The following is a 113,822-nucleotide window of genomic DNA, read 5'->3' on the forward strand; positions in this document are numbered from 1 at the left end:
CCTCGGCCCGCCGTCCCACGCCCAGGCGGGCGCGGCGGTCGGACAGCGACACGACGCCGCCCAGGGCCATGATCAGCGGGCCCAGGAAGATCAGCCGCACCCAGGGGTTCACATAGGCGCGGACCAGCCAGGCCGGCTTGCCGCCCTCGCCTGCCCGGCGCTCGCCCAGCACGACATAGATGTCGTCCAGCAGGCGCGGGCAGATGGCGACTTCCGAGGTGGTCTGGGCGCCGGTCGGATAGAAGCGGCGCTCGGGTTCGGCATGGCAGATCTCAGTCCCGGCCTTGTTGGTCACCTTCACCACGCCGCGCTCGGCCAGGTAGTTCGGTCCCTCGACCGTGCCGACGTCGCTGAGCGTCAGAGTGTAGGCGCCCAGGGCGTGGGAGTCGTTGAGGCTTAGGGCCTGGGCGGCCTCGACCCGCCAGGCAGTCTCGAACGAGGCCCCCAGCACGAAGATGCCGAGGCCGGCATGGGCCAGGGTCGTGCCCCAGGCGCCGCGCGGCAGGCCGCGCGACCGGCGCAGGCTTTCGGCGGCGGGGACGCGGAACAGCTTCAGGCGATCGGCCAGCTCCAGCAACGCGCCGCCGACCAGCCAGAAGCCGACGACCAGCCCGCCGCTGGCCAGGGCCTTGCGCGGCTGGACGATCCCGTAGGCGATCAGGCCCAGGACGGCGGCGGCGGCCAGCACCACCCACAGCCGGCGCGCCACGCCGCGCGCGTCGCCGCGCTTCCAGGCCAGCAGCGGCCCGGCCGGCAGGATGGCGAAGGCCAGGATCATCAGCGGCACGAAGGTCAGGTTGAAGAACGGCGCGCCGACTGAGACCGCCTCGCCGTCCAGGGCCTCGCGGATCAGCGGATACAGGGTTCCCAGCAGCACCACCGCCGTCGCCGTCGACAGCAGGATGTTGTTGAGCACGATGGCGCTCTCGCGGCTGATGGCGCGGAACTGGCCGCCCGGGTTCAGGGTCGGAGCGCGCAGGGCGAACAGCAGGAAGCCGGTCCCCGCCGCCAGGCCCATCATGATCAGCAGCAGCACGCCGCGCGTCGGGTCGACGGCGAAGGCGTGGACGCTGGTCAGCACCCCCGAGCGCACCAGGAAGGCGCCCAGCATCGAGAAGGTGAAGGCCGCCAGGGCCAGGAAGGCCGTCCAGCCCGGCAGGGCGCCGCGCTTCTCGGTGACGATGGCCGAGTGCAACAGGGCCGCGCCGATCAGCCACGGCATGAAGCTGGCGTTCTCGACCGGGTCCCAGAACCACCAGCCGCCCCAGCCCAGCTCGTAATAGGCCCAGAAGGCGCCCAGGGTGATGCCGATGGTCAGCAGGCTCCAGGCCGCCAGGGTCCAGGGCCGCACCCAGCGGGCCCAGGCCGCGTCGATCCGGCCCTCGATCAGGGCGGCCATCGACAGCGAATAGACCACCGAGAAGCCGACATAGCCGCTGTAGAGGAACGGCGGGTGGGCGGCCAGGGCCGGGTCCTGCAGCAGCGGATTGAGCGAACGGCCTTCGACGGGGACGTCCAGCAGCCGCGCCATCGGGTTGGAGGCGAAGACGGTATAGGCCAGGAACAGCACGCCCAGCGCGCCTTGCACGGCCAGGGCGTAGGCCCGCAGGCGCGGCGGCAGGCTGTCGCCGAACACCGCCATGGCCGCGCCGTAGCCGGTCAGCACCAGGCACCACAGCAGCATCGAGCCCTCGTGGCTGCCCCAGGCGCCGGCCACCTTGTAGAGCAGCGGCTTGGCCGTGTGCGAGTTGGCCGCGACATTGGCGACCGAGAAGTCCGAGACCACGAAGGCGTGGATCAGGGCCGCGAAGGCGACCAGGACGGCGACGAAGGCGGCGATGGCCGCGCCCTGGCCGGCCCCGGCCAGCACCGGCGAGCGCCGCGCGCCGCCGACGGCCGACAGCCCGGTCTGGGCGACCGACAGCATCAGCGACAGGATCAGGGCGAAGGACCCGAGTTCGATAATCATCCCCTTCTCCCCTTGCGGGAGAAGGTGTCGCGCAGCGACGGATGAGGGGTCGCACAGACTTTTCCGGACAGGGTTTTCAACCCCTCATCCGTCTGGCTTCGCCAGCCACCTTCTCCCGCAAGGGGAGAAGGGATGTAGCGCGCCATCATTGCTTCTTGCCCTCGTAGCTTGGCGCACCCGCCCCCTCGCCGCGCCACTCGCCCTGCTTCTTCAGCGCCTTGGCGACGTCGCGGGGCATGTAGCGCTCGTCGTGCTTGGCCAGCACCTGCTTGGCGACGAAGGTTCCGTTCGCATCGAAGGTCCCGTCGGCGACGATCCCCTGCCCCTCGCGGAACAGGTCGGGCAGGTCGCCGTGGTAGACCACCTTGGCCGTGGCCCTCTGGTCGGCGACCACGAACTCGACGTCGCCGCCCGGATGCTTGACCACGCTGCCGCGCTGGACCAGGCCGCCCAGCTGGACCTTGCGACCGGGGGCGACGTGGGCCTCCTGCGCCTGGGCCGGGGTGTAGAATAGCGAGATGCTGTCGCGCAGGCCATAGAGGGCCAGGCCGACGGCCAGGGCCAGCACCGGCGCGATGGCCAGCAGGATGGTCAGGCGGCGGCGCGCCTTGCGGGATTTGGGCCAGAAACTCATGGCTTTGTGACTTCGGGGGCGGTCTTTTGGGCGGGCGTGTCGGCGGCCTGGCGCAGGGCCGACAGCACCTTGGGCTGGTCCTTGAAGCGGGCGGTCGCCCTCGCCAGCGCCGCGTCGCGCTTGGCCGTCTCGCCCAGCACGGCGTAGGCGCGGACCAGCCGCACCCAGCCATCGGGATCGTCCGGCGCCTGGGCCAGGCGTGCGGCCAGGCCCTCGACCATGCCGGCGATCATGCCCTGGACCTGCGGATTGGCGTCAGCGGCGGGCTCGGCGCTGGGCAGACGGCCCGTGGCCTCGACCTGGGCCATCTCCTGGGAGAGGGCCGCATAGCCGGGATCGGTCGTCGGCAGGCTGGCTCGCAGCGCGCGCCAGTCGGAGAGGCCGCCCTGGACGTCGCCTTCGGCGATCTTGCCGCGCGCCAGGTAGTAGCGGGCGCGCAGGTCGTTCGGATCGACCTTCAGCGCCTCGCCGAACGCCAGCTTGGCGTCGGCCCCGACATCCCCTTTCGCCTCCATGACGAAGGTCTCGCCCAGCAGGCTCCAGACATCGGCGCGCTTGGGGGCCAGGCGGACGGCCTTGCGCAGGGCCGCCTCGGCCCCGGACAGGTCGCCGGCCACGGCGCGGGCCTTCGCCAGGAACAACAGCGGCTCGACGTCCTTGGGCCGCTCGGCGGCGACGCCCTCCAGCACGGCGGCGATCTTCTCGGGCTCCAGCGTCGACGGATCGGCGGCCTTCCACTCGGCCACGCGCTGGGCATAGGGCTGGTCGGGCAGTTCGGGACGGCCCAGCACGACATAGAGGCCCGCGGTCGCGACGCAGGCCGCGCCGATGGCGGCGACCACGGCCTTGCGCGGGCCCAGGCCGTCGCGAGGCCAGCTTTCGGCCTGGTCGGCGGCGGCCAGCAGGCCCCGCCCCGCTTCGACGCGGGCGGCCTTCAGCTCGGTCTCGGCCAGCAGGCCGTCGATGGCCAGGCGTTCGACCTCGGCCAGGCGGCGGCGATGCGGCTCCAGCCGGGTCTGGGCGTCGTCGACGGGCCGGGCCCGCGCCGCGCCGCGCAGCACCAGCCCCGCCGTCGCGGCCGACAGCCCCGCCGCGGCGATCCAGAAAGCGATCATGGCCGCGTGGTAGCGTGTTCCCGCGCCGGCCGTTAGCGGAAAAAGCGCTTAAGTGGGGTGGATATCCACGTCATGCTCAGCGCGACGCCGACGGAGACCTCATGACGCCGATCCTGCTGATCCCGGGCCTGCTGTGCTCGGAGGAGATCTTCGCGCCGCAGCTGCCCGCCCTGTGGCCCCATGGCCCCGTGACGATCGCCCAGACCCTGGCTGGCGACACGATCGCCGACATGGCCGCGCGGATCCTGGCCGACGCCCCGCCGCGCTTCGCCTTGGTCGGTGTCTCGATGGGCGGCTACCTGTCCTTCGAGATCCTGCGCCAGGCGCGAGAACGGGTCGCGAAGCTGGCCCTGGTCTGCACCTCGGCCCGGCCGGACACGCCCGAACAGACCGCCGGCCGCCGCAAGATGCTCGAGCAGGCCCGCGCCGTCGGTTTCGAGCGGTTCTGCGCCCTGGGCGCCGACGCCCTGACCCATCCCAGCCGCAAGGGTGATCCCGAGCTCAACGCCATCAGCATGCGGATGGGCCGCGCCGTGGGCCTGGAGGCCTTCGCGCGCCAGACCGAGGCGGTGATCGGCCGCGTCGACAGCCGGCCGCTGCTGGGGTCGATCAAGGTCCCGACCGTGATCGTGGTGGGCGATACGGATCCTCTGACCCCGGCGGTGCTTTCCGAAGAGATGGCGGCGGCGATCCCCGGCGCGAAGCTGGTGATCGCGCCGACGTGCGGCCACGTGATCACGCTGGAGCGGCCCGAGGTGGTGAATGACGCGTTGGTGGGGTGGCTGGAGGGGTAGTCCAGCAGGGCTTGGCGCGTTTTTCATTTACCCTGCCTCCCTGGGCCTTGTGCCCAGGGCCCATCATTCAGCAGGCAGCGCGTCAGACGAGCGCTCGCCAACGCGACCGAGACCCACTGACCCTTCGCCGAGCCCAGCCGCACCATGGGTCCTCGCCACAAGGGCGAGGAAGGCGGGTAATTTTGTGGGTGTTGTAGCGAGAAACCCTACGCCGCGATCGCGGCCGCCGCGCGGCGGCGGACGATCTCGGCGGTCTTGTCGTCGCGGGTGTAGGCGATGAAGCCGGCGGCGACGTCCAGGTACTTCACGGCCAGGGACGAGTCGCCGCCCTCGCCGGTGCGGGCCACGTGCAGAACGTCCTCGATATAGGGATCGAGGCGGCCGTTCAGCTTTTCCAGGATCTTGTTGCGCGAGGTGCCGTAGCCGGCCTTGTCGGCGCAGGAGCGCAGCTCGGCCACGAAGGCCAGCGCGCCCTGGGCGCGGCGGATCAGCGCCTCGTCCGGCTCGTCGACCAGCTTGGCGACGCCGCGGGCGCCCTTCTTGGCCATCATCGAGATGGGCCGGGTCGGCAGGGCCTGTTCCAGCGCCTTGTCGGACTGGTCCATGCGGATCTCGCAGGCCTTGGCCATGGTCTGCTTGAAGCGCGCCAGGCGCTTGCCCCAGGGACCGTCCTTGTTGATGTCGACCGACTGCTGGAACTCGACGATCTGCAGGTGGACCTTGTGCGCGCCCTGGGCGGCCTGGCGGCCCACCTTCTCGCCGCCGGCGAAATCGAACTCCTCGACCCGGCGGACCGAGGCCTCGATGTCGGCCAGGATGCGTTCGCCAAACGCCTTGACCTCGGACGAGGCCAGGTAGCGGTCGGAGGGACGGTCCATCACGGCCGAGATCACCCGCATGATCCGCCAGTCGTCGGGCAGGTGGGCGGACAGGATGTCCAGCAGCAGCGGGCCGGCGTCGTCGCTGATCCGGCTGGCGTCGCGATAGGCCAGCTTGGCGGCGGTGGCGCGATCCTCCGACATGCGGCTGACCCATTCCGACAGCTTGGGCAGGCACGAACGGGCGATGGCCGACAGCTGCAGGCACAGGGCCAGGTGCTCGGGATCGCAAAGCGAACGCACGCTGTCGAAGGCGGCGTTCTCGGGATCGCGCAGGCCGGCGGCGGCGCTCTTGCACAGCTCGTCGAAGACTTCGGGGACGCCGTTCTCCAGGTCCCACGGATTGCACTTGGCCGCGGCTTCCTCGACGCGGCTGGGCGCGATGACCTTCAGCGCCTTCCACAGGCGCGACAGCACCGGCGCGGGAAACGACACGCAGTTCTCGCCGCGCGCGGCGCACAGCGGCACGATCGGGGCCAGGATGTTGTTGCGGACGAATCGGTTGGCGGTCTCGTCCTCGACCAGCCCGCGCACGGCCGCCAGCGACCCGGTCGCGCCGGCGCTCGACAGCGCCAGCTCAAGGCTGCGCAGCGCCGAGTCCGGAGCGGTTTCCACCAGCGTCCGGATGATCTGCAGTTTGTGCGCGGCGATGGCGGCCATGGTCCCCCGTGTCGGAGCAGCGGATTCCGACAGGCGTCAACCATGTTCGGAACGAGGTTAAGGATTTCCGAAACCCGAGGAAATTCATAGCCCCCGTAACGAGATGTCGCGGCGAGAAAGCCCTGGCCTACTGGAGGTTTAGCCGACCATGCCCACGGCGCGCGAAAGCCCCGCCCGCGACGAAACGTCACAACCATAGGTCATGTTTCGGCGCGTGGCAGATCCAGGGTGACGCGCAATCCGCCCAGCGGCGATTCACCAAGCTTGACCGATCCGCCGTAGGCGCGGGCCAATTCGTCGACGATCGACAGGCCAAGACCCGACCCGGGCGCATTCTCGTCGAGCCTCTGGCCGCGCTTCAGCGCCTGGGCGCGCTCGTCGGGCGGCAGGCCGGGGCCGTCGTCGTCGACGGTCAGCAGCATCCGCCCCTCGCCCGCCGGCGCGGCCTCGACGCGGATCTTGCCCCGGCACCACTTGCCGGCGTTTTCCATGACGTTGCCGGCCAGTTCCAGGAGGTCCTGCTTCTCGCCCTGGAAGGCCAGGTCCTCGGGGCAGCGCCAGTCGATCTCGACGCCCCGCCCTTCGGACTTGTCCTGGAAGATCCGCTCCAGGGTCACGGCCAGCTCGTCCAGGATCGGCTCGACCGGCGTGCGTTCGCCGCTGGTTTGGGAGCGGGCGGCGGCGCGGGCCCGGCGCAGGTGGTGGTCGACCTGCTCGCGCATGGTCTGGGCCTGGCGCTCGACCACCTCGGCCAGCTGGCCCGGCTGCTGGCTGGCCTCGGTCAGCATCACCGACAGCGGGGTCTTCAGCGCATGGGCCAGGTTGCCGACGTGGGTGCGCTGGCGCTCGACCACTTCCTGGTTGTGGGCCAGCAGGGCGTTCAGCTCGCCGGCCAGGGGCGCGAGCTCCTCGGGATAGATCCCGTCCACCCGCTCGGCCTTGCCCCGGCGCACGGCCGCCACCTCGCGACGCAGGCGGAACAGCGGCTGCAGGCCGAAGCGCACCTGCACCACCACCGCCAGGATCAGGCCGCCGCCCAGGATCAGCAGGGCGATGGCGGTGATGCCCGCGAAACGGTCGGCGTCGGCGTCGATCGGCGAGCGGTCCTCGGCGGCCAGGAACACCACGGGATTGGCGTAGCCCGGCAGGCGGGTCAGGATGGCGGCCGCCCGCAGCGGCTTGTCCTGCGGCCCGCGCATGTCGAAATACTGGGTCTTGCCCGGGGCGCCGTCCAGCTGGTCGATCTGGGCCGAGGCCAGCATCAGGTCGCTGTCGAACAGCGAGCGCGAGCGCACGATCGGCCGCATCGACCCGTCCGGCAGCCGGTCCAGGATCACCCAGTAGCGGCCGGAATAGGCCCGCGTCGCCCGGATGTCGGTCAGCACCGGCGCGCGCAGCTGGCCGTCCTCGACGGTCGAGCCGGCATAGAGGTCGTCGGTCAGCACGGCCAGCGACTGGTCGAACCGGCGGATGGCCGCGCCGCGGAACTGGGCGGTCAGGAAGACGCCGGTGATCACCATGACCAGCAGCGTCCAGATCCCAGCGATCAGGACCAGGCGGCGGACCAGCGAACGGCGGCGCAGGTCCAGCAACGGCTTAGGCCGCGCTCTCGCCTTCCAGCGGGGTCAGGCGATAGCCCAGGCCGCGGACGGTCTCGATGCGGTCGGCGCCCAGCTTCTTGCGCAGGCGGCCGATGAACACCTCGATGGTGTTGCTGTCGCGGTCGAAGTCCTGGTCGTACAGGTGCTCGACCAGCTCGGTGCGGCCGATCACCCGGCCCTGGTGCATCATCATGTAGTGCAGCAGGCGGTATTCCAGCGAGGTCAGGCGCAGCGGCTCGCCGTTGACGCTGGCGCGAGCCGCGCGGGGATCCAGGCGCAGGGCGCCGCACGACAGCGACGGCGCGGCGTGGCCGGCCGAGCGCCGCAGCAGGGCGCGCAGGCGAGCCAGCAGCTCCTCGGTGTGGAACGGCTTGGCCAGGTAGTCGTCGGCCCCGGCGTCGAACCCGGCGACCTTGTCGCTCCAGGCGCCGCGAGCGGTCAGGATCAGCACGGGCGTGGCGACATTGCCGCGCCGCCAGCGCTCCAGCACCGACACGCCGTCCACCTTGGGCAGGCCAAGATCCAGGATCACCGCGTCATAGGGCTCGGTCTCGCCCAGGAACTGGGCTTCCTCGCCGTCGGGGGCGTGGTCGACGGCGTAGCCGGCGTCGGCCAGGGCCAGCTTCAGCTGGCGCGACAGGTCGGGATCGTCCTCGACGAGCAGGATACGCATGGGTCTGTGAAACTCCTTAGCCGCCGCTGAGGATCTGGCCGGTGCGGGCGTCGACGATGAAGTCGATGCGACGGCCGTCCGCCGCGGCCCAGCGCACGCGATAGGTCGAGCCCTCGAGGCCCGCGTCCAGCACCCGGCCCGGCACGCGCCGGCCGATCATCTCGATCACGCGCGACAGCGGCACCAGCTGGCCCGACTGCACGCCGCCCCGCGCCTGGTCCGACTGGGCGCGCCAATCGGCGCCCAGCGAGTCAGGGCCACGACGCTGCGCGGACGCCATGCCCGGAAGGGCGGCGGCCAGCGCGGCGGCGACGAGAATGACGCGGATCGTTTTCATGCTCTCCGGTCTAACGGACCCCGGCTGAATGGAGACTGAACGCAGGGGTTATGAACGGGCTGCGTCCTTCTGTCACGGTCGGACACGCTTCGAACGCGCCGGACGGCCCGGATCCGTCGCGAGCGGTCACGGGGCGATCAGAGGTTCGCCCGAAAATCCCTCTCTCATAGAGAGAGGGAGGGGCCCACGCTGCAGGCGTGGGAGGGTGAGAGATTATAATCTCTCAGGACAAAGCCCGCTTCTCTCCCGCCCTCTCGGCCAAAGGCATCAGGCTTTCCGGCAGGCAGTGTAACCACTCACCCTCCCACCGCTTCGCGGCGGGCCCCTCCCTCTCTCTCAGAGAGAGGGAATTTCGTTCTACATCGCGATCAGGCTCTTCCTGAACGTCAGCCGCATCGTCCGGCCCAGCGGGTCCAGGTAATCCGCCTGATAGGCCTGGGGCGTGACGCCCTTGGCGTCCTTCACGATCGGGCGGCTGTAGAACAGGTTGTCGGCCGCCAGGGTGACGCGGGTTCCGGCCAGCCACTTGGACGCGGCCCCCGCCTTCACGTCGCGCGGGACCTCGTAGAAGGCCGACAGGTTGATCGTGGTCTGGTCGTCGAAGCGCAGGGCCCCGCCGTTGGTCGGGCCGGCGTCGATGACGCTGCCGCCGCGCCAGTTGCCGTTCAGGTTAAAGCCGACGCCCTGCTTGAAGGCGTTCAGGCGGAAGCTCAGCTCGCGCTTGGGCTGGCCCCGGCGGCTGGTGCTGGCGCCGTTCAACAGGTCCAGCGGCGTCAGGCCCCGGCGCAGGGTGGTCTCGTCGCGCAGCCGCCAGGTGTAGTTCACCGACAGCTGCACCTGGCCGGCCTGCTTGCGATCTTTCTTGACCGCCCCCTTATTGGCGTTCTGCCCCAGGAACCGCGTCAGGTTGATGCCGCCGCGCAGCTCCTCGCGGTCGATGGCCTCGAAGTTCAGCGGCCGGCTGTCGATCGCCGTCAGGGCGCCGTCGGCGTTGCGGGTGAAGCGCTCGGGGAAGGCCGCCTCCAGGGCCGGGGTGATCAGCGGGAAGGACGAGATCGGGTCCTCGATCCGGGTGCGGACATAGTTGGCGTTCAGGGTCAGCCGCGTCGGGCCGTTCTCGCGTCCCACCGGGCGAAGGTTGACCCCGGCCCGCAGCACCTTGCGACGGTCGTTCATCAGGCCGGTGTTGCCGCCCTCCAGCCGGCTGACCGTGACGCTCTGGCCGGTGGCGAAGTCGAACACCGTGACGCTGGGGGTCAGCACCACGGGGTCGGCGATCTGGTTGGCGTTGGGCGCGGTCTCTTCCTGGCTGACGCTGAGATTGAAGGTCAGCAGCTTGTCGGGCGACCAGTGCAGGCCCGCGCCGAACGCCAGGCGGTCCTTGTAGGTCTGGGCGTCGTAGCCGGCGTTCAGGCTGGCGGTCAGCTCGCCCAGCGCCGGCAGCACCTCGTGCGAACGGCTGGCCAGCGGCACGTCGATATCGCCCTGCACCGAGACCGCGCGGCGGTCGTAGGCGCTGTGGGTCGGGACGTTGGCGCGGACGGCGTCGGAGGCCTGCTTGACCCGCTCGCCGCCGACCTTGACCGTCGAGGAGATCCGGCCGGCCGGGATCTCGGCGAGGTCGCCGTTCAAGACGAGCTCGGCCTTGGCCGCCTTGGACTTCGACTTGGCGCGGTCGCGGGCATTGGCCTTCAGCAGGGCGCGGGGGACGGGACCGAACGGATTGACCGCCGGGTCACGCGCGGCGATGGCGGCCTTCCAGGCGCTGGAGTCGACGCCGCGGCCCGTCACCGTCTCGCTGGCGCTGCGGTCGTAGTTTCCGGTCAGCGACCAGCGCCAGTCGCCGACATAGCCGTTGGCGGCCATGGCCAGCTGGCCCTTGAAGGCGTCGACCTCGCGCCGCTGCGACCAGGGCGCGTCGAGATAGCGATAGACGGTGACGTCCCGCGCGAACGGCGAGAACGGGCTGCCCGCCGGCAGCTTCACCGATGTGGCGGGCAGGCCCAGATAGCTGGTGCGCCGGGCGTCCTCGAGATTGACGCTCAGGGTGACGCTGACCTTGCGGGCCAGGTCGCGGGTGATGGCCGCCTTGAAGCTCCCCTGCCCCAGCGACGGCAGCAGGCTGCGGTTGGCGGTGACGCCCGTCAGTTCGGGCCGGCCCGCGCCGGGCGCGAAGGCCGACAGCGAGGCCGCGCCGTCCGCCGCCCAGTCCGCCGCCGTGTCGGGCGCCCGGGTCAGGGTGACCAGGCCGCCGGCCACGGCCGACAAGGCCGGGTCGATCTCGCTTCCGAACGGTGAGCCGGCGACGTTGCCGACCAGGCCGTAGGGCGAGGTGGCCGAGGGCGCGCGGACGATGTCGCGCTCGGCCTCGAACAGGGTCGATTCCTGGCGCCAGTCGAAGCCCGCCGTGGTGCGCTCCTCACCGGCCAGGCGGAACAGGTCGCCGTCGACGTGCTCGGCGTGGCGCCCCCCGCCCGTGGCGCCCGTCTCCTCGGCCTCGACGGCGACCGAACGGAAATTCTTGCGCAGGATGAAGTTCACGACCCGCTGGTTGGGCCGGTAGCCGTAGGACAGCGCCGCCGCGGGCGACAGCACGTCCATGCGCTGGATGGCCTGGGCCGGCAGGCCGCTGATCTCCTGGAAACCCGAGATGCGCCGGCCGTTGGCCAGGTAGATCGGCGGCGGGGCGTCGGGCTCGCCGGTCGAGATCTCGGCTTCCAGCAGCGCGACCAGCTCCTGCACGGTGCTGGCCCCGGTGCCCTCGATCTCGGCGGCGTCCAGGGTCAGGTCGGGCTGGACGGGGCCCTCGGTCTTGCCGCGCGGCGCGGCCTTGATCACCAGGCTGTCGACGAGGCCGGTCTGCTCGCTCTCGGGCGGCGTCGGGACCGTCGGGGTAACCGGTGTCTCCTGAACGGGCGCGGCGATCTGCAGGAGCGCCAGGACGCTGACCAGAACCATGAAGACCGCCCCGACGCCGTTCGCTGAACCCGGGGTTTCCCTAGGGCCGCGCCACTCAACTGGCAAGCGCACAAACTGTTGTCATCCCGGACGGCCAAAGGCCGATCCGGGACCGCCGGAAGCGCTGAGCTTCTTGCGGTCCCGGCTCTTCGCTGCGCTACGGCCGGGATGACAAGAGCTGTTGGCGGACTGAAGTTACTTCCGCTTCGGCGTGTAGGGCTTCTGCTCGCGCCAGGCTTGGGCGAACTTCTCGAGGTCCTGGTCGACGGTCTCCGGCAGGGTCACCACCAGGCGGGCCAGCAGGTCGCCGCGTTTGCCCTTGGCGTCGGGCATGCCTCGGCCTTTCAAGCGGAGGGTCTGGCCGCTGTTGCTGGCCTTGGGCACGTTCAGCATCACGGCGCCGTCGGGGGTCGGGGCCTCGACCTTGCCGCCCAGCACCGCGTCGGGGATCGAGATCGGCAGGTCCATGACCAGCTGGTCGCCCTCGCGGCGATAGATCGGGTGCGGCCGGATCACCAGCTCGATCAGGGCGTCGCCGGCCCCGCCGCGCCCCTGGCCGCCCTGGCCCTTCAGGCGTAGGGTCTGGCCCTCCTGGGCTCCGACCGGGATGGTGACGTCGATGGTGCGGCCATCCGAGAAGGCCACGCGCTTCTTGCCGCCCTTGATCGCCTCTTCCAGGTCGATGTCCAGCCGCGCCTTGACGTCGGCTCCCTTGCTGGCGAAGCCGCCGGCCTGGCCGCCGCCGCCGAACGGGCCGCGCCCGCCGCCCTGGTTGAACATGCCGCCGAACAGCTCGGAGAGGTCGATCTCCGGCCCTTCCTCGCGGTGGAAGCCGCCGCGCCCGAAGCCGCCGGCGTTGAACGGGCCGTTGCCGGGCTGGCCGCCGAAGCCGCGCATGGTCTCGCGCCCGTCGGCGTCGATCTGGCCCAGGTCGAACTTCTTGCGCTTCTCGACGTCGCCCAGGATGTCGAAGGCGGCGCTGACCTGCTTGAACTTCTCCTCGGCCTTCTTGTCCCCCGGATTGGCGTCCGGATGGTGGGCCTTGGCGAGCTTGCGGAACGCCTTGCGGATCTCGTCCGCGGTCGCGGTGCGGGAAACGCCGAGTTCCAGATAGGGGTCACGCGCCAAGGTAAGGGTCTCTCCGGTCAAGGGCAGGTGGGTAACGCCCTCCATCTAGAGCGTCCAGCGCGGCGTGCAAGCCTCTCTGTGGCATTATTATCACAGACCTGTCGTCGCAGGCGCTCCCCAGCCATACAGCGATGCGCCCTGGACGACCTCGAACCGAGCGGCGCTCGACGGCGCGTCGGCGGTCCGCATGGCGGCCGTGTAGACGAAGGCCGGCGTTTCGACCTCGAGCTCGCGCAGCACGGCCGTCCCGTCCAGGACCCGCACGCGGTAGCGCTCGACGCCTTCGCCCAGAGGGACCTCGCCTTCCCAGACGTCGCCGCCGACCCGGGCGCGGCGGATCCACGAGAGCGCCAGGTCACCGCCAACGGGCCGCTTGCGCAGGTGGGCCGGGGCCAGGGGCCGCAAGGCGCGGCCGGCCCAGACCGCGGCGACCTCGGTCATCGCCGGACCCGACGGCGGCCCGCCCGCCGGAGCGGCGCGGACCAGGAGCGGCGCGCCGCGCTCGAAGGCGGCGACCATCATCGGGACCACCGCCTCGTCCAGCAGCACCACCGACGCGCCAGCGGGGATCAGGACCTCGGTCGCCGCGCCGTCGCGTTGGCCGCGCAACAGGCCGGTGAGCCGCCAGACGTCGGGCGCGACCAGCTCGGCGGCCTGGAAGGCGATGACCTCCCAGTCGCCGGACGGCGCGCGGACGGCCAGCGCGTTCTCGCCGGCCAGCACGGCGGCCAAAGGCGCGGAGGCCAGGCTTACGCCCTCCATCCGCACGGTCAGGCTCGCCGACCGCTCCAGGCGATGCGGCGAGGCCGGCGCCAGGTCGGTCAGGGTCTGGCCCAGCGTCGCCGGACCGGCCAGGCGGGCGCGGACCGTCAGGGTCTCGACGCCCGAGCCGGCATGGACGTCCAGCGGCCGCCATGGCTCGCCGGCCGCCGCGACCAGGGGCCGAGCATCGTCCGTCAGGAGTCCGTCCGACGGCAGGTCCAGCACGTGCAGCACCGGCGGCGCGGGCGGCTCGCGCGGCGGGGCCGGGCTCCAATCGACGCCGCCGCCGACGCCATAGCCGGCCAGGACGGGGATCAGGGTGGCGCGCGGCCGCTCGTCGAGATCGAGGCGCAGCACACGCCAGGTCGCCCCATCGAGAACCAAGCGGTCGCCGGCCTCGAAGCGCAGGGCGGCCGAGGGCGACAGCCGCACGATCCGCGAGCGCCGCGCCGCCTCGTCGGCGGCCAGCATCCGGCGGGCGACGGCCTCGGCTTCCGAGGCGGCCAGCACGATCGGCGCGTCGGCGTCGCGGGTCCCCTGCCCGGTCTCGCGGCGCACGACCAGCGCCCCGACCTGATAGTCGCGGGCGGCGTCGATGAAGCGCAGGCGCAGGGCCTCGGCGGCCGGGTCGAGGGCGCGGATCTGGGTCTCCGCCGAGCCGTCCTCGGGCAGGACCCGGTCGTTGTCGGCCAAGGCCGCCACGGGCCGCCCCGAACGGCTCAGCATCTTCACGTGGTCGCCACGCTCGACCGGGTCCAGGGCGAAGGCTTCGGTCAGGGGGGCCAGCGCGTCGCGCAGCCGCATCGGCCGGTCGAGCACATAGCCGCCCACCGCGCCGCCCGCCTCGCCCGGATCGATCGAGACGCCGGCTCGCGCGCCCAGGGCCTGGATCAGTTCGGGTAGCGGCGCGATCCCGGCCCGGCCGGTCAGCCAGTGGCCCAGCACCCAATTGCCGCCGTCGCTCCAGACGTCGGAGCGGGCCGGGAAGTCGGGGAACGGCCTGGCGTCCCAGCACCAGGCGCTGGCCGCCTCGATCATCGGCCCGCCATAGGTCGGCGAGACCGGATTGGCGGCCGGGTCGACCAGCCAGGCCAGCACCGCCTCCAGGTAGCGCCGCTGGCCGAAGTCGTCGCGCTCGCCGGTCGAATAGGGCGGCAGGACGCTCTCGGAGCTCTTGGGATCGACGAACAGGTTGGGCGAATTGGCCCCCTTGTCGACGGCCGGGCAGCCGAACTCGGTCAGGCGGATCGGCTTGGACTTCGGGACCCAGGCCGTGGAGGTGGTCGAGCGCACGCCGGCGGGCCGGTCGTGGTGCGGATTGCTCCACCAGGCCTTCAGGTCCTTGGCGCGGAACATCCACGGCTCGCCATGGGCGCCGTCGGTGATCGGGGTGCGGGCCTGGCCGTCACGGGCGGCCTGGCTGGCATAGTACCAGTCGAAGTTCTCGCCGCCCGCCAGACCGGCGCGCAGATAGGCCGGATCGTGGGGTCCCTCGAAGCCGGCGACGGCGTCCAGGTGCGCCTCGCCCTCGCGCCAGTCGATGACCGGCGGATACCAGTCGACGCCGACGAAATCGATGTTCGGATCGGCCCATAGCGGGTCGAGGTGGAAGACCGCGTGGCCACCGCCCGGCTGATGGCCGAAATACTCGCTCCAGTCGGCGGCGTAGCCGAGCTTGGTCGACGGGCCGACGACGGCGCGGACCTCGGCGGCCAGGCTCTTCAGCTTGCCGACCACCGGATAGCTCCCGCCCGCGCCGCGCACGGTGGTCAGGCCGCGCAGTTCAGAGGCCAGCACGAAGCCATCCACGCCGCCCGCCTGGGCCGCCAGGCTGGCCTGGTGCAGCACCATGCGGCGCAGGCCCCAAGTCCCGTCGAAGAAAGCGTTGACCTGGGTCGTCGCGGCGGCGGTCCCGTCCGTACCGGCTTCACACGTGATCCGGCCGCGCCACGGATAGGCCGCCTGGCCGGCCGGCGGGTCCATCAGGATGAACGGGTAGAGCGTGACCTTCAGTCCGCGCCGCTTCAGTTCGGCGATGGCCTGCAGCACCACCGCGTCGGCCGGGGTGCCGCCATAGGCCGGCGCGCCGTCCTTCAGCGAGACCAGATGGGCGCCGGCGCGATCGACGCCGGCCACGCTCCAGGCCAGCGGCAGGGTGTCCTTGGCCGCCTGCTCGACCCCAGGCTTGATCTGGCACTGGCCGCAGCGCAGGTCGGTCCCGAACCAGGCGACGACCAGGGTCACGTGATCGACGTTCGGCAACTGGGCTTGCAGCTGGTCGAGCGCCACGACCAGATCGGGCCGCCCCTCGGCGTTGTGCACGCTCTCGGACGCGGTGCGGGTCAGGCCCTCGCGGCGCAGCACCGCCTCGGTGGCGTAGACGAACTCGCCCGCGCCGGGGATCAGGCAGACGCCCTTGAGGCGGTCTTCCAGACCCACGGTTCCGGGCGCGCGCGGCCGGTGGAACACCTCGAACGACAGCTGCGGCGGACGGTTTCCATAGGGCTCCAGCGGCAGATCCTCGAACACCACATAGGCCACGCCGCGATAGGCCGGGGCCTGACCCTCGATGGCGGCGATCAGCGGATCTGGCGCCTGGTCCTCGGTCCCGCGATGTACGCGCATCGTCGCGCCGGACAGCGCCATGACCTTGCCGTCGGCCCAGACCCGGCCGATGCCGTCGATCGGCCCCTCGGCCACGGCCACGGCGAACGACAGGCTGTAGGCGTAGCTGGCAGTCTTCTGGCCCTTGGAGCCGCCGACCCGGCCCTCGACCCGGCGCTCGCGGAACCGCGCCGCCCAGATCACCTGTCCCCCGACCCGCGCCCGGCCGAACACGCAAGGCAGCGCCGCGCCCTCGGCCGCACCGGTCAGGCGCAGTTCGGGAATGCGCGGCCCGACCTGGCGGGCGGGGCTCAGGGCGCTGAGCGCCGCCTGGTCGACCAGGCCGCCGATCACGGCCCCGGCTGCCGCCCCCAACGGCCCGCCGATCGCCGCGCCGACGCTGGAAAGGATCATCTGGGCCATGTGGCCTCCTGGTCAGAGTGGAAACCTGAACGCCGCCACGCACCGCTCGCGCCACCAGCGGCCCAGGGCGCTCTCGACGCAGGCCCGGCCCCAATAGGCGTGGATCATGCGGTCGGGGGCCGACTGGATCGCGCAGTGCTTGGCGAGCGCGCCGGCGGCCATGCGGAAGACGAGGACGTCGCCTGGACGGGCGGCTTCGAGCGGAATGGGGACCAGCCAACGGCCGAACGCCGCCAGCAGCAGCTCGCGCTCGCCGGTCTCGGCCCAGTCGGGGCGGTAGGGCGGCGGGACCTCGGGCTCGGCCCCGTGCAGCGCCCGCCAGACGCCGCGCACGAGACCGAGGCAGTCGCAGCCGGCGCCGAGGGCCGAGGCCTGGTGACGATAGGGGGTGCCGAGCCACGGGCGGGTTTCTTGGAGGATGCGGCAGGCCCCCTCCACCGCCGTTCGGCGGTCCCCCTCCCCCGATGGGGGAGGAAGGATCTCCTTCCGCCCGCCTTTGGGGGCGGACGACCCGCGCAGCGGGTCAGGTGGGGGGAGCCCGGCTAGGTCGAGCCTCACCGCCTCCCCCCGTCGTTCCGCTCGCCCTCCACCGGGTACAGCGTCAGGAAGTCCTCGCCGGGGCTGGTCGGGAAACCTCGGAAGTTCACGTCGTTGGCGAACGTTCCGACACACGTCGCCCAGCGCTTGTCGCAAGTCGCGCCGGGATGGGCCGCCAGGTCCACGCCGCAACGCCCATCCCCCAGCCGCGCGTCGCACAGCCGGGTGAAGGTTCGGCCCGCCACCCGCTCCAGCGCGGCCAGCGGCCCGGCCAAGGCGGCGGTGAACGCCTCGCCCTCGCGGGTCACCGCCGCGATGGTCGCGGTCCAGAGGCGTACGAACCGCGACGGCGCGCTCCAATCGACCCGCAGCAGGGCGACCTTGGCTCCGTCATAGAGGCCAGCGGCCAGCTCGGCCTCGGCGATCCCGGCGTCGTCCAGCACGCCCAGGGCCGCGCCCTGACCCGGCGCGTAGCCGGCGGCGCTGTCGCGGGTTCCGGGACTCCAGCCGCCGCCGGCCCGGCAGGTCACCCCGTCGACGACCAGGTCGCGGTCGTGGTCGGTGAAGCCCAGGGTCACGCCGTCGACCCGCGTGACGATCCAGGCCTGGCACAGCCGGGCGGTGTCCAGCCCTTCCGGAAGCGCGCGCATCAGACCCGCACCTCGACCAGGGCGCAGGCGGCCACCCGGCCGGCGGCGAAGCCCTCCAGGGTCACGTCCAGCCTATCGAGGTCGAACCGCACCGGCGTGTCGAACTCGAAGCCCGCCGTCACCGCCGCGCCCGCCGCCGGGGCCGCATTCAGCGTGACCAGGCCGGAGGTCGGATCGACCGAGAAGGCCCCGGCCGCCAGGGTCGCGCCGGCCACCGCGACCTTCACCGTCCCGGCCACCGGCTTGGCGATCGGACGCACCGCGGCCTCGGGTCCGGTCCCGTAGGTCTTGGTCAGCGGGAAGGTCTTGCGCGTCCCGTCGCCGGTGCCGATCGCCTGATCGCTCGCCGCCGGCTGGGCCGAGGGGACGCACGACTTGAAGTCGGCCGGGTCGCGGAAGCGGAAACCGGTCAGCCGCCCGCGCCGGGCCTCGAAGAAGGCGACCAGCTCGGCGACCTCGTCCAGCGGCCGGGCGGCGGTGGCGATCAGGTAGCGGCGGCGGCTTAAGGCCAGGGGGCTGGTCCGCCGCTCGAAGCCCGAGGCCAGGGTGACGATCTCGGTGCGTCGCTCGACGCCGCCGGTGCAGCCGAACGCCAGGCGCGCCGGCAGGCGCACCTCATGGAACTCGCTCATGACGGTCCTCACAGAAACGTTTTGCGGAAAGTGCGGCGCCAAGCGGAGCTGTTGGCGGCCAAACGCCATTAAGTCTGCGTCATGACCCGCTTTTCACTTCATTGGCGGGTCGCCGGGCCCTACCTATGGGTCCGAGATTGGAGATCGAGATGGATTGGAAGACCCTGTTCCTGTCGCCGGAAGGCCGCATCGGCCGTCAGGCGTTCTGGATCGGCTGGCTCTGCCTGCTGGGCGCGAGCGTGGTCCTGAGCGCCATCCCGCTGATCGGCCACGTGCTGATGCTGGTGGTGATCTACGCCAGCGTCTGCATCCACACCAAGCGCCTGCACGACATGGGTCAGACCGGCTGGTGGCAGGTGCTGCCGGTGGTCTTCGGTCCGGTCCTGGTGATGGGCTCGGCCCTGTCGATCGGCGTCCTGCCGGCCATCGCCGCCCTGACCCACGGCGAGCCCGAGCTCTCGGTTCTGGCGGCCCTGGGCGGCTTCGCGGTCTCGTGCTTCATCGCCTTCGCCATCTGGCTGGCCTTCACCCTGTGGGTCGGCTGCAGCAGCGGCCAGATCGGCGACAACAAGTACGGCTCGCCCCCGACCGACACGGCGGCGGTGGCGCTCTGATCGGCTTCCTTCTCCCCCTGCGGGAGAAGGTGGCCCAAAGGGCCGGATGAGGGGTCGATAGTCCTGTCGGCTTGACGCCCGGCATCAACCGCCCGTCGCGGCGGATCCGATCATCAACCCCTCACCCGACCTGCTGCGCGGGCCACCCTCTCCCGCAAGGGGAGAGGGATTTCTACAGTTTTCGAGCCCCCAGGCTCACCGCCCGCGCCAGGGCCTGGGCCAGCTGGGCGTCGGAGCGGACCAGGCCGCCGACCTCGCCGCCCTGGACATTGACCGTCACCGAGACGCCGCCGGCCGCGCCGACCGACTCGATGCTGCCCGCGCCCATGGGACGAAACACCTCCGGCCCGCGCTCGCCGACCAGATAGGCGCCGCCTGGCAGCACCGGGCCGCCGTCGGCCCGGGTCCCGGAAAAGCCGCCGCCGAAGCTCTTGCTCAGCGCCTCGCCCAGGCCGCCCTTCAGGGCCGATCCCGCCGCGCCCAGCACCGCGCGGGCCAGCTCGCCCAGCGACACCTGGCCGTCCGAGGCGGCGCGGGCCAGCGACCTCGCCAACGAGGCGCCAGCGCGAGTGAAGGCGTCGTCGATCGAGCGGGCGGCGCGTTCGGCGGGGGCCTTCAGGGCGTCCAGGGCCGCGGCCGCCTCGGCGGCGCGGGCGGGGACGGCGGAGAGACCATCAGGTTCAAAGCTCATGGGGATCCTCGTCGGGATAGCGGGCGATCAGGGCGGACAGGCCCGGGCGGGTCAGCACCGGGGCCGGCGGGGTCTCGGTCAGGGCCCGCCACTCCCTCAGCGACAGGCGCCAGAAGGCCTCGGGCGGGATGCCCAACCGCACGGCCAGGCGCAGCGGCTCGGACCAGCTCACGCGCAGGCCGCGAGGGCGGCGGCCAGGGCGGACGCCGCCTCCGGGACCGTGGCGCGGGCGGCGACGTCCGGAGGCTCGCCGCCGCCGTCCAGCAGCGCCGCCAGCACGGCGGTCAGGTCCTTGGCGCTGAGGGTGGCGATGCGGTCGGGCAGCTGGGACCAGTCGGACAGGCCCAGGGCGGCCTCGATCCGGGCCAGGGCGCCGAGCGTCAGGCACAGCCGACGCGGCGCGCCAGCCAGGGCGACGACGACCTCGCCGCGGGCGGGGTTGGGAGGGAGCATTTTGGGTTCCTTCTGCGACTTGCCCCCTCCGGGCCTGCGGCCCTCCTCCCCCGGAGGGGGAAGAAGGGACGCGCGGACCCTTCCGCCCCCTCCGGGGGCGGACGACCTGCGCAGCAGGTCAGGTGGGGGCAAGTGACCGGGCTAGATCGCCGTGAACGTCACCGCCCCGGCCGACGCCAAGCTCAGCGCGAACGCCGCCTCGCCGTCGTGCTCGCCGGCGTATTCCAGCGCCGCGACAATGAACGCCCCTTCCAGTTGGCCGAAGTCCGGGACGATCAGCCGCCAGGTCCGGGCCGACTGGTCGAAGAAGCTCTGGCGCACCTGGGCGTCGGAGGCGGCGTCGCGGAACACGCCCGAGCCCGACACGGCCACCGAGCGCACCCCTGCCCCGGCCAGCAGCTCGCGCCAGCGGCCGGCGCTGTCGCTGTCGGTGGCGTCGATGGTCTTGGCGTTCAGGCTGATGGTGCGGGCGCGCAGGCCCGCGACGGTGACGAAGCTGGAGGCCCCGTCGCTGATCTTCAGCAGGATATCCTTGCCGGCTTGGGCGGCCATGGGCGGTTCTCCAATTCTAGGGGGCTTCGGTCACCGCCCGCACGCGGACGATGCCGAGGGTGGTTTCGCGGTCGGCGCCGGCGAAGACGTCGGCATAGGGGACGCGGAGGTTGACCAGACGCCGGCCGGCCAGCGCGGGCCGAGCGTCGTGCAAGGCCGCGCGGACGGCGGCGACCAGGGCGCGCGCCTCCTCGGGACCGCCGAACCGGCTGGCGCAGGTCAGGGTCAGCAGGTGCTCGATCCCCTCGCCGTCAACGCCGCCGACCGGGCGACCTTCGGAGCGGCTGACGACGACGCAGGGATAGGTCGGCAGGCGCGGGGCCATGGCGTGGATCCGCTGGCCGGTCAGGGCGGTGACGGCGGGCGCGGCCTTCAGGGTCGCTACGAGGGCGTCGATCAGGGGCTTGTCGGTCACAGCCGGGCCTTTCGGTAGGGGGTCAGCCACGGCTCGACGAGGGACAGCGAGGGCTCGCCCGCATCGCGATGCTCATAGGCGTGGGCGACCAGGGTCAGGACCGACAGCCGCAGCGGGGCCGGGCTGGTCGGGGCCAGGGCGACGCCGGCGGCGCGCGAGACGCGAGCCTCGGCGGCGTCGATCAGGATCGTCAGGACCGCGTCTTCCGAGGTGTCGGGCGCGCGCAGGAACGCCCGGGCCTCGGCCAGGGTCAGGGATTGGGGCATGGGGAATTTCCAGGAATGGGGTCACTTGCCCCCTCCGCGCTTCGCGCTCCTCCCCCGGAGGGGGAAGAAGGGCGTCAGTGCGAACCTTCCGCCCCCTCCCGGGGGCGGACGACCGCGAAGCGGTCAGGTGGGGGCAAGTGACCGGGCTAGACGTCTAGCTCGCCGCGAACTTCAGCAGCTTCACGGCGTCGAAGTTCTGCACGCCGCCGCCGACGCGCTTGGTGGTGTAGAACAGCACGTGCGGCTTGGCCGAGTACGGGTCGCGCAGCACCCGCACCCCGGCGCGGTCGACGATCAGGTAGCCCTTCTCGAAGTCGCCGAACGCCACCGGGCAGGTGTTGGCCGCCACGTCGGGCATGGCCTCGATCTCGGTGACCGGGAAGCCCAGCAAGGACGCCGACTGGCCCGGCTGCAGAGCCGCGTTCCAGATGTAGTTGCCCTGTGCGTCCTTGAACTTGCGCACGGCGCTGACCGAGCGGCGGTTCATCACGAAGCGGCCGTTCTGGCGGTACTGGGTCTTGGCCGCGTAGATCAGGTCGATCAGCTTGTCGGTCGGGTTGGTCGCCGGCCAGCCGCCCGCCACGCCGGTGGCCAGATAGCCGACCTGGCCCCACGCGTACGAGGCGTCCGGCGCGGCGGTGTAGGCCAGCAGGCCCTTGGGCTTGTTGACCCCGTCGCCGGTCACGAAGGCCGAGGTCTCCTGGGCGGCGAAGGCGTCCTGCACCTCCTCGGCCAGCCACTCGTCGATGCTGACATAGGCGTCGTCCAGCAGGGCCTGGGTGGCGGCCGGGCTGGCGTAGAGCTCGCCGGCCGGGAAGTCGATCACGTCCAGGGTGGGCGCGGTCGTCTCGGGCCGGGCGGCGGTCTCGGCCACCCAGGCGGCGGCCAGGCCGGTCGGCGACACCGGCTTGCGGAAGCTGCCCGAGCCGATGGTGCGGACCTGGCAGATCTCGCGCATCGGGCTGGTGGCCGCCAGGCGACGCAGGATCAGCCGCTCCAGCTCGGGCGGAGCGACATAGCCGCCGGCCGTGGCGGTTCCTTCCGAAAGACCCTTGGCCTCCAGCAGGCTGGCCGCCGTCTCGCCGGTCTTCACATAGTGGTCGAAAGCTGCCTTGCGCTCGTCCACCCGCGCCAGCGGCGCGTCACCGCCAAGACCAGGTCTACGCAGGTCGGCCATCAGCCGGTCCAGGCGGTCCTGGGCGCGGCCGACCGCCTCGTCGATGCGGCCGACCTTCTCCTCCAGCAGGACGTCGGCCCGCTTGGTCTCGATGGCGGCCAGCCGCGTGTCGTTGGCGGCCTTGAAGCTCTCGAACGCGGTGAGCACGTCCGCCAGCGCCGCGCGGGCCTCGGGCGAGGCCGCGTGTTTGGTTTCCTTCATGGGGATCTCCGGTTTGGGATAGGCGAAAGAAATCCTCCCCCTAGCGGGGGAGGTGTCGGCCCGAAGGGACGACGGAGGGGGAAGCGGAGGGGCGGCCGGACTTCCCCCTCCGGCCCTTCGGGCCACCTCCCCCGCTAGGGGGAGGATCTGATGAGCCGCGCGCCCGGCAGCATCGGGAAGGTCACGATCGACACCTCCCAGAGGTCGACGCGGGACAGCACCCGCAGGCGGTCCTTCGTGCGCGCCTTGACCTGGCGAAAGCCGATCGACAGGCCGTCCAGGGCCCCGGCCTCGACCAGCGCCGCGACCAGGCGGCCGCGCGGCGTGACCCGCAGGATCCGGCCTCGGACGAACAGGCCCTTGGCGTCTTCGGTCACCGCGTCCCAGACCCCGACCGGCTCGGCCTCGTCGTGCTGGTGCAGCATCTTGACCGGCGCGCCGGCCGCCAGGCTGTCGGCGAAGGCCCCGGCGGCGGTGACGTCGTCATTGAGGTCGCGGGTCCAGAACAGCGAGGCGTAGCCTTCGATCTTCAGCTCGTCTTCGTTTCTAGCGGTCATCGGCGCGCTCCAGTCGGGCTTCGATGCGAGCCAGGCTCTGGCGGCTGGCGTCGGCCTGCGCCTCCAGCCGCGCCAGCCGCTCGGCGACCGGGGCCTGGGCCTCGAGCCGGCGCTGGACCTCGTCGATCCGCGCCGTGGCCTTGCCGGCCCACAGCAGGGCGGCGGCGGCTTGCAGCGCCACGGCGACCAGCACGGCGGCCGAGACCTGGCGGTCCAGCCGCCAGCGGGTGGGAATGGTCATGGGGATCCTTTCGATACTTGCCCCCTCCGCGCCTGCGGCGCTCCTCCCCCGGAGGGGGAAGAAGGTTCTCCCCTTCTGCCCCCTCCGGGGGCGGACGACCTGCGCAGCAGGTCAGGTGGGGGCCCGCGGCGGTGGCCGATTAGTGTTCCAGCCCCGCCAGCCGCCGGCGCTCGGCGTCGGTGAGAAAGGACGCCGCCTGCAGCCGGCTCCACAGGGCGTCGCGCTCGGCCGACAGGGCCGGGACGGCGTCGAGGTCAGGGGCGATGCGCGCGCCGGGGAACTTGGCGGCCAGCCAGCCCGTCAGGGCCCGCGCCGCCCGCTCGGCCAGCGGGACCACCGTCCCGCGCCAGAAGGCGGCGTTGGCCTCGCGATAGTTGGCGTAGGTGTTGTCGCCGGGGATCCCCAGCAGCTGCGGCGGGACGCCGAACGCAAGGGCGATCTCGCGGGCGGCGGCGTGCTTGCCCTCGGTGAAGTCCATCTCGGCCGGGGTCAGCGACATGGCCCGCCAGTCGAGGCCGCCCTCCAGCAGCAGCGGCCGGCCGGCGTTGGCGGTCCCCGACTGGGCGGTGGCCAGCTCGGTCTTCAGCCGGTCGAACTGCTCGTCGGTCAGGCGGTCGCCGGCGTCCTTGCTGGAATAGACCAGGGCCCCCGAGGGCCGCGCGGAGTTGTCCAGCAGCGCCTTGTTCCAGGCGCTGGAGGCGTTGTGCACGTCGATCGCGAACGCCGCGGCCTCCAACGGCGAGAAGCCGTAGTGGTCGTTGGTCGGGTTGAACAGCTTCAGGTGCAGCACCGGCAGCCAGCCGTCGGCGTCGCGGGCGATGCGGACCGTGCGTCCGGCCGCCTGGTAGTCATAGGCCAGCGGCCAGCCGCGCGGGCCGGGGACCACGGTCATCCGGTCGGGGCGCAGGGCGTAGAGCTCCGACGGGGCGGCGTCGCCCGCCGCCTCCAGATAGGCGTTGCCGGCTGCCTGTAGGCTCCCGAAGAACGCCTCCATCAGGTCGGGTCCGCCCTGTTCGGGATTGGGCCGGTCCAGCAGGCGCTTCAGCGGATGGTCGTCGGCGCGGCGGCCATCGACGAACACCGCCAACGGCGTCGACGCGGCGGCCTCGGCGATCATCCGCACGCAGCGATAGGCGACGGGATTCTTGGCGAACCCTTCGCTGGCCAGGGCCGCGTAGTCGCGCGGCGTCCACTGCGGCCGGCCGCCCGTGGTCAGGGCGATGAGACGCGCGGCGCGGGAGTCTTTGACCTCCGGCGGGCGGGGTTTGAAGAGGGGCATGGGCGCTCCCGATGATTGAGAACAAAATGAGAACAATCTATAGTGGCGGCTATTCCCTTCTTCCCCCTCCGGGGGAGGAGGGCCGCAGGCCCGGAGGGGGCAAGTCAGGGAGTTCGCGATGCCCGCGCCCAAGACGACCGTCGCCAATGCGCGACGTCTCAGGAAGGAAATGTCCAAGCCGGAGATAAACCTCTGGCACGGCCTCAGACGCGGTGGCCTGGACGGGCTAAAGTTCCGAAGACAGCACCCAATGGGGCCTTATGTGCTCGACTTCTATTGCTCGGCGCTAAGGTTGGCCGTGGAGGTGGATGGTTACGCGCACTGCGTCGGATCACGCCCTCGGCGGGATGTGGTTCGCGATCAATGGTTGATCGCGATTGGCATCCGAACGCTTCGAATACCGGCGCACGAGGTGATGCGGTCGGTTGACGACACGCTGTCGACGATCCGAGAGCATGTGGCTCACTTGCCCCCTCCGGATGCTGCGCATCCTCCTCCCCCGGAGGGGGAAGAAGGATCACCTTCCGCCCCCTTCGGGGGCGGACGACCCGCGCAGCGGGTCAGGTGGGGGCCTCGCGGCGGTTAGAGGCTCCGCAACCTCGGCGTCCCCCTACCCCCCAGCATCAGCTCACTCACCGCCCAGACCAGCGCATCCGCCCGGTCCGGACTGTGCTCCAGGTCCCCCGAGCCCAGGGCCATCAACTCCTCCTCCAACGCCACGAAGGCGCCGCAGTGGAGCACCCGGCCTTGCTCGTACAGCGCCGCCACCGGCTCGGCCCGGGCCCGTTTGCCGATCGAGGCGCGGACCAGTTTCACGCGGCACGGCGGGTCGGCCTGGGCCAGGACCGAGCGGACCATGTCGCCGCCCTGGTTGGCCTCGGCCACCAGGGCGTCGGCGGCCCAGGCGCGAGCGGCGGCCACGGCCTTCCTGGCCCAACCGGCGGGGGACAATCCCCGGGCGGTCTCGTCGGCCAGGACGAAGGCGCGGTCGTCACGCCGGCCCACGACCACGATGCCGCAGGCGTCGCCGGTGGCGGTGGCCGGCGGGTCCACCGCCACCACCACGCGGTCGAACCGCGCCGGCTTGGCGGCCCGGCACCTTGCCAGGTCCTCGGCGCGGAACAGGCCGCCGTCGGTCTCGACGATGACCCCGTCCAGCTCCTGGGCGGCCAGGCGGGTGCCGCCATAGAGGCTCTCCAGGGTCCGCAGGAAGGCGGGCGCCAGGTTGCCGGCATTGGCGGCGGTGCCGGCGCGGGTCACGTGGACGCCGGACTCGGCCATCAGGGCCTTCAGCGCGCGGATCGGCCGGGGCGTCGAGGTGACGGCCAGGCGCGGGTCCTGACCCAGCCGCAGGCCGAAGCGCAGCATGGCCAGGGTCTCGGACGGCTTGGGCCAGGCGCAGAACTCGTCGGCCCAGGCGGCGTGGAATTGCGGCCCGCGCAGGCTGTCGGGATCCTCGGCCGAGAAGGCGTAGGCGGTCGCGCCGTTGGGCCAGACCAGCCGCCGGCGCGAGGCTTCCCAGCGGGGGCGGAACAGCGGTCCGCCCATCGCCTTGAGGCCCGACGGACCCTCGATCATCACCTCGCGCACGTCGTGCAGGGTGGGGCCGATCAAGGCCAGGCTCGGATAGGTCAGGGCGTTCCAGGTGATCCAGCGCGCGCCCGCGAAGGTCTTGCCGGCACCGCGTCCGCCCAGCATCAGCCAGGTGGTCCAGGGCTTGTAGTCAGGCGACCTCTGATGAACCAGCGGCTCGGCCAGGACGGCGCTAAGCAGGCGCTGTTGGTCTTCCCTCTCCAGCCCCACCACCGCCGTCGCGATCGCCCTCATCAGCGAGGCGCTTGAGTTCGAGCAGCTCAGCGAAGCGAGTGAAGCGGGCGACAAGAGCGGCTTGAAGCTCTTCGGGGTCATCCGGGATATCGGCATGCATGAGGGCCTCGTCATCATTGGCCGCCTCGTCGGCGGCGGGTTTGGTGGAGGTCTCCGGAACCATCGTCTCGATCGCCTTGGCCGATCGAGCGAAGACCCCGCAGGTACGGGCGTCCTTCTCGATCTGGGCTCTTTCAGCGGGGTCCGTGCTTTTCTGGAAGGCGTCGATGAGCTTGTCCATCTTCGCCCGGAGGCAGGTCTGCAGCGTCTCGCTCCAGCTCTGAACCTCTTCGCTTCTTCCGGCCATGACACAAAGATACGGCGCCAGCGGGCGCGGATCATTCAAGTCGCTATAAAAGTGACAAGCCTTTGATTTCGCGGCATTCGATCTCGCGAACGCCGGGGATTGAGCGGCCTCAATCCCCGTGGTCGGGGCCCGGGACGGCTCGACAGGCCCGCCCCGCCTCGCCACCCTGGCGGAAAAAGGGAGCGACCATGACCGACCAGACCCTTAGCGGCCGCACCGTGCTGATCACCGGCGCCTCGTCCGGCATTGGGGCGCACCTGGCCCGCCAGGCCGCCGCCGCCGGGGCCAGGGTCGCCCTGGCCGCCCGCCGCGCCGACCGGCTGGACGCCCTGGTCGCCGAGATCGGCCCGACCGCCGCCGCCTTCGCCATGGACGTCGAGGACGAGGCCTCGGTCATCGCCGCCTATGACGCCGTCGAGGAGAGGCTGGGCCCGCCCGACGCGGTGATCGCCAATGCCGGGATCAGCATCCAGGGCATGGCTCTGGACATCGCCATCGGCGACTTCGACAAGGTGCTGGGCGTCAACACCCGGGGCGTGTTCCTGACCGCCCGCGAGGGGGCGCGGCGGATGATCCGGGCGGGGTCGGAGCAGACCGGGCGCGGCCGGATCGTGCTGGTCGCCTCGATCGGCGCGCACAAGGTGCTGCCGGGCCTGACCGCCTACTGTACGTCCAAGGCCGCCACGACCATGCTGGGCAAGAGCCTGGCCCGCGAGTGGATCCGCAAGGGGATCAACGTCAACGTCCTGTGCCCCGGCTACATCAAGACCGAGCTGAACGGCGACTGGTTCGAGAGCGAGGGCGGCCAGCGGCTGCTGGCGACCTTTCCCCGCAAGCGGCTGATGGACGAGGACGACCTGACGGCCACGGCCCTGTACCTGTGCTCGGACGCCGCGCGGGCGGTGACGGGGAGCGTGTTTACCGTGGACGACGGGCAGTCGCTGTAGGGGCAGTGAACTCTCCTCCCCATTAGGGGGAGGTGGATCCGTGCGAATACGCACGGAGACGGAGGGGGTCCGCGAAGCGGTGGTGTGTTGGCCAATTCACAGGGCCCCTCCACCGCCATTCGGCGGTCCCCCTCCCCCAGAGGGGGAGGAGAGAAGCGCAATGAACTCTCCTCCCCATTAGGGGGAGGTGGCGCGGCGCGAATACGCGCCGTGACGGAGGGGGTCCGCGAAGCGGTGGTGCATTGGCCACCGCTCAGGGCCCCTCCACCGCCGTTCGGCGGTCCCCCTCCCCCAGAGGGGGAGGAGAGATCGAGGTCCCTCACCGCGCCCGATAAAGCCACTCCCCCGGCAGCCCCATCCGCACGCTGGCCTCGTACGGCGGAGCCCCCGGGATCGGCGTCCGGTCCGCCAGCCTCGCCGCCGCGCGGATCATCGGCAGTTCCAGCGGCCTCGGCAGCCACTCCCGCCCCAACCCCAGCACCGCCCGCACCTCGGCCGGGACCAGCCCCACCGCCGCCCGGATCAGCGGGTGCTGCAGGCGGCTCAGCGGCCCGGCGATCCGCACCCCGCGCATCAGGGTCAGGAACTCCAGCACGATCGCCGACCGCTCCAGCCTCGGCAGCATGGCCGCGAGCTGGGCCTCCCATTCGGCCTCAGAGGTTGGCGCCCCAACGGCCCCGTACAGTCGCGCGGCCGGGGCGGCCTCGGCGTAGAGGCGGTCGCGGTCCTCGCGGGAGAGCGGCCGGACCAGCGCGTGATAGGCGGTCAGGAAGCCGAAGCTGGCCGTGGCCTGCACCCAGTCCAGCAGCTCGACGTCGTCGGCGCGGTAGGCGGTCCCGCCCGGCGTCACCCCCTCGATCCGCGCGTGCTGGCGGCCGACCCCGGCGATCATCGCCTCGGACACCGAGCGCGCGCCATAGACCGTGACCATGGCCGCCAGGCCGGTGCGCTTCAGGCGGGTCAGCGGATCGTCGCGAAAGCTGGAATGCTCCCAGACCCCGGTGCGCACCCGCGGCTCGGCCAGTTCCAGGATCACCGCGGTCACCCCGCCGACGAACAGGGCCACCGGGTTCTTGAAGATCCGCCACGACACCGAATCCGGCGCGGCCAGCGCCGCCTCGCCGGGCGGTTGGCCGAAATCGACGCGCGGGCCGCCCGGAATCTCGAACAAGGCCTTGGCGGCGTCGGCGAAACGGGCTTTCAAGGGCGCCTCCGGCGAAGGGATTCCTCAGACAATAACGCCCTGACATCGGAGAGCGCGCATGGACATGTCATGTAGCGCCCCCATCTATCCGGCCACCACCTTCCAACTCTTGCGGGACGACCAAAGTGCATCTGACGGGCGAGCTTCTGATCGGCGGCGAAAGCCGCATGGGGACCAACGGCGAGATCAAGGGGGTCAACCCCGCGACCGGCGACACCCTGGAGCCCGCGTTCGGCGGCGCGACCAAGGCCGATGTCGAGCAGGCCGCCGCCCTGGCCGCCGAGGCGTTCGGCCCCTACCGGTCGCTGCCCTACGAGACCCGCGCCACCTTCCTGGAAGCCATCGCCGAGCACATCGAGGCGATCGGCGATGACCTGATCGTCCGGGTGATGGCCGAGACCGGCCTGCCGCGCGCCCGCCTCGAAGGCGAGCGCGCCCGCACCACCGGCCAGCTGCGCCTGTTCGCCAGCGTGCTGCGCGACGGCGGCTTCCTGGAAGCCCGCATCGACCCGGCCCTGCCCGACCGCAAGCCGCTGCCGCGTCCGGACCTGCGCCTGCGCAACGTGCCGCTGGGTCCCGTGGCGGTGTTCGGGGCCAGCAACTTCCCGCTGGCCTTCTCGGTGGCCGGCGGCGACACCGCCTCGGCCCTGGCGGCCGGCTGCCCGGTCATCGTCAAGGCCCACCCGGCCCATCCGGGGACCTCGGAGCTGGTCGGCCGCGCCATCCAGGCCGCCGTGGCCTCGGTCGGCCTGCATCCGGGCGTGTTCTCGATGATCCACGACAGCGGCTACGAGGTCAGCCAGGCCCTGGTCGCCGACCCGCGCGTCAAGGCCGCCGGCTTCACCGGCTCGCGCCGCGGCGGTCTGGCGCTCGCCGCCATCGCCCAGGGCCGGCCCGAGCCGATCCCGTTCTACGCCGAGATGAGCAGCATCAACCCGGTGATCCTGCTGCCCGCCGCCCTGAAGGCCCGGGCCGAGAAGATCGCCCCGGACTTCGTGGCCGCCCTGACCCTGGGCGCGGGCCAGTTCTGCACCAATCCCGGCCTGATCCTGGCCATCGACGGGCCGGAGCTGGACGCCTTCGTCACCGCCGCCGGCCAGGCCGTGGCGGCCGCCCCGGCCTCGGTGATGCTGACGCCCGGCATCTGCAAGGCCTTCGCCCATGGCGTCGCGGCGCTGGCCGAGGATCCGCAGGTCACCACCGTGGCGCGCGGCCAGACCGGTCAGGGCCACACCGGCCAGGCCGGCCTGTTCAGCGTCGCGGCCAGCGCCTTCCTGGCCAACCCGCACCTGCACGAGGAGGTGTTCGGGGCCGCCTCGCTGGTGGTGCGCTGCGCCGACCAAGCCGAGCTCGCGGCCGTCATCGACGCCCTGGAAGGCCAGCTGACCATCGCCCTGCACCTGGAAGATGGCGACCACGCCATCGCCGGGGCCCTGCTGCCGGCGCTGGAACTGAAGGCCGGCCGAATCCTGATCAACGGCTTCGGCACCGGCGTCGAGGTGGCCCACGCCATGGTCCACGGCGGCCCGTTCCCGGCCACCTCGGACGCCAAGGCGACCTCGGTCGGGACCCTGGCCATCGCGCGGTTCCTGCGGCCGGTCAGCTACCAGAACCTGCCGGAAGCCCTGCTGCCGGCCGAGCTGCGGACGGACAACCCGCTGGGGATCGCGCGCCGGGTCGATGGGAAGATGAAGCTGGGCTGACGGAGCATCCTTCCGCCCCTCCGGGGGCGGACGACCGCGCGGCGCGCGGTCAGGTGGGGGCAAGTGACAGGCGTTGGCTCGCCACTTGCCCCCTCCGCGCCTTCGGCGCTCCTCCCCCGAAGGGGGAAGAAGGGATGTCCGCGCCCAAACACTTAAGCAATCACTTGACTATCCACCCAACCCACGATACTTAACCCCATGCCTAACCAAACCTCCTCGCTCGACCTCATGTTCCAGGCCCTCGCGGACCCCGCGCGGCGGAGCATGGTCGAGCGGCTCAGCCGGGGTCCGGCCTCGGTGAGCGAACTGGCCCGGCCGCTGGCCATGTCGCTGCCGGCGGTCATGCAGCACCTGGCCATGCTGGAGGCGGGCGGGATCGTGTCGTCGGCGAAGGTCGGCCGGGTGCGCACCTGCCAGATCCGTCCCGAGGCGCTGTCCCTGGCCGAACAATGGATCAACCAGAGGCGCACCCAGTGGGAGCGGCGCCTCGACCGCCTCGGCGACTTTCTCGCCGACACGGCCGACGAAGAGGATCTGAAATGACCGCCCGCCCCATGACCGAGCGTAACGCCGTCCACGCCACCTTCTGCGTCGAGCGGGTCTACGCCGCCTCGCCCGCCCGGGTGTTCAGCGCCTTCGCCGACCCGGAGAAGAAGGCCAAGTGGTTCAAGGGTCCCGACGAGTGGGGCCCGGCCGACCAGAAGTACGACTTCCGGGTCGGCGGCGAGGAGCACAGCATCGGCGGCCCGCCCGGCGAACCGCCGCACCGGTTCTACAACCGCTATCTCGAGATCATCCCGAACGAGCGGATCGTCTACGCCTACTGGATGCACCACGGTGACCCGCTGGCCTCGGCCTCGATCGCGACGATCGAGTTCCGGCTCGAGGGGGAGAAGACCCGCGTGGTGATGACCGAGGTCGGGGTGTTCGTCGACGGCTACTACTCGGCCGAGGGGCGGGAGGAAGGCACGCAGTGGCTGCTGGAGAAGATCGCGCCGCTGGTCGAGGGGTAGAGACCACCTTCCGCCCCCTCCGGGGGCGGACGACCGCGCATCGCGCGGTCAGGTGGGGGCAAGTAAGCCGCGCTAGCTCCCCACTTGCCCCCTCCGCGCCTGCGGCGCTCCTCCCCCGGAGGGGGAAGAAAGGGGGTCCCTAGTGCCCCCCAGCGCTCGGCGGCTTGGCGATCTTGGCCACATCCGCTTCCGTCACCGGCTTGGCATAGGCGTTCCCGAAATGCGTCCTGACATAGGTGATCGCCTCGGCCATCTGGGCGTTGCTGAGGATCCCGACGAAGCCCGGCATCGCGCCCTTGCCGCCGGTCACTACCATGATCGGATAGGCCGCGCCGGCCAGCTTGGGATTGGACGCCAGGGCCGGAATGGTTCCCGCCCCGGTCGCGCCCTTGGCGTCGGGCATGTGGCAGGCCTGGCAGACCGCGCCATAGACCTGCTCGCCGGTGACGGGCTTGGGAACCCGGGTGATGCCGCCGCCCGTATCTCCGCCGGCTGGCGACTGGGCCGCCGCCGGGAAGGCCAGGAGAGCGGCCGTCAGTACGATGATCTTCCGCATGATCAGGCCTCCAGCGCGCGCTTGTGCAGACGGGTGATGGCGTCGATGGACGAGAGCAGCGCCCCCTCCATCCAGCAGCCGATATAGCTGGCGTGCTCGCCGGCCAGGACGATGCGGCGGTCCATGCCGACCAGGGTCTGGTAGTGCTCCTTGCGGGCCTCGTCGCTCCAGCGGGCGCAGCAGCCCAGGGTCCAGGGCACCCGGCTCCAGGCCACCGAGGCCCCGCTGGCGAACTCCTTGCGGTAGCTCGTGGGGTGCAGCACCGAGCCCTGGGCCAGGGCCGCCTCGATCCGCTGGTCGGGCGTCATGCCGGCCAGCCGATAGGCCCCCATGTCGCGGGCGAAGGCGCCCAGCAGCACCGCCGGCCCGTCCTTGAACATGTTGTTGTTGGGATAGGAGATCAGGGCGATCTCCTGGTCGGTGAAGCTGTGGCCGCCATAGATGAAGTCGTCCTCCTCCCAGAAGCGGCGCTTCATCTCCAGGCCGATCTTGACCTGGCCGGAATACGGCACCGCCTTGATCGCGGCCATCATCTCGTCGGTCACCTGCAGGTCCAGCTGGCCCAGGATGCCCAGCGGAATGGTGCAGACGCACCAATCACCCTTCAGATCGCTGGCCTTTCCGGTCGCAACGTCAGTGAAGCTGACGGTGACGCCCTTGTCGTCCTGGGCGATCTTGCTGACCTTGGCCCCGTAGGTGACCATGCCCTCGACCTGCTTGGCGAAGGCCTTGCCGATCATGTCCATGCCGCCCACCGGCTGGAACATGGTGGTCTGCATCTCGTGGTTCATGAAGAAGCCCATCGAGGTCCAGACCTGCGGGTCCAGCACGTCGTGCAGGCCGTAGAGGTCCTTGGACGGGATCGGCGCGCCGTTGACCCCGCCGCCGCCCGGCCGCTCGAAACCCCGGTGCGAGGCCGCGCGCAGCGACGCCGAATACTTGTAGTCGTTGTCCAGCATGCCCCAGCCCTTCAGGGCCTCCAGCAGCTTGTCGCGGTCCTCCTGGGTGACGGTGTCGTCCAGCGCCTTGGCGTTGACTGACTTGGCCAGCAGCTCGGCGATGTTGCCCTCGAAGTCGGCGGCGGCGGTGTTGAAGCGCACCGGCTTGCCGCCGAAGGCCTGGGACGAGTGGACCCAGCCGCTGTGGTTGAACTGGATGAACGGCTCCAGGGCCACGCCGAACTGCTTGCAATAGTGCAGCAGGGTGCGGTGGTGGTGCGGGATCCGCCACGGGCCGGGGTTCAGGTAGTTGCCTTGCGAGAAGGCCACGTTCTGGGTCGCCCCACCCAGCTCGGTATAGGTATCTCCCCCACGAAGGGACCAGTTGCGGCCGCCGGCCCGGTTCTGGAACTCCAGGATCTTGACCTTGTAGCCGGCCTTGGTCAGCTCGAAGGCGGCCAGCATCCCGGCCAGGCCCGCGCCCAGCACGATCACCGTCGAGCCGGGCCGCGCGCCTTGCAGATTGGGGGGGCCGTGGAACTGGGTCTCGGCCGCGTGGCCCAGCGTGGTCATCGCCTGGTACAGCGCCGCCGTGCCGCCGACCTTGGCGATGGCCGAAAGAAGCTGACGCCGCGTCGGCGCCCTGACCCCGGAATCCATGAAGCCCGTCCCCTACCGAACCGCCGGCTTGGGCGGTGTGCTCTAGGGCTAACAGGGGTGGACGCGGCGGCGAGGGGCGGCGGGGGCGTAGGACGACGATGCCGGTGGACGCCCCGATTTATCGGCACAGGGACGGTTGGATTGCGCGGGAACTAGGCAGGGCCTTCATCCCCTACCAAACTAGTGTGTCATCCCGGCCGCAGCGCAGCGGAGAGCCGGGACCGCCACAAGCTCTGAGCTTCCGGCGGTCCCGGATAGCCCCTGCGGGGCTTCCGGGATGACAGGAAATTACCCCCTACCGCACCACCCGCAGCGCCGGCCGTTCGGCCGCCACCTGGGTCAACGGCGCGGTGAAGCGGAAGCTGGAGCCCAGGCCCGGCGAGCTGTCGACGCTGATGGTCCCGCCCATCAGCTCGACCAGTTCGCGGCAGATCGACAGGCCCAGGCCCGCCCCGTCGTGGGCGCGGCTCAGCGAGGTGTCGACCTGGGAGAAGGTCTTGAACAGGTCGGGCACGTGCTGGTCGGCGATGCCCATGCCGGTGTCCTCGACCTCGAACCGCAGGCCGCCCTTGCCCGAAGGCCGGACGCGGACGGTGACGCCGCCCTCGTCGGTGAACTTGACGGCGTTGGCCACCAAGTTGCCCAGCACCTGGCGCAGGCGCATCGGGTCGCCGGTCCAGCGGCCGCGCAGCTCGGGCGCGATGTCGACGCACAGGTCCAGGCCCTTGGCCGCCGCCGCGCCCGAGAAGGCCGCGCAGCTGGCCTCGACCAGGGCGGCCAGGTCGAAGACCTCGGCCCGCAGCCGCACGGCGCGGGTCTCCAGTCGGGCGATGTCGAGGATGTCGTTCAGCAGGGCCAGCAGGGCCTGGCCGGACTCCTCCAGGATCCGCAGGCGCCGGGCCTGGGGCTCGGACAGGGTGTCGGCGCCCATGACCTGGGCCATGCCCAGCACCCCGTTCAGCGGCGTGCGGACCTCGTGGCTCATATTGGCCAGGAAGCGGGTCTTGGCGGCGTTGGCGGCCTCGGCCTCCTCCTTGGCGGCGATCAGGGCCAGGCGGCTGGCCTCCAGCTTGCGCAGGGCCTCGAGCACGCGCCGCACCAGCACCGCGCCGGCCGCGGCCAGCACCAGGAAGCCGGCCAGCAACCAGGGCGCGATGCCCTTCATCAGCGACAGGCCCGGATTTTCCGCCGCCCAGCTCAGGACGCCGACCGGGTGGCCGTCGATGTCCTGCAGCGACACCTGGGGGTCCTCGTCGTCGCGGAGATGTTCCAGGAAGACCAGCTTCCTCAGGCCCAGGTCGTCGGCGAACTGGCGCAGGAAGGCCGCGTCGATCTTCCGCGCCGTGACCACCACGGTCGGCGGACCGTCATAGACGGCGGCCCCGGCCGGAGTCTCCGGCGTGACCGCGGCGATGGCGGTCAGGTAGGTCGCCCCGTCGATGCGCATCAGGCCGGTGCGGGTCACCTCGGCGGCCGAGCTCAGGCGACCGACCTTGCGGGCGATCCGGGCGTCGACGGCGACCTCGGCGGTGATGGGTTCGGCGGCGGCGGGGAAGCTCCCCAGCGCCTGGGGCGTGGTCCGCACGCCCGACTTGGAGGCGTAGATCACCTGGTCCGAGCGCACCACGAAGGTCAGGTCGTGCTTGAACTGGTCGTGATAATAGGTGGCGAAGTCGGTGTCGGCCCACGCCGCATCGATCTTCCAGCCCATGGCCTTGTAGGCCTGGTCCCAGACCGTGGCCGAGGTCAGTTCGCGCTCCATGCGGTCCAGGGTGCGCGAGACCGTGCGGCGGGCCAGGGCGATCTCGTCGGCCGCCTCGGTGCGGTCCACCGAGCGCGCGGCCAGCATCATCAGGGCCAGGCCGCCCAGGATCGAGACGATCACCAGCACCGCCGCCGCGCCGACGATCCCGTGGATCAGCCGCATCGGCCGCGCTTCGGGTCCCTGTGATGTCGGTTCCGGGCGGGTCATGTCTGAGCCGTAGCTTCGGCCTGGATAGCGAAGAGTAAAACGCGGCCCTTGGCCGCAGGGGGCCTGAAAAGCTGTCATCCCGGACAAGCGCGTAGCGCGCAGATCCGGGACCGCCGAAAGCGCCGAGCTTTCCGCAGTCCCGGCTCTACGCTGCGCTTCGGCCGGGATGACAGTTTTTCAAGGCCGCACCCTCACCCCGTCCAGCACCAGCGCCGTCAGCGCCGCCTGGGTCTCGTCCATGAAGGCCTTGTCCGACAGCGACCTGCCCGACAGCGCCCGCACCTGGACGGCGAAGTCGGCATAGTGCTGGGTCAGGGCCCAGATGGCGAAGATCAGGTGCGGCGGGTCGACCGGTCCCAGCCGGCCCGCCGCGACCCAGGCCTCGACCACCGCGACCTTTGTGTCGAACACCGCCTTCAGCGGCCCGGCCAGCACGGGTTTGAGCAGCGGCGCGCCGCGCAGCATCTCCAGGGCGAACAGCCGCGAGACCTCGGGGTGGTCGCGGCTCATGGCCAGCTTGGCGCCGATCAGGGCGGCGATGGCCTGCGCCGGGTCGTCGGCCTCGGTGAAGCGGCTCAGCGGCGCCAGCCACAGGGCCAGCCCCTGCTCCAGCACCGCCAGGTACAGGGCGTCCTTGGACGGGTGGTAGTAGAGCAGGTTGGCCTTGGAGATCCCCGCCGCCTGGGCGATGGCCTCGACGCTGGCCCCGTCCAGCCCCTGGCGGGCGAAGACGCCCAGGGCGGCCTTCAGGATCGCGGCCTTGCGGGCTTCGCCGGCCTTGGCCCGGCGGCCCAAGGGTTCGGGTGGCGGAAAGTTATCCACAGGCTCGCCGTCGCTCACGAACTGGGCGGCCTTGACCAGCTTGCGGGCGCCCGACGCCGCTGGAGCGCCCGATCGGGGCCCGGCCTTGCGTCGCGGCTTGACGGTCTTGGCTTCGGAGCCGGTCATCGCGTCTCGAACTTGGACCATTTGGTCAAACATGGACCGAACGGTTCGGATTGCAACGTTACGCCGGATGGTATTCCATGCCTCTCGCGAATAACAAGGGAGCCGACGTCGATGACGTCCACGATCACCCCGCTCTCCGCCAATGCGGTGATGCTGCCGGCGCGGCCCGAGCCGATCCCGGTCGACCCGAAGACCACGGCGGTGATCGTCATCGACATGCAGAACGCCTACGCCTCGCCGGGCGGCTATCTGGACCTGGCCGGCTTCGACATCTCGGGCGCGGCCGCCTGCATCCAGCAGATCAAGAGCGTGCTGGAGGTGGCCCGCGGGGCCGGCATGCAGGTGGTCTATTTCCAGAACGGCTGGGACGACCAGTATGTCGAGGCCGGCGGCCCCGGCTCGCCCAACTGGTGGAAGTCCAACGCCCTGAAGACCATGCGCGCCAAGCCCGAGCTGCAGGGCAAGCTGCTGGCGCGCGGCCAGTGGGACTATGAGCTGGTCGACGACCTGACGCCGCAGCCGGGCGACATCCGGCTGCACAAGACCCGCTATTCCGGCTTCTTCAACAGCCAGCTGGACAGCGTGCTGCGGGCGCGGGGGATCCGGCACCTGGTGTTCGTCGGCATCGCCACCAACGTCTGCGTCGAGTCGACCCTGCGCGATGGCTTCATGCTGGAATATTTCGGCACGGTGCTGGAGGACGCCACCCACCAGGCCGGCCCGGAGTTCGTCCAGAAGGCGGCCCTGTTCAACATCGAGACCTTCTTCGGCTGGGTCTCGACGACGGCGGACTTCAAGGGGGCGTTCGGGCAGCTGGCGCCGTCTTCTTAACCCGACCTCCCCGGCGAAGGCCGGGGCCCAGATCGAACCCATGAAAGCTTGAGAGACAAACTCCGCCGAGAGGCGCGAACACCCCAGACGCTCAGGATGAATCTGGATCCCGGCCTTCGCCGGGAAGGTCGGATCTGATGAGGATTTAGAGGAGCCCGAAGATGCCCAAAACCGTCATCACCCCGCCCGGCACGGGCGTGCCGATCGCGCCGTTCTCGCCGGGGACCATGGCCGATGGCGTGGTCTATGTGTCGGGCACCCTGGCCTTCGACAAGGACAACAACGTCGCCTTCCCCGACGACGCCGAGGCCCAGACGCGGCAGGTGCTGGAGACCATCAAGTCGGTGATCGAGACCGCCGGCGGGACCATGGAAGACATCACCATGAACCACATCTTCCTGACCGACTGGAGCTACTACCAGACGATCAACAAGGTCTATGCCGAGTACTTCCCTGGCGACAAGCCGGCCCGCTACTGCATCCAGTGCGGCCTGGTGAAGCCCGGCTTCGTGGTCGAGATCGCCAGCGTCGCCCACGTGGGGAAGAAGTAGGCCGATGACCTCCGGGATCGTCGACGGCGTCCACTACGAGCTGCACGGCGGTCCCGTGGCCGGTCGCGAGGTCGTGCTGCTGTCGTCGGGCCTGGGCGGCTCGGGCGCCTTCTGGGCCCCGCAGATGCAGGCCCTGCTCGAGCATTGGCCGGTGGCGCTGTACGACCATCGCGGCACCGGCCGCAGCGTTCGGGAACTGCCTTCCGGCCCCTACGCCGTCCAGGACATGGCCGACGACATGGTCAAGGTCATGGACGCCCTGGGCCTGGCCAAGGCCCACGTCGTCGGCCACGCGGCGGGCGGCAATGCGGGCCTGGCCCTAGCCCTGTCGCATCCCGACCGCCTCGGCAAGCTGGTGGTGGTCAACGGCTGGTCGCGGCCCGACCCGCACATCAAGCGCTGCTTCGACACCCGCATCCATCTGCTGAACGACAGCGGGCCGGGCGCCTACGTCCACGCCCAGCCGATCTTCCTCTATCCGGCCGACTGGATCTCGCGGAACCACGATCGGCTGATGGCCGAGGAGGCGCACCACGTGGCCGGCTTCCCGCCGCGCGAGGTGATGCTGGCCCGGATCAACGCCCTCTTGGCCTTCGACGTCGATGCGCGGCTGGAAGAGATCACCCATCGGGTGCTGATCAGCGCCAGCGCCGACGACATGCTGGTGCCGGTGAGCTGCTCGCAGCGCATGGCCGGAAGGCTGCCGAACGCGGACCTGCAGGTGGTTCCGTGGGGCGGGCATGGGTTCACCGTCACCGATCCCGAGACCTTCAACGAGGGTCTGGTGAAGTTCCTGGAGGGGACGTGACGATCTCTTGCGCCCCCCATTCCATCGCCTTCCTAGGCCTTGTGCCTAGGACCCATGGCGCCGCCAGGCTCGGCGAGGACGGAGCGCTCGGCCGCCGTGGCTGCGCTCCGATCGGCTCAGCGTTCGCCGCCGGCATGGGTCCTCGCCACAAGGGCGAGGAAGGCGGGATTTTTGCGGCTCTGGATCAGAGCTCTAACCAACAAGAACAACGGCATTAGCCAAAGGAACCCCACCCATGCAGGTCGGCGTCTTCATTCCCATCGGCAACAACGGCTGGCTCATTTCGGAGAATTCTCCGCAGTACATGCCCAGCTTCGAGCTGAACAAGGAGATCACCCAGAAGGCCGAGAAGTACGGTTTCGACTTCGCGCTTTCGATGATCAAGCTGCGCGGGTTCGGCGGCAAGACCCAGTTCTGGGAGCACAATCTCGAGAGCTTCACCCTGATGTCGGGCCTGGCGGCCGTGACCAGCAAGATCAAGATCTTCGCCACCGTCGCCACCCTGACCATCCCGCCGGCCATCGTGGCCCGCATGGCCTCGACCATCGACTCGATCGCCCCGGGCCGCTTCGGCATCAACCTGGTGACCGGCTGGCAGAAGGCCGAGTACTCGCAGATGGGCCTGTGGCCGGGCGAGGAGCACTATACCGACCGCTACAACTACCTGGCCGAATACACGACCGTGCTGAAGGAGCTGCTGGAGACCGGGGTTTCGGACTTCAAGGGCAAGTACTTCACCATGGACGACTGCCGGGTCAGCCCGCACCCCAAGGAGACCAAGCTGATCTGCGCCGGCTCGTCCGACGAAGGCCTGGCTTTCACGGCCCAATATGCCGACTACAGCTTCGCCCTGGGCAAGGGCGTCAACACCCCGACCGCCTTCGCCGGGGTCAACAAGCGGCTGGAGGCCGCCGCCGAGAAGACCGGCCGCGACGTGCAGTCGTTCCTGCTGTTCATGATCATCGCCGACGAGACCGACGAAAAGGCCATGGCCAAGTGGCAGTCCTACCGGGCCGGCGCCGACCAGGAGGCCCTGGCCTGGCTGACCAACCAGGCGGCTCCGAACGCCAAGGCGGGCGCCACGACCAACACCACCCAGCTGGCCGCGCCGGAATCGGCGGTCAACCTGAACATGGGGACGCTGGTGGGGTCGTATGAGAGCATCGCGAAGATGATGGACGAGATCGCCGCGGTGCCCGGCACGGCCGGCGTGCTGCTGACGTTCGACGACTTCGTGAAGGGGGTCGAGGACTTCGGGGAGAAGATCCAGCCGCTGATGAAGAGCCGGAAGGCGTAGAACCAGTCACTTGCCCCCACCTGACCTGCTGCGCAGGTCGTCCGCCCCCGGAGGGGGCGGAAGGCGCGTCCTTCTTCCCCCTCCGGGGGAGGAGGGCCGAAGGCCCGGAGGGGGCAAGTAGCCGCTAGTCGACCGCCAGCATCCCCAACAGCTGCAACCTGAACACCAGCACGCTGTCCGGCGGGATCTCGCCCATGTCGCGCGAGCCGTAGGCCAGGTCGGACGGGATGTAGAGCGTCCACTCGTCGCCGACCTTCATCTTCGGCAGGGCCTCCAGCCAGCCCGGGATCAGGCCGTCGGCCGGCATGATCGCCGGCTTGCCGCGCGCGAAGCTCGAGTCGAACACCGTGCCGTCCAGCAGCTTGCCCTCGTAGTGGACCTTGATGATGTCGCCGAGCTTGGGCGACGGGGCGTCCTTCGCGCCCGAGGTCACGACCTTGTACTGCAGGCCCGATGGCAGGGTGACGACGCCGGGGGCCTTGGCGTTCTTCTCCAGGAAGGCCTTGCCGGCGAGCGCGGCGGCCGAGGGGCCGGCGTTCAGCTGCGGCGGGGCGGACGGCTGCACCTGCGCGTGGGCGGCGCCGGCGGCCATGGCGGCGGCGAGGACGAGAGGAGCGAAGAAGCGCATGGGGTCTTTCAAGGTTCGATTCCGGTGGCGGCACCGTAGCGATCCTTGAGCCGAACTTCGCGGCGAAATTTGGGGGAGAGATGCTCCCCCGCATCGCGAGGGAGGATCCTACTTCTTCCCCGGTTCCAGATACCGCGCCGCGAAGTCCAGGAAGGACGGCCAGTTCGGGCCGGGCGTGTGGCCGCCCTCGTGCTGGCGGAAGGCCAGGTCGCCGTCGGCGATCAAGGTCAGGGGCGCGGGGAAGGTCGTGGCGCCCAGGTCCTTGGCCCCCAGCAGCCGGTAGACCGGCCCGGCCGCCACAGCGGCCATGAACATGCCGCGCGGGTCGCACCAGGCGTCGGCCTCGTCGTTGCCGACGCTGATGAACAGCGGCCGGGGCGCGACCAGGGCGATCAGCTCGTGGGCGTCGACGGGCAGGTCGTCGGCGGTCAGCGGGCCGGCGTATTTGAGGAAGTTGCCGGCCATCCAGTGGTGCTCGCCCTCGGCGGCCAGGTTCTCGACCTGCTCGCCGCGCCGGCGCCGGTGCAGCTTGGCGCCGCCTTCGCCGGACGAGGCGATCAGGCCAACCGCCAGGCGCGGCTCGTAGGCCATGGCCAGCAGCGCGCCCTTGCCGTAGCGCGACAGGCCCTCGATCCCGACCCGTTTTGGATCGATGGCCGGGTCGGTCTCGAAATAGTCGAGCGCCCGACTGGCGCCCCAGGCCCAGGCGCGCAGGGCGCCCCAGTCGTCGGGCCGGCGCGGCTTGCCCCGATTGGCCAGGCCGATGATCCCTTGGTTCAGCTTGGCCGGGTCGTCGGCCTGGACGCTGGTCGGGTCGAGGATGGCGTAGCCCCAGCCTCGGGCGATGACGAGATCCCTCCAGTCGGGTCCGGCCGGCGCCGGGCGGCCCCACGGCGAGCCATCGGGGAAGCCGAACTCCAGGATCAGCGGGGCGCCGGTCTTGGCTTCGGGGGTCACGACCAGCAGGTCGAGGCTGACCTTGATCGACGGCGCCCTGCTGTTGTCGGCCTGGCCCGCCAGCCGCTTCTCGATGACCGGCACGCCGGCCCGGACCGCGTGGGTCTCCTTGACCACCCGCCAGGTGATCTTCGGCGCGTGGCGCGGGACCCGGCCGTGCTCCTCGGAGGCATAGGCCTCGACGATCTGCGGCCGGCGGAGCTTCCACCAGGCCTCGGCGTCGGCGACCGGGCGGCCGTCGGGGAAGCTCAGCGGATCGGGCAGCAGGCTGAACGGCCCGGCCTTGGCCTCGTCGTAGTTCACGATGCGGGGCGCGGCCTTGTTGTAGCTGACGCCGGGGCGCAGGGGCTTGTCGATGCCCAGGCTCTTGAGCATCCGCGCATGCTCGGCCCGGCCGGCGGCGACGTCGCGCTGCGGCAGCTGGGCGTGGGCGGCGGGCGCGAGGAGCGCGAGGAGCGCGAGGGCGAGGGACAGGGGGAGGAAGGATCTGCCAACCATCATCTAATCTCCAAGTCTCCTCCCCCTCTGGGGGAGGGGGACCGCCGAAGGCGGTGGAGGGGCCCTGGGCGGCGGTCAACGCACGACCGCTTCGCGGACCCCCTCCGTCTCGATGCGTATTCGCATCGAGCCACCTCCCCCTAATGGGGAGGAGAGATCATTGCTCCGCCCCGTGCGCATACACGCCCAGCATGGTCCCGACGAAGCCGCCGGCGACCTTGGTGCTCAGGGTGGTCCCGTCCGCGCCGGCCTTCAAGGTCTCCCACCTGCCCGGCGCCGTGCCGTAGGCGAAGTCCAGGGTCCCGGCCTTGACGATGATCTTCAGGTTCAGGCCCTGGCCGGATTTGAGGGAAATCGGCCTTTCGGCCACCACCACGCCATCGACGGGATCCTTGTAGCCCGACCGCTTCTCGACCCGCACCAGGGTCTTGCCGCCGTCGCGGACCAGGCCGACGAACCAGTAGAAGTCGTCGTTCTGCACGGCCACCAGCCCGGCCTTGTCGCCGTCGGCCGCGGGCGTGAAGCGCATCGTCGTGGAGACCGTGGCGTTCATGTGCTGCTGGCGACGGGCCCAGATCGAGGGCTGGTCGTTGTGGCCCAGCCGCGCCGAGCGCGCCTCCAGGTTCAGCGTGCCGCCCTTCACCGACCACCAGCGCGTCGCGGGGATGCGCATGGTCATCCAGCTCTTGGGCAGCTCGGGTCCGGCGAAGGTCTCGGCGACCTTGAACGGGCCCGAATTCGGCTCGCCCTTGGAAGGCGGCAGCTTCGGCGCGGTCGCCGCATAGGGAATGGTCTTGCCGTTCTCCAGGATGATCGGCCAGCCGTCCTTCCATTCGACCGGCAGCAGGAAGGTCTCGCGGCCGGTGTTGTAGAGGTCGTCGCCATAGGGGCGCACGGCCAGGAAGGTCGCCCACCACTTGCCGTCGGGCGTGTCCACGAGGTCGGCGTGACCGGCCGAGGTGATCGGCAGCGGCCGGTCCTTGGGCAGGCCGCGCTGGGTCAGGATCGGATTGTCCGTATACGGAACATATGGTCCGGTGACCGCCTTCGATCGCAGCACCACCTGGCTGTGGCCCTCGGCCGTGCCGCCCTCCGCGGCGACCAGATAGTACCAGCCGTCCTTCTTCAGGATGTGCGGGCCTTCGGGCCAGATCGGCTTGGCGGCCGGGTTAACGCCCTTGTCCAGCAGCACGGTGCGCGGGCCGATCGTCTTCTGGGCCTTCTGGTCGTATTCCTGGATCCAGATGGCGCGGTGGCCCTGGTATTCGGGCTTTCCGGGCGGGTTGTCGTTGTTGACGATCCAAGCGCGGCCGTCCCCCTCCCCGCCCTCGTCGAAGAAGATCGAGGCGTCGATGCCGCCGACCTGCGGCAGCCACACCGGGTCCGACCACGGGCCCTTGGGATCCTTGGCGGTGATCAGGAAGTTGCCGCCGCAGTCGACGCAGGTGTTGAGGATGTAGAACAGGCCGTCGTGGAAATCGATCGCCGGCGCGAACACGGCCCGCGACAGGCCCAGCCGCTTGAAGTCCAGCATGCCCGGCCGGTCCAGGGCGTTGCCGATCTGGGTCCAGTGGACGAGGTCGGTCGAGTGGAAGATCGGCAGGCCCGGGAACCAGGCGAAGGTCGAATTGACCAGGTAGTAGTCCTTGCCGACCCGGGTGACGCTGGGGTCGGGATGGAAGCCCTGCAGGATCGGATTGCGATACTGGCCCGGCCCGACCTTGACCGCGTCGGAGGGGTCGGAGCCCTGGTAGACGAAGTTGCTGAACGCGGCGGTTTGAGGGGCGGCGTTCGCGGCCAGGGGGGCTGTGGTCGCCATCAGCGCCAGGCTCAGCACGGTACGGATCATCACCAAACTCCCTAAACCCCGACCTTCCCGGCGAAGGCCGGGACCCAGATTCAGCCTGAGCCTTGGTCGGTCCTGACACTCACAACCTGACGATCTGGGCCCCGGCGTTCGCCGGGGAGATCGGATGATTTTGAAAGGCGTCGATCACGACGTCTTTCCTTTTCCTGTCATCCCGGCTCTTCGCGCTACGCGCTACGGCCGGGATGACACGGGTGTTTGGAATCGCTACCGCGCCGGCGCCGCTCGCAGCGCCGCCGCCACCGCTTCGCGCAGCGGCTTGGGCTTGTAGTTGTCGTCGTACAGGGTCGGGCGCTTGGGGGCCTTGTCCTGGCGCAGCCACTGGTTCTGCAGCCACGAATACTTGTCGACCATGCCCCAGGCCAGCATCTCCTTGGTCTGGCGGTAGCTGAGCATCTGGTCGAGGAAGGCCTTGGCGTAGGCGGCGACCTCGGCGTCGCGTGGGCCGAAGGCGGCGGGCAGGCCCTTGTCGTGGACGTCGAACTCGGTGACCAGCAGGTCGTAGCCCATGCCGGTGACCTCATCGAGGAAAGCGGTCCATTGCTTGGTCTGCGGCTTGCCGAAGCCGGTGAAGCTGTCGGCGTTTTCCGCCCCGATGTGGCTCTGGACGCCCAGGGCGTCGACCGGCGTCCCGCGCTTCTTGAAGCCTTCGAGCAGCTTCAGCACCCCGGCCCGATGCTGCTCGTTGCCGACCTCCTGGCTCATATAGTCGTTGTAGACCAGCCGGGCCTTGGGAGCGGCCTCGCGGGCCACGTGGAAGGCCAGGTCCAGCACCGGCTCCTTGCCCATGGCGTCGGAGAAGACCGTGTCGCGGATCGAGCCGTCCTTGGGGTCGACCGTCTCGTTGACCACGTCCCACGAGATCATCTGCGGGTAGCGCTTGCACAGGGTCTGGATGTGCTCGCTCACCATTTTCGCGGCCGCCGCGGCGGGCCTGGGGCCGAAGTCGTAGGTCTTCACCCAGGCCGGGAACCACTGCGGGTGGTGCCACAGCAGGGTGTGGCCGCGCAGGGCTTGGCCGTTGGCCTTGGCGAAGTCGGCGATGCGGTCGGCGCGCTCGAAGTCGAAGCTGTCCGGCCCCTTGGCGCGGACGACGTACCATTTGAGTTCGTTCTCGGGGACCAGCAGGCCGCACTCGCGGGCCAGGATCTCGCGGTACTTGGGATCCTCGAACGAGCCGGTCAGGGCGCCCTTCGGCCCGGCCCCGACGGCGCTGCCGAAATAGAGGCCCTTGGCCTTGGCCAGGTCGCGCAGGGCGGGGCCTTCGGCGGCGAACGCCGGGCCGGCGAAGGTCGCCGCCGCGCCTAGGGCCAGGAGATCTCTGCGGGAGGGACGCATACTCGGGCTCCAAGAAAACGCGCACCGTCTTGGAGGAACGGTGCGCGCCAAGATTGGCAGGCGTATCGAGCCTCGCCGTTCCGAGCCTGGAGGCCGGGGACCGGCGAAACCCATCCGGAGCCGCCGGCCCGAGCGAGAAGCCCGGACCGACGATCCACGGATCCTAGAAGCTGGCGCGCAGCACCACCGTGTAGCGGCGGTCGGCCATGAACCAAGAGCGGCCGGTCTTCAGCAGGTCGTCGTTCAGGACCTGCGTCGTCCGGGTGGTTTCGTTCAGCAGGTTCACGCCCTGCACGCCGACCTTCACCTTGTCGTTGACCGTGTAGAACAGCGAGCCGTCCAGCTGGCCGGTCGCCTCGTTCATGATCGGCGCGTAGGGGATGATCACGTCGCGGACGGTGAGCAGGAAGTCCGAGCGCCAGTTGTAGGCCAGGCGCGCCGAGACTTTGCCCTTCTCGTAGATAACCGCGAAGTTGGCGTTGTACTTCGACAGGCCCTGCAGCGGCAGCTTGGCGGTGTTGACCGTGGTGACGCGGCCGGCGGCCACGTCGGGGTCGGTCGCCGACAGCGTGCTTTGCGGCACGCCCTTGCTGTCGATGTAGCTGAAGTTGGCGTTGATGCCGAGGCCGTCGAAGGGCTTGGGCAGGAAGTCGTAGAACTGCTGGTAGCCGACTTCGAAGCCCTTGACCTTGGCCTTCTGGTCCGAGTTGCCCGGCGTGGTCACCAGCACGTCGAACGTGGCGCCGTTGTTGGTGAACGGCACGCGCGCGGTCGTGTTGGTCGCGACGTCGGTCAGCTCCTTGTAGAAGGCCGCGACGGTCAGCGAGCCGACCGGCGCGAAGTACCATTCCACCGAGGCGTCGACGTTCTTGGATTGGGTCGGCTTCAGGAAGGGATTGCCGACCGTGACATTGCCCGACGGCTGACCGTTGGTGATGCCGTCAGGGTTCGTGTTCAGCGCCAGGCTGTAGTAGTTGCGGGTCAGGCCGATGTCCGGCGGCGTGATCGTCTTGGACAGGCCGAAGCGATACTGCACGCCGTGCGGGGCCATGATCTTCAGGTTGAAGCTGGGCAGCCAGTACTCGAACGAGGCCTTGGCGGTGGTCGGCACGGTGGCGCCGTTCTGCCAGTTCCGCGCCGCGGCGCGGACTTGCGGCGACAGACCGCAGAACGACGAGGCGACGAACGGCTGCTTCGGATCCGGCAGGGCCTGCCAGTCGGTGAAGGCCTTGGTGCAATCGGCGTCGGTCGACAGGCTGGTCGAGATCGGGAACGCCAGGAAGCCGCTCGCCTCGCGGTCGGTCTTGGTATAGCGCAGGCCGATATTGCCGCTGATGCGCAGGTCGTTCAGGTCGCCCTTGAAGCGCGCCATCAGATAGGCGGACTTGGTCTTCTCGTTGACCGGGTTGATTTCCTGCGGACGGAACGGTGTGCCGGCGGTGACGCCGCAACGCTGCGCCAGCGGCACCCAGTTCTGCGGGCAGCCGCCCGACAGGCGGTCACGCCACTCGTCGCCGACCGCCATCGCGAACTGCGACACGGCCCCGTAGTTGTCGACCAGGTTCTGCGAGAAGAACATCCGCGGTTCCGAGCCGGTCGGAACGCCGGTCTTGCCGCGCAGGAAGTTGTCGAAGGCGTAGGTCTCGGTCACGCGCGCGCTGGTTTCGCCGCCCGAGGTGTTGGGGTTGCCGTTGATCGGGTCGTCGAACCACACCGGGCCGCCGCTGCCCCAGATTTCCGAGACCACGCCCCAGTTGTAGGCCGAGAAACGGGTGGTCTGGTCACGTTCCGACCAACGCACGCCGGCCTTGACGGAGTCGAACCAGGTGTCGTCGTTGAACTTGTATTCGACGTCGAACTTGACCGCGTCTTCCGTGCCTTCCGACCGCTCGATGTGGTCCATCGCCGAGCGCCAGAAGTTGTTGTACGGGTCGCTGAGGCTGCTGTGCGTCCCTCGGGTGTAGGACGGGCAGTTGTTGTTGAACGGGGCGCAGTTCGACACCGTCGTGCCGTTGGACGGCGCGGTGAACTTCACGTCCGGCAGGTCGTTGCCGTGCAGGGTGATGGCGGCGTTCTGGAACGTCGAACCCCACAGGCCCATGCTGATGGCGTTGGCCTTGGAGTCGACGTGCTGGGCGTCGAACAGGAAGCCCCAGTGCTCGTTCGGCGTCCATTTGAAGTTGAAGCCGTAGTCGGTCGTGATGTTGGTGTTGTCTTCGTCGCGACGGACGTTGTTCGACTGCAGGCCGTCGATCGGCGTGCGCGGATCGCTGCCCTGCTGGTCGGCGCGCCAGCCGGTGGTGCCGGTGATCACGCCGTTGGTGAAGACGCCGCTCTCGTCGAAGGTGAAGCTGGTGCCGGCCGCCGGACGCGAGTCGCCATTGCCGGCGACGTTGTCGGTGGCGATTTCGATCGCGTGCTCGGTCCACTTGGTGGTCGATTCCGAGCGCAGGTACTGGAACGCGGCCTGCATCGTGCCGTCGGTGCTCTTCCACTGCACCGCCGCGGCGCGGCCTTCGCGCTTGCGGTCGCTTTCGGTGGAGCGGAACGCCGCGCCGCGCGGGAACCAGACGCCCTTGCCGGTGGCGCAGGTGGCGACGGCGACGCCCAGATTGGTGCGGCAGCCGAAGTTCGACACCTGGATGGCGTCGCTGCGGGTCGACAGCTTCGAGTTCACGAAGCTGGCCAGCACGCCGACCTCGCCGATCGCGGTGTCGAAGCGGTCGCTGAACAGGACCGAATAGGTCGGCTGCCACTTCTTCGACAGATCGCCGTAGCTGTCTTCGACCGACAGCGACACGATGCGCTTCTTGCTGTCGAACGGCAGGCGCGTGCGCAGGTTCACCGTGCCCGAGATGCCGCCTTCGATCAGGTCGGCCGAGGGGCTCTTGAACACGTCCACGCCGCCCATCAGCTCGGACGGAACGTCGGCGAAGCTGAGGATACGGCCGTTGTTGGCGGTGAAGGTGTCGCGGCCGTTCAGTTCCGAACGGACGAAGTTCAGGCCGCGGACGACCACGCCCGAGCCTTCGACCGAGAAGTGGTCGGGGTCGACGCCGGCGGCGAAACGGTTGATGGCCACGCCCGGCACGCGCGACAGCGCTTCGGTGACCGAGCGGTCCGGCAGGGCGCCGATGTCTTCGGCGGTGATCGAGTCGCCGATGATCTCGGACGACTGCTTCAGCTGCTGGCTGCTCTTCAGGCTCTGCTTGATGCTGGTGACGATGACCTCGTCGACCGTCTGCGCGTCGGCCTTGGCCGGCGCCGCGGTCTGAGCCATGGCCGGCGCGCCGATGGCCAGTGCGCCCAGCACCAGCACCGAAGCGCCGTATTTCAGAGTATTGGCGATAGAATTGCGTCCGCGAGCCGCGGACGGCCGATTGGCCGTGCCCATTGTAGTCCCCTCCCCAGGTTCTCGTTTTTGGCAGCGCGGGTAGCGCTACCATTGATCATGTTACCGTGACCATTGTTGTCAGATCACATGACTGACCACTGGTCGTCAAGCGTTGTCACAAACGCTCGTTTCGTTTAGCCATAAGGAATGGGAACGTTACCATTTTAGGTAGACGCGGCGGCCGCTTGCGCGGTTTCGCACGTCTAGTCTCGACCTGGTGACCTCCCCATCCGTGGCCTGGCCTCTTAAGCTGGTCAGACCACGGTCAACCGGATTCCCGACGTCCGGATAAAACAACGATGACAACGTAGGACAGCGTTGTCAATTTCACCGCTCGCCGACGCTGGTCATCTGACGATGGTCCGACAGGCCGGCGGACTTGGGGGCGGACTTGGGGGAGGCTTGCATGACGGACGAAAAGGTCCGCGCGATGGGATCGGCCGGGGCTGAAGGCCGCGTCCGAATGCCGCACCTCGAAAGCTGTCATCCCGGGCGAAGCGAAGCGCAGACCCGGGACCGCCGGAAACGCCCGCGCTCGTGGCGGTCCCGGCTCTCCGCGCTGCGCGCTGCGGCCGGGATGACAAAGGGGGTAGCTTCGGGCTTGAGTGCCCACGCATGACCCCCTCCCCCATCCGCAAGATCGTCATTGTCGGCGGCGGCACGGCCGGCTGGATGACCGCCGCCGGCCTGGCCGCGGTGCTGAAGGGCCTGCCCGTCGCGATCGAACTGGTCGAGTCGGCCGAGATCGGCACGGTCGGGGTCGGCGAGGCCACCGTCCCGCACATCCGCGACTACAACGCCCGCCTCGGCCTGGACGAAGCCGACTTCATGCGGAAGACCCAGGCCACCTACAAGCTGGGCATCGAGTTCCGCGACTGGGGTCGCAAGGGCGACGCCTACGTCCACCCGTTCGGCGCGTTCGGACAGCCGATCGCCGGCATCCCGTTCCACCAGCACTGGCTGCGGGCTCGAGCCCTCGCCAAGAAAGGATTGGGCGAGGCCGCGCCGATCCAGGCCTACAGCCTGCCGATCATGGCCGGACTGGCCGGCAAGTTCGCCCCGCCCTCGCCCGACCCGCGCTCGCTGGGCTCGACCTTCTCGTACGCCTACCAGTTCGACGCCGGCCTCTACGCCCTCTATCTGCGGGCCTATTCCGAGGCGCGCGGCGTGGTCCGCACCGAGGGCAAGATCGCCACCGTCGCCCAGCGGCCCGACGACGGCTTCGTCACCGGCGTCACGCTGGAGAGCGGCCAGACGATCGAGGGCGACCTGTTCGTCGACTGCTCCGGCTTCCGGGGCCTGCTGATCGAGCAGACCCTGCAGGCCGGCTATGACGACTGGACCCAGTGGCTGCCCTGCGATCGCGCCGCCGCCGTGCCGTGCGACTCGGTCGAGCCGGCCACGCCCCTGACCCGCGCCACCTCGGACGCCGCCGGTTGGCGCTGGCGCATCCCGCTGCAGCACCGGGTCGGCAACGGCTATGTCTATTGCTCCAGCTACATCAGCGACGACGAGGCCGCCCGGGTCTTGCTCGAGAAGCTGGACGGCGAGGCGCAGGCCGATCCGCGCTTCCTGCGGTTCGTCACCGGCCGCCGCAAGCAGCAGTGGCTGAAGAACGTGGTCGCCATCGGCTTGTCGTCGGGCTTCCTGGAACCGCTGGAGAGCACCAGCATCCACCTGATCCAGGTGGCGATCAGCACCCTGCTGGAGCTGTTCCCGCACCAGGGCTGCGAGCAGGCCGACCAGGACGAGTACAACCGGGTCATGGACCTGGAGTTCGAGCGGATCCGCGACTTCCTGGTGCTGCACTACCACGCCAACCAGCGCGAGGATTCGGCCTTCTGGAACGACCGCCGGGCCGCCCCGATCCCCGATAGCTTGGCGCAGAAGATCGCCCTGTTCCGCGAGCGCGGCGTGGTGGCGGCCTACAAGGACGGTTTCTTCAAGGAGCCGTCGTGGCTGTCGGTCTATCTGGGACAGAACGTCCTGCCGGATGGCTTCGACCCTCTGGTCGAGGCGATCGACCCGGCCCAGTCGGCGCGGCTGCTGGCCGAGCTGCAAGCCGCCGTGGCCCGCACGGTCCAGTCCATGCCTGAGCACGAGACGTTCCTGCGCTCGGTCGCCGACGCGAGGACTCCGGCATGAAGGTCCTGATCGTCGGCGGCGGCATCGACGCCTGGATGACCGCCGCGACCCTGGCCGTCGCCGCCAAGGGCGTGGCCGCCGTCACCGTGGCCGAGACCGCCCCGCCCGGCGCCGGCCGCGTCGCCGCCCTGCCCGCCCTGCGCGGCCTGCACGCCCGGCTGGGGATCGCCGAGCCGGCGGTGATCCGCGCCGCCACCGCCACCCCGCGCCTGGCCATGCGCTTCGGCGAGCACCTGGCGCCGTTCGGCGAGACCGGGGCCACGCTGGACGGCCTGGCCTTCCATCACTACTGGCTGCGGGCCGGCGGGACCGCGCCGCTCAGCGACTGGAGCCTGGCCGCCCAGGCCGCCGCGCGCGGCCGCTTCGCCCTGCCCAGCCCCGACCCGCGCTCGCCGCTCTCGACCCTGGACCACGGCCTGCACCTGGACGCCGCCGGCTATGCGGGCCTGCTGAGGGACGTGGCGCTGAAGGCGGGCGCGACGCTGGTCGAGGGCCCGGTCGAGCGGGTCGACAAGGCCGGCGACAGGGTCGCGGCGGTCGTGGTCGGCGATCGACGCCTGGAGGCCGACCTCTTCGTCGACGCCACGGGTGAGCAGGCCCTGCTGATCGGCGACCAGCCCTGGATCGACTGGAGCGCCTGGCTGCCCCAGGGCGCGCGGCTGGTCGAGGAGGGCCTGGTCTCGAGCTTCGAACCCGCGCCCCTGAAGGCCGGCTGCCGGATCCGGGTGCTGGCCGGCAATGTCGTGGCGGTCGGCGGCGCGGCCTGCGCGATCGGCGCGGCCGACGGCGGCGACCTGCACCTGGTCCAGACCGCCGTCTCGCGCCTGGTCGCCCTCTTTCCCAACAGCCCGGCGGCGGCGGACGAGTTCGACCGTCTATCGATCGCCGCGATCGAGCGGGCCCGCGACATGGCCATCCTGCGCTGGGGCGACCTCACCGCCCCGCCCGCCCCCCTGGCCCGCAAGATCGCCCAGTTCGAAAGCCGCGGCCGCGTGGTCCTGTACGACGAGGAGACCTGGCCCGAGAGCGCCTGGGTCTATGCGATGCTGGCGCGGGGCATCATCCCGAGACGCTGGGATCCCCTGGCCGACCGCGCGCCGCTGGAGCGGACGCGGGACATGCTGGCGCGGATGAAGGCGATGATCGAACAGACGGCGGAGGGGATGGCCAGTGTTTGAGCGCTTTTCCCCTCTCCTCCCCATTAGGGGGAGGTGGCTCGATGCGRATACGCAGCGAGACGGAGGGGGTCCGCGAAGCGGTGKTGACTTCGCCACCTCACAGGGCCCCTCCACCGGCGTYCGCCGGTCCCCCTCCCCCGGAGGGGGAGGAAAGATGAACTTGAACCTCGTGAGCCCCGCATGACCCCCAACCCCATCCGCAAGGTCCTGATCGTCGGCGGCGGCACCGCCGGCTGGATGACGGCCGCCGCACTCGCCAAGGTGCTCGACACCAAGGGCGTGGCCGTCACCCTGGTGGAGTCCGACGCCATCGCCACGGTCGGGGTCGGCGAGGCGACGATCCCGCCGATCACCACCTTCAACCAGATCCTCGGCATCGACGAGGCCGAGTTCATGCGGGCCACCAAGGGCAGCTTCAAGCTGGCCATCGAGTTCCGCGACTGGCTGAAACCCGGCCACCGCTACCTGCACCCGTTCGGCGCCTTCGGCCTGGATATCGAGGCGCTGAAGTTCCACCAGTTCTGGCTGCGCGCCCACCACGAGGGCTGGGCCGCGCCGATCGACGACTTCAACCTGCCGGCCACCGCCGCCAACCTCGGCAAGTTCGCCCTGCCGTCGAAGGACCCCGGCCAGGTGATGTCGAGCATCAAATACGCCTTCCATTTCGACGCCGGCCTCTACGCCAAGTACCTGCGGTCCTATGCCGAGAAGCGCGGCGTGGTCCGGGTCGAGGGCAAGGTCGCCAGCGTCCAGCAGCACGGCGAGACCGGCTTCGTCACCGGCGTGACCTTGGAGGGCGGCCAGGTGCTGGAGGCCGACCTGTTTGTCGACTGCACCGGCTTCCGCGCCCTGCTGATCGAGCAGACCCTGAAGACCGGCTTCGAGGACTGGGGTCACTGGCTGGCCAACGACCGCGCCGTGGCCTTGCAGTGCGAGATGGGCGGCGACGGCCTGACCCCCGTCACCCGCGCCACCGCCCACGAAGCCGGCTGGGTCTGGCGCATCCCGCTGCAGCACCGGATCGGCACGGGCTATGTCTATTCCAGCCAGCACATCAGCGACGAGGACGCGCTGAAGACCCTGCGGAGCACCCTGGACGGCGCCCCGACCCAGGAGCCGAATTTCATCAAGTTCCGCCCCGGCCGCCGCAAGCAGATCTGGAACAAGAACGTCGTGGCCATCGGGCTGTCGTCGGGCTTCCTGGAGCCGCTGGAAAGCACCAGCATCCACATGATCCAGGCCGGCATCACCAAGCTGCTGGCCCTGTTCCCGGACAAGGGCTTCAACCCGGTCGAGATCGCCGAGTACAACCGCCTGACCATCCTGCAGGTCGAGCTGATCCGCGACTTCATCATCCTGCACTTCCACGCCAACCAGCGGGACGAGCCGTACTGGAAGGCGTTGCGCGAGATGGAGATCCCAGCCGACCTGAAGCGCAAGATGGACCTGTTCCGCGCCTCTGGCCGCTTGTTCCAGTCGGACTACGACCTGTTCGCCGAGCCCAGCTGGATCGCCGTCCTGTTGGGCCAGGGCGTGACGCCGGAGCGCCACGACCCGCTCGTCGACCAATATGACCAGGCCTTCGTCAAGGCGCAGATGGCGCGGATGGGCGCGCTGATCCGCCAGACCGGCGAGGCCATGCCCACCCACGAAGACTTCGTCGCCCGCTACTGCGCCGCTCCCGAGTTCGCCAAATGATCGAGAACCACCGCCTGCGCCGCGTCGTCATCGTCGGCGGCGGCACCGCCGGCTGGATGACCGCCGCCGCCCTGGGGCGCTTCCTGAAGGACGGCTACACCCAGGTCACCCTGGTCGAGTCCGAGGCGATCGGCACGGTCGGGGTCGGCGAGTCGACCATCCCTCAGATCAACATGTTCAACCGCATGCTGGGGCTGGACGAGAACGAGTTCGTCAAGAAGACCAAGGCGACGTTCAAGCTGGGCATCGACTTCGTCGACTGGCAGCGGATCGGCCACAGCTACCACCACCCGTTCGGCCCCTATGGCGTCGACATGGAGGGGGTGTCGTTCCACGCCTATTGGCTGAAGGCCCGGGCGATGGGGCTGGACGACGACCTCGGCGCCTACAGCCTGCAGACCGTCGGCTCGCGCCAGAGCAAGTTCATGCGCCCCAACGGCCAGGCCAACTCGCCGCTGGGCCAGATCGCCTACGCCTTCCAGTTCGACGCCGGGCTCTACGCCAGGTTCCTGCGCGAATACGCCGAGGCGCGCGGCGTCGTGCGCCAGGAGGGCAGGATCGCCACGGTCCAGCAGGACGGCGAGACCGGCTTCGTCACCTCGGTTTCCCTCGAAAACGGCCAAGTCGTCGAAGGCGACCTGTTCATCGACTGCTCGGGCTTCCGGGGCCTGCTGATCGAACAGACCCTGAAGGCCGGCTACGAGGACTGGAGCCAGTGGCTGCTGAACGACCGCGCCGTGGCCATGCCCTGCGCGCTGGCCGGCTCGATGGCCCCGGTGACCCGCGCCACGGCCCGGCCGTACGGCTGGCAGTGGCGGATCCCGCTGCAGCACCGCCTGGGCAACGGCTACGCCTATTGCAGCCGCTTCATCAGCGACGACGAGGCCACGGCGGATCTGCTGGGCAACCTGGACGGCGAGCCCCTGGCCGAACCGAACCTGCTGCGCTTCACCGCTGGCCGCCGCAAGACCAGCTGGGACAAGAACGTCGTCGCGATCGGCCTGTCGGCCGGCTTCATGGAGCCGCTGGAGAGCCAGTCGATCCACCTGATCCAGGTCGGGATCTCGCGCCTGCTGGCCCACTTCCCCGACCGGCATTTCCGGCAGGCCGACACCGACCGCTACAACCGGACCATGACCTTCGAATACGAGAAGATCCGGGACTTCCTGATCCTGCATTTCAAGGCCACCGAGCGCAACGACACCCCCTACTGGGACTATCTGCGCGAGATGCCGATCCCCGACTACCTGACCGACAAGATCGAACTGTTCCGGGGTTCGGGCCGGATCTTCCGCGAGAACGAGGAGCTGTTCAACGACACCTCGTGGTTCGCGGTGATGATCGGCCAGGGGATCACGCCCGAGAGCTACGACCCGATGGTCGACAGCATGGACGAGGCCCTGTTCCGGTCCCGGATGGCCGAGATCAAGGCGGTGATCGCGCGCTCGGCCGAGGTGATGCCCGACCACATGGCGTTCATCGCGGAGCACTGCGCGGCGGAGGGGTAGCTTCCCTCTCCCCTTGCGGGAGAGGGTGGCCCGAAGGGCCGGGTGAGGGGTCGCGCTCCGCTATCCGGACAGGTCTTTCGACCCCTCATCCGTCAGCTCCGCTGACACCTTCTCCCGCAAGGGGAGAAGGGATTACTTCCCCATCACCCCCATCACCGCCAACGTCATCGCCTCCACCCCTGTCCGGATGCTCGGCTCCGGCGTCGGGGCGAAGAACGGCGAGTGGTTGACCGGCAGGGGGCGGTCCTCGGCCTTGGCCTTGGCGATTTCGGCCGGGGCGTAGCCGCCGATGCCGAAATAGACCGAGGGCACGCCGGCCAGGACGAATTCCGAATAGTCCTCCGACGCCGAGCCCGGCCTGTCCTGCGCCACCGCGCGGGCCCCGAACGCGGCCTTGAACACCGTCGCCGTGCGCGCGGTCAGGGCGGCGTCGTTGACCACCATCTTGCCGCCGGGGGTGATCTTCAGGTCGGCGGGCGGGGCGCCGGCCATGTCGGTGACGGCCTTCACCGTGCGCTCGACGCCGGCCAGGATCCTGTCGCGCACCGCATTGTCCTGGGTGCGGATGGTGCCGCGCACCCGGGCCTTGTCGGGGATGATGTTGCCGGCGCTGCCCGCCTGGATCGAGCCGACCGTGACGACGCCGAACGCGGCGGGGTCCTTCTCCCGGCTGATCACGCTCTGGACATCGACGGTGAAGCGGGCCGCCATCAGCACCGGGTCGATGGTCGAGGCCGGCATCGAGCCGTGGCCGCCGCGGCCGTTGAAGGTGACGTCCAGCCCGTCCGAGGTCGAGGTCAGCACCCCGGCCTTGTAATAGACCTCGCCCGCCGCGCCCGAGCCGACGTGCAAGGCGAAGCCGTAGTCGGGCTTGCCGCCGATCTTGTCGAACAGGCCGTCGGCCAGCATGGCCCGCGCGCCGCTGACCGTCTCCTCGGACGGCTGGGCGACGAAGACCAGCGTGCCCTTCCACTGGGCCTTGCGGGCGACCAACTGGCGGGCGGTCCCGATCCAGGCGGCCATGTGGATGTCGTGGCCGCACGAATGGGCGACGAACACCTTGTCACCGTTCCAGGTCGCCGTCGCCTGGCTGGCGTAAGGCAGGCCGGTCTTCTCCTGCATCGGCAGGCCGTCCAGCTCGGTGCGGACCAGCACCTTGGGTCCGTCGCCGTTCTTCAGCACCGCGACGAGCCCGGTCTTGCCGACGCCCTCGGTGACGGTGAAGCCCAGGGCGCGCATTTCCTTGGCCAGCTTGGCGGCGGTTTCGACTTCCTGGAAACCCAGCTCCGGATGGGCGTGGATGTCCTTGTAGATCGCCTCCAGCGCCGGGTAGTCGCGGTCCAGCTGGGCGTCGATGGTTTTCAGGGTGGTGGGGACGTTCAGCGGCGCGGCCTGGGCGGCCGTGGCCAGCAGGGCGGCCAGGGCCGTGGTGAGGAGGAGGTTCATGCGGCGGGGCCCCGGGTGTGTGTCAGTGGATCGACGAAACACCTTAGCTCAACCGCTATCCTCTCAGGCCTATTTCCCTCTCCTCCCCCTCTGGGGGAGGGGGACCGGCGAACGCCGGTGGAGGGGCCCTGTGAGGTGGCGAAGTCACCACCGCTTCGCGGAGCCCCTCCGTCTCGCCGCGTATTCGCGGCGATCCACCTCCCCCTAATGGGGAGGAGAGATTGTTCCCTCCTCAGTTCCCCGGCGCGTACGGGAACTGCATCGCCTCGTAGTCCTCCAGCGACTTCGCCGGAGCCTTCTCCCCCGCCGGCAGCGGGCGCTTCGAAAACGACCCGAACCAGGCCACCGAGGCGTCGCGCCACCATTGGGCTTCGTCGCGTTGGATCTTCAGGAAGTCGGCGACCTCGGCGTGGCGCTGGGGGTCGACATAGGGGGCCAGCCCCGCCCAGGTGCGGTTCATGCCGTCCACATAGGCCACGCCCCGCCCGTAGTGCTTGACGAGGCCGTCCCACAGGGTGTCGCCGGACTTCAGGCGGTAGTCCCAGGACAGGTGGTGGAACCACAGGAGGTTCTTCTCGTCGACGCACTTCAGGTCGGCGAAGCAGGCCCCCACGGCCGGGGCGTACTGGGCCGTGGCGTTGCTGCCCGAGGGCGTGCGGTCGAAGCCGATGCCATCCGGTCCGGCCTTGGCGTAGTAGACGCTGGTCCAGTCGGCGCGCGGCCCGCCGGCCACCCAGGGGCCCGGGCCGTAGTGATGACTGCGGCCCATCTGGTGGTGCAGGCCGAGCGGAGTCATGTAGTCGACCGCCGCCTCGCGCGAGCCCATCATCATGTCCACGACCGGCTTCACGAAGCGCGGGTCGTTGGTGAAGGTCATCCTGGCCCAGTCGGCGGCGATGTCGCGGGCCGAGGCCTCCGGGTCCCAGGCCAGGCGACCGAACACGTACCAGTTGGCCTGGTCGAACTGCGAGCCGGACCAGTTGCGGTCCGAGCCGATGTTGGCCACCCCGGCCATCACCGTCAGCTTGCGGCCGTCCAGCGACCCGTCGACAACCTTGGCCACCGTCGAGCCCTTGCCGTGGGCCATCGTGTCGGACTTCAGGGTCTCCTCGTAGAGCGGGCCGAGGTAGACGAGGTGGGTGGAGAAGCCGAGATATTCCTTGGTGATCTGGAACTCCATGCCGAGGTTCGATTTCGGCATGGCCCCGAACAGCGGGTGGAACGGCTCGCGCGGCTGGAAGTCGATCGCGCCGTTCTTGACCTGGATGACGACGTTGTCGCGGAACTGGCCGTCGAACGGCTTGAACTCGTTGTAGCCCTGCTTGGCGCGGTCGTCGGGCTGCTCGTGCGAATAGACGAAGGCGCGCCAGATCACGACTCCACCATAAGGTCCCACCGCGTCGGCCAGCATGTTGGCCCCGTCGACATGGGTGCGGCCATAGTCCTGCGGCCCTGGCTGGCCCTCGGAATTGGCCTTCACAAGGAAGCCGCCGAAGTCGGGGATGGCCTTGTAGAGCTCGTCGGCCTTGGCCTTCCAGAAGGCGGCGACGGCCGGGTCAGCCGGATCGGCGGTCTTCAGGCCGCCGATCTCGATCGGGGCCGAGAACCGGGCCGAAAGATAGACCCGGATCCCGTACGGCCGCAGCGTGTCGGCCACGGCGGCGGCCTTGGCGATGAACGGCGGGGTCAGGCTGTCGGCCTTGGCGTTGACGTTGTTCAGCACCGTCCCGTTGATGCCGATCGAGGCGTTGGCGCGGGCGTAGTCGACCAGGCGCGGGTCGACATGGCCGGGCAGCCGCCACCAGTCGAAGATCGACTGGCCGGAATAGCCGCGCTCGACCGTGCGGTTCAGGTTGTCCCAGTGGTTCAGCATCCGCAGCTTCACCTTGGGCGAGCTCATGATGTCGAGGTTGTCGACGCTCTGGCGGGTCTGGATCAGCGAGAGATAGCGATAGACGCCGTAGAGCACGCCGATGTCGTTGGGCGCGGCGATGACGGTGGTCTTCTTGCCGTCGATCAGCACGGTGCGGATCAGATAGCCCTCGCGACCCAGCTCGGAGGTCGGCAGGCGCATCATGTGCAGGGGGTGCGAGAACTGCGGCAGGCCCAGCAGGATGACCCCGTCCTGGCTGGCGCGCTCGGCCGTCGCCGGCGCTTGGCCCAGCAGGCCGGTCAGGCCCCGCACCAGCTCGGCGCGGGCCAGCTGCAAGCCGGGCCGGTCGGCGACGGGCGCGACGGCGCGGGCCGCGGCGGCGTAGGGCGCGCGGGCGGACGCCTCGACCGGCTTGTAGCGGAGCCACAGATCATAGCCGTCCTCGGCCCGGGCGGCCGGGGCGATGAGGAGCAGCAGAGCCGCCGCGAACGCCAACAAACGCATGTCTCACTCCCATTGTCCCGACCTCCCCGGCGAAAGCCGGGGCCCAGCTGAAAGGGCTGTGAGGGGCCAGGAAAGGGCTCACGCTCAGGCTGGATCTGGATCCCGGCTTTCGCCGGGAAGATCGGACTATTTGCAGTTCTTTATTGTCGTCGCCCAACCCGAAAGACACCGCTCTCGGAGCGCCGCCAAAGGTCGGGACACTCTCTCATAGTGGTCTGACCACTGGGTTGACAAGCCTTATGGTACCGGTAAACCGATAGCGGGAGGAAGATGGACGTCGCGCGCCTGGCTTTACGGCGCGCCCGCGATCTTTCGGCCCGTCCCGAGATCTCAAACAAAGCGTCCCATGCCCAAGATCATCGCCGCCAAGACCATCGTCACGTGTCCGGGGCGCAACTTCGTCACCCTGAAGATCATCACCGACGAAGGCGTGTACGGCATCGGCGACGCCACGCTGAACGGCCGCGAGCTGGCGGTCGAGGCCTATCTGACCCACCACGTCATCCCCTGCCTGATCGGCCGCGACGCCCACCAGATCGAGGACATCTGGCAGTACCTGTACAAGGGCGCCTACTGGCGTCGCGGCCCGGTGACCATGGCCGCCATCGCCGCGGTCGACACGGCGCTGTGGGACATCAAGGGCAAGCTCGCCGGCCTGCCCGTCTACCAGCTGCTGGGCGGCGCCTGCCGCTCGGGCGTCATGGTCTATGGCCACGCCAACGGCGAGACGATCGAGGAGACCCTCGACAACGCCGCCCACTACGCGGAGGAGGGCTACAAGGCCGTCCGCCTGCAGACCGGCGTGCCGGGCATGAGCGGCACCTACGGCGTCTCCAAGGACAAGTTCTTCTACGAGCCGGCCGACAGCGACCTGCCCAAGGAGACCGTCTGGTCGACCGAGCGCTACATGCGCTCGACCCCCGCCCTGTTCGAGGCCGCCCGCCTGCGGCTGGGCGATGACCTGCACCTGCTGCACGACGTCCACCACCGCCTGTCGCCCATCGAGGCCGGCCGCCTGGGCAAGGATCTGGAGCCCTACCGCCTGTTCTGGATGGAGGACGCCACCCCGGCCGAGAACCAGGCCAGCTTCCGCCTGATCCGCCAGCACACCACCACGCCGCTGGCCGTGGGCGAGATCTTCAACTCGATCTGGGACTGCAAACAGCTGATCGAGGAACAGCTGATCGACTATATCCGCGCCACCGTGGTCCACGCCGGCGGGATCAGCCACCTGAAGAAGCTGGCCAGCTTCGCCGACCTCCATCACGTGCGCACCGGCTGCCACGGGGCCACCGACCTGTCGCCGGTCTGCATGGGCGCGGCCCTGCACTTCGACCTGTCGATCCCCAATTTCGGCGTCCAGGAATATATGCGCCACACGCCCGAGACCGACGCGGTGTTCCCGCACGCCTACACTTTCAAGGACGGCATGCTGCATCCGGGCGAGGCGCCGGGCCTGGGCGTCGACATCGACGAAGCACTGGCGGCCAAATACCCCTACCAGCGCGCCTATCTGCCGGTCGCCCGTCGCCTGGACGGCTCGATGCACGACTGGTGAGATCAGGCGCGAAACAGAGGTAGGCCACCGTTTCGTCCGACATCAGGCCTTGCAGGCCGGCAAACCTGACCAATCCGTCGGGACGGGCTAAAATGTAGGACATTTCGGGTCATTGTTCGTGTTAGTGACTGAACGATCGCCACGTGTCCTTCGAGCCTCCCGCCACCCATGTCCGACAACGTCAAGCTCTACCGCAAGATCGCCGACACCGTGGCCGACGCCATCGAGGCGGGGCAGTACAAGATCGGCGACCGCCTGCCGACCGAGCGCGAACTGGCCGAACAGTTCGGCGTCTCGCGCCCGACCCTGCGCGAGGCGATGATCGCCCTGGAGATGCTGGGCATGATCGAGGCCCGCCACGGCCTGGGCATCTATGTCACCGGCAACATCCGCCCGATCGCCCCGTCGGCCGAGGTCGACTTCGAGATCGGCGCCTTCGAGCTGATCGAGGCTCGACGCCTGTTCGAGGGCGAGGCCGCCGCCCTGGCCGCCACCTCGATCAACGACGAGCAGATCGCCGAGCTGGACGGCCTGCTGGAGCGGATGCACGTCGAGGAAGAGATCCGGGGCGAGGACGCCGACCGCGAGTTCCACCTGACCATCGCCCGCGCCACCGGCAACGGCGCGATCATCGCCACGATCGAGAACCTGTGGGACTGGCGCAACCGCTCGCCCCTGGCCCGCAACATCCTGACCCGCGCCCGCGGCATGGGCCTGGAGCCGCGCATCGTCGAACACCGCCGCGTCGTCGACGCCCTCAAGGCCCACGACCCCGCCGCCGCCCGCCAAGCCATGCGCGACCACCTGGAACGCGTCATCGACCACCTGCTGCACGCGACGGAGACCGAGGCCGTGCAACGGGCGCAGCAGGAGACCACGGCGCGTAGGAACGCGATCGCGAAACGGGTGGCGATTTAGATTTTCTCCTCCCCATTAGGGGGAGGTGGCGCGATGCGGATACGCATCGAGACGGAGGGGGTCCGCGAAGCGGTCGTGCGTTCGCCACCTCACAGGGCCCCTCCACCGCCGTTCGGCGGTCCCCCTCCCCCAGAGGGGGAGGAGAGTGATCGCTGGCTCTCTCCTCCCCATTAGGGGGAGGTGGCGCGATGCGGATACGCATCGAGACGGAGGGGGTCAGCGAAGCGGTCGTGCGTTCGCCACCTCACAGAGCCCCTCCACCGCCGTTCGGCGGTCCCCCTTCCCCAGAGGGGGAGGAGAGTGACCTCGCCGCCGCTTCATGCCACTCCTTCACCATGCTGAAGCTGCCGCCCCTGAAGCCCGACTCCGACCAGATGCTGCATCTGGACGCCCTGCGCATCGTGGGCGCGGTGATGATCGTGGTGTTCCACTTCAACCGGTTCATCAATCTGGACGGCCGCTGGCAGGCGGTGGATGACACGGTCAAGAGCTTCAGCCTGATCGTCGACCTGTTCTTCCTGATCTCCGGCTATGTGATGGCGGCGATCTATACCGGCCGGATCACCACCTTCGCCAAGTACCGCGACTTCCTGCAGAAGCGCGTGGCGCGGCTGGGGCCGCTGCACTGGGCGACGATGGCGGTGTTCGTGGCCATCGCCGCGCTCGGCTGGGCCGGCGTGCTGAACGAGCACGACCCGTCGCGCTACGACGTCGGCTGCATCGCCCAGAACGTGCTGTTCGTCCACGCCTGGGGAACGTGCAAGGCCCAGACCTGGAACTTCGTCAGCTGGGCGATCAGCGCCGAGATGGGCCTCTACATCGCCCTGCCCCTGATCTTCCGCCTCACCGCCCTGGGCCGCTGGGCCACGGCCGCCGCGGCGTTCGGGAGTCTCGCCCTGCTGCTGTGGATCTCGCGGACCGGCGAGCCCTTCTCGCAATGGACCTACGACTTCGGCGTCGCCCGCGCCGCGCCCGGCTTCCTGCTGGGTATGCTGGCCTTCCAGCTGAAGGGCGTGCTGGCCCGCCTGCCGTTCGCCCGGTTCGTGATGTGGGCCCTGCTGGCGGCGTTCTTCGTCGCCTCGTTCGCCGGAGCCTCGCGGACCAGCCTGCTGATCCTGGTCTACGCGATCGGGGTCGCCGGCGTGGCGGCCGACGCGGCCGGCGTCCAGGGCGGGGTCAGCGCCCGCCTGGCCCCGTGGGCGCAGCTGAGCTTCAGCCTCTACCTGCTGCACCCGATCGCGCTGAAGATCGCCCTGAACTGGGTCGGCCACGCCGCCTGGGGCCTGAACGGCGACACGATGCGGCTGTGGTGCCTGCTGTGGCTGATCCTGCTGATCCCGATCGCCTATCTGTCGCTGGTGGCGTTCGAGCGGCCGGCGCGGGATCTGTTGGCGGGGCTGGGGAAGGCGCGCAAGCCGAAGGCGCTGGGACCGTCGGTGGCGCCGTAAATTCCTCTGTCATCCCGGCCGCAGCGCAGCGAAGAGCCGGGACCGCAAGAAGCTCAGCGCTTCCGGCGGTCCCGGATCGGCCTTCGGCCGTCCGGGATGACAGGATTTTATGGTGTCGCGATCCCGTCCACCCACGCCGGCAGCTCGCCGATATTGGCCAACTCCACATAGCGCGCGTGCCCGACTGGGGCGTCGGCGGCTTCGTGCGACCAGACCAGCGGGTACGGGATCAGGGCGCCCCAGCAGCCCGCCTCGAGGGCCGGCAGGATGTCGGACTTCATCGAGTTGCCGGCCATCACCGCCTGCTCGGCCCCCGTGCCGTAGCGGTCGAACACCCGGCGGTAGGTGTCGGCGTCTTTCTCGGAGACGATCTCGACGGCGACGAAATAGTCGCCCAGGCCCGACGAGGCCAGCTTCTGCTCCTGGTGCAGCAGATCCCCCTTGGTGACCAGCACCAGGCGGTAACGCTTGGACAGCTCGGCCAGGGCGTGCTCGACGCCGGGCAGCGGCTCGATCGGCTCGGTCAGCATCTGGCGGCCGACGGCCAGGATTTCGCGGATCACCCGGGTGTCGACCGCGCCATCGGTGACCTCCAGCGCCGTCTCGATCATCGACAGGGTGAAGCCCTTGGCCCCGTAGCCATAGACCCGCAGGTTGCGCTTCTCGACGGCCAGCAGCTGGGCTTCGATCTTCTCCGGATCGCCGTGCTCGGACAGCAGGTCCAGGAAGCGGGCGTGCGACAGGCGGAACAGGCTCTCGCAGTGCCAGAGGGTGTCGTCGGCGTCGATCCCGACGGTGGTGATCGTACTCATGGGTCCTTGGTCTTCAGCGAGAGGCGTCAGGCTCCGGTCTCGTCCACGACGATGGCGACGGTCTTGCCGCGCGACAGCGGCTCCCATCCGGCGGCGATGGCCGAGGTGATGGCCTTGGCGACCAGGGCCGGGGCGATGTGGGCGGGCTTCAGCATCGGCGCGCCGTAGCGGGGCTGCGGGCCGGGCGGAAACTCGACGACGGCCTCGCGCTTGCCCTCGGCGTGGCGCACGGCGATGGCCATGCCGTGCCGCTCGGGACCGTCGTTGGACCAGCCGGGCTGGCGATGCAGCCGCCAGAAATACGGTTCGCCGTCGACCTCGATTTCGATCTCGGAGCTGTTGTTGGTTCGCGCCATGCACGCAGTTAGCCCGACGCGCGCGTCCAGGCCACCCCCCAGCACGAAGAAGTCGGCCGCCTTTTTGAACGCGGCGCCGCCGTCGGCGCACTCATCGAAGGCGGCAGCGTTCCAGTCGTCAGCCAGGCGCCGCTCGCACGGTCATCACGACGTCGGTCCCCCAAAACGCCGTCGCGACATCGCCCCCGATGCGGCGGCGCCTGGCTTCCGCCCCGCGCAACGACAAGCCCGCGCAACGACAAGGGAGCCTCGATGGCCAAGCGACTCTTCGACGTCCTGCTGTCCCTGGCGATGCTGATCCTGGCCGCGCCGGTCCTGGCGCTGGCCATGACCCTGATCTGGGCCCAGGACCGGCGGTCGCCGCTGTTCATGGGCGTGCGCGTCGGGCGCGACGGCCGCGACTTTCGCATGGCCAAGCTGCGCTCGATGACCGCGGACTCCGAGTTCAAGGGCGCGGCCTCGACCACCCAGTCCGACAGCCGCATCACCCCGCTGGGCCACGTCCTGCGGCGCTGGAAGCTGGACGAGCTGCCCCAGTTCTGGAACGTGCTGCGCGGCGAGATGAGCATCGTCGGGCCGCGCCCCAACACCCGGCGCGGCGGGGTGGACAACTACACCGCGCGCGAAATGCGCCTGCTGAGCGTGCGCCCCGGCATCACCGACCTGGCCTCGATCCTGTTCGCCGACGAGGCCGAGATCCTGGACGGCGCGGCCGACCCCGACGCCCTGTATGACGAGGTCATCCGGCCGTGGAAGAGCCGCCTGGGTTTGCTCTATGTCGAGCGGCGGACCTTCTGGATCGACCTGCGGATCGTCGGGCTGACGGCGCTGGGCGCGCTGTCGCACGCCGCGGCGCTGGAAGGCGTCGACGCCATCCTGGAAGAATTGGCGGCCAGCGACGAACTGCGGCTGGTCTGCCGGCGAGGCGCGCCCCTGCCCCGCGCCGAGCCGCCCGGCTACGCGGCTTGATCCTGCGCTTCTACCGTCGGACAGGCGGGGCGGGGTCCGCGCCGTCCCTGCCGCCATCGTTCTCGTCGCGTGTCTGGTCGCCCGGCCGGGATGGCGCGCCGCCGTCCGGCTCGCGCCGTCTCGGCAACTGGGTCTGGTGGGCGTTCGAGCGCCTGGCGCTGTTCAGCCGGCCCGGATTCCTGGAACTGACGCTCTGGCGCGAGGACCGCCTGGCGCACCGGCTGATCGTGACCCCGCGCTGGTTTCGCTTCCCGTTCATGGGCGCGGCCGACCTGCAGGTCGGCGACGTCTGGACACGCCCGGAGCTTCGCGGCCAGGGCCTGGCGACCCTGGCCCTGGCGACGGTCCAAGCCCTGACCGATCCGGACGATCGCCTGTGGTACGTGGTCGAGGACGACAACGCCGCCTCCATCCGCCTGGCCGAGGCGGCCGGCTACCGGCTGGTCGGCGCGGGTCGCCGCACGCGGCCCCTCGGCTTGGCGGCGTTTGGCCGGTTCGTGCTCGCCCCGCTTGAGACGGTCATCGCCGGACGAGGCTGACCGAAGCCACCGCTCCGGCCTGGGTCGCGGCGTCGGCGCGGCGCAGGTGCAGCGCCAGCCACTGGCCGGAGCAGCCGGCGGGAACCGTGACCTCGCCGCTGACCTCGCCGCCCGACCGGTCGGCCTGGTCCAGCTGAAGAAGCTGGCGTCCGCCCGCCTCGCCGCAGGTCAGGGTCCAGAACGGGATGGCCGCGTGGTCGGTCGCGGCGGTGCGGATCGACAGGCGGTAGTCGCCGGGCGGCAGGGTCAGCAGCTGGACCGCCGCCACCCCACCGGCGCCGCCCAGCGCCTGATAGGTCAGGGCCGGCCGGCCGCCGACCACGCCACGGGTCGCCTCCAGCTCGCCGCTCTCGGTCAGCCGCCAGCCGAACGGCGCGGTCAGTTCGGGGCGCGAGAAGGTCGGGTCGGCCAGCAGCGCGTCCGCCTCGGCGCGGGCCAGCGGCTGGAAGGCGTCCCGTACGCGACGGGCCTCCCCGAAGTCGCCCTGGGCGACCAGCTGCCCAATCAGCGCTCGATCGGCGCCCGCGCGGCGCACCATCGCCCGGTCGCGGACCGCCAGCACCAGGTCCGTCACCCCCGGCGGCGCGCCGCGCTCGGCCACCGCGTAGTGCAGGAACATCGCCCGCCAGTCGCTGGGCCGGTCCAGCAGCCGGGCGATCGGCGGGACGAGGTCGGGATCGGAAAGAGCGCTCGTCAGCACCGGGAACAGGATCGGCGGGGCCGCCGACGAGGTCCGCAGCGCGATGTCGAAGTCCCGCAGCGCCCCGTCGACGTCGCCGCGCTCCACCGCCTGCTGGATCAGCCAGACCCGCGTGCCCAGGCTGCGGCGGCTGATGCGGTCGGACAGGGCGAACAGCGCCGCGGCCCGGCCCTTGTCGCCCGAGGCCTCGGCGTCCAGGGCCCGCAGCTCGACGGCGGGCGGCAGGGTGGCGTCGCGGGCCAGGGCGCGGCGGACCAGGTTCCGCACGGCCGGATCCGTAGCCGGGGCGCCGGCGTCGACCTTGGCGCGGGCGGCCTGGACGGCCAGCCGGGCGTCGGATGGCGCGAGCGCGGCGGCGCGGGCGGGATCGCTTCGACCCCATTCGGTCGCCACTCCGTCGCGGATCGCCAGCGCCAAGCCCGCCGCCACGCCCAGGCCGATCACCGTCCGCGCCGCGACGACCCCGGCCCTCATCTCAGCGCCCGTAGTCGTAGTCGAAGCCATAGCCGTAATCGAAGCCGTAGCCGGCCTTCTTGGCCTCGAACTTGGTCAGCACCGCGCCCAGGATGTGGGCCTGCGAGGCGCGCAGGCGCGACAGCGCCGCCCGCACCGTGCCGGCCGGGACCGAACGAGCCTCGACCGCATAGACCACGCCGTCGACCGCGGCGGCGACCAGCGGCGCGTCGGCCAGGCCGATCACCGGCGGCGAGTCGACGATCACGTGGTCGAAGCGCTCCTTCAGCCGCTTGACCAGCAGCGCCAGGCGGTCGCCCATCAACAGGTCGCCGGCGTTCGGCGGCGGCGGTCCGGCGGTCATCACCCACAGCCCCTCGTGCTCGGTCGCGTGCAGGACGCTGTCGAGGTCCTCGGCTCCCGACAGGAAGTTGCTGACGCCCAGGCCGTTCTTGAGCCCGAAGGCCGAGTGGACCGACGGCGAGCGCAGGTCGGCGTCGACCAGCACCACCTTGCGGCGGGCGCGGGCCAGGGACTGGGCCAGGGCGACCGTCGTCGTCGACTTGCCCTCGCGCGGCCGGGTGCTGATCACGGCCAGCGAGCGCGGCGCGCCCTTGGCCGTCGACAGCTCCAGATTGGCGTGCACCGACAGATAGGCCTCGACCAGCTTCGAGCGCGGGTCACGCAGGGCCATCAGCGGGTCCTCGACCTGCACCTTGGGCGCGACGCCCAGCAGCGGCAGGCCCAGCTTTTCCTCGAGGTCGGCCGGGTCGACGATGCCCTCGTCGATCTGCTCGAGGCCAGCCGCGACCAGAGCCGCGGCCAGGCCGCCGGCCATCATCGCCAGCACCAGATTGACCAGCAGCTTGGGCGAGGCCGGGCGGTCCGGCAGCCGGGCCGGATCGACGATGGCGACGTTGTTGTTCTCGGCCCCGCCGGCGACGCCGATCTCCTTGTAGCGCTGCAGCAGCGCGTTATAGAGCTCGCGGTTGGTGTCGGCGTCGCGCTGGTAGATGTTGTACTGGATGCTGCGGCGGCGCAGGTCGGCCAGGCCGTCCTTCAGGCCCTCGACCCGAGCGGTCAGGGCCCGTTCGCGGGTCTGGCTGGAGTCGTAGGCCTGCTGCAGCGACACCCGCACCCGGCCCTCTTCCTGGCCGATCGCCGCGTCCAGCGCCTGGATCTGCGAGGCCAGCGCCTTGGCCTGCGGATAGTCGGGGCGGAACTGGACCATCAGCTTGGCGTATTCGGCGGCCGCGTCGGCCCGCCTCTGGCGCATCGAGGCGATGGCGTCGTTGCCCAGCGCGATGCTGCTGGCGTCCGGCCGCTTGATCTCGTTCAGCCGGCTCTCGGCGACGATGCGCTCGGCGGTCGCCACTTCCAGGGCCGAGTTCAGGGCGATCAGGTCGTCGGTCAGCAGCGAGCGGCCGCCGACCGCCGCGCCGCTGGTGCTGGCGTCGACCGAGGACGGCAGGTTGATGATCCCCTGCTGGACGGCGTAGGCCACCACCTGGCGCTCGGACATCTCCAGCTTCTCGCGAAGCTGTTCGATGCGGCCTTCCAGGAACTTGCGGGCATAGCCGGACGCCTCGAAACGGCGTTCCAGATTGCTGGCGATGAAGTCCTCGCCCCAGGCCTGGGCGATCCTCTGGGACAGCGCCGGGTCCGGCGTCACGGCCCGCACGTCGACCAGGCTGGAGCCGCGCACCGGCGCGACGCCCACGTGCTGCAGCAGGATCTTGCCGGCGATCTCGGTGCGCTTGGCCCGCGTCGCGGGATCGGCCTTGCCGCCCTCGAACAGGTCGCGGCGGCCGAACAGCTTGAAGAAGGCCGGATCGTCGACGACGCCCAGATCGCGCGCCACGCGCTCGGCCAGCAGCTGGGTGCGCAGCAGGCCGTACTGGGTCTGGTAGAATTCCTGGTCGCCGATGCTGGTGTCGCGCTCGACGCTGTCGATCTTCACGACCCGCGCCGTCTCGCGCGAGATTTCCAGCCGCGCCGCCGAGGCGTACTGGCGCGGTATGACCAGGGTCAGGGCCACGCCGGCCAAGGCCCCGGCCGCGACCCCGCCCAGCAGCACCCAGCGCCAGCGCGTGGCGGCGCGCAGCAGCCGGCGTAGCGGCGGCGTGGCGGCCCGGCCGATGCCGTCGGGCGCGACCCTGTCCGTGAAGAGCGAAACGTCCCCGGAGGCGAGTCCGAGCATTTGGGGTGAGACCCGTTCCATGCGTCAGAATCTTTCCAAGGCGAGAATGAGCGGCGTGGTCAGCAGGGGGGTGATCTGCAGGAACTGCTGGAAGTGTCGGCGGGCCACGGAGTCGCCGACGATGATCACGTCGTTGGCGTAGATCTTGGGGTCGGCGTACAGCCCGCGGCGGATGGCGCCGAGGTTGTAGAGCGCCGCCAGCGACTGGCCGTCGACCATGCGGAACACCACCACGTCCTCGAGGCGGGCGAACTCGCCGGTCCCCTTGGCGGTGGCCACCGCGCGCATCAGCGACATGTTGCCGACCACCGGATAGCTGCCCGGCTGGGTCACCTGGCCGTCGACGGTGAACACCTGGCTGGTGGTCTCCTCCAGGTTCACGGTCACCTGCGGGTCGCGCATGAACCGGGCGCCCAGCTTGCCGGAGATGATCGTCGCCAGCTCGGACGGGGTCTTGCCCGAGGCGTCGACCTCGCCGATCAGCGGCATCGACAGCCGCGCCGCCGCGTCGGTCTGGAACTTGCCCGAGAGGTCCTCGACCCCGAAGACGACGATCGACAGCTTGTCCAGCGGACCGATGCGATAGGCCGTGGTGGCGGCGACCAGGTCGGCGCCGCTGGGCGGCGGCAGCTCGGTCCGCTGGGCCACGGTCATGGGGCCTTTCAGCTCGCCCAGGCGCGGCTGCTCGGCGCAGGCGCTCAGCAGCAGCGCGCCGCCCAGCAGGAAGAAACGACGGCGCATTCTCAGAACCGCATGCGCAGGGAGGCCTGGAACACGGTCTGTCCCTCGAACGGCGAGGTCAGGCCGCCCAGGGTGACGCGGGTCCCGCGGCTGGAGCGGACGTTCAAGGCTTCGAACAGGGCCGTCGTCCGGGCGTTGATCGGCACGCGGGCCGCGGCCGTCAGCGACCAGCCGTCCTCGCTGTTGTTCCGGGGCATTTCACTGCCGCGCTCGTCGGTCGAGAAAGCCTCGGCCCGGCCGGTGACGGCGACGTCGCCGAACATCTGGGTGACCAGGACGTAGGCCGACTGGAACTTGGTGTGCACCCAGCGCTGGCCGGCGGTCTCGAAGCCCATGATGGTCGAGCCGGTCATGCCCTGGGCCAGCAGGCGGGTGTTGGGCCCGAGGTCGGCGTTGAAGCCGACGTTCCAGAAGCGCGTGCGCCAGCCCCATTGGCCCGCCGTCGTGAAGGCCTCCGGGTCGCCCTTGTTGTCGTAGTAGAACACCGACGCGCCCCAGGGCTGCGGCGGCCGCCAGTCGAGACGGCCGTAGAAGCCGACATTGTGGTCGATCTCGGCCGTCGACTTGGTGCGGTCCTCCTGCAGGTGGACGATGAAGTTGTTCAACGGCGGCAGCTTGAAATAGCCCTTGGCCGTGGCCTTCTCGTCGTGCAGGGCCCAGCCCCGGAACGACAGCAGCGTGCCCGACGTGTCGTTGTAGCCGAACAGGCCGACGGTGGCGGTCAGCTCGCTCTGGCCGACGGCGGCGTGGACCGTGCCCTCCCCGCCCAGCACCTTGACCTCCTCGCCGACCCAGGCGTTGATCGTCGAGGGCGTGATGGTGTTGACGACGCTCCAGGCGCCGCCCGTCGAGTGCTCCAGCGAGATCTCCGGCCACATCAGGCCGGCGCGGGCCGAGACGCCGACCGCGCCCTTGCGTTCGGGCAGGTAGTTCACGAACGCCTCGATCAGGTCGACGCTTTCCTCGTGGTCCTTCTGGTAGGCCACCGAGACGTTGGCGCTCAGCGCCGAGGTGAAGCGCGGCGTCCAGATCAGGTCGGCCTCGACGGGGACGAGCCGCGCCTTGAAGCCGCCGTCGTCCGCGCCCTGGAACCGGGTCTTGCCGAAGCCGCCGTCGACATAGGACTTGGCGCCATTGGCGACCACCAGCCGGGCGTCGACCAGCACCGACAGGGTGTCCTTCGAGAAGATGTCGGTCTGGGAGCCGCTCGGCGCGGGCGGCGGCGGCGCCTCCTGGGCCAGGGCGGGCGCGGCGGCCAGGCCGCACAGGGCGGCGGCCAGGGCGGCGACGCTGGCCCCGGCTCGGCGGGGCGCGGACGTGAATCCGTGGATCATGGGAACGACCTCATAAGGGGTGGCGCGGGGACCGGACCGTTCACCCAGCGGGCGATCGGACCGATCCGGGTTTGTCGCGGCGCGGCGGCGAAGGGGTTCAGGCGAGGGGCGAGATCGGGATGGGCCAGGCGGACGACGCCGCCGACCACGACCAGCAGCACGTCGCCGGCCTCGGCCTCCAGCAGCGGCCGGGCCAGCACGACCAGGTCGGCCGGCGCGCCGGGCTCCAGGCCGACCGTCGGCAGGCCCAGGCGCCGCGCGGCGGTCGCGCCGACGGCGCTTTCCAGGCGCGCGTCGTCCAGCAGGCCCAGGCCGCGGGCCCGGCGCAGCTCGTCCAGCAGGTCGCCCGCCCCGGTCAGCAGCGAGTCGCTGCCCAGCAGCACGTCGCCGGCGTCCAGCAGCTCGGCGGGCGCGGTGCGGCCGAACAGGAAGAGGTTCGAGGTCGGACACCACACCAGGGCCGCGCCGGACTCGCCGAAGCGCTCGGCCCCGGCGCGGTCGACGCCGACGCCGTGGACGGCCAGCAGGCGCTCGGTCAGCAAGCCCCGCGCGTCCAAGGCCCAGACCTCGGCGGCGGCGGCGGCGTCGACGCCCTCCGCCACGTGCAGCCCGTAGGGCGCGGCGGCGTCGAGCCCGTTCAGCGTCGGCGTCATGCCCAGCGAGTCGGCGTTGGCGACGCGCGGCGTGCGGATCGGGAAGTCCGCCTCGAAGTCGGCCTCCCAGGCGTCGTGATGGACGACCGTGGTGACGCCGGCCGCCAGGTTCTTCCAGGCCCCGGCCAGCAGGGCATCGCGTCGCGAGGTCGCACGCCGGGCGGCGATGTGGTCGGCGTCGCGCGCCTGGATGTCGCGCGCCCAGTCGTAGGCGTTGGCGTAGGGCGGGCGGCCCAGCCGGCCGTAGTGGTTGCGGTGCAGGTGGTCGTGGGCGTTGACCAGGCCCGGCCGCGCCTCGGCGTCCGGGAACTCCAGCACCAGGTCGAACGCCCCCTCGGGCTCGACGAAGCGCTCGCCCTCCATAGCGACGACGGCGTTGCGGGCGACGACCAGCAGGCGCATCTCAGGCGCCGCGCTCGAAGGCCAGGGCCAGCACGACGGGCAAGCCCAGGTCGCGCTGATAGAGGTCCAGCTTGCCGGCGTCGGCGTAGAACGGCCGCGCGCCTTCGCCGATCCGGGCCTCGCGCCGCGCCGCCAGGGTCAGGCCGGCCGCGCGGGCGGCGGCCAGGTGGCCCTCGATCCCGTGATCGTAGTGTTCCAGCGCGTGCACCCCCGCCGCGTCGCGGAAGGTGCGGCGATGACCGGCGGCGGCGGCGGCCGGATGGAAGTCGGTGACGATGATCGTCGCGCCGGCGTCGGCGACCCGGGCCAGCTCGCCATAGGCCCGGCCGCATTCGGGCAGGTGGCCCAGCACCAGCCGGCACCAGACGATGTCGAAGGCGCGGTCGGGCAGCGGCAGGTCGCGCACGTCGCCGACCAGGGTCCGCAGGCCGGGGCGATGGACGTCCAGGCCGACGCCGGCCGCCAGCATCTCGGGGCTGAGGTCGACGCCGACCGCCAGCGCCGCCCCCGCCTCGACCAGGCGCCGGCCCGTGCCGCAGCCGGCGTCCAGCAGCCGCTTGCCGGCCAGGGGCGGAGTCAGGGCCGAGACGAGGTCGGTGTCGAGATGCGAGATGGCCGTCTCGGCGGCATAGGTCGGCGCCCAGCGGCGATAGCCCTCGCGGACGTCGAGCACGGGCTCACGCGCCGACGGCGGCTGCACTGCATCCAAGGAGCGAGAAGGGGCCACGGCGCCGTCCGAATTGAACTTGCGGATGTGTTCCCGGACGGCCTCGGGAAGTTCAAAAAGACGGCGGCTACTGGGGCGCGACCGTCAGGGTTCCGCGCATCATCGTGTGGTAGGTGCAGAAGAACGGGAACACGCCGGCCTTGCGCAGCGGCATCTTCACGGTCTGGCCGGGGGCGACCCGCAGGTCGAAGCTGTGGTCGCGCGCCGTCACCGTGTGCGGGACGCTGTCGCGATTGATCCAGGTGACCGTGTCGCCGACCTTCAGGCCGGACGGGATCTTGCCGTAGCTCATGCTGGACATGACGACGGTGGGCTCGGCGGCCTGGGCCATCGCCCCTTGCGCGGTGACCAGGGTCGCGGTCAGGGCCAGCATCGAGGCGAGTGTCTTCACGGGGCGATCCTCCATTCGGGTTGCCGATGAATGCCGCCTGGGGCGCGGAAGGTTTAAGGCGGAGCTCGAAATCCGGCGCGCGGGGCCTGAACCCCAGCTCGCCGATCCGGCACTGATGCTCGCCGACCGTCGGCGCCCGCAGCCTGGACCTTGGATGAAACTGCAGCTTGGCCGACCGCGTCGGATGGCGCGCAAGACCCCGGCCCGCGTTCCCGACGGCCTGGCGCTCTACGCCATCGGCGACGTCCACGGCCGGGCCGACCTTCTGGCCCCGCTGCTGGACGCCCTGCTGGAGGACGCCGCCGGCGTGGAGCGGGCGGTGATCGTCGGCCTGGGCGACTATGTGGACCGGGGGCCGGACTCGCGCGGCGTCGTCGACCTGATGCTGGGCCTGGCCAACGAGCCGGCGATCGAGCTGCGCTGCCTGCGCGGCAACCACGACCAGGCCCTCGTCGACTTCCTGGCCGACGCCGAGCTGGGACCATCGTGGGCCCGGCACGGCGGGCGCGAGACCCTGGCCTCGTACGGAACGCCGGCCCCGGACGATCCGCGCGACATGCGGGCCTGGCGCGACACGCGCGAGGCCTTCGCCGCCGCCCTGCCCGACGCCCATCGCGACTTCTTCGCGGACCTGGCCTTGTCCTACGCCCGCGGCGACTACCTGTTCGTCCACGCCGGCGTGCGCCCCGGCGTCGCGCTGGACGCCCAGGCGGCGCGCGACCTGCTGTGGATCCGCGAGCCGTTCCTGACCTGCGTCCGCCCGCTGGAGAAGCTGGTCGTGCACGGCCACACCCCGTCGCCCCGCGTGCACGCCGACCACCGCCGCATCGGCCTGGACACCGAGGCCCACGCCTCGGGCGTGCTCAGCGCTTGCCGGCTGGAGGGGACCGAGCGAAGGGTCATCCAGGCGGTCGCCGGCCCCGGCGGCGTCGAAATCCGTCTGGACGCGGCGTGAACCGGCTATTGTCGATTGTCCGCTAAACCTTTCGCCGTCCCACGGGCACTCACGATCGGAAGCGAGATGAGACCGTGAACGTCAGGAGCATCGGAATAGGCCCGCGCGAGACCTCCAGGGCAGCGCCCTCCATCAGCGACGCCGAGCTCGTCGCGCGGATCCGCGCGAAGGACGTCACCGCGTTCGAGGCGCTCTACCGCATCTATCACCCCCGGCTGACGCGGTTCCTGATCAACCTGATCCACCGCCCGACCCTGGTCGAGGAGGTGCTGAACGACACGCTGATGGTGGTCTGGGAGAAGGCCGACACCTTCAACGGGACCAGCAAGCTGTCGACCTGGATGTTCGGGATCGCCTATCGCAAGGCGATGAAGGCGCTGCGCAAGCAGGACGAGCCGATCGACGATCCGGCCGCCGAGCAGCGTCCCAGCCTGGACCCGACGCCGGAGGACGACCTGGGACGAAGCCGCGCCCAGGTCCTGTTGCAACAGGCGATCGAGGTGCTGTCGCCGGAACATCGGGCGGTCGTCGAGTTCACCTATTTCCATGAAATGGGCTATCGAGAGATCGCCGAAATCATGAAGTGCCCGGTGGACACCGTGAAGACCCGCATGTTCCACGCCCGACGCTATCTCAGACGCCAGCTGGCGGGCGAACTGCCGGACTGGCTGTAGGATTTCCCATGACCCAGATCTTCAACCTCCAGGACGCTAGGCACCAGCAGGCCCAAGGCCTGCTGCCCTGGTACGTCAACGGAACCCTCGACCCCGCCGAAGCGAGCGCGGTCGAAAAGCACCTGACCGAATGCGAGGAATGCCGCGCCGACGTCGAGCACGAGCGCGCCCTGAGCCATGAAGTCGCCCACCTGCCGCTGGACGTCGAGCACGGCTGGGAGCGGATGCGCGCCCAGCTGGAAGGCGGCGGCCGCGCGGACGGTCGCGCTGCGGCCCCGGGCCTGCTGCGTCGCCGCGTTCCCCTGGGCTGGGTTCTCGCGGCCCAGGCCGCGTGCCTGGCCGTGGTGGTCGGCGGCGCCCTGCTGATCCCCTCGCCCGTGCGCACCTATCGCGCGCTGGGAGCCTCCACGCCGCCGGTCAACGGCAACATGGTGGTGATCTTCAAGCCGGAGATTTCCGAGTCGGCCCTGCGCGGCGCCCTGCGCGGCGTCGGCGCCCGGGTGGTCGACGGCCCGACCACCGCCGACGCCTATGTGCTGCACGTGGACGCCGCCCGCCGGCCCGAAGCCCTGGCCCATCTGCGCGCCAATGGCGACGTCACCCTGGCCGAGCCGATCGACGGAGACCCCAAGCCGTGAGCCCGCGACGCTCCGCAGCCGGCTGGGGCGCGCTGGTCGGCGCGTGCCTGCTCGCCGTCGCGAGCGTGACCCCCGGCCTGGCCCAGACCCCCGCGCGCACGGTGACCCCGCCGCCGGCCGTCACCGCGAACGCCACGCCGGGCGACGTGCTGGTCATGCTGCGCCTGGCTCCCGAACACTATCGGCCCGGCGCCGCCTATGGCGGAAGCTACGGCGACCGCTTCTCGCGCGGGGCCCGCAAGCGCACGGCCGAGTCGATCGCCCGGCGGTACGGCCTGGCCCTGGTCGGCGAAGGCTGGCCCATGCCGCTGGTCGGGCTGGACTGCTACGTGATGCGCGCGCCCCAGGGCCAGGCGGCGGAGGTCGCGGCCGCCCAGGTCTCGCACGACCCCCGCGTGGCCTGGTCCGAGCCGCTGCGGATCTATCGCACCCAAGGCAGCTACGACCGGGAGAACGACCCGCTGTTCGCGGCGCAGCCGGCCGCCGCGGCCTGGCGGCTGGCCGACCTGCACAAGGTCGCCACCGGCAAGGGCGTCAAGGTCGCGGTCGTCGACAGCAAGATCCAGGTCAACCATCCCGACCTGGCGGGTCAGTTCGTCGCCGACCAGGACTTCGTGGCCGACCGCCCGGCCGCGCCCGAACGGCACGGCACCGGCGTCGCCGGCGTGATCGCGGCCAAGTCCGGCAACGGCCTGGGCATCTCCGGCGTCGCGCCGGGCGCCCGGCTGATGGCCCTGCGCGCCTGCTGGCAGGTCGACAACGGCTCGGCCTCCTCGCCCACCCTTTGCGACAGCCTCAGCCTGGCCAAGGCGCTGCACTTCGCGATCGACCATCGCGCCGAGGTGATCAATCTCAGCCTGACCGGCCCGCAGGACCGCCTGCTCACCGCCCTGATCGCCGTGGCCGCCAGCCGCCGGATCTCGGTGGTGGCCGCGTTCGATCCCGGCCAGCCCAGGGGCGGGTTTCCGGCCTCGGAGCCCGGCGTGATCGGGGTGGCGGCGGAATCCTTGGCGACGCTTCCGCCCGGCGTGTACAGTGCGCCCGATCGCGACGTACCGACCACCCAGCCGGGGGATAAATGGAATCTGGTCAACGGCAGTTCGTATGCGGCGGCGCACGTCAGCGGTTTGATCGCCCTTGTTCGTGAAGGCCGTGCGTCCAGTTTCCCGACCCTGCTCGTCGCCTCCCGCCCGCAAGGCGGCGTCGTCGACGCCTACGCCACGGTGCTCCGAGGAATCGGCGGCTGCACCGGCGCCTGCGCCCTGGCCGCGCGCAGCGCGCAAGCCAGCACCCGCTAGCGCCCTTCTGGCCGCCCTGCTGGCTAGCCTTTTGGCCGCCAGCCTCGCCACCCCCGCCCTCGCCCAGGTCTCGGGCGGCGTCGCCGTCCAGAGCGACTACCGCCTGCGCGGCTACTCGATCAGCGACGGTCGCGCGGTCGGCGTGCTGGACCTTTCCTACGACCACGCCTCCGGCCTCTACGCCAACGGCTCGGTGATCGGCGGCAAGGGCCGGAGCGGCGACCTGGACGTGGTGGGCCTGATCGGCAATGTCGGCTATGCGCGCCGGCTGAACGACCGCCTGACCCTCGACACCGGCGTCGTCCAGACCAGCCGCATGCAGCACTACAGTCCGAGAACGACGGGCCGGTACACCGAAGGCTATGTCGGCCTGAACGCCGGCGACCTTTCGGCGCGGATCAGCTATTCGCCCAACTATCTGCGCCACGGCGTCAAGACCCTGTACGGCGAGATCAACGCCGGCGTCGACACCGTCGCCCAGCTGCGCCTCGACGGCCATCTGGGCTATCTGGCCTGCGTGGACGCGCCGGCGGGGCAACGCTGCACCGACCGGATCGTCTGGCGGATCGGGGCCTCGCGGCGGTTCGACCGCCTGGAGCTGCAGGCCGCCCTCACCGGGGCCGAGGCGCCCGGCGGGCGAGACCTTCGCCTGGACGGCAACCCCGCCCTGACCTTCGGCGCCAGCTGGACGTTCTAGGGCTAGAGTTGGAGCCAATCGACATTATCGCGAGTCGAATTTACCCGCCTTCCTGGGCCTTGTGCCCAGGACCCAGGGTTCAGCTTCAGCGGAATTGAGGCTGAGTTCACGGTCTTTCGGCCGCGCAAAAAGCAGAGACTCCCCGCCTGCCTCGAACATGGGTCCTGGGCACGAGGCCCAGGAAGGCGGTGGGATTTGTACCCCAGGATGAACGTCGACTGCCTCTAACCCGCCATGACCGCCGGCGCGCGCCGACGCAGCCGCAGATCCGGAAAAGTCAGCAGGTGATCGCACAGCGCCAGGCTCTCGGCGCGATGCGACACCATCAGGATCGTCGTCGCCGGCCGCAGCTGGTCAAGCCGCGCCAGGATCGCCCGTTCGGTCGCCACGTCCAGGGCGTTGGTCGCCTCGTCCAGGATCAGCAGGCCGGGCCGGCGCAGCACCGCGCGCGCCAGGGCCAGGCGTTGCCGCTCGCCGGCCGAGACCCGCGCGCCGCGATCGCCGACCGCGCCGTCCAGGCCCAGCCGCGCCAGCAGGTCGCCGGCCTGGGCCAGGGCCAGCGCCTCGACCATCTCGGTCTCGGTCGCGTCGGGACAGCCCCAGGCCAGGTTGCGGCGCACCGAGCCGTCGAACAGGAACGCCTCCTGCGCCACATAGGCCAGGCGCTCGCCCCGCCCGTCGCCGACCGCCAGCCGTCCGGCCTCGGGGACCAGCAGGCCGGCCACTAGGTCGAGGAAGGTGGTCTTGCCCACGCCCGACCGCCCCACCAGCCCGACGAACGCGCCGGCGGGGATGACCAGGCTCTGGCCCTCCAGCAACGGCATGGCCGCGCCCGGAGGACGATAGGTCACGCGGCGCAGCACCACGGCCTCGCCGACGGCGCACGGCGGCGCCGGCGCGGGATCGTCGACGGCGGCGTCGCTGAGCGACCGCTCCAACGCCCGGACCACGGCGTAGGCAGGCAGGCTGTGCAGCACCTGCTGGACGCCCTGCTGGGCCAGCTGGGCCGGACCGCTCATCCGCGCCAGCACCAGCAGCAGGGCCAGCAGCACCGGGGCTGGCAGGCGCAGCCAGGCGACGCCCGCGACCAGCACCGCCGCCCCGATCGCTGCGGCCAGCCCGGCCGCGACGCCGCGCAGCGCGGTCTGCTGGCCGGCGAAGTCCAGCCGGTCGCGGATCGCGGCGCCGGACGCGCGGCGATATTCGGCCACGAAGGTCTCCTGCAGCCGCTCGGCCCGGGCCAGTTTCAGCCCGCCCAGGAACGCCGAGGCCCCCTCGGCCATGCCGAAATGGGCGTCGGTGATCGAGCGGCCCAGGGCCCGGGCCCGCGTTAGGAACGGGCGGCTGGCCAGGGCGGCCAGGCCGGCGAAACCGAACGCCACCGCCCCGCCCAGCGGCGTCAGGCCCAAAGCCAGCACGCCGAGGCCGACCAGCATGGCCAGGGCGGTCACCGCCAGCAGGGCCGAGTGGGCGGCGATGCCGATCTGGTGGATCTCGACGCTGAGCGCCTGGGTCATCCGCGCCTGGCTGACGCCGACCACGTCACGCCAGCGGGCGTCGGCGATCCGCCGGACCAGTCGCAGCCGGATCGACTCGACGAAGGCCATCTGCAGGGCGTTCAGCCGCCGGTCGCGCCAGGACAGCACCAGGCCCCGGACCGCCATCAGGGCCGCGAAGGCCGCCAGCAGGAGCAGCAGGCGCTGGGTCTGGTCGAAGCGTCCCAGCACCGGCGCCAGCCTCGACATCACCGGTCCGTCCAGGTCGCGCCCCGGCGTCAGGACCAGACCCAGCAGCGGAACCAGCAGCAGCAGGCCGATGCCCTCGAACACCGCTCCCAGCGCCACCAGCGCCGCGGCGGCGGCGGCCCGCCAGCGCGCGAAGGCCAGGAAGGCGCGGACGAAGGCGACCAGCCCGGCGTCAGGATCCTCGCGCGGCCCCGGCGCGGCGCTCATCCCGCGCCCTGCTTGACGACCAGCACCTGGCCCCAGGGCAGGCCGATCACGGTGTCGGGCCGGGCGGCGAAATAGTCGGCGAACACCTGGCGCACGCCCGGGTCGTCGTAGTCGTCGCCCAGCAGCATGCCGCCGGGGCTCAGGCGCGGGTGGAAGAACTCCAGCCCGGCGCGGGTGCCCGTGGGCAGGTCGAGGTCGAGATGGACGAACGAAAAGGTCAGCGCCTCCAGCCCGAGGGCGGAGCGGGGAAAGAGGCCGGGATGCAGCAGCACGCCCGGATAGCTGGCCAGCAGCCGTTCGACCTCGAGCCGCTGACCGTGGACCGCGCCGAAATGGGCGCGCACGGCCTCCAAGTCGGGGTTTGGCTCGGTATCGGCGTCGGCTGAATGCTCGTCCTGCAGGGTCTCGAACACGTCGAACAGGTGCAGCGGCGTCCGCCCCTTGGCCTCGCAGATCAACCGCGCGCTGCCGCCCATCAGCACCCCGGCCTCGGCCATCACGCCCGGCAGACGACGGGCGGCGGCGACGCAGATCTGGATCTGCAGGGCGGCGGCGTCGTTCATCAGCAGCGCCGTCCGCCGTCGGGTCTCACCGATCGCCTCCAGGGCCGGGCGCCATTCGGCCGCCAGGGGGGTTTGGATCGAACCGCGCGTCGCCAGCAGGCCGCGCAGCAGCGCGCCCGGCGACAGGCGTTGGCGCAGGCGAGGTGGGCCGAGGCTCAAGGCCGCGCCTCCACGCTCGAAGGCCGATCGCGGGCGGCGGCGATCAGCTCCACGCACGCCACGGCGAACAGGGCTCCCAGCAGCGGCGTGCGCAACGGATAGTCGACCAGGCTGGAGATCATCAGGATCAGGGTCACCGTGGCGGCGGCCAGGGCCATCGCCCGCCGGCGGCCGCCACGGTCGGGGCCGGCGGCCGGGCCGCGTCGCGTCGCCCGCCAGACGGCGCGCGCCCACCATCCGGCGAACCCCGCCAGAAGGGCCAGGGCCGGAACGCCGCCCTCGATGGCCAGTTGCAGTGGCTCGTTGTGGGCCTGGTTCATGTAGATGGTCGAGAGCAGGGCCCGGGGCTCGAACTGGCGATAGACCCCGTCGAAGGTTCCAAAGCCCGCCCCCAGGGGCATGAAGGCCTTGGCCGTGGTCAGCAGCGGCTGCAGCATGGCCAGGCGGGTCTCGCCGGCGATGTCCGAAGGCGCCAGTCGGCCGACGGCCCCGCCCCGGGCGATGGTCAGGGCCAGTCCGGCCGTCACGAGCGACAGCCCGCCGACGGCGATCAGCCGGGCGACGCGGCGCGCGGGCCACAGGCGCTGGCCGGTCGCGCGCCAGGCCAGCGCCGCGCCGCCCAGGCCGATGGCTCCCAGCACGAGGCCCATCCGCGAGCCCGTGGCGACCAGGGCGACCAGCAGGAACACCATTGTCGTGGGCGCCAGGACCAGCACCAGCCGGCGGTCGGCGCCGTCGCGAAGTCGGAGGCCCGCCAGCACGCCGGTCAACGGCAGGGCGCAGGCCATCAGCGCGGCCTGGTGATTGCGATTGGCGAACAGGCCGACCGCCGCGTCCTGCGAGGTCTCGCGATAGAGGCGCAGGCCGCCCGCCGCGACCTGGGCCAGGCCCAGCAGGCCGCTCAGCACCGCCACCGCCACCACCGCGGCGGCCAGGCGCGTGCGCCCTCGGAAGCCCAGGTGCAGCGCCGCCAGGGCCGCCGCCGAGGCCGGCAGCAGGGCGGCCAGGGCGTTCAGGGTCAGGTCGGGGCTCAGGCTGAGCGGCCGCCAGCCGACGGTTCCCGAGGCCTCGGCGATCCGGGCGTAGGCGTCGTGGCCCGGCAGTCCGGCCCAGACGCCGGGCGGCAGCGGGACCAGTTGCAGCAGGAGCAGGGCGTAGGCCGCGCCGACGGCGGCCAGGACGCCGGCGTGGCGGCGGAGGATCGCCAGGTCGAGCGGCCAGAGGGTCGCGCCGATCGCCAGCAAGGCCAGGCAGCGCACCAGCGCCTGCTGGACCTCGTCATGCCGCGAGGCGCCGCCGGCCAAGGCTAGGCCCAAGCCCAGCCCTCCGGCGATCAGCCCGCGATAGGCGGAGCCGTGAATCCACGATGGCGAGCCTCGGTCCACGCATCCCTCCCTGAAACCCGCCAGGCCGGCAAAGGGCGGCGACCTCGCGATCGCCGCCCCGGACGCCAGCCCCTTAGGAGCTGGCGGCCTTGCTGTCGTGCTTGCTCAGCGCCAAGGCGCCGGCAACCACGGCCGCGACGGCGACACCAACCACGACGGTAGTCGAGGTGGCGGCCGCCCCGGCGCTCGGAGCGATCCCGCTGGCGGCGGCCAGCGAGAGCTTCGAGGCCGGATTGCCCGCCTTCCCCGCGGCGAGCGCGGGAAGCGCCACCATGGAGAGGGCGGCCGACACGGCCAGGAGATGTGTCAAACGCATCTACAGAGCTCCTCATCGGATACAGGTCTGGATCGCCAGAGGGCCGAAACCCCCTGGCGAAAAGCGTGCGCACGCTCCGGGGGTGCGTTCCCCTGGAGGCGAGCGACGTTCACGCGCCGACGAGATTTCGTTCGCTCTCGAGCGCGCGGACGGCGTGGCCGTCCAGCATGGCCCGCAGGCGCGCGGCTGCCGCGTGGCGGTCGAGGCCGTAGTGGGCCCGCAGATGGGCCTGGTCGCCGACCTCACTGGGATAGAGGTCGCGCAGGCCGATCCGGCTGAAGCCGCGCGGGGCGACGCCGCCCTCCAGGCAGGCCTCGGCCACGGCGCCGCCCAGGCCGCCGACGATCGAGTGTTCCTCCAGGGTCAGCACATAGGGACAGGCGCGCGCCGCGGCGCGGACGCCCTCGACGTCGAACGGCTTGAGGGTGTGGACCTCGACCACGCGCACCCCGACGCCCTCGGCCGCCAGCAGCTCGGCGGCCCCCAGGGCCTCGCTGAGGATCCCGCCGACGGCGAAGATCACAGCGTCGTCGCCGTCGCGGACGGTCCGGACCCGGCCCAGCGTCACAGGCCCCGGCGCCAGCCCGGCCTGGCCCTTGTCCAGCCGCAGATAGCCCGGCCCGCCGCGCGCGTGCATCTGGCAGGTCAGCACATAGGCCTGCCAAGGGTCCGAGGGGGCCACGACCGTCATCTCCGGCAAGGCCCGCAGGATGGCCAGATCCTCGGTGGCGAAGTGCGACATGCCCAGCTGGCCGTACGAGAACCCGCCGCCGACCGCCACGACCGTCACGTCGGCCCGGTGATAGCAGACGTCGTTGCGCAGCTGCTCCAGGCACCGCAGGGTCGGGAAGTTGGCGATCGAATAGGTGTAGGCTCGCGCCCCGGTCAGGGCCATGCCGCAGGCCACGGCGGTCATGTTCTGCTCGGCGACGCCGGCGTTGACATAGGCGTCCGGAAACCGGGCGATGAAGTCGTCGAGCACGCTGAAACCGAGGTCGCCGCTGACCAGCATCACGCGCGGATCCTCGGCGGCCAGGTCGGTCAGCGCCCGGATGAAGCTGTCACGCATCGGCGGTCTCCATCGCGGCTTCCTGATCGGCCAGATCCAGCTCGGCCAGCGCCGCCGCCAGTTCCTCGCCGGCCGGGGCGCGGTAGTGCCACAGCACCTGGTTCTCCATGAACGAGACCCCCCGCCCCTTGACCGTATGGGCGATGACGCAGGTGGGGCGGTCGTCGAGCGCGGCCGCCGCGAACGCCGCCTTCAGCGCGGCGTGGTCGTGGCCGTCCAGCTCGGCGACGCTCCAGCCGAAGGCCCGCCACTTGTCGGCGAACGGCTCCAGGCCGAGCGTGTCGGCGATCGAGGTCAGGGCCTGCAGCTTGTTGTAGTCGATCACCGCGCACAGGTTGGACAGCCGGTGATGGGCCGCGAACAGCGCCGCCTCCCAGTTCGAGCCCTCGTCGCACTCGCCGTCGCTGAGCGCCACATAGACCCGCTGCCGGCCGCCCATGCGCCGCAGCTGCAGGGCCATGCCGGTACCGACGCCCAGGCCGTGGCCCAGCGACCCGGTCGACACCTCCACCCCCGGCACGCCCTTGTGGTTGACGTGGCCCGACAGCACCGAGCCGTTGCGATAGTGCGTCTCCAGCACCGACAGCGGCATGAAGCCGCGCTCGGCCAGGGCCGCGTAGACGCAGGCGCCGGCGTGGCCCTTGGACAGGATGAACCGGTCGCGGTCGGGCCAGGCGGGGTCGGCGGGATCGACCCGCAGCACCTGCCCGTACAGCACCGCCATGATGTCGGCCAGCGACAGACCCGAGCCGACATGCGAGCTCTTGCCCGAGGCGCACATGCGCACGACGTGACGGCGCAGGCGCCGCGCCAGGGCCTCGGTTTCGAGAGGCGCCGCGGCGCTCACGCGAAGAACTCGCGCACGCAGGCGATCACGCGGTCGACCTGGCCGTCGGTCAGCAGGTGGTTCATCGGCAGCAGCAGCGAGCGGGCGAAGAACCGGTCGGTCTTCGGCAGGTGCTGGTCGAAGCCCAGGTTGCGGAACTGGTGCAGGCCGATGCCGCCCCACTGCACGATCGTGCCGATCCCCTGGGCCGCCAGGTGGGCGCGCAGGGCGTCGCGGGCGTCGCAGCAGACCTCGTAGTTCTGGAAGATGTCGAAGCGGTTCGACGCCTCCGGCCCCGGCGGCAGGTCGAGGGCGGCGATCCCGGCGAAGGCCTCGTGATAGCGGGCCGCGACTTGGCGGCGGCGGGCGATGGCCTCGTCGTAATAGGTCAGCTTGTAGGCCAGGATGGCGGCGTGGAGATTGTCCAGCCGCGCGTTGGAGCCCCAGGTCTCGACGTCCTTCGAGATGGCCTTGTCGCGGCCGGCTCCGTGGTTGCGCATGGCCCGCACCGTCTCGGCCAGGTCGTCGTCGTCGGTGACCAGGGCCCCGGCGTCGCCGAAGCAGCCCAGGGTCTTGGACGGATAGAAGCTGAACGCGCCCCAGGCGCCGAAGCGGCCGGCCACCCGGCCGTCGAGGCGCGCGCCCAGGGCCTGGGCGGCGTCCTCGTAGACCGCCAGCCCGTGCTCGGCGGCGATCTCGAGCAGCGCGTCCATGTCCGACACCCGGCCGTTGACGTGCACCGCCATGATCGCCCGGGTTCGCGGGGTGATCGCCGCGCGCACCGCGTCCGGATCGACCAGCCAGTCGTGCTCCGACAGCTCGACCGGCACCGGCCGCCCGCCCGCGTGATGGATCGCCTGGGCCGCCGCCACGAAGCTGTGGCCCGGCAGGATCACCTCGGCGCCGCGCTCCAGGCCCGAGGCCCGCAGGCCCAGCAGCATGGCGTGGGTGCAGTCGGAAACGCCGATGACGTGACGGACGCCCAGATACGCGGCCAGGGCGGCCTCGAACCCGTCGACCGCCGACTGCAGGATGAACCCGCCCGACGCCGCGGTCTCGTGCAGGATGCGCCCGAACGTGTCCGCCCGTTCGGCGTAGAGGGCTTTCCAATCAAAGAATGGAACCAGAGGACCGCCTTGGGAGCACATACCACGCGCCGCCTTGTGATGAGCGAGGCGGTCGCCCCGCCGAATGTCGATAGGTGCGCCTTTCCCTGGGCCCGGTTCAAAGAGCCGCCCCGTCAGAGATCTTTCGAATGCGCATCCTGTACCTGACGCAGTGGTTCGACCCCGAGCCCAACATCCTGAAGGGGCTGGCGTTCGTCCGCGCGCTGGAGGCGGCGGGACACCAGGTGACGGTGGTCACCGGCTTTCCCAACTATCCCACGGGCCGGCTCTATCCGGGCTATCGGATGGGGTGGCGGCGGCGCGAGGTCATCGAGGGCGTCGAGGTCGTTCGCCTGCCGCTCTATCCCAGCCACGACGCCTCCAGCCTGCGCCGGTCGCTGACCTTCCTGTCGTTCTTCCTGTCGGCCCTGGCCTATGGCCTGCTGAGGCGGCGGCGCTACGACCTGGCCTATGTCTACCATCCGCCGATCACGGTCGGCCTGGCCGCGGCCCTGGCCGGCTGGGTTCGCGGCCTGCCGTTCGTGCTGGACGTCCAGGACCTGTGGCCCGACACCATCGCGGCCACCGGCATGGCCGGGGCGGGCCGACTGGTCGGCGTGCTGGGCGTGGTCTGCGCCTTCGTCCATCGCCGCGCCGCCGCGATCGTCGTGCAGTCAGAGGGGATCCGGGCGGCGCTCTTGGCGCGCGGCGTGCCGGCCGCCAGGCTGACCACGATCCGCAACTGGGCCGACCTCCCGGCCCCCTCGCCCGACGCCTCGCAGCCATCCGCAGAGGCCGACCCCGCCGTCTTCACCCTCGCCTATGGCGGCAATCTCGGCCGGGCCCAGGGGCTGGAGACCGTGATCGAAGCCGCCGCCCTGCTGCAGGCCCGGCGGCGGGACATCGCGATCGTGCTGCACGGCGAGGGCGTCGAGGCCGAGCCTCTACGAGCGCAAGCCGTCGCCGCCGGCGTCGACATCGTGCGGTTCGAACCACGGATCTCACCCCGGGCCATCGTCGAGGTCTTCACCCGAGCCGACGCCCTGCTGATGTCGCTGGCCGACGATCCGCTGTTTCGGATCACCATCCCGTCGAAGACCCAGTTCTACCTGGCGATGGGCCGGCCGGTCGTCGCCGCCGTCGCGGGCGAGGCGGCCGAGATCCTCGCCCGGTCCGGCGCCGGCCTGGTCGCCCCGCCCGGCGACGCGGCGGCCCTGGCGGCCGCGATCGAGGCTCTGGCCGACACCCCGCGCGCGCGCCGCGAGGCGATGGGCCGCGCGGGCCAGGCCTATTATCGCGACCACCTGTCGTTCGAGCGCGGCGTCGATCGAACCCTTCGGGTGCTGGAGGGTACTCACGCCCAGGAACGACCCTGAGCCCTCCCCATCTTGACCGAAGTCCCCGTCCCTCTCCCGTCCCGGCCGAAGGTCTCGCGCGCGGTCCCCGTGGTGACGCCGAAGGGAACCGCCACGCGGCTGCCCCTGGTCCTGGTGATGGCCTATCTGGTCGCGACCTTCGCCCTGTTCCTGCTCTGGCCGATCAACTGGCCGATCTACCATGCCGACGACTGGCTCCGGCTGATCGGCTACATGGTCCTGTGCCTGGTCGTGGCCGGCGTCTGCGCGTTCGCCGGGTCGGCGGGCGACACCCGGGTGAGCGGACCCCTGCCGATGCTGCCGGCCCTGCTGGCGGCCGGCGCGGTGGTGGCCGCCCTGCTGCTGATCCCGACCAGCTACGCCTATACCGGCCGTCCGCCCTGGGAGGCCATGGACGCCCTCCGCGACCAGGGCGGCGCCTATCGCCGCCTGCAGACCCAGCTGCTGGCGACCACCGGCCAGCGCAACGCCATCGTGGCCTTGCGCGCCTTTTCCGCCCCGCTCACCTACCTGGTGCTGCCGCTGGGCGTGACCCGCTGGACCACGATCGGCTGGACCAGCCGGGCGGCGGTCGTCGTCACCGTGCTGTGCTCGATCGTCTTCTCGATCATGCGCGGCACCGACAAGGAGATCGCCGACCTGTTCGTGGTCGGCGTCGCCGCGGCCTTCGTCTCGTTCGGCCGCAGCCGGGTGCTGGGCCACCAGGGCTTCCAGCTGGTGCGCCGCTACTGGTCGTGGGGCCTGGTGGCGCTGGTCTTCCTGTCGTTCGCCCAAGGGCTGTTCATCGAGCGCAAGGACCAGCGCCTGGGCGGCTTCATCAACCGCTCGGTGGTCTGCGCCAACAACAGCCGCATCTGCGCCGACCTGCAGAGCCCGTGGATCGCCTGGCTGCCCCTGCCCCAGCGCTTCGGGGCCACGGTGTTCATCCTGTCGACCTGCTCTGGCTATTACGGCCTGGAGCTGGCGCTGGAGAAGCCGTTCGACACCGCCTTCGGGGCCGGTCACTCGCCGGCGTCGCTGTCGGTCTACGAGGCGGTCACCGGCGACCCGTCGCTGCACCTGCGCACCTACACCTACCGTAACGGCGGCGACCACTGGTCGGAGGAGTACTACTGGTCGACCCTGATGGCGTGGCTGGCCAACGACGTCGGCTTTCCCGGCGCGGTGCTGGTGCTGGGGCTGATCGCCTGGCTCTGGGGCCTGTGGTGGCGCGAGGCGGCCGCGGGCATGAGCGACCCGGCGGCGGTGCTGTTCTGCCTGGCCACGACGATGATGTTCTACCTGCCGGCCAACAACCAGGTGCTGGCCAGCTATGACGGCTATGTGACCCTGACGGTGTGGATCGGGGTGTGGCTATGGCACCGCCGGCGCCACGCGCTGTCGGCGGTGTTGTCCGTCCCCGCAGGACAGCCCCCAGCGTGACACGGATCGTCGCCGTCCTGGGCTTCTTCGGGTTGCGGGTCGCCGTGGGCCTGTTGCTGCTGAAGCTGTCGGCGCGGTTCCTGCCCGTCGCCGGCTTCACCGAATTCTCGCAGTTCCTGGCCTTCGCCGCCTTGCTGAACCTGATGGCCGTGGCCGGCGCCCAGAGCGGGCTGATCCGCCAGGCCGCCGCGGCCGACGACGGCGCGGACCTGGCGGCGACGCGCGGCGCGGCCTTCATCCTGTGGGCCGCCGCCCTGGCCGTGCTGGTCCCGGTGGTCTGGATCGCCGGCGGGCCGATCTCGCACCTGCTCACGGGCGACAGCCGTCACTGGCCGGCGGTGCTGGCCGTCGCCGCCCTGACCCTGCCCTGCGGCGCCGGCCAGATCTGGTGCGGCCTGCTGTCGGGACGCGGCAGGGTGGTCGCCAGCCTCTCGGCCCAGGGGCTGGGCCTGGTGGCCGGGGCCGGCGGGGCGGCCTGGCTGATCGTGCGTGGCCAGCCCATCGCCGCGACCATGGCCTTCGCGGCCGGCGGCCTGGTCACCACCGCCACGGCGGCCCTGCTGAGCCTGAGCCTGAAGATCCCCGCCACCACCTGGCCCGCCGCCCTGGCGCGGGTCCGCCCGCTGGTGCGCTATTCGGCGGCCCTGGCGGCGACCACCGGCTTTTCGGCGCTGATCCTGTTTGGCCTGCGCGCCCACTATCGCGAGGCCTTCGGCCACACCGAGCTCGGCTACTGGATGGCCGCCAACCGGGTGTCGGACATGTCGACCCAACTGCTGGGCCTGTTCATGATCCAGTCGTTCGTGCCGCGCCTGGCCCGCCAGGACGATCCGGTCGCCGCCCGCCGGCTGGCGCTGCGCTTCTGGGCGGCGGGCGCGGCGGGCATGGCCGCGATCGCCATCGTGTTCGCGGCGGGCGCGCGGCCGCTGGTGCACCTGTTCCTGTCGGACGCCTACCTGCCCGCCATCCCGGTGATCCAGACCTACATGATCGGCGACGGCTTCCGGGTCTGGGCCTCGGTGGCGATGTACAGCGCCTTCGCCCAGGGACGGCCGGGACGCTACGCGGCGATCGAGATCGGGGCCCTGAGCCTGATGGCGGTGATCACCGTCGCCCTGGCCGCCGCCGGCGAGACCCGCGCGCCGCAGCTGGGCTATGTCGGCGCCTATGCGGTCGTCGCCGCGCTGGTCAGCCTCACCGTGCTGCGGAGGCCGAAACCGAGGCCCTAGCGGCCAATCGACTTTCATCTGGGGCAGGTCAAAATCACACTGCCTTCCTGGGCCCTGTGCCCAGGACCCATGTTCGAGGCAGGCGTGGAGTCTCTGGGTCCGCGTGGCCGAAAGGCCGTGAACTCGGCCTCACTTCTGGTGAAGCTGAACCCTGGGTCCTGGGCACAAGGCCCAGGAAGGCGGGTAAATTTAGCTCTCGGTGGACGTCGATCGGCCCCAGCCCGCCGCGTCCAGCACCGTCGCCACGGCGCGGCGGACATGGAAGACCGCGTCCAGGCAGAGCGGCGCCGCGGCGCGGACGGCGGCGCGGACCACCGGGTCGGTCGCCAGCCGGGCCGCCGCCGCGCCGAACGCGTCCGGCTGGCCGAACGGAACCCCGACCCCGACGCCATGCCCCTCCAGCACGGCGACGAAGTCGTTGCCGGGCTCGATGGCCGCCACCACCGGCAGGCCGACGCGCAGGTAGTCGATCGTCTTGCTGGGGATGCTGAACGAGGTGACGCCCGGCACGGTGGCCACCAGCCCTACGTCGCAGGCGCCCAGCAGGGCCAGATAGGCGTCGCGCGGCAGGCCGGCCAAGTGCGCCACGTTCCCGCGCCGCGCGGCCTCGGCCCGCACCAGGGGCGCCAGGCGGCCGTCGCCGACGAACAGGAACAGCAGGTCGTCGCCGCTCCGGAGGCGGGCCGCCTGCAGGATCTGCTCGAAGCCGCGCCCTTCCACCATCTGGCCGCCGAACACCGCGATCGGACGCTCGGCGGGCAGGCCGTAAAACGCCCGGACAGCCGCCCGGTCGACGGCCGGGACCGGCGCCACGTCGGACCAGATCGGCGTCACCAGCACCCGCTGGTCGGGCTTCAGCCGCCAGTTGCGCCGCAGGTAGTCGGCATTGCCCGGCAAGGTGCAGACCACGGCCGAGAAGTCGCGCAGCAGGCTCTGCTCCCAGGCGCGCGCGGCGAGGAACGGGAGACCGCCGGGGATTCGGCCGATCTGCCGATGATGGTCGGGAAAGAAGTCCCAGATGAACAGGATGCGCCGCCGGATCCCGGCCTGGCGCGCCCGGGCCAGGACCGGGGCGACCGCCACCGCCGGCGCCCAGGCGATCAGGGCGTCGAAGCCGGCGAGGTCGAACGACCGCCGCGCCGCGCGGCCGGCCCGCAGGCCGCTGAGCACGAACTTGCTGGCCCCGCGCACGATGGCGCCCAGGCCTTCCAGCGCCCGCGCCGGACAGCGTACGACCCGCACGCCCGAAGCGCTGACCAAGGTCTCGTCCCGCGCGCCCGGCGGGGCCGCCCAGTCCAGGTGCAGCACCTCCACGACGTGTCCGGCGGCGGTCAGGGCGTCGGCCAGCTCGGTCGTCATGTACGACTGGCCCGGCCCGGTCGGATACTGCATGCAGACCATCAGGAAGCGCATGGCTTCCCCCGTGGGCCGGAACCGATCACGGCTCCCGCCACACCGTGCGCCGCACGTAGTCGGTGTAGCTGAGGATGGTGCGGACCACCTTGTCGGACACGTTGGGCGCGGCGTAGTCGGCCGGCAGGCGCACCGTGCGCGCCTCGCCACGCGCCTGGTCCTCCAGGATCGCCAGGCCCTGCAGCACACGCTCGGCCCCCAGGCCGGTCATCATCACCGCCCCCTCCTCCATCGCCTCGGGCCGCTCGTGGGCCTCGCGGATGTTCAGGGCCGGGAAGTTCAGGATCGAGGACTCTTCGCTGATCGTGCCGCTGTCGGACAGCACCGCCCGGGCCCCCATCTGCAGGGCGTTGTAGTCGAGGAAGCCGAACGGCTTCATCAGGCGCACGCGCGGGTCGAACGTCAGGCCCAGGGCCTCGATCCGCTTGCGGGTGCGCGGATGGGTGCTGACCACGATCGGCAGGTCGTAGGCTTGCGCCACGGCCCCCAGGGTCTCGACCAGGCCGGCGATCTGCCGGGGAGAGTCGATGTTCTCCTCGCGATGGCAGCTGACCAGGAAATAGCGCTCGGGCTCCAGGCCCAGGCGCGCCACGGCTTCCGACGCCTCGATCCCGGCGCGGTAGTGGGTCAGCACCTCGAACATCGGGCTGCCGGTCTTGACGATGCGGTCGGCCGGGAAACCCTCGGCCAGCAGGTAGTCGCGGGCGATGGTCGAGTACGGCATGTTGATGTCGGCCGTGTGGTCGACGATGCGGCGGTTGGTCTCCTCCGGGACGCGCTGGTCGAAGCAGCGGTTGCCGGCCTCCATGTGGAAGATCGGGATCCGCCGGCGCTTGGCCGGGATCACCGCCAGGCAGCTGTTGGTGTCGCCCAGCACCAGCAGGGCGTCGGGCGTGTGCTCGGCCATGGCCTTGTCGGCGGCGATGATCACCTGGCCGATGGTCTCGGCGGCCGTGTCCCCGGCCGCCTGCAGGAAGCGGTCGGGCTTGCGGAGGCCCAGCTCGTCGAAGAAGACGCCGTTCAGTTCGTAGTCGTAGTTCTGGCCGGTGTGGACCAGGACATGGTCGGTCCAGCGGTCGAGGGCGGCCGTGACGCGGGCCAGGCGGATGATCTCGGGGCGCGTGCCCACGATGGTCATCACCTTCAGTTTTCGGACCGTCATACGGCCGCCGCCACCGTGTCCGGGCGGGCGCGATCGAACACCTCGCTGGCCCAGATCAGCGAGACCATCATGTCGCGGCCGACATTGGTGACGTCGTGCGCCCAGCCGGGAATGGTCTCGACCACCACAGGCGTCTCCGCCGAGGTGCGGACCTCGTGCAGGTCGCCCGTCAGGATGTGGCGGAAGCGGAACAGCGCCTGGCCGTGCACGATCAGGAACTTCTCGACCTTGCTGTGATGATAGTGGCCGCCCCGGGTCACGCCGGGATGGGCCGTGAAGTACGAAACCTGGCCGCTGGACGGCGTCTTCAGCACCTCGGTGAAGCTGCCGCGCGGGTCGGTGTGCGCCACGAGCGGATAGCTGAACGCCTCGGTCGGCAGGGCGGCGACGAAGGTCGCGTACAGCGCCCGCGTCAGGCCCGAGCCCACCGACTGGATCTGGCCCGCCCGGCGGCCCTCGGCGAAGGCGGCGATGATCTCGGCGGTCTCGCCCACGGTGATCTGGCGAACCTGGGCCGGCTCCAGGAAGCCGTGCGCCTCGGGCTGGTTCAGGATCAGGTCGCACCACTGGTCGACCAGGTCGTCCACGTACAGCAGCGACAGCGGCGCGTCGAAGTCGTCGATGCGGATCGGCAGGCCGCGCGCCAGGTTGTGGCAGAAGGTGGCGATGCAGGAATTGTAGTTCGGCCGCGCCCATTTGCCGAAGACGTTGGGCAGCCGGTAGATCGCCGGGCGCGCCAGGCCGGCGGCGGCGAGGTCCATCACCAGCTGCTCGGCGGCGCGCTTGCTGGCCCCGTAGGGCGTGTCGTCGTCGGCGCGCACCGACGAGGCGCAGATCACCAGCGGCCGGCGCCCGCCGCGCGCGATCGCCCCGGTCACCCGGGCGGCGTAGGCGTTGGTCTGGTCGAACTCGGCCGGATCGCGCGGCCGCACCGCCCCGGCCAGATGCACGACCACGTCGGCCCCGGCCAGCAACGCCTCGGCCTCGTCGGTCGGGGTCGTCCGCGAGATCGGGTGGACGACCAGGCCGACCTCGCCCAGCCGCACCACCAGATTGCGCCCGATGAAACCGCCGGCCCCGGTGACGGCGACGACCCGACGATCAGAGCTGGTCATGGGCTTCGCTCCCGTCCACGAAGGCGCGCACGTAGGGCAGGCTGAGCAGCAGGGCCGCCAGCTCGTCGACGTCCAGCCGGCGCGTGTTGTGCGAATTGTAGTCGTCGAACGAGGAGACCTTCTTCTCGCCCTCGCTGACATAGGCGCTGTAGTTGAGGTCGCGGTTGTCGGGGCTGACGCGGTAATAGCCGCCCCGGTCCTCGGCGAAGGCCATCTCCTCGCGGCTCAGCAGGGTCTCGAACTGCTTCTCGCCGTGGCGGGTGCCGATGACGCGGATCGGATGGTCGGGCTTGCCCAGCACCACCAGCACGGCCCGCGCCAGCAGCTCGATGGTCACCGCCGGGGCCTTCTGGACGAACATGTCGCCGTTGGCGCCGTGCTCGAAGGCGTGGAAACAGAGGTCGACGGCCTCGTCCAGGGTCATGATGAAGCGGGTCATCTCCGGGTCGGTAATCGTGATCGGCAGGCCGCGCCGCACCTGGTTCATGAACAGCGGCACCACCGACCCGCGCGAGGCCAGGACGTTGCCGTAGCGGGTGCCCGAGATCACCGTCTGGGCGCCGCGGGCGACGCGCGCCTTGGCGATCATCACCTTTTCCATCAGGGCCTTGGACATGCCCATGGCGTTGACCGGATAGACCGCCTTGTCGCTGGACATGCAGACCACGCGCCGCACGCCGTTGCGGATCGCCGCGTCCAGCACGTTGTTGGTGCCGGCGATGTTGGTGTTGACCGCCTCCATCGGGTGGAACTCGCAGGAGGGCACCTGCTTCAGCGCGGCGGCGTGGTAGATGTAGTCGACCCCGCGCGTGACGCTCTCCATGGCCCGGAAGTCGCGCACGTCGGCGATGTGGTACTTGATCCGCGGGTCGTCGAAGCGCTGGCGCTGGTCTTCCTGCTTCTTCTCGTCCCGGCTGACGATGCGGATCTCTCCGACCGGCATGCGCAGGAAGTGGCGGAGCACGGTCGAGCCGAACGAGCCGGTCCCCCCCGTGATCATCAGCGTGGTGTCGGCGATGTCCTTCATTCGAGTGCGCTTGCGTCTTCCCACCCGCCGATCCGCCGGCCTCGTGGCGTGGGTACCGGGACCGTCAACGACCGTTCATCGCGCCCCGAACTTTAGGACGACCTCGCGATAGAGGCGCCGGGTGCGCGCGGTCGTCGCGTCGGCGTCCTCGGCCAGGGCCAGGGCTTGGGCGGCATGGGCCAGGCGCAGGCGCTCGGCCTCGTCGCCGGCCAGGCGCAGGATCGCCTCGGCCAAGGCCTGCGGGTCGCCGATCGGCGTGGCGACGGCCGCGTCCGGGGCCCAGTCGGCGATGTGGCCGACGCGGGTCCCCACCGTGGGCGCGCCGGCGATGGCGGCCTCCAGCACCACCAGCGGCCCGGCCTCGTGGCGCGAGCTGACCAGCATCAGGTCCGCCGCCTCGACCAGCGGCCGGGTGGCCGCGTGCGGCAGGAAGCCGTGGAAGGTCACCCGCTGGTCCAGGCCCAGCGCCGCGCAACGCCGCTGGACGGCGCCGTCCAGGGTGTCGAGGCCGACGATGTCGAGATGGAAGTCCAGGCCCCGCTCGCGCAGGATCCGCATCGCCCGCAGCAGGGTCTCCTGGTCCTTGACCCGGTTCAGGCTGGCCACGTGCGCCAGCCGCAGCGGCGCGCCCGGCGCGCGGGACCGGGGCGGGGCGGCGGGCCAGCGGTCCAGGGCCACGCCGAACGGAATCCGCGTCGCCTCGACGCCGAACGGCCTGGCCAGGGCGGCCATCGCCTCGCTCTGCACGATCACCCGCCGCGCCCCGGCCAGGGCCAGGCGGGTCCAGAGCCGGCCTCCCAGAGTCAGCCGGGCGCCGTAGCCGATGTCCGCCAGCGCCGAGAGGTCGCCGCCCGGCAGGGTCAGGACCATCGGCGTCCCCGTCACGCGGCCGAAGACGGCGGCGACCGCGCCGGGACCCGCCGCCCAGAAGGCGTGGACGACGTCGAACCGCCCGCGCCGATGCTCGGCCAGCAGGTCGACCAAGGTTCTCAGACGGCGCGGCCGGGCCCCGGCGTTACGCACCCGCGCGCCCAGCAGCGTCCAGTCGCCGGGCGCGGGCTCCTGGCCCAGGGCGAAGACGTGCACCTCGTCCCCCGCCGCGACCAGGCGCTCGATCAGCCACAGCAGGCAGGGAATGACCCTGTGCTCGCCCGACCGGTCGACGCCGCCGGGCACGACCAGGGCCAGCTTCACGACCGCCCCTCCGCCAGGGCCGCATAGACCTCCGCCAGTCGCCGGCCGACCCTCTGGAACGACAGGTGTCGACGGAAGTGCGCGACCACCGCCGCGCGGTCCGGCCGGCGCGCCGCCGCGACCAGCGCCCGCGCGAAGGCCTCGGCGTCGCCGACCGGTACGAGGGTCCCGATCGCGCCGGCGCCGGTCAGGGCGCGGAACGACGGGATGTCGCTGACGACCGGCGTCGCGCCGCAGGCGATGGCCTCGATCAGCGCGTAGCCCGAGCCCTCGAACCGGCTGGTCGACACGAACAGATCGGCGGCGCGGCACAGGGTCTCGATCTCGTCGCGCGGCCGCCGCCCCAGCAGGCGCACGCGTTCGGACAGCACCGGCGACGCCGCGATCCGCGCGCGCACCGCCTCCAGCAGCGGCGCCTCGTGGAAGCAGCACCACAGGCGCAGATCCGGCAGCCGCGCGGCCGCCCGCTCGACCGCGTCCAGCATGGTCAGCGGATCCTTCTTGGCCTGCAGCCGCCCGACCCACAGCACGGCGGGGTCGCCATGCACGCCGCTGGCCGCTCGCGCCGCCGCCTGGTCGCCGGGGGTGAAGCGGGTCGAGGACTCCGGCACGGCGAAGACCGGCAGGTCGCGCCTCAGCCCGGTCCGGGCCAGGATCGGCCCAGCCTGGGCGACGTCGGTGAAGGCCAGGCCCGCGACCTTGGCCAATCCCCAGCGGGCCAGCAGCGGCAGGCGCGGCGCGGCGCTGGCGTGGTCCTGGGCCAGGACGGGCGGGCCCAGGCCGCACAGCACGCGGGTGTGCCAGGCGAAGTCCAGGCCGTTGACGTGGATCACGTCGGGGTTCGCGGCCCGCACCGCCCTGGCCACGCGTCCCGGATCCAGGCCCGTCGGCCGGCCCGGCAGCGCCGCCTCGGCCACGAACCGGTAGCGCACGCCATTGCGGCGCAGCTCGGCCTCACGATGGAACGACTGCACGACGGTGGTCTCGACCCCGGCCTCGGCGACCGCCTCGGCCACATCGCCCAGCGTCGGCCAGGCCGCCAGCAGCGCCTCCGGATCCGGCCGTCCTGACGGACGCACGAGGCTGACATGGACGACGCGCACGCTCAGCCCTCCCGCTCGAACGGCAGGCGCTCGCGCAGGAAATCGATGGCCGCGCCCGGGTCGCGCGACAGGGTCAGTCGCCAGCCGCCGCCGGCCGCCAGGGCCCGCGCGGCCTCGGCCGATTGGCGGGCCAGGAGATCGAAGCCGGGCTCCAGCCGCGCCAGGCCCGCCAGGGTCGCCTCCGCGTCCAGCCGCGCCAGGGCCAGGCTTTCGCCGCGCTCCAGCAAAACCACCGCGACCCGCTCCGCGCCGGATTCGGCGAAGGCGGCGCGCGCCGCCGGCACCACCGCCTTCAGCTTGCCGCCCCGCGATCGCAGCCCTTGAGTGAACCTCGGCGCGTCTTCGGGAAACACATGCAGGGGCCTGCGAAAGCCCCAGACCGTCAGGCTCGGCCGCAGCTGGATGTACAGGGTGTCGTCGGACAGAATGGGAAGCCCCCGCTCCATCGCGGCCAGGGTCAGGGTGCTCTTGCCGGAACCGCTGGGCCCGGCTAGCGCGACCGCCGTGCGCCCCAGCATCACGCCGGCCGCGTGCAAGGGCGTGCGGTCCGCGCGGGTCAGCAGGAACAGCAGCAGGGTGTCGGTCACCCGCGCCGCCAGCCCGGCCGGATCGTCGACCAGCCGGGGCGCGACGATCGCCCGCGCCTTGCCCGTCTCCGCGTCGGCCTCGCCCACGCCGCCGTCGCCGCGCAGCGTCAGGCGCGGGCCGTCGACCCGGATGTCCTCTTCCGCCTCGCCGAGTTCGCGGAGGTCCAGCCGTATTTCGATCCGGGCCGCCTCGTCCGCTCCGCCGGAAGGCCAGTCGCCGTACGCCCGGTCGACGGCGTCGAGCAGCGCCGGCGCGCCCGACACGAAGTCGACCGGCAAGCCGAAGATATCGAAGCGCTTCCGAAAGGCGGGAACAGGCAATTGCATAGATATTGATACACATAGAATAGATAATGTATCAATACATAAAATTATCGATAGACTATAGTCGAACATGATTTCGACACCTGACAACACTAATGAACATATAGACTTCGACGCGGAGAATATTTCCGAGCAGGAAGTCTCGCGACGATTCAAATGGGCCAAGCGGCAGGGCAATCCCGCCTGGCTGTGGCCGGACATCCGGGTCGAGGACTGGCGCGCGGCGCTGGAGCAGGTGGCGCGCGTCGCCTCGGCCGTGCTGTCCGGCGCGGCCGTTCCGCCCCGCCTCGACGGCGACCCGGCCGCCATTGGCCTGGCCGGCTACACCTCGGGCCTGGGACCGCTGCTGGGCTGGTGGGCCGAGACCGGCGCCATCCTCCCCTCACCCGCCGTGGCGCGCGTGCTGGACCTGCATCTGCGCCACAACCGGATCCGCGCGGCCCGCCTGGACGCGGCCGCCGTCGACTTGATCGGGCGTCTCTCGAGACAGGGGATCGCCGTCACGGTGCTGAAGGGCGCCGACACCGGCCGCGCCTATTTCCCCGCCCCCGGCGTCCGCCCGGCCTCCGACATCGACCTGCTGGTCCGGGCCGAGCAGGCCTCCGCCGCCGAGGCGATCCTGCGGGCCGAGGGCTTCGCCGAGGCCAGCCGAGGCGCGCGCGAGAGCAGCTGGCGACCGCCCGGCTGTCCGACCGCGCCGCGCTCGCTGACCCTGGTCCACGCCGACGATCCCTGGTCGATCGACCTGCACAGCGCCTTGGACCTGATGGTCAGCGCCGGCGCGCCCCTGGCGGCGCTGGACGCCGGCGCGCCGATGGACAGCCGCCGCGCCTGGGCGCCGGGATCGGAGGCCACCGCCCTGGAGCAGCCGCTGCTGCTGTTCCACCTGGCGATCCACGCCGGCGCGGGCCTGCAGAACCTGACCCTGCTGCGGCTGGTCGAGCTGAACCTGGTGATCCGCCAGGACGTCGCCGCCGGCCGGTTGTCGTGGGACGCCTTCCTGGCGCTGGGCGAGCGGATCGGGTTGCTGGGCTTCGCCTATCCGGCGCTGACGCTGTGCGAGGCCCTGACCCCCGGCGTCGTCCCGGCGCTGGTGCTGGCGCGCTGCGCCCGGGCCACGCCGCGCGGCGTGCTGCGGGTCGTGCGCCGCCTGACCCCCGCCACGGCCCAGCGGATCGAGCGCAGCTCGGTCGGCGAGCACTTCATGTGGACCGACGGCTGGCGGCGGCGGATCCGGCAGCTGGCCGCCGACATCGCGCCGCGCGCCGGCTCGTGGCGAGCGCTGTGGTCAATCTACGAGAAGCGGGCTTGGCGCCTGGTGCGGGGCCGCGTCAGTCGCTGAGCCCGGTCCTGGCGCCGACCCGGGCGGCGGCCACGGCGCGTCGGTCTCCTGGCTCTCCGGCCGCAGGTGGCCATAGGCCTGGGTGTCGTCGGGCACGATGCGCGCCCACCGGCGGATCAGGCGCAGCAGCCGCGGATTGTCGTAGTCGCCCCGCGCCCAGCGCCGGCGAGCGGCCAGCCGGCCCAGCAGCTTGCCCCACGGCCGCGTGCGCTTGTCGTGCACCGACGGGAAGCGGCTCTTGAGCACCAGCTCGAAGTCGTCGACCCGCGCCTTCAGCCGTCGCGCCATCCAGGGCAGGTCGGGATCCTCGTGGGTCATCCAGGCCACCCATCGCGGCTCGATCCACTCCTCCAGCGTCTCGGGCGTGCCGGCCAGGGCGTCGACGTCGCCGTAGGTTCCCTTGCGCTGCGGGGTGGGCGTGTAGAAGTAGCTGATCAGTTCCATGTCCGGATTGACCGCCTTCAGCTTGCGGATGAAGGCCAGGGTGTTCTCGATCTCGCTTTCGGGCGCGTCGGGGTCGCCGAACACGAACGAGAACTCCGGGATGATCCCGTGCTCGCGCGTCTTGGCCGCCGCCAGCAGGATCTGGTCGGTGGTGGTGCCCTTGTTCATCTTGGCCAGCACCTCGTCCGAGCCGGACTCCGCGCCGCAGAACACCATGGTCAGGCCCGCCGCCTTCAGCGCCCGCCAGGTGTCGTCGGAGAACCGCTCCAGCGCGTCGACCCGCGCCTCGCACCACCAGCGGATCCCCAGCGGCTTGAACGCCTCGGCGATGGCGCGGGCGTGCTGGTCGTTGAGGAAGAAGTTGTTGTCGTAGAAGTGCACCGAATCCATGCCGTGCTCGCGGACCAGATAGGCCAGGTGCTCGGCGGCGCGGGCCGGGGTCTCGACCTTCTCGCGGCGGCCGAACACCGAGATCACGCCGCAGAAATTGCAGCCGTACGGGCAGCCGATCGAGGCCTGGTAGACGCCCGACCGGCGCCCCAGGAAGGTCGGATGCAGGTACTGCTCGACGTCGATCCTGTGGTACGGCGGGGCCGGCAGTTCGTTGGGGCCCAGCCAGGTCCGTTCCGGCGCCTTCCAGTGCGAACCGTCGGCCTGGCGGAAGCACAGCCCCGCCACCGTCTTGGGATCGCGCCGGCCGGCCAGCACCTCCAGCAGCTCGACGAAGGCGTGCTCGCCCTGGCCGCGCACCAGCCAGTCGACATAGGGCGCGTTCAGCACCGGGTCGGGATAGAGGCTGCCGAAGTTGCCGCCCCAGACGATCGGCATGTCCGGATAGCGGCGCTTCAGGGCTTTGGACAGCGGCACGGCGCTGACCAGCTGCGGCCCCGGCATCACGGTCAGGGCGACCGCCGTCACCGGGTCGGGCCCGCCGGCGCGGCGATCGATGCGGCCGGCGATCTCGGCCAGGATGTCGATCCCCGGCAGGTTGCCGTCGACGATCTCCCACGTGACGTGCTCGGGCAAGGCCGCGCCGATGGCCATCACCGACAGCGGGAAGCGGCGGTTGGTGGGCTTGGTCGCCCTGGGATTTACCAGCAGGATCACGGCCGCGCGCTCATCCAGACGTCGAAGCGCGACGGAACTCTTTGCCCACGCAGGCGCGCCAGCAGCGGCCGGGCCTCGTACCACAGCGGATACAGCACCCGCCGGCGCCGCCAGGCCAGGCCCGAAGCGGCGGAGGCCTCGGCCAGCCGCGCGCGGGTCAGGAATTCGATGAACGGCGGGGCCAGCAGGACGTCGGCGCCCTCGCCGAAGCGCTGGGATGCTCCGGCCTTCTTCTCGGCGACCATGGCCACGCCGTCGGCTTCGCGGCGATAGAACGGGCTGTCGACGATCGCCAGCCGCCCACCCGGCCGGACCACCCGCGCGGCCTCGGCCAGCACCGCCGGCAGGTCCAGCGCGTAGTGCAGGGCGGCGTTGAACACCGCCAGGTCGACGCTGGCGTCCGGGGCCGAGATGGCGGCGAACGAACCCGGGCGCAGCTGCATCCGACCCTCGGCCCGGGCCGCAAGAGCGCGAGCCGCGCCGAGGCCGTCGACCTCGTCCTCGCGGATGTCGAGGGCGATGGCCGAGTGGCCGGCCAGGGCCAGTCGCCAGCTCAGCCAGCCGTTGCCGGCCCCCAGGTCCAGCACCGACAGCGGCCGGCCCAGCCGCTTCGCCAACGGCGCGACGACGTCGCCAACCAGGGTCTCGAAGCTGCGAGCCCGCACCGCCCACTGCCGGGCCAGGGGACCGCCGCGCAGATAGGGCAAGGCCATCAGCGCCTCGCCGCTGTGTCCCCGACCCTCCGCGGCCCGGTGGCGGGCATAGGCGGCCGCGAAGCCGGCGAGGTCGGCGCTCATCCCAGAACCTCCGCGTCGGTCCGCACGAAACGGTGCAGCACGTGGTCGCCTAGGCCCGCCAGCGGCCGCGAGACGGCCCGGTCCAAGGCCTCCAGCCCGGCCAGCAGGCGCGGATGGCGCGAGATCCACGGCTCGGCGGCGCTGGGCGGCACGAACACGCCGACGCCCTGGCGGCCAGCCGGCCGAAACCACGGCGACAGGGCCCGCGCCAGGTCTGCGGACCGATGATAGCGAACCGTGAAGGCCTGGCCGTTCAGCCGCGCCGCGACGTCGCCCCGCGCGAAGCGGCGGACCATCGCCCCGGGCCGCCCCCGCAGTCCCTCGACCAGCCATTCGCCCGGACAGCAGGTCCCGAACACCACCAGCAAGGCCGGCGCGCCCGGCGCCAGCAGCCTGGCCAGGCCGCGCGCGAACGCCGGCAGGTCGGTCACGCAGTTGAGGGCCGCGAAGTTGGAGTAGGCGCCGTCGAACAGGGGCGCGTCCGCGCGGCGCTCGGCCAGCGCCTCCAGCCCCTCGGCCGACGCCACCTCGGCCTGGGCGTACGGACGCCCGGCGAACTTGGCCCTGGCCACGCGCACCATCGACGGCGAGGCGTCGGTCAGCAGCACTTGGCGGCCCCGGTCCAGCAGCCAGGCCGCGTCCTCGCCGGTGCCGCCGCCGACCTCCAGCAGCCGCACGCCTTCGGGGAAGGCTTCGGCCAGGGCCGCGCGCACCACCCGGCGCTGGGCCGCGACGCTGAGCCAGGCTCCGAAACGCGCGTCGAAGCCGTCGGCCATCGTGTCGAACGCCCGCGCCGCCGCCGGCGTCTCCGAGGCGCTCGCCACGCTCATACCGAAGCCGCCAGCACCGACGGGGCCGGCGAGCGGTGCAGGACGGCCTGAGCCTCCAGCGCCGCCCAGGCCGCGTCGTCGCCGCGCCCGGTGTCCACCTCGCGGTGCAGCACGTCGCGCACCTTGCGATAGAAGGCGGAGTCGTAGGTCCCCTGGAACAGCATCGCCAGGTCGCCGGTGTCCTTCCAGTTGCGCTGACCGCCCAGCTGGGCGGCGACGCGGTCGTGGAACACCGTGCCCGGCAGCGGATAGGCCACCGACACGCCGACCTCGTCCGGCGCCTCGCCCCGGATCAGGTCGCGGGTCGCCAGCAGGTCTTCCCAGAGCTCGCCCGGATAGCCCAGCTGGATGAACCAGCACGCCTTGATCCCGTGCGCCTTCAGCACCCGGGTAGCCGCGCGGGCGGCCTCGACCGTGGCGGCCTTGTCCATGGCGTCGAGGATCTTCTGCGACCCAGTCTCGACGCCCAGCCACACCTCGCGCGCCCCGGCGGCGGCCAGGGCGGCCACGGCGCGCTCGGTCATCAGGTTGACCCGCGACTGCATCGAGAACGGGATCGCCGCGCCGGCCGCGATCACGCCGTCGGCGAAGTCGCAGATCCAGTCGACGTCGAGGCCGAGGATGTCGTCGGTGAACCACAGGTGGTCGGGCGCGATCTCGGCCTTCAGCCGGACCATCTCGGCCACCACGTCGCCGGGCGAGCGCACGGTGTAGCGCCGTCCGAACGTCGGCTTGGCGCACCAGTTGCAGGCGTAGGGACAGCCGCGCGAGGTGGCGATGTTCCAGGAGAAATGGCCGTGCGCCTCGGTCCAGGCCGCGCGGTAGGCCGCGACGTCGACCAGGTCCCAGGCCGGCGGCGGCAGGGCGTCCAGGTCGTGGGTCACGCGCCGGGGCGATGTCGGTCGCGGCCGGCCGTCCGCGCCCGCAAGGACCAGGCCGGGAACGGTCTCCAGCCCCTCCCCGCGCGCCCAGCGCCGGAGCGTCTCGGCCACGGCGTCTTCGCCCTCGCCCAGCACGACGGCGTCGGCGCCGGCGTCCAGATAGAGGCCGGGATGATCGGCCGAGTCGGGGCCGTTGACCGCCACGCGGCAGCCGTGGGCCCGCGCCGCCCGCACCATCTCCAACGCGCTGTCGCGACGCACCGCGGTGCACATCTTGGTCAGGAAGTTGAAGTTGTCTTCCATCAGCACCACGGCCGACGGCGCCAGCCGCTCCAGCGTGGCGGCGAAGGCGCGCGGCCCCTCGGCGAAGGTCGCGTCGAACAGGCCCACCGCGTGGCCCTCGCGCCGGGCCAGGGCCGCGGCCAGCAGGGTCGACAGCGGCGGATAGGGTTTCATCTTCTCGCGCTGCTTGGCGTCCTGGGCGAGAAAGAACGAGTGGCAGAACAGGATCACGCGCCGAGGTTCCCCGCCCGGTCCCTGGACCCGACGCCGGCCGGGGCCGTCCTGCCACCTTCGGACATCGCTCTGCGCATCGCGTTTCAACCGATCCCGCGCGCCGGGCGCGCCATTGGGAGGTCAGTTTCTCCGGACCCGCGACCGGTTCATCGCCGCGCGCGAAATCGCGGGGCGCGGCGCGTTATCCCGGCAGGGCCAATTCCAAAGGCCGCTCGACGGCCGGCTCGGGCGCGGGACCAGAGCGCGATCGCTCGGGCCCCGCCGGACGCTCCCCGTCCTGGTGCGCCGCGATCTGGCGCAGGACCTCGGCGAGGATCGCCTGCATCGCCGCCCGCGCCCGTTCCGGCTCGCCGGCGACCAGCGCCGCGCCCAGCGCCGCGTAGCCCGCCGCGTCGGGCGGCCGGCGATTGCGGTTGGCGAAGGCGGCCGAGAGCGTCAGGGCCGTGGTCACCAGCTCCGCGAGGCCGCGATAGAGCAGGTTCCCCGTCGCCTCCAGCACGAGCCGGTGGAAGGCGACCTTGGCCGACAGCATGTCGCCCTCGCCGCGCGCCGCGGCCATGACGCCGTCCAGCGCGACCTCGACGTCACGCCGCCCAGCCTCGGTCATGCGCCGCGCGGCCAAGGCGGCGGCGACCGGCTCGGCCCCGAGCCGCAGCTCCGTGAGCTGGGCCAGGGTGGCCAGCGAGAAGCGCCGCGCCAGCAGCCAGCGCAGGACGTCGGGATCATAGAGGCTCCACGCGGTCTCGGCCGCGACGAACGTCCCCTGCCCCGGATGGCCGTGCAGCAGCCCCTTGGCCACCAGCATCTTGACCGCCTCGCGCATCGTGGCGCGGCCGACGCGGTAGCGGTGCGAGAGCTCGCGTTCGGTCGGAAACGGCGCGTCCGCGAACACGCCGGCGACGATGGCCTCGCCCAGTTGCTCGACCAGCCGGCGGGCGACGCTCAGGCCCGGCTTCACGCCCGGCCCGCCGCGCCGGGGCTCGAGGGCTTCGTCCGACCGGTCATCTGGTTCCTCCGGGCCGTGGCGCGGCGTCGCGCGACGACGGATTGTTATTTGAACGCTTGCGTACGATAAAAGCATCTCGGGCGTCAATGCGGCGCCGCTGACGGTGGCGACCCGCCACCGCGCGCGGCCTGGACGGCGCTAAGACCTGGCGCTGGAGGGACCCCATTGCCCTTTGAAGATCATGGCGTTTATCGCCCCCTCCCCACGCCCCGCGCCGCGCGGGTGGGCGAGCGCTCGCCCGCCGGATCCGGATTGGACGCCAAGGTCGATTTCTCCGAGGCGGACGACGCCTCGCGGCCCAGCCAGACCCTGCGGCGCGGCCTCGACGTTCTGGAGCTGATCGCCCGGCGCGGCCCGATCGGGCTGCGCGAGATCAGCCAGCGGATGACCCTGACCCGCAGCACGGCCCATCGCCTGGCGTCGGCCCTGGCCGAGCGCGACCTGGCCCGCCTCACCGCGCGCGGCTACGAGCTTGGCCCCAAGCTGCTGGCCCTGGCCGAGACCGCGCGCCTGCAGCGGCCGCTGACGGTGTTGGCGCGTCCCCATCTGGAAGCGCTGGCGCGCCAGCATCTCGACGCGGTGAACCTGGCCATCCGCGACGACGGGCGGGTGCGCTACGTGGACCAGACGCACGGCGCGCGACGGATGACGGTCCGCTCGGTGGTGGGCGAGATCCGGCCGATGGCGACGACCGCGCTCGGCCGCGCCCTGCTGCTGGACGAGTCCGAAGCGGTCTGGCGCAAGGTCTTCGCGGAGGACCCCGAGGCGCCGCGCGGCCAGAATGCGGTGCTGGCCTGGGTCGCGCGGATGCGGCAGTTCCGCGACCAGGGCGCGGCGTTCGATGTCGAGGAGAACGCCGATCGCGTCCGCTGCGTCGCCGCGCCGATCCGCGAAGCCAGCGGCCGGATCGTCGCGGCGATCAGCATTTCCAGCCTGCCCCAGTATCTGGACGACGCGCGGATGGCCGAGCTGGTGGAGCCCGTCACCGAGACGGCGCGGGCGATCGCGCGCGAGCTGGGCTGGCGCCCCGGCGCAACCGGAACACCGCCGCGCTGAGCCGCGCCGTTCGAAACAGGAAAAGGCGCGGGGCGCTCGATCGGCGAGCGCCCCGTCCGGATCCCGTCAGGGCTCCGGCTCAGTGGAGGAGGAGATCGTCTCCGCGCGCGGGCGACGGCGCGAGGCCGCGGCCCGAACTACTTCTTCGCCGGCAGGGCGGCGAAATCCTTGTCGATGGCCGCCAGGGCGCCGTCGCTGACGGTGTCCTTGGCGAAGCGTTGCAGCCCTTTGAGCGTGAGTGGGCGCGCCATCCGGATCTGGGGGTTGGCGAAGACCGACGGCAGATGCCTGTCGACCACGGCCTTGGCGGCCGGGGTGTCGAGGATCTCGCCGATGGTGGTCGTCGCCGTGCTCAGCGGCGGCGCCGCGATGGCCACGCCCGCGATGGCCATCAGCGACACGGCGGCCAGGGCGGTTCGGATGGGACGCATGGTCGGCCTCTTCTCAAGGGTCGTTGGTCGCATGATGCCGCGTTCAGGGGCGAAGGCAATGCTAAATCGAACGCTTGCGATCAATATTAGACCGAAACGCGTTCACGCCCGACGATCGGCGGCGCGCGGTCGGCCCCGCCGCCCTCGAACACAAATGAAGACGCCGCCCATGTTTTCCGTAGGATACCCACATTTAGGGGAGCAGAACTCGATTTCGGGGCAGCGCTCTCGTTGGCTCGTGGTCGGGTGCACGCGGCCGTTCATAATCGTGACGCGGCGCTCAAATGGGCGATTTCAGACGTCCATCGCTGCCGCTGGAGCACCGACGACACTGCACGGGCGCGCGCTGCACGCCGCGAAATCATGCAAAATAGACCATCATCGTTCGATTATTGACTTGGCGACGGCGCCGCTGATACTTGGCCGGGAAAAGCCCCGGGGTGGAACACGTCATGACGATCAAGCTGGCCGCGACCGCCTTCGCCCTGGCCCTGGCCGCGAGCAGCGGCCTCGCGTCGGCGGCCGAGCGGCTGACCGTCCCGCTGACCGACGGCTGGCGGTTCACCCAGGACGACGCCCTGTCCGGGGCCGAGGCGCCCAGCTTCGACGACAAGGCCTGGGCCGCCGTCAGCGTGCCCCACACCTGGAACCGCGCCGGCTACTACCTGTCGGACGCCCCCCACCTGCACACCGCGGCCACGATCAACGCCAAGCAGGGCGTCGGCTGGTATCGGCTGACCTTCACCGCGCCGGCCGCGATCAAGGACAAGGCCGCCTGGCTGCAGTTCGACGCCGCCAGCCGCAAGGCCTCGGTCTGGCTGAACGGCGTCCACCTGGGCGACCACGCCGGCGGCTTTTCGCGCTTCCGCCTGGACGCCAGCAAGGCGATCAAGCCTGGCCAGCCGAACCTGCTGGTGGTCAGGGTCGACGGCAGCCGGCCGGTCGCCGGCGGCCCAACCGCCGACATCCTGCCGCTGGGCGGCGACTTCTTCGTCCACGGCGGGCTCTATCGCGCGGTCAGCCTGGTCGCCACCGACAAGGCCCATTTCGACATGCTCGATTTCGGCGGCCCCGGCGTCTACGCCCGGACCACCGAAATCGGCGACGGCAAGGCCACGGTGGCCGTGCGCTCCAAGCTCCGCAACGACGCCAGGCGCGGCGCCAAGCTGGTGCTGACCACCCAGCTGGTCGACGCGTCCGGCGCCGTCGCCGCCCAGGTCGTCACCCCTGTTTCGCTGGCCGCCGGCCAGTCGACCGAGGTCGCGCAGGACCTGGCCTTGGCCGCCGCCCACCTGTGGCAGGGCGTCAAGGCCCCCTACCTCTACCGGCTGAAGTCGGTGATCAAGGACACGCGCGGCCAGGTCGTCGACAGCCTGGACCAGAGCTTCGGCGTCCGTCAGATCCGCATCGATCCCGAGCAGGGCCTGATCCTCAACGGCCAGCCGCTGCGCCTGCACGGGGTGGGCTACCACCAGGACCGCGAGGGCAAGGGCTGGGCGGTCAGCGCGGCCGACACCGCCCAGGACATGGCCATCATCCGCGAGATGGGGGCCAACACCATCCGGCTGACCCATTACCAGCATGGCGCGGCGATCCACGAGCTGGCCGACCAGTACGGCCTGATCCTGTGGGACGAGATCCCGTTCGTCAGCGTCATGACCCTGGCCGCCGACCAGCTCGAGCCGACCCCCGGCCTGGTCGCCGACGCCAAGCAGCAGCTGCAGGAGCTGATCCGCCAGAACTACAACCACGCTTCCGTCGGGGTCTGGAGCATCGCCAACGAGGTCGACCTGCGCGGCACCCCGCCGTCGTTCATGGGCGCGGCCAAGATCGTCCAGCGCGATCCCGTGCCCTTGCTCAAGGCGCTGAACGCCCTGGCCAAGGCCGAGGACCCCGACCGGGCCACGACCCAGGCCACCTGCTGCGAGGGCCTGCAGCCGAACGCGCCCGAGGTGGCCGCCATCACCGACACCAGCGGCGCCAATCGCTATTTCGGCTGGTACTACACGCCCTCGGACCTGTTGGGCCCGGCGCTGGACGCCCTGCGCAAGAAGCGTCCGGACAAGCCGCTGTCAGTCAGCGAATACGGGGCCGGCGGCGCGATCAGCCAGCACACCGACGATCCGCTGGGCGGCCCGTTCGACTCGTTCGGCCGCGTCCAGCCCGAGGAATACCAGGCCTTCGTGCACGAGAAGAACTGGGCGATCCTCGACTCCAAGCCCTATCTCTGGGCGACCTGGTTGTGGAACAGCTTCGACTTCGCCACCGGCGACCGCCACGAAGGCGACGGCGAGAGCATCAACACCAAGGGCCTGGTGACCTATGACCGCCAGGTCAAGAAGGACGCCTTCTACTTCTACAAGGCCAACTGGAGCGCCGCGCCGTCGGTGCGCATCACCGGCCGCCGCTATGTCGACCGGGCCTATCCGGTGACCGACGTGCGCGTCTACAGCAACGCCCCGTCCACCGACCTCGTGGTCAACGGCAAGTCCCTGGGCGCGCTGGTCGACTGCCCGCAAAAGATCTGCGTCTGGAAGAGCGTTCGCCTCGCCCCGGGAGACAACACCCTGGTCGCCCAGGGCCAGTTCAAGGAAGGCTCCACCGAAGACCGCCTGACCTGGCGCCTGGCGCCCGAGGGCAAGGACCGCTTCACGATCGACAGCGGCGCCCTGCTGGTCCCGGCCGGCCTCGGCGTCCGCATGGGGTCGGACGCCTTCTTCGCCGGCGGAACAGCCAAGGCCATGACCGGCCAAGGCGGCGGGGAGCCCGGCGCGGCGCCGTGGCCGGTGGCCCGCACCTTCCGCGAGGGCGACTTCCGCTACCAGATCCCGGCCGCGCCTGGCCGCTACACGCTCACCCTGACCTTCGTCGAGCCGACCTACGCCAAGGGCGAGCGCGTGTTCGACGTGCTGGTCAACGACAAGGTCATGCTGGCCGATTTCGACATCGCCGGCGCGGCCAAGGGCGAGCGGGCCACCGTGGTGCGCGCCCTCCCCGTCGAGGCGAGCGAGGCGGGGCTGACCCTCGCCTTCAAGGGCAAGACCGGCAAGGCGATCGTCTCGGCCATCGACGTCGCCCCGCGGCCCTAGTCGTGGTTCGGCCCCTTTGAGGTAGGGCGGCGCCCAAAATCCGTATTCGGGATGTCGGCGCCGGCGTCGCTCGAGCGTCCTTGGGGAACATCAAGACCCCAGGAGATCAAAGTGTCCGCATCCGTGCTCTTCATGTCCATGTCGCTAGATGGCTATATCGCGGGGCCCAACGATGAGGTGGGCAATCCCGGCGGCGACGACTTCATGCGGTTGCACGCGTGGTACGGGGATTTTTCCCGACCGACCGGACCGGTCGGAGACCTGTGGGACGAATGGAACACGCCCGGCGCGATCCTGGCGGGTCGGCGAACCGTGGAGCAGGTCGATCACTGGGGCGGTGACAATCAGGGCGTCCCGATCTTCGTCCCCAGCCACAGGCCGCCCGGGCCATCCGTCGCGAACTATCCGCTGGTCAAATATGTGAGCGACGGGATCGCGAGCGCGATGGCGCAGGCGAAGGCCGCCGCCGGGGACCGGGACGTGTTGATGCTCGGCGCCTATACGGCGCAACGGGCGCTGGAAGCCGGCGTGCTCGACGAACTGCAAATCCATCAGATTCCAGTCCTGTTCGGAAGCGGCCGCCGGCTGTTCGACGTCCTGCCCTCGCGCGTCGAGCTGGAGATCGTCCGGGTGATCGATACGCCCGACGCCACGCACATCCGCTACCGCGTCCGCCGCTAAGCCCGCCGTCAGGCGGGAGCGGACATCCGTTTCCTTCTCCCCTTGCGGGAGAAGGTGTCAGCGAAGCTGACGGATGAGGGGTCGATAGTCCCGTCGGCTTGGCGCCCAGCCTATCCGCTGTCGCGGCGGATCCGGTCTTCGACCCCTCACCCGACCCGCTTCGCGGGCCACCCTCTCCCGCAAGGGGAGAGGGAAACAAATCCACTCCGGGTCGCGAGCAGCTAGTGGGCCCGCTAGGCCTTCGCCTCCCCCTCCGCCGGAAGCGGCGCCGCGACCACGCGTTGCGTGACCAGCCGGGCCAGGCGCGGCCGCAGCCACTGCTCGAAGTCGTCGACGAACTCGTAGACCACCGGCACCAGAATCAACGACAGCAGGGTCGAGGTGATCAGGCCGCCGATCACCGCCACGGCCATCGGCTGGCGGAACTCCGCGCCGTGCTCCAGCGCCAGGGCGGTCGGCAGCATGCCCGCGGCCATGGCCACGGTGGTCATGACGATCGGCCGGGCCCGCTCGCGGCAGGCCTCGATCAGGGCGTCGCGCTGGCGCATGCCGCCGCGCTCCAGCTCGATGGCGTATTCGACCAGCAAGATCGAGTTCTTGGCCGCCAGGCCCAGCAGCATCAGGAAGCCGATCAGCGACGGGATCGACAGCGCCTGGTGGAAAGCCAGCAGGCCCAGGAACGCGCCGCCCACCGCCAGCGGCAAGGCTGACAGGATGACGATCGGCTTGAAGAACGAGCCGAACAGCAAAACCAGCACGCCGTAGATCATCGCCACCCCGGCGAAGATCGCCAGGCCGAAGCCGCCGAACAGCTCGGCCATCGCCTTGGCGTCGCCGATCGAGCTGGGCCGGACGCTGGCGGGCATGGCCTTGAAGATCGGCAGGCCGTGCACCGCCTTGGTCGCCGAGCCCAGGGTCGCGCCCTGGGTCAGTTCGGCCTCGACGGTCATCTGGCGCTGGCGGTCCAGGCGGTCGATGCGGGCCGGGCCGGCCTGGAAGCCGACGTCGGCGACCGCCTCCAGCCGGGTGGTCTCGCCGCTGGCGGTCTTCAGGCGCAGGCCTCTGACGCGGTCGAGGTCGGCGCGGGCGTCGGCCGGCAGGCGGACGCGGATCGGGATCCGCCGCTCCTTGTCGTTCAGCTTGGCGACGTTGGCGTCGATGTCGCCGCTGGTGGCGACGCGGGCGGCCTGGGCGATGGCGTCCACCGAGACGCCCAGCCGGGCGGCCTCGTCGGCGCGCGGGCGGATGACGATCTCCGGACCGACCGGCGGCGCCGACGGATGCGGGTCGGCCAGCTCGGGCAGGTCGCGCATCTGGCGCTGCAGCTCGAGCGCGGCGGCGGTGAGCGCGTCGGGGTCGTCACCGGTCAGGATCTGCTGGAAGCCGGCCTGGCCGTCGGCCTTCAGGAAGCCGATCCGCACGTCAGGAATGGCCATGATGGCGGCGCGATAGCGCTCGCGCAGGGCCTGCCCCTTCACCTTGCGGTCGGCCTTCAGCAGCACCGTGACCGAGCCGCTGCGCAGGTCCGCCCCGCCGCCGCCTCGGAACGGGTCGCCCGAGGTCGAGCCGACCGTGGCGAACACCCCGTCCACGGCGGGCTCCTTGGCGAAGACCGCGTCGATGCGCGAGACCGCCTGGTCCATCTGGGCGATGGTCGCGCCGGGCGCGCCCTGGATCTTCAGGTTCAGATAGTCGGGATCGCCTTCGGGCGTGAACGCCGTCGGCAGCAGCGGCAGCAGGGCCAGCGAACCGATGAACAGCATCCCGCCGATGGCGCAGGCCAGCATCCGGTGGTCCAGGCTCCAGTTCAGGACCTTCAGATAGGTCTTGGGCAGCGGGGCCGGGTCGTGGGCCTTGGTCCGGGGCTTGAGCAGGTAGGCGGCCATCAGCGGCGTCAGCAGGCGGGCCACGACCAGCGAGAACAGCACCGCCACCGAGATGGTCAGGCCGAACTCCTTGAAGAACTGGCCGGCGATGCCCGGCATGAAGCTGACGGGGGCGAACACCACGACGATGGCGAAGGTGGTGGCGACCACGGCCAGGCCGATGGCGTCCGCGCCCTCCATGGCCGCGTCATAGGGCTGGTAGCCGGCGACGACCCGTTTTTCGATGTTCTCGATCTCGACGATGGCGTCGTCGACCAGGATGCCGATGACCAGGGTCAGGGCCAGCAGGGTCACGACGTTCAGCGAGAAGCCGAGGAAGGCCATGGCCGCGAAGGTCGGGATCAGCGAGATCGGCATGGCCGCCGCCGTGATCAGGGTGGCGCGCCAGTCCTTCAGGAAGAAGAACACCACGACCGCCGCCAGCGCCATGCCTTCCAGCAGCACGCCGCGCGTGGCCTCGAAGCTGGTGCGCGTTTCGTCGACCGTCGCCGAGATTCGCGTGAAATGGACCTCCGGCCGGGCCTTCTCCAGCGCCGCCAGGGCCTTGATCACCCGGTCGTCGACGGCCACGTCGCTGGCCTCGCGGGTCTTCATGACCTGGAAGCCGACAACCGGACGGCCGTCCAGCCGGGCGAAACCCCGCGCCTCGGCCGAGCCGTCGCCGACCTCGGCGATGTCGGCCAGGCGGACATAGCCGCCGCCGCTGGTGGGAATGGTCAGGTCGCGCAGCTTGGCCGTCGTTTCGACCTGGCCCAGGATGCGGATGGTCTGCTCGCGGCCGCCGATCTCGACCCGGCCGCCGCCGGCGTTCAGCTGGAAGCCGGCCAGGGCGCTGTTGACGTCGGCGGCCGTCAGCCCCCGCGCGGTCAGCTTGTCGGGGTCCACCAGGACGTTGATCTCGCGATTGACGCCGCCGACCCGGGTGACCTGGGCCACGCCCTTCTCGGCCTGCAGGGCGCGGGCGATGGTGTCGTCGACGAACCACGACAGCTGGGCGTCCGACAGCCCGTCGACCGAGACCGCGTAGGTCATGATCGGGGCGCTGTCGATCTCGACCCGCTGGACCGTGGGAGCGTCGATGTCGCGCGGCAGCTGGGCGCGGACTTGCTCGATCTTGGTGCGGACCTCGTCGGTCTTCTTCTGCAGGTCCTCGCCCATCTGGAAGGTGATGTTGGTGGTCGAGGCGCCCTGGGTCACCACCGACTGGACGTTCTCGACATTCGAGACGCCGGCGACGGCGTCCTCGACCTGGCGGGTGATCTGGGTCTCGATCTCGCCGGGCGAGGCGCCGTTCTGGGTGACGGTGACCGACACCATCGGCAGCTGCACATTGGGGTACTGCTTGATCGGCAGCTGCAGATAGCTGAGCACGCCGGCCAGCAGCAGGGCCAGGAACAGCACCGTCACCGGGATCGGGTTGCGGATGGCCCAGGCGGAGATCTTCAGGCCGTCGCCCGTGGTCGGCGCGATCATCGACCCGTCCCCGTCACGCTCATGACCGGGCGCACCTTGTCGCCGTCGACCAGCAGGGCCGCGGCGTTCTCGACGATCCGCGCGCCAGCCGAAGGTCCGGCGGTCAGGCGGACCCAGCCGGCCCCGCGATCGCCGGTCTTGACGGGCGCGCGCCGCACGCGGTCGCCGGCCTCGACGACCATGACGCTGGCCCCGCCGGCGTCGTAGCGCACCGCGCTCTCGGGAACCGAAAGGCCCTGGTCCGCCGCGTCGCCGAACACGGCGCGGCCGAAGCCGCCCGCCCGGATGTCGGGACGGACCGGCAGGGTCAGGCGCACATAGCCCAGCTTGGACTTCGGATCGATCTGCGGACTGATCAGGCGTACGCGGCCGGTCGCGGTCGCGCCGCTGGGCAGGGTGACGCTGGCCGACTGGCCGACGCGGATCCGCGCCAGCTCGGCCTCGGCCAACTGGGCCTGAAGCTCGATCTGGCCGTCGCGCGCCAGGCGGAACCAGGCGGCCTGACCGGCCGCCGCCGCATCGCCCGGGCGCACGCCGCGCTCCAGCACCACGCCGCCGACCGGCGCGGTCACGGCCAGCTTGTCGCGGCGCACCTGCAGGTCGCGCAGCGCGGCCTTCTGGGCCTGGACCGTGGCCTGGGCGGCCTTGGCCTGGAAGCGCCGCTGGTTGATCTGCTCTTGGGCCAGGTCGCCCGAGCCGTCGAGGCCGTTGGTGCGATTGGCCTGATCCACGGCCTGGGCGGCCTGGGCCTCGGCCTGGGCGACCAGGGCGGTCTGCTGGGCGATCTGGGCCTCGATCAGGGCCGGGTCCAGGCGCGCCAGCACCTGCCCCGCCCGGACCGTGTCGCCGACATCGGCCAGGACGGCGACGACGCGGTAGCCGCTGACCTCGGGGGTGACGGCGGCTTCCTCGCGCGGCGTCAGGTCGCCCGTGGCGGTCAGGCTGCCGGCGACGGCGCGCGGCGCCAGGGTGATCACCGACACCGACCGCAGCTCGGCGGCGTGCGGCGCAGCGGGGCGCGCAGCCCGATGGCATCCGGCCAGGACCGGCGCGACG

Annotated in this window: 97 protein-coding genes and 8 pseudogenes (2 of these 105 cut by a window edge); 36 read left to right on the forward strand and 69 right to left on the reverse strand. The window is 71.0% G+C overall.

Going from position 1 to position 113,822, the window contains the following annotated elements; genetic code table 11:
• A protein-coding gene (locus ASC70_RS04880; protein WP_056046958.1) for a heme lyase CcmF/NrfE family subunit crosses the window boundary here: on the reverse strand, positions 1-1,969 show its 5' portion. 14 nt of this gene lie to the left of the window's left edge; only the first 1,969 of its 1,983 coding nucleotides appear in the window; it begins with the start codon at positions 1,967-1,969; its stop codon lies beyond the left edge, outside the window.
• A 12-nt stretch (positions 1,970-1,981) separates the two neighbouring features.
• Here ASC70_RS04880 and ASC70_RS25885 point away from each other — a divergent pair.
• Positions 1,982-2,107: pseudogene (locus tag ASC70_RS25885) on the forward strand (hypothetical protein).
• Between the two features lie 7 nt (positions 2,108-2,114).
• Here the strand turns inward: ASC70_RS25885 and ccmE are convergent.
• On the reverse strand, positions 2,115-2,603 hold the full coding sequence (gene ccmE, locus ASC70_RS04885; RefSeq protein ID WP_056046962.1) for a cytochrome c maturation protein CcmE: 489 nt from the start codon (positions 2,601-2,603) through the stop codon (positions 2,115-2,117).
• Positions 2,600-3,718, reverse strand: coding sequence for a c-type cytochrome biogenesis protein CcmI (gene ccmI, locus ASC70_RS04890; protein ID WP_056046965.1), 1,119 nt, complete (start codon positions 3,716-3,718; stop codon positions 2,600-2,602). The genes ccmE and ccmI overlap by 4 nt, the downstream gene beginning before the upstream one ends.
• A 101-nt stretch (positions 3,719-3,819) precedes the next feature.
• Between ccmI and ASC70_RS04895 the strand changes: the two genes are divergently transcribed.
• Entirely contained in the window at positions 3,820-4,512 is a 693-nt protein-coding gene (locus ASC70_RS04895) for an alpha/beta fold hydrolase (RefSeq protein WP_056046966.1), read from the forward strand.
• A 206-nt stretch (positions 4,513-4,718) separates the two neighbouring features.
• Here ASC70_RS04895 and ASC70_RS04900 read toward each other — a convergent pair whose 3' ends face one another.
• From ASC70_RS04900 to ASC70_RS04935, 8 genes and pseudogenes are all read right to left on the reverse strand, one after another.
• The gene (locus tag ASC70_RS04900) at positions 4,719-6,050 is read right to left on the reverse strand and encodes a hypothetical protein (protein ID WP_056046969.1); all 1,332 of its coding nucleotides are present in this window, start codon (positions 6,048-6,050) and stop codon (positions 4,719-4,721) included.
• A gap of 200 nt (positions 6,051-6,250) precedes the next feature.
• A complete protein-coding gene (locus ASC70_RS04905) occupies positions 6,251-7,642 on the reverse strand; it encodes a sensor histidine kinase (protein ID WP_056046971.1) in 1,392 nt (463 codons plus the stop codon).
• Between the two features lie 4 nt (positions 7,643-7,646).
• Positions 7,647-8,324, reverse strand: coding sequence for a response regulator transcription factor (locus tag ASC70_RS04910; RefSeq protein ID WP_047407377.1), 678 nt, complete (start codon positions 8,322-8,324; stop codon positions 7,647-7,649).
• Between the two features lie 16 nt (positions 8,325-8,340).
• On the reverse strand, positions 8,341-8,661 hold the full coding sequence (locus tag ASC70_RS04915) for a PepSY domain-containing protein (RefSeq protein ID WP_056046973.1): 321 nt from the start codon (positions 8,659-8,661) through the stop codon (positions 8,341-8,343).
• A 357-nt stretch (positions 8,662-9,018) separates the two neighbouring features.
• Complete coding sequence (locus ASC70_RS04920; protein ID WP_056046976.1) at positions 9,019-11,619, reverse strand: TonB-dependent receptor; 2,601 nt, start codon at positions 11,617-11,619, stop codon at positions 9,019-9,021.
• Between the two features lie 195 nt (positions 11,620-11,814).
• The gene (locus ASC70_RS04925) at positions 11,815-12,747 is read right to left on the reverse strand and encodes a DnaJ C-terminal domain-containing protein (protein WP_056046979.1); all 933 of its coding nucleotides are present in this window, start codon (positions 12,745-12,747) and stop codon (positions 11,815-11,817) included.
• Between the two features lie 90 nt (positions 12,748-12,837).
• Entirely contained in the window at positions 12,838-16,536 is a 3,699-nt protein-coding gene (locus ASC70_RS04930) for a glycoside hydrolase/phage tail family protein (RefSeq protein WP_056046982.1), read from the reverse strand.
• A gap of 12 nt (positions 16,537-16,548) precedes the next feature.
• Positions 16,549-16,944, reverse strand: a pseudogene (locus ASC70_RS04935) (NlpC/P60 family protein); the annotation flags it as partial.
• Between the two features lie 3 nt (positions 16,945-16,947).
• On the opposite strand from ASC70_RS04935, the pseudogene ASC70_RS25455 reads away from it, so the two are divergent.
• Positions 16,948-17,013, forward strand: a pseudogene (locus ASC70_RS25455) (hypothetical protein); the annotation flags it as partial.
• Between the two features lie 77 nt (positions 17,014-17,090).
• On the opposite strand, the gene ASC70_RS04940 reads toward ASC70_RS25455, so the two are convergent.
• Both ASC70_RS04940 and ASC70_RS04945 read right to left on the reverse strand, forming a co-directional pair.
• A complete protein-coding gene (locus ASC70_RS04940; protein WP_056046987.1) occupies positions 17,091-17,723 on the reverse strand; it encodes a DUF2163 domain-containing protein in 633 nt (210 codons plus the stop codon).
• Positions 17,723-18,355 carry a DUF2460 domain-containing protein gene (locus ASC70_RS04945; RefSeq protein WP_056046989.1) on the reverse strand — a complete coding sequence of 211 codons (633 nt, stop codon included), beginning with the start codon at positions 18,353-18,355 and terminating at the stop codon, positions 17,723-17,725. Before ASC70_RS04945 ends, ASC70_RS04940 begins: the two co-directional genes overlap by 1 nt.
• Positions 18,356-18,504: 149 nt before the next feature.
• Between ASC70_RS04945 and ASC70_RS04950 the strand changes: the two genes are divergently transcribed.
• Positions 18,505-18,969 (forward strand): DUF805 domain-containing protein, encoded by a 465-nt coding sequence (locus tag ASC70_RS04950; protein ID WP_082539875.1) that lies wholly within the window; start codon positions 18,505-18,507, stop codon positions 18,967-18,969.
• A 172-nt stretch (positions 18,970-19,141) separates the two neighbouring features.
• Here ASC70_RS04950 and ASC70_RS04955 read toward each other — a convergent pair whose 3' ends face one another.
• The 11 genes and pseudogenes from ASC70_RS04955 to ASC70_RS05000 form a co-directional block, all read right to left on the reverse strand.
• Positions 19,142-19,660 carry a hypothetical protein gene (locus tag ASC70_RS04955; RefSeq protein WP_056046994.1) on the reverse strand — a complete coding sequence of 173 codons (519 nt, stop codon included), beginning with the start codon at positions 19,658-19,660 and terminating at the stop codon, positions 19,142-19,144.
• Entirely contained in the window at positions 19,650-19,832 is a 183-nt protein-coding gene (locus ASC70_RS04960; protein ID WP_056046996.1) for a phage tail assembly chaperone, read from the reverse strand. The genes ASC70_RS04955 and ASC70_RS04960 overlap by 11 nt, the downstream gene beginning before the upstream one ends.
• On the reverse strand, positions 19,829-20,113 hold the full coding sequence (locus tag ASC70_RS04965) for a GTA-gp10 family protein (RefSeq protein WP_056047001.1): 285 nt from the start codon (positions 20,111-20,113) through the stop codon (positions 19,829-19,831). Before ASC70_RS04965 ends, ASC70_RS04960 begins: the two co-directional genes overlap by 4 nt.
• A 141-nt stretch (positions 20,114-20,254) precedes the next feature.
• A complete protein-coding gene (locus tag ASC70_RS04970) occupies positions 20,255-20,665 on the reverse strand; it encodes a phage major tail protein, TP901-1 family (protein ID WP_047407406.1) in 411 nt (136 codons plus the stop codon).
• Positions 20,666-20,681: 16 nt separating this feature from the next.
• Positions 20,682-21,080, reverse strand: a complete 399-nt coding sequence (locus tag ASC70_RS04975; protein ID WP_056047004.1) for a DUF3168 domain-containing protein — start codon at positions 21,078-21,080, stop codon at positions 20,682-20,684.
• Entirely contained in the window at positions 21,077-21,346 is a 270-nt protein-coding gene (locus ASC70_RS04980; protein WP_056047006.1) for a head-tail connector protein, read from the reverse strand. Before ASC70_RS04980 ends, ASC70_RS04975 begins: the two co-directional genes overlap by 4 nt.
• A 28-nt stretch (positions 21,347-21,374) precedes the next feature.
• A pseudogene (locus tag ASC70_RS25890) lies at positions 21,375-21,449 on the reverse strand (hypothetical protein); the annotation flags it as partial.
• Positions 21,450-21,500: 51 nt separating this feature from the next.
• On the reverse strand, positions 21,501-22,724 hold the full coding sequence (locus ASC70_RS04985) for a phage major capsid protein (RefSeq protein WP_056047009.1): 1,224 nt from the start codon (positions 22,722-22,724) through the stop codon (positions 21,501-21,503).
• A gap of 134 nt (positions 22,725-22,858) precedes the next feature.
• Positions 22,859-23,281 (reverse strand): HK97 family phage prohead protease, encoded by a 423-nt coding sequence (locus tag ASC70_RS04990; RefSeq protein ID WP_056047011.1) that lies wholly within the window; start codon positions 23,279-23,281, stop codon positions 22,859-22,861.
• Positions 23,271-23,522, reverse strand: coding sequence for a hypothetical protein (locus ASC70_RS04995; protein ID WP_056047013.1), 252 nt, complete (start codon positions 23,520-23,522; stop codon positions 23,271-23,273). Before ASC70_RS04995 ends, ASC70_RS04990 begins: the two co-directional genes overlap by 11 nt.
• 139 nt (positions 23,523-23,661) lie before the next feature.
• Positions 23,662-24,948, reverse strand: a pseudogene (locus tag ASC70_RS05000) (phage portal protein).
• A gap of 22 nt (positions 24,949-24,970) precedes the next feature.
• On the opposite strand from ASC70_RS05000, the gene ASC70_RS24345 reads away from it, so the two are divergent.
• Positions 24,971-25,387: an endonuclease domain-containing protein gene (locus ASC70_RS24345; protein WP_235519288.1), complete on the forward strand. Its 417-nt coding sequence runs from the start codon at positions 24,971-24,973 to the stop codon at positions 25,385-25,387.
• Here ASC70_RS24345 and ASC70_RS05005 read toward each other — a convergent pair.
• Complete coding sequence (locus ASC70_RS05005) at positions 25,384-26,682, reverse strand: DNA-packaging protein (protein WP_235519251.1); 1,299 nt, start codon at positions 26,680-26,682, stop codon at positions 25,384-25,386. The two genes, ASC70_RS24345 and ASC70_RS05005, sit on opposite strands and share 4 nt — an antisense overlap.
• The gene (locus ASC70_RS25160) at positions 26,567-27,013 is read right to left on the reverse strand and encodes a hypothetical protein (RefSeq protein WP_235519252.1); all 447 of its coding nucleotides are present in this window, start codon (positions 27,011-27,013) and stop codon (positions 26,567-26,569) included. Before ASC70_RS25160 ends, ASC70_RS05005 begins: the two co-directional genes overlap by 116 nt.
• A gap of 149 nt (positions 27,014-27,162) precedes the next feature.
• Here ASC70_RS25160 and ASC70_RS05010 point away from each other — a divergent pair, with 149 nt between their 5' ends.
• Together ASC70_RS05010 and ASC70_RS25895 are read left to right on the forward strand one after the other, a co-directional pair.
• The gene (locus ASC70_RS05010; RefSeq protein WP_056047016.1) at positions 27,163-27,921 is read left to right on the forward strand and encodes an SDR family NAD(P)-dependent oxidoreductase; all 759 of its coding nucleotides are present in this window, start codon (positions 27,163-27,165) and stop codon (positions 27,919-27,921) included.
• Positions 27,922-28,162: 241 nt separating this feature from the next.
• Positions 28,163-28,228 (forward strand): annotated as a pseudogene (locus ASC70_RS25895) (hypothetical protein); the annotation flags it as partial.
• A gap of 12 nt (positions 28,229-28,240) precedes the next feature.
• Here the strand turns inward: ASC70_RS25895 and ASC70_RS05015 are convergent.
• Complete coding sequence (locus ASC70_RS05015; protein ID WP_082539870.1) at positions 28,241-29,125, reverse strand: oxygenase MpaB family protein; 885 nt, start codon at positions 29,123-29,125, stop codon at positions 28,241-28,243.
• Between the two features lie 167 nt (positions 29,126-29,292).
• On the opposite strand from ASC70_RS05015, the gene ASC70_RS05020 reads away from it, so the two are divergent.
• The 3 genes from ASC70_RS05020 to ASC70_RS05030 all read left to right on the forward strand — a co-directional run bounded on the left by ASC70_RS05020 (position 29,293) and on the right by ASC70_RS05030 (position 31,841).
• The gene (locus tag ASC70_RS05020) at positions 29,293-30,828 is read left to right on the forward strand and encodes an aldehyde dehydrogenase (NADP(+)) (protein ID WP_056048408.1); all 1,536 of its coding nucleotides are present in this window, start codon (positions 29,293-29,295) and stop codon (positions 30,826-30,828) included.
• Between the two features lie 198 nt (positions 30,829-31,026).
• Positions 31,027-31,371, forward strand: a complete 345-nt coding sequence (locus ASC70_RS05025; protein WP_056047018.1) for a metalloregulator ArsR/SmtB family transcription factor — start codon at positions 31,027-31,029, stop codon at positions 31,369-31,371.
• Positions 31,368-31,841: an SRPBCC family protein gene (locus ASC70_RS05030; protein ID WP_235519253.1), complete on the forward strand. Its 474-nt coding sequence runs from the start codon at positions 31,368-31,370 to the stop codon at positions 31,839-31,841. Before ASC70_RS05025 ends, ASC70_RS05030 begins: the two co-directional genes overlap by 4 nt.
• 139 nt (positions 31,842-31,980) lie before the next feature.
• Here ASC70_RS05030 and ASC70_RS05035 read toward each other — a convergent pair whose 3' ends face one another.
• From ASC70_RS05035 to rutR, 4 genes are all read right to left on the reverse strand, one after another.
• On the reverse strand, positions 31,981-32,397 hold the full coding sequence (locus ASC70_RS05035; RefSeq protein WP_056047022.1) for a cytochrome c: 417 nt from the start codon (positions 32,395-32,397) through the stop codon (positions 31,981-31,983).
• 2 nt (positions 32,398-32,399) lie between these two features.
• Complete coding sequence (locus ASC70_RS05040) at positions 32,400-33,995, reverse strand: flavin monoamine oxidase family protein (RefSeq protein ID WP_056047025.1); 1,596 nt, start codon at positions 33,993-33,995, stop codon at positions 32,400-32,402.
• A gap of 295 nt (positions 33,996-34,290) precedes the next feature.
• Complete coding sequence (locus tag ASC70_RS05045; RefSeq protein WP_235519254.1) at positions 34,291-35,922, reverse strand: ATP-binding protein; 1,632 nt, start codon at positions 35,920-35,922, stop codon at positions 34,291-34,293.
• 222 nt (positions 35,923-36,144) lie between these two features.
• Positions 36,145-36,915 carry an HTH-type transcriptional regulator RutR gene (gene rutR, locus ASC70_RS05050; RefSeq protein ID WP_056047030.1) on the reverse strand — a complete coding sequence of 257 codons (771 nt, stop codon included), beginning with the start codon at positions 36,913-36,915 and terminating at the stop codon, positions 36,145-36,147.
• Between the two features lie 111 nt (positions 36,916-37,026).
• Here rutR and rutB point away from each other — a divergent pair, with 111 nt between their 5' ends.
• The 4 genes from rutB to rutA all read left to right on the forward strand — a co-directional run bounded on the left by rutB (position 37,027) and on the right by rutA (position 40,402).
• Positions 37,027-37,746, forward strand: coding sequence for a pyrimidine utilization protein B (rutB, locus tag ASC70_RS05055; RefSeq protein ID WP_056047033.1), 720 nt, complete (start codon positions 37,027-37,029; stop codon positions 37,744-37,746).
• A gap of 161 nt (positions 37,747-37,907) precedes the next feature.
• Complete coding sequence (gene rutC / locus ASC70_RS05060) at positions 37,908-38,297, forward strand: pyrimidine utilization protein C (RefSeq protein ID WP_047407432.1); 390 nt, start codon at positions 37,908-37,910, stop codon at positions 38,295-38,297.
• Between the two features lie 4 nt (positions 38,298-38,301).
• On the forward strand, positions 38,302-39,105 hold the full coding sequence (gene rutD, locus ASC70_RS05065; protein ID WP_056047035.1) for a pyrimidine utilization protein D: 804 nt from the start codon (positions 38,302-38,304) through the stop codon (positions 39,103-39,105).
• A 235-nt stretch (positions 39,106-39,340) separates the two neighbouring features.
• Complete coding sequence (rutA, locus tag ASC70_RS05070; protein ID WP_056047037.1) at positions 39,341-40,402, forward strand: pyrimidine utilization protein A; 1,062 nt, start codon at positions 39,341-39,343, stop codon at positions 40,400-40,402.
• Between the two features lie 124 nt (positions 40,403-40,526).
• Here the strand turns inward: rutA and ASC70_RS05075 are convergent, their stop codons facing one another.
• The 5 genes and pseudogenes from ASC70_RS05075 to ASC70_RS05095 form a co-directional block, all read right to left on the reverse strand.
• The gene (locus ASC70_RS05075; protein WP_056047039.1) at positions 40,527-41,030 is read right to left on the reverse strand and encodes an FKBP-type peptidyl-prolyl cis-trans isomerase; all 504 of its coding nucleotides are present in this window, start codon (positions 41,028-41,030) and stop codon (positions 40,527-40,529) included.
• Between the two features lie 108 nt (positions 41,031-41,138).
• The gene (locus tag ASC70_RS05080; protein WP_082539902.1) at positions 41,139-42,485 is read right to left on the reverse strand and encodes a S9 family peptidase; all 1,347 of its coding nucleotides are present in this window, start codon (positions 42,483-42,485) and stop codon (positions 41,139-41,141) included.
• 157 nt (positions 42,486-42,642) lie between these two features.
• Positions 42,643-44,334 carry a glycoside hydrolase family 43 protein gene (locus ASC70_RS05085; RefSeq protein ID WP_056047042.1) on the reverse strand — a complete coding sequence of 564 codons (1,692 nt, stop codon included), beginning with the start codon at positions 44,332-44,334 and terminating at the stop codon, positions 42,643-42,645.
• A gap of 225 nt (positions 44,335-44,559) precedes the next feature.
• Positions 44,560-45,707 (reverse strand): annotated as a pseudogene (locus tag ASC70_RS05090) (endo-1,4-beta-xylanase); the annotation flags it as partial.
• A gap of 146 nt (positions 45,708-45,853) precedes the next feature.
• Positions 45,854-49,084, reverse strand: coding sequence for a TonB-dependent receptor (locus ASC70_RS05095; protein ID WP_056047050.1), 3,231 nt, complete (start codon positions 49,082-49,084; stop codon positions 45,854-45,856).
• A gap of 615 nt (positions 49,085-49,699) precedes the next feature.
• On the opposite strand from ASC70_RS05095, the gene ASC70_RS05100 reads away from it, so the two are divergent.
• From ASC70_RS05100 to ASC70_RS05115, 4 genes are all read left to right on the forward strand, one after another.
• Positions 49,700-51,229, forward strand: a complete 1,530-nt coding sequence (locus ASC70_RS05100; RefSeq protein ID WP_056047053.1) for a tryptophan halogenase family protein — start codon at positions 49,700-49,702, stop codon at positions 51,227-51,229.
• On the forward strand, positions 51,226-52,407 hold the full coding sequence (locus ASC70_RS05105) for a tryptophan 7-halogenase (RefSeq protein WP_056047056.1): 1,182 nt from the start codon (positions 51,226-51,228) through the stop codon (positions 52,405-52,407). Before ASC70_RS05100 ends, ASC70_RS05105 begins: the two co-directional genes overlap by 4 nt.
• A 180-nt stretch (positions 52,408-52,587) precedes the next feature.
• Positions 52,588-54,105: a tryptophan halogenase family protein gene (locus ASC70_RS05110; RefSeq protein WP_056047059.1), complete on the forward strand. Its 1,518-nt coding sequence runs from the start codon at positions 52,588-52,590 to the stop codon at positions 54,103-54,105.
• The gene (locus tag ASC70_RS05115) at positions 54,102-55,613 is read left to right on the forward strand and encodes a tryptophan halogenase family protein (protein WP_056047061.1); all 1,512 of its coding nucleotides are present in this window, start codon (positions 54,102-54,104) and stop codon (positions 55,611-55,613) included. Before ASC70_RS05110 ends, ASC70_RS05115 begins: the two co-directional genes overlap by 4 nt.
• A 132-nt stretch (positions 55,614-55,745) precedes the next feature.
• On the opposite strand, the gene ASC70_RS05120 is transcribed toward ASC70_RS05115, so the two are convergent.
• Both ASC70_RS05120 and ASC70_RS05125 read right to left on the reverse strand, forming a co-directional pair.
• Complete coding sequence (locus tag ASC70_RS05120; RefSeq protein WP_056047065.1) at positions 55,746-57,059, reverse strand: amidohydrolase; 1,314 nt, start codon at positions 57,057-57,059, stop codon at positions 55,746-55,748.
• A gap of 232 nt (positions 57,060-57,291) precedes the next feature.
• Complete coding sequence (locus tag ASC70_RS05125; protein ID WP_056047068.1) at positions 57,292-59,436, reverse strand: alpha-glucuronidase family glycosyl hydrolase; 2,145 nt, start codon at positions 59,434-59,436, stop codon at positions 57,292-57,294.
• 346 nt (positions 59,437-59,782) lie between these two features.
• Here ASC70_RS05125 and manD point away from each other — a divergent pair, with 346 nt between their 5' ends.
• From manD to ASC70_RS05140, 4 genes and pseudogenes are all read left to right on the forward strand, one after another.
• Entirely contained in the window at positions 59,783-60,994 is a 1,212-nt protein-coding gene (gene manD / locus ASC70_RS05130; protein WP_056047070.1) for a D-mannonate dehydratase ManD, read from the forward strand.
• Positions 60,995-61,162: 168 nt separating this feature from the next.
• Entirely contained in the window at positions 61,163-61,912 is a 750-nt protein-coding gene (locus ASC70_RS05135; RefSeq protein ID WP_056047073.1) for a FadR/GntR family transcriptional regulator, read from the forward strand.
• Between the two features lie 252 nt (positions 61,913-62,164).
• Positions 62,165-62,254: pseudogene (locus tag ASC70_RS25900) on the forward strand (hypothetical protein); the annotation flags it as partial.
• The gene (locus ASC70_RS05140) at positions 62,248-63,360 is read left to right on the forward strand and encodes an acyltransferase (protein WP_056047076.1); all 1,113 of its coding nucleotides are present in this window, start codon (positions 62,248-62,250) and stop codon (positions 63,358-63,360) included. The pseudogene ASC70_RS25900 and the gene ASC70_RS05140, both read left to right, overlap by 7 nt.
• A gap of 107 nt (positions 63,361-63,467) precedes the next feature.
• Here the strand turns inward: ASC70_RS05140 and ASC70_RS05145 are convergent, their stop codons facing one another.
• Together ASC70_RS05145 and ASC70_RS05150 are read right to left on the reverse strand one after the other, a co-directional pair.
• Complete coding sequence (locus ASC70_RS05145; protein ID WP_056047078.1) at positions 63,468-64,172, reverse strand: HAD family hydrolase; 705 nt, start codon at positions 64,170-64,172, stop codon at positions 63,468-63,470.
• 26 nt (positions 64,173-64,198) lie between these two features.
• Positions 64,199-64,528 (reverse strand): hypothetical protein, encoded by a 330-nt coding sequence (locus ASC70_RS05150; RefSeq protein WP_056047081.1) that lies wholly within the window; start codon positions 64,526-64,528, stop codon positions 64,199-64,201.
• Positions 64,529-64,780: 252 nt separating this feature from the next.
• Between ASC70_RS05150 and ASC70_RS05155 the strand changes: the two genes are divergently transcribed.
• Complete coding sequence (locus tag ASC70_RS05155; RefSeq protein WP_056047084.1) at positions 64,781-65,497, forward strand: sugar transferase; 717 nt, start codon at positions 64,781-64,783, stop codon at positions 65,495-65,497.
• Entirely contained in the window at positions 65,494-66,036 is a 543-nt protein-coding gene (locus ASC70_RS05160; RefSeq protein WP_056047086.1) for a GNAT family N-acetyltransferase, read from the forward strand. The genes ASC70_RS05155 and ASC70_RS05160 overlap by 4 nt, the downstream gene beginning before the upstream one ends.
• Here the strand turns inward: ASC70_RS05160 and ASC70_RS05165 are convergent.
• The 7 genes from ASC70_RS05165 to ASC70_RS05195 all read right to left on the reverse strand — a co-directional run bounded on the left by ASC70_RS05165 (position 66,017) and on the right by ASC70_RS05195 (position 73,637).
• The gene (locus ASC70_RS05165; RefSeq protein WP_056047089.1) at positions 66,017-67,210 is read right to left on the reverse strand and encodes a hypothetical protein; all 1,194 of its coding nucleotides are present in this window, start codon (positions 67,208-67,210) and stop codon (positions 66,017-66,019) included. The genes ASC70_RS05160 and ASC70_RS05165 overlap by 20 nt on opposite strands.
• Position 67,211: 1 nt before the next feature.
• Complete coding sequence (locus ASC70_RS05170) at positions 67,212-69,389, reverse strand: polysaccharide biosynthesis tyrosine autokinase (RefSeq protein ID WP_082539868.1); 2,178 nt, start codon at positions 69,387-69,389, stop codon at positions 67,212-67,214.
• Between the two features lie 24 nt (positions 69,390-69,413).
• A complete protein-coding gene (locus ASC70_RS05175; RefSeq protein ID WP_056047091.1) occupies positions 69,414-70,130 on the reverse strand; it encodes a polysaccharide biosynthesis/export family protein in 717 nt (238 codons plus the stop codon).
• Between the two features lie 2 nt (positions 70,131-70,132).
• Positions 70,133-71,464 (reverse strand): hypothetical protein, encoded by a 1,332-nt coding sequence (locus ASC70_RS05180; RefSeq protein WP_056047094.1) that lies wholly within the window; start codon positions 71,462-71,464, stop codon positions 70,133-70,135.
• The gene (locus tag ASC70_RS05185; RefSeq protein ID WP_056047097.1) at positions 71,461-72,519 is read right to left on the reverse strand and encodes an amidohydrolase family protein; all 1,059 of its coding nucleotides are present in this window, start codon (positions 72,517-72,519) and stop codon (positions 71,461-71,463) included. Before ASC70_RS05185 ends, ASC70_RS05180 begins: the two co-directional genes overlap by 4 nt.
• 1 nt (position 72,520) lies before the next feature.
• A complete protein-coding gene (locus ASC70_RS05190) occupies positions 72,521-73,246 on the reverse strand; it encodes a class I SAM-dependent methyltransferase (RefSeq protein WP_082539867.1) in 726 nt (241 codons plus the stop codon).
• 67 nt (positions 73,247-73,313) lie between these two features.
• The gene (locus tag ASC70_RS05195; protein ID WP_056748866.1) at positions 73,314-73,637 is read right to left on the reverse strand and encodes a cupredoxin domain-containing protein; all 324 of its coding nucleotides are present in this window, start codon (positions 73,635-73,637) and stop codon (positions 73,314-73,316) included.
• Positions 73,638-73,791: 154 nt separating this feature from the next.
• Here ASC70_RS05195 and ASC70_RS05200 point away from each other — a divergent pair, with 154 nt between their 5' ends.
• The 5 genes from ASC70_RS05200 (at position 73,792) to ASC70_RS05220 (ending at position 77,899) form a co-directional block, all read left to right on the forward strand.
• On the forward strand, positions 73,792-74,592 hold the full coding sequence (locus ASC70_RS05200; RefSeq protein WP_235519255.1) for a metallophosphoesterase family protein: 801 nt from the start codon (positions 73,792-73,794) through the stop codon (positions 74,590-74,592).
• Positions 74,593-74,666: 74 nt separating this feature from the next.
• Positions 74,667-75,266, forward strand: a complete 600-nt coding sequence (locus tag ASC70_RS05205; protein WP_200939243.1) for an RNA polymerase sigma factor — start codon at positions 74,667-74,669, stop codon at positions 75,264-75,266.
• Between the two features lie 8 nt (positions 75,267-75,274).
• The gene (locus tag ASC70_RS05210; protein WP_056047108.1) at positions 75,275-75,904 is read left to right on the forward strand and encodes a zf-HC2 domain-containing protein; all 630 of its coding nucleotides are present in this window, start codon (positions 75,275-75,277) and stop codon (positions 75,902-75,904) included.
• Entirely contained in the window at positions 75,901-77,202 is a 1,302-nt protein-coding gene (locus tag ASC70_RS05215; RefSeq protein ID WP_200939242.1) for a S8 family serine peptidase, read from the forward strand. The genes ASC70_RS05210 and ASC70_RS05215 overlap by 4 nt, the downstream gene beginning before the upstream one ends.
• A gap of 7 nt (positions 77,203-77,209) precedes the next feature.
• Complete coding sequence (locus ASC70_RS05220) at positions 77,210-77,899, forward strand: TorF family putative porin (RefSeq protein WP_255355013.1); 690 nt, start codon at positions 77,210-77,212, stop codon at positions 77,897-77,899.
• Positions 77,900-78,123: 224 nt separating this feature from the next.
• Here the strand turns inward: ASC70_RS05220 and ASC70_RS05225 are convergent, their stop codons facing one another.
• The 7 genes from ASC70_RS05225 to ASC70_RS05255 all read right to left on the reverse strand — a co-directional run bounded on the left by ASC70_RS05225 (position 78,124) and on the right by ASC70_RS05255 (position 85,317).
• On the reverse strand, positions 78,124-79,851 hold the full coding sequence (locus ASC70_RS05225) for an ATP-binding cassette domain-containing protein (protein WP_056047113.1): 1,728 nt from the start codon (positions 79,849-79,851) through the stop codon (positions 78,124-78,126).
• Complete coding sequence (locus ASC70_RS05230) at positions 79,848-80,573, reverse strand: TylF/MycF/NovP-related O-methyltransferase (protein ID WP_056047122.1); 726 nt, start codon at positions 80,571-80,573, stop codon at positions 79,848-79,850. The genes ASC70_RS05225 and ASC70_RS05230 overlap by 4 nt, the downstream gene beginning before the upstream one ends.
• A complete protein-coding gene (locus tag ASC70_RS05235; protein ID WP_056047124.1) occupies positions 80,570-81,958 on the reverse strand; it encodes an O-antigen ligase in 1,389 nt (462 codons plus the stop codon). The genes ASC70_RS05230 and ASC70_RS05235 overlap by 4 nt, the downstream gene beginning before the upstream one ends.
• A gap of 73 nt (positions 81,959-82,031) precedes the next feature.
• A complete protein-coding gene (locus ASC70_RS05240; protein ID WP_056047127.1) occupies positions 82,032-82,274 on the reverse strand; it encodes a hypothetical protein in 243 nt (80 codons plus the stop codon).
• 109 nt (positions 82,275-82,383) lie between these two features.
• Complete coding sequence (locus ASC70_RS05245; RefSeq protein ID WP_082539864.1) at positions 82,384-83,343, reverse strand: transketolase family protein; 960 nt, start codon at positions 83,341-83,343, stop codon at positions 82,384-82,386.
• Entirely contained in the window at positions 83,336-84,190 is an 855-nt protein-coding gene (locus ASC70_RS05250; protein ID WP_235519256.1) for a transketolase, read from the reverse strand. Before ASC70_RS05250 ends, ASC70_RS05245 begins: the two co-directional genes overlap by 8 nt.
• Positions 84,187-85,317, reverse strand: a complete 1,131-nt coding sequence (locus tag ASC70_RS05255) for a DegT/DnrJ/EryC1/StrS aminotransferase family protein (protein ID WP_056047130.1) — start codon at positions 85,315-85,317, stop codon at positions 84,187-84,189. Before ASC70_RS05255 ends, ASC70_RS05250 begins: the two co-directional genes overlap by 4 nt.
• A 107-nt stretch (positions 85,318-85,424) precedes the next feature.
• Here ASC70_RS05255 and ASC70_RS05260 point away from each other — a divergent pair, with 107 nt between their 5' ends.
• The 3 genes from ASC70_RS05260 (at position 85,425) to ASC70_RS05270 (ending at position 89,302) form a co-directional block, all read left to right on the forward strand.
• Positions 85,425-86,651, forward strand: a complete 1,227-nt coding sequence (locus tag ASC70_RS05260) for a glycosyltransferase family 4 protein (RefSeq protein WP_056047133.1) — start codon at positions 85,425-85,427, stop codon at positions 86,649-86,651.
• A 69-nt stretch (positions 86,652-86,720) separates the two neighbouring features.
• Complete coding sequence (locus tag ASC70_RS05265; protein ID WP_056047134.1) at positions 86,721-88,073, forward strand: hypothetical protein; 1,353 nt, start codon at positions 86,721-86,723, stop codon at positions 88,071-88,073.
• Positions 88,070-89,302 carry an oligosaccharide flippase family protein gene (locus ASC70_RS05270; protein WP_056047137.1) on the forward strand — a complete coding sequence of 411 codons (1,233 nt, stop codon included), beginning with the start codon at positions 88,070-88,072 and terminating at the stop codon, positions 89,300-89,302. The genes ASC70_RS05265 and ASC70_RS05270 overlap by 4 nt, the downstream gene beginning before the upstream one ends.
• A 189-nt stretch (positions 89,303-89,491) precedes the next feature.
• Here ASC70_RS05270 and ASC70_RS05275 read toward each other — a convergent pair whose 3' ends face one another.
• The 7 genes from ASC70_RS05275 to ASC70_RS05305 form a co-directional block, all read right to left on the reverse strand.
• Positions 89,492-90,715: a glycosyltransferase family 4 protein gene (locus ASC70_RS05275; RefSeq protein ID WP_056047139.1), complete on the reverse strand. Its 1,224-nt coding sequence runs from the start codon at positions 90,713-90,715 to the stop codon at positions 89,492-89,494.
• 25 nt (positions 90,716-90,740) lie between these two features.
• The gene (gene wecB, locus ASC70_RS05280; protein WP_056047141.1) at positions 90,741-91,877 is read right to left on the reverse strand and encodes a non-hydrolyzing UDP-N-acetylglucosamine 2-epimerase; all 1,137 of its coding nucleotides are present in this window, start codon (positions 91,875-91,877) and stop codon (positions 90,741-90,743) included.
• Positions 91,874-92,992 carry an NAD-dependent epimerase/dehydratase family protein gene (locus ASC70_RS05285; protein ID WP_056047145.1) on the reverse strand — a complete coding sequence of 373 codons (1,119 nt, stop codon included), beginning with the start codon at positions 92,990-92,992 and terminating at the stop codon, positions 91,874-91,876. Before ASC70_RS05285 ends, wecB begins: the two co-directional genes overlap by 4 nt.
• On the reverse strand, positions 92,979-94,019 hold the full coding sequence (locus tag ASC70_RS05290; RefSeq protein ID WP_056047150.1) for a polysaccharide biosynthesis protein: 1,041 nt from the start codon (positions 94,017-94,019) through the stop codon (positions 92,979-92,981). Before ASC70_RS05290 ends, ASC70_RS05285 begins: the two co-directional genes overlap by 14 nt.
• Positions 94,020-94,094: 75 nt before the next feature.
• Complete coding sequence (locus ASC70_RS05295) at positions 94,095-95,213, reverse strand: glycosyltransferase family 4 protein (RefSeq protein WP_056047153.1); 1,119 nt, start codon at positions 95,211-95,213, stop codon at positions 94,095-94,097.
• Positions 95,210-96,316 (reverse strand): glycosyltransferase family 4 protein, encoded by a 1,107-nt coding sequence (locus tag ASC70_RS05300; RefSeq protein WP_056047154.1) that lies wholly within the window; start codon positions 96,314-96,316, stop codon positions 95,210-95,212. The genes ASC70_RS05295 and ASC70_RS05300 overlap by 4 nt, the downstream gene beginning before the upstream one ends.
• Positions 96,317-96,318: 2 nt before the next feature.
• Complete coding sequence (locus ASC70_RS05305; RefSeq protein WP_056047158.1) at positions 96,319-97,230, reverse strand: hypothetical protein; 912 nt, start codon at positions 97,228-97,230, stop codon at positions 96,319-96,321.
• 67 nt (positions 97,231-97,297) lie between these two features.
• Here ASC70_RS05305 and ASC70_RS05310 point away from each other — a divergent pair, with 67 nt between their 5' ends.
• Positions 97,298-98,569 carry a nucleotidyltransferase family protein gene (locus tag ASC70_RS05310; protein ID WP_056047161.1) on the forward strand — a complete coding sequence of 424 codons (1,272 nt, stop codon included), beginning with the start codon at positions 97,298-97,300 and terminating at the stop codon, positions 98,567-98,569.
• Here ASC70_RS05310 and ASC70_RS05315 read toward each other — a convergent pair.
• The 5 genes from ASC70_RS05315 to ASC70_RS05335 form a co-directional block, all read right to left on the reverse strand.
• Positions 98,516-100,120: a radical SAM protein gene (locus ASC70_RS05315; protein WP_056047164.1), complete on the reverse strand. Its 1,605-nt coding sequence runs from the start codon at positions 100,118-100,120 to the stop codon at positions 98,516-98,518. The genes ASC70_RS05310 and ASC70_RS05315 overlap by 54 nt on opposite strands.
• Positions 100,117-100,917 (reverse strand): bifunctional 2-polyprenyl-6-hydroxyphenol methylase/3-demethylubiquinol 3-O-methyltransferase UbiG, encoded by an 801-nt coding sequence (locus ASC70_RS05320; RefSeq protein ID WP_056047166.1) that lies wholly within the window; start codon positions 100,915-100,917, stop codon positions 100,117-100,119. The genes ASC70_RS05315 and ASC70_RS05320 overlap by 4 nt, the downstream gene beginning before the upstream one ends.
• A complete protein-coding gene (locus tag ASC70_RS05325; protein WP_056047171.1) occupies positions 100,914-101,747 on the reverse strand; it encodes a class I SAM-dependent methyltransferase in 834 nt (277 codons plus the stop codon). The genes ASC70_RS05320 and ASC70_RS05325 overlap by 4 nt, the downstream gene beginning before the upstream one ends.
• A complete protein-coding gene (locus ASC70_RS05330; RefSeq protein WP_056047174.1) occupies positions 101,744-103,141 on the reverse strand; it encodes a radical SAM protein in 1,398 nt (465 codons plus the stop codon). The genes ASC70_RS05325 and ASC70_RS05330 overlap by 4 nt, the downstream gene beginning before the upstream one ends.
• A 184-nt stretch (positions 103,142-103,325) precedes the next feature.
• Positions 103,326-104,102 carry a FadR/GntR family transcriptional regulator gene (locus ASC70_RS05335; protein ID WP_235519263.1) on the reverse strand — a complete coding sequence of 259 codons (777 nt, stop codon included), beginning with the start codon at positions 104,100-104,102 and terminating at the stop codon, positions 103,326-103,328.
• A gap of 213 nt (positions 104,103-104,315) precedes the next feature.
• Between ASC70_RS05335 and ASC70_RS05340 the strand changes: the two genes are divergently transcribed.
• Complete coding sequence (locus ASC70_RS05340; RefSeq protein ID WP_235519265.1) at positions 104,316-105,206, forward strand: IclR family transcriptional regulator; 891 nt, start codon at positions 104,316-104,318, stop codon at positions 105,204-105,206.
• 137 nt (positions 105,207-105,343) lie between these two features.
• On the opposite strand, the gene ASC70_RS05345 is transcribed toward ASC70_RS05340, so the two are convergent.
• Positions 105,344-105,637, reverse strand: a complete 294-nt coding sequence (locus tag ASC70_RS05345) for a hypothetical protein (RefSeq protein WP_156396127.1) — start codon at positions 105,635-105,637, stop codon at positions 105,344-105,346.
• Positions 105,638-106,089: 452 nt separating this feature from the next.
• Between ASC70_RS05345 and ASC70_RS05350 the strand changes: the two genes are divergently transcribed.
• Together ASC70_RS05350 and ASC70_RS05355 are read left to right on the forward strand one after the other, a co-directional pair.
• The gene (locus tag ASC70_RS05350; protein ID WP_056047179.1) at positions 106,090-108,726 is read left to right on the forward strand and encodes a glycoside hydrolase family 2 TIM barrel-domain containing protein; all 2,637 of its coding nucleotides are present in this window, start codon (positions 106,090-106,092) and stop codon (positions 108,724-108,726) included.
• 111 nt (positions 108,727-108,837) lie between these two features.
• Positions 108,838-109,407, forward strand: a complete 570-nt coding sequence (locus ASC70_RS05355; RefSeq protein WP_056047180.1) for a dihydrofolate reductase family protein — start codon at positions 108,838-108,840, stop codon at positions 109,405-109,407.
• Positions 109,408-109,640: 233 nt separating this feature from the next.
• On the opposite strand, the gene ASC70_RS05360 is transcribed toward ASC70_RS05355, so the two are convergent.
• Positions 109,641-112,766: an efflux RND transporter permease subunit gene (locus ASC70_RS05360; RefSeq protein WP_056047183.1), complete on the reverse strand. Its 3,126-nt coding sequence runs from the start codon at positions 112,764-112,766 to the stop codon at positions 109,641-109,643.
• Positions 112,763-113,822, reverse strand: the 3' portion of a protein-coding gene (locus ASC70_RS05365) for an efflux RND transporter periplasmic adaptor subunit (protein ID WP_056047186.1). The gene runs 47 nt beyond the window's last position; the window shows 1,060 of its 1,107 coding nt (coding positions 48-1,107); its start codon lies off the right edge, out of view — the gene reads right to left on this strand; the stop codon is at positions 112,763-112,765. The genes ASC70_RS05360 and ASC70_RS05365 overlap by 4 nt, the downstream gene beginning before the upstream one ends.

The sequence above is a fragment of the Caulobacter sp. Root343 genome, from assembly GCF_001425745.1.
Taxonomy (GTDB): Bacteria; Pseudomonadota; Alphaproteobacteria; order Caulobacterales; family Caulobacteraceae; genus Caulobacter.

Coding starts and splice junctions, on each gene's coding strand:
- ccmE (WP_056046962.1), bottom strand. CDS start 2,603: ATGAGTTTCTGGCCCAAATCCCGCAAGGCGCGCCGCCGCCTGACCATC.
- ccmI (WP_056046965.1), bottom strand. CDS start 3,718: ATGATCGCTTTCTGGATCGCCGCGGCGGGGCTGTCGGCCGCGACGGCG.
- ASC70_RS04895 (WP_056046966.1), top strand. CDS start 3,820: ATGACGCCGATCCTGCTGATCCCGGGCCTGCTGTGCTCGGAGGAGATC.
- ASC70_RS04900 (WP_056046969.1), bottom strand. CDS start 6,050: ATGGCCGCCATCGCCGCGCACAAACTGCAGATCATCCGGACGCTGGTG.
- ASC70_RS04910 (WP_047407377.1), bottom strand. CDS start 8,324: ATGCGTATCCTGCTCGTCGAGGACGATCCCGACCTGTCGCGCCAGCTG.
- ASC70_RS04915 (WP_056046973.1), bottom strand. CDS start 8,661: ATGAAAACGATCCGCGTCATTCTCGTCGCCGCCGCGCTGGCCGCCGCC.
- ASC70_RS04920 (WP_056046976.1), bottom strand. CDS start 11,619: ATGGTTCTGGTCAGCGTCCTGGCGCTCCTGCAGATCGCCGCGCCCGTT.
- ASC70_RS04930 (WP_056046982.1), bottom strand. CDS start 16,536: ATGGCCCAGATGATCCTTTCCAGCGTCGGCGCGGCGATCGGCGGGCCG.
- ASC70_RS04940 (WP_056046987.1), bottom strand. CDS start 17,723: ATGCGCGCGCTTCCGGAAGGGCTGGACACCGCCCGGCTGTGCCAGGCC.
- ASC70_RS04945 (WP_056046989.1), bottom strand. CDS start 18,355: ATGAGCGAGTTCCATGAGGTGCGCCTGCCGGCGCGCCTGGCGTTCGGC.
- ASC70_RS04950 (WP_082539875.1), top strand. CDS start 18,505: ATGGATTGGAAGACCCTGTTCCTGTCGCCGGAAGGCCGCATCGGCCGT.
- ASC70_RS04955 (WP_056046994.1), bottom strand. CDS start 19,660: ATGAGCTTTGAACCTGATGGTCTCTCCGCCGTCCCCGCCCGCGCCGCC.
- ASC70_RS04965 (WP_056047001.1), bottom strand. CDS start 20,113: ATGCTCCCTCCCAACCCCGCCCGCGGCGAGGTCGTCGTCGCCCTGGCT.
- ASC70_RS04970 (WP_047407406.1), bottom strand. CDS start 20,665: ATGGCCGCCCAAGCCGGCAAGGATATCCTGCTGAAGATCAGCGACGGG.
- ASC70_RS04980 (WP_056047006.1), bottom strand. CDS start 21,346: ATGCCCCAATCCCTGACCCTGGCCGAGGCCCGGGCGTTCCTGCGCGCG.
- ASC70_RS04985 (WP_056047009.1), bottom strand. CDS start 22,724: ATGAAGGAAACCAAACACGCGGCCTCGCCCGAGGCCCGCGCGGCGCTG.
- ASC70_RS04990 (WP_056047011.1), bottom strand. CDS start 23,281: ATGACCGCTAGAAACGAAGACGAGCTGAAGATCGAAGGCTACGCCTCG.
- ASC70_RS04995 (WP_056047013.1), bottom strand. CDS start 23,522: ATGACCATTCCCACCCGCTGGCGGCTGGACCGCCAGGTCTCGGCCGCC.
- ASC70_RS24345 (WP_235519288.1), top strand. CDS start 24,971: ATGTCCAAGCCGGAGATAAACCTCTGGCACGGCCTCAGACGCGGTGGC.
- ASC70_RS05010 (WP_056047016.1), top strand. CDS start 27,163: ATGACCGACCAGACCCTTAGCGGCCGCACCGTGCTGATCACCGGCGCC.
- ASC70_RS05020 (WP_056048408.1), top strand. CDS start 29,293: ATGGGGACCAACGGCGAGATCAAGGGGGTCAACCCCGCGACCGGCGAC.
- ASC70_RS05025 (WP_056047018.1), top strand. CDS start 31,027: ATGCCTAACCAAACCTCCTCGCTCGACCTCATGTTCCAGGCCCTCGCG.
- ASC70_RS05030 (WP_235519253.1), top strand. CDS start 31,368: ATGACCGCCCGCCCCATGACCGAGCGTAACGCCGTCCACGCCACCTTC.
- ASC70_RS05035 (WP_056047022.1), bottom strand. CDS start 32,397: ATGCGGAAGATCATCGTACTGACGGCCGCTCTCCTGGCCTTCCCGGCG.
- ASC70_RS05040 (WP_056047025.1), bottom strand. CDS start 33,995: ATGGATTCCGGGGTCAGGGCGCCGACGCGGCGTCAGCTTCTTTCGGCC.
- ASC70_RS05045 (WP_235519254.1), bottom strand. CDS start 35,922: ATGCGGCTGATCCACGGGATCGTCGGCGCGGCGGCGGTGCTGGTGATC.
- rutR (WP_056047030.1), bottom strand. CDS start 36,915: ATGACCGGCTCCGAAGCCAAGACCGTCAAGCCGCGACGCAAGGCCGGG.
- rutB (WP_056047033.1), top strand. CDS start 37,027: ATGACGTCCACGATCACCCCGCTCTCCGCCAATGCGGTGATGCTGCCG.
- rutC (WP_047407432.1), top strand. CDS start 37,908: ATGCCCAAAACCGTCATCACCCCGCCCGGCACGGGCGTGCCGATCGCG.
- rutD (WP_056047035.1), top strand. CDS start 38,302: ATGACCTCCGGGATCGTCGACGGCGTCCACTACGAGCTGCACGGCGGT.
- rutA (WP_056047037.1), top strand. CDS start 39,341: ATGCAGGTCGGCGTCTTCATTCCCATCGGCAACAACGGCTGGCTCATT.
- ASC70_RS05075 (WP_056047039.1), bottom strand. CDS start 41,030: ATGCGCTTCTTCGCTCCTCTCGTCCTCGCCGCCGCCATGGCCGCCGGC.
- ASC70_RS05080 (WP_082539902.1), bottom strand. CDS start 42,485: ATGGTTGGCAGATCCTTCCTCCCCCTGTCCCTCGCCCTCGCGCTCCTC.
- ASC70_RS05085 (WP_056047042.1), bottom strand. CDS start 44,334: ATGATCCGTACCGTGCTGAGCCTGGCGCTGATGGCGACCACAGCCCCC.
- ASC70_RS05095 (WP_056047050.1), bottom strand. CDS start 49,084: ATGGGCACGGCCAATCGGCCGTCCGCGGCTCGCGGACGCAATTCTATC.
- ASC70_RS05100 (WP_056047053.1), top strand. CDS start 49,700: ATGACCCCCTCCCCCATCCGCAAGATCGTCATTGTCGGCGGCGGCACG.
- ASC70_RS05105 (WP_056047056.1), top strand. CDS start 51,226: ATGAAGGTCCTGATCGTCGGCGGCGGCATCGACGCCTGGATGACCGCC.
- ASC70_RS05110 (WP_056047059.1), top strand. CDS start 52,588: ATGACCCCCAACCCCATCCGCAAGGTCCTGATCGTCGGCGGCGGCACC.
- ASC70_RS05115 (WP_056047061.1), top strand. CDS start 54,102: ATGATCGAGAACCACCGCCTGCGCCGCGTCGTCATCGTCGGCGGCGGC.
- ASC70_RS05120 (WP_056047065.1), bottom strand. CDS start 57,059: ATGAACCTCCTCCTCACCACGGCCCTGGCCGCCCTGCTGGCCACGGCC.
- ASC70_RS05125 (WP_056047068.1), bottom strand. CDS start 59,436: ATGCGTTTGTTGGCGTTCGCGGCGGCTCTGCTGCTCCTCATCGCCCCG.
- manD (WP_056047070.1), top strand. CDS start 59,783: ATGCCCAAGATCATCGCCGCCAAGACCATCGTCACGTGTCCGGGGCGC.
- ASC70_RS05135 (WP_056047073.1), top strand. CDS start 61,163: ATGTCCGACAACGTCAAGCTCTACCGCAAGATCGCCGACACCGTGGCC.
- ASC70_RS05140 (WP_056047076.1), top strand. CDS start 62,248: ATGCTGAAGCTGCCGCCCCTGAAGCCCGACTCCGACCAGATGCTGCAT.
- ASC70_RS05145 (WP_056047078.1), bottom strand. CDS start 64,172: ATGAGTACGATCACCACCGTCGGGATCGACGCCGACGACACCCTCTGG.
- ASC70_RS05150 (WP_056047081.1), bottom strand. CDS start 64,528: ATGGCGCGAACCAACAACAGCTCCGAGATCGAAATCGAGGTCGACGGC.
- ASC70_RS05155 (WP_056047084.1), top strand. CDS start 64,781: ATGGCCAAGCGACTCTTCGACGTCCTGCTGTCCCTGGCGATGCTGATC.
- ASC70_RS05165 (WP_056047089.1), bottom strand. CDS start 67,210: ATGAGGGCCGGGGTCGTCGCGGCGCGGACGGTGATCGGCCTGGGCGTG.
- ASC70_RS05170 (WP_082539868.1), bottom strand. CDS start 69,389: ATGCTCGGACTCGCCTCCGGGGACGTTTCGCTCTTCACGGACAGGGTC.
- ASC70_RS05175 (WP_056047091.1), bottom strand. CDS start 70,130: ATGCGCCGTCGTTTCTTCCTGCTGGGCGGCGCGCTGCTGCTGAGCGCC.
- ASC70_RS05180 (WP_056047094.1), bottom strand. CDS start 71,464: ATGATCCACGGATTCACGTCCGCGCCCCGCCGAGCCGGGGCCAGCGTC.
- ASC70_RS05185 (WP_056047097.1), bottom strand. CDS start 72,519: ATGCGCCTGCTGGTCGTCGCCCGCAACGCCGTCGTCGCTATGGAGGGC.
- ASC70_RS05200 (WP_235519255.1), top strand. CDS start 73,792: ATGAAACTGCAGCTTGGCCGACCGCGTCGGATGGCGCGCAAGACCCCG.
- ASC70_RS05210 (WP_056047108.1), top strand. CDS start 75,275: ATGACCCAGATCTTCAACCTCCAGGACGCTAGGCACCAGCAGGCCCAA.
- ASC70_RS05225 (WP_056047113.1), bottom strand. CDS start 79,851: ATGAGCGCCGCGCCGGGGCCGCGCGAGGATCCTGACGCCGGGCTGGTC.
- ASC70_RS05240 (WP_056047127.1), bottom strand. CDS start 82,274: ATGCGTTTGACACATCTCCTGGCCGTGTCGGCCGCCCTCTCCATGGTG.
- ASC70_RS05245 (WP_082539864.1), bottom strand. CDS start 83,343: ATGCGTGACAGCTTCATCCGGGCGCTGACCGACCTGGCCGCCGAGGAT.
- ASC70_RS05255 (WP_056047130.1), bottom strand. CDS start 85,317: ATGTGCTCCCAAGGCGGTCCTCTGGTTCCATTCTTTGATTGGAAAGCC.
- ASC70_RS05260 (WP_056047133.1), top strand. CDS start 85,425: ATGCGCATCCTGTACCTGACGCAGTGGTTCGACCCCGAGCCCAACATC.
- ASC70_RS05275 (WP_056047139.1), bottom strand. CDS start 90,715: ATGCGCTTCCTGATGGTCTGCATGCAGTATCCGACCGGGCCGGGCCAG.
- wecB (WP_056047141.1), bottom strand. CDS start 91,877: ATGACGGTCCGAAAACTGAAGGTGATGACCATCGTGGGCACGCGCCCC.
- ASC70_RS05285 (WP_056047145.1), bottom strand. CDS start 92,992: ATGACCAGCTCTGATCGTCGGGTCGTCGCCGTCACCGGGGCCGGCGGT.
- ASC70_RS05290 (WP_056047150.1), bottom strand. CDS start 94,019: ATGAAGGACATCGCCGACACCACGCTGATGATCACGGGGGGGACCGGC.
- ASC70_RS05305 (WP_056047158.1), bottom strand. CDS start 97,230: ATGCAATTGCCTGTTCCCGCCTTTCGGAAGCGCTTCGATATCTTCGGC.
- ASC70_RS05310 (WP_056047161.1), top strand. CDS start 97,298: ATGATTTCGACACCTGACAACACTAATGAACATATAGACTTCGACGCG.
- ASC70_RS05320 (WP_056047166.1), bottom strand. CDS start 100,917: ATGAGCGCCGACCTCGCCGGCTTCGCGGCCGCCTATGCCCGCCACCGG.
- ASC70_RS05325 (WP_056047171.1), bottom strand. CDS start 101,747: ATGAGCGTGGCGAGCGCCTCGGAGACGCCGGCGGCGGCGCGGGCGTTC.
- ASC70_RS05345 (WP_156396127.1), bottom strand. CDS start 105,637: ATGCGTCCCATCCGAACCGCCCTGGCCGCCGTGTCGCTGATGGCCATC.
- ASC70_RS05350 (WP_056047179.1), top strand. CDS start 106,090: ATGACGATCAAGCTGGCCGCGACCGCCTTCGCCCTGGCCCTGGCCGCG.
- ASC70_RS05360 (WP_056047183.1), bottom strand. CDS start 112,766: ATGATCGCGCCGACCACGGGCGACGGCCTGAAGATCTCCGCCTGGGCC.